The 115,343-nt window shown below is 67.6% G+C and carries 100 protein-coding genes and 3 tRNA genes (2 of these 103 cut by a window edge); 54 read left to right on the top strand and 49 right to left on the bottom strand.

What is annotated here, in order from left to right:
• On the bottom strand, positions 1–209 hold the 5' portion of the coding sequence (locus tag DT074_RS01065) for a tyrosine phosphatase family protein (protein WP_162914538.1). The gene continues 283 nt to the left of window position 1, outside the view; only the first 209 of its 492 coding nucleotides appear in the window; its start codon is at positions 207–209; its stop codon lies beyond the left edge, outside the window.
• Between the two features lie 168 nt (positions 210–377).
• Here DT074_RS01065 and DT074_RS01060 point away from each other — a divergent pair.
• From DT074_RS01060 to katE, 10 genes are all read left to right on the top strand, one after another.
• A tRNA-Val gene (locus DT074_RS01060) sits at positions 378–453 on the top strand.
• A gap of 297 nt (positions 454–750) precedes the next feature.
• Positions 751–2,934: a catalase/peroxidase HPI gene (katG, locus tag DT074_RS01055; RefSeq protein ID WP_119417928.1), complete on the top strand. Its 2,184-nt coding sequence runs from the start codon at positions 751–753 to the stop codon at positions 2,932–2,934.
• A gap of 345 nt (positions 2,935–3,279) precedes the next feature.
• A complete protein-coding gene (locus DT074_RS01050; protein ID WP_162914537.1) occupies positions 3,280–5,172 on the top strand; it encodes a hypothetical protein in 1,893 nt (630 codons plus the stop codon).
• Between the two features lie 156 nt (positions 5,173–5,328).
• A complete protein-coding gene (locus DT074_RS01045; RefSeq protein WP_119417926.1) occupies positions 5,329–5,796 on the top strand; it encodes a DUF2269 family protein in 468 nt (155 codons plus the stop codon).
• A 5-nt stretch (positions 5,797–5,801) separates the two neighbouring features.
• The gene (locus tag DT074_RS01040) at positions 5,802–7,127 is read left to right on the top strand and encodes an SDR family oxidoreductase (protein ID WP_119417925.1); all 1,326 of its coding nucleotides are present in this window, start codon (positions 5,802–5,804) and stop codon (positions 7,125–7,127) included.
• A gap of 491 nt (positions 7,128–7,618) precedes the next feature.
• Positions 7,619–8,977 carry a TULIP family P47-like protein gene (locus DT074_RS01035; protein WP_119417924.1) on the top strand — a complete coding sequence of 453 codons (1,359 nt, stop codon included), beginning with the start codon at positions 7,619–7,621 and terminating at the stop codon, positions 8,975–8,977.
• Positions 8,978–9,007: 30 nt separating this feature from the next.
• Positions 9,008–10,606: a TULIP family P47-like protein gene (locus tag DT074_RS01030; protein ID WP_119417923.1), complete on the top strand. Its 1,599-nt coding sequence runs from the start codon at positions 9,008–9,010 to the stop codon at positions 10,604–10,606.
• 4 nt (positions 10,607–10,610) lie between these two features.
• A complete protein-coding gene (locus tag DT074_RS01025) occupies positions 10,611–12,023 on the top strand; it encodes a TULIP family P47-like protein (protein WP_119417922.1) in 1,413 nt (470 codons plus the stop codon).
• Positions 12,024–12,068: 45 nt separating this feature from the next.
• Positions 12,069–12,746 (top strand): hypothetical protein, encoded by a 678-nt coding sequence (locus DT074_RS01020; protein ID WP_162914536.1) that lies wholly within the window; start codon positions 12,069–12,071, stop codon positions 12,744–12,746.
• 231 nt (positions 12,747–12,977) lie between these two features.
• Positions 12,978–15,098 (top strand): catalase, encoded by a 2,121-nt coding sequence (katE, locus tag DT074_RS01015; protein ID WP_119417920.1) that lies wholly within the window; start codon positions 12,978–12,980, stop codon positions 15,096–15,098.
• Between the two features lie 4 nt (positions 15,099–15,102).
• On the opposite strand, the gene DT074_RS01010 is transcribed toward katE, so the two are convergent.
• From DT074_RS01010 to DT074_RS00995, 4 genes are all read right to left on the bottom strand, one after another.
• Entirely contained in the window at positions 15,103–15,855 is a 753-nt protein-coding gene (locus DT074_RS01010; RefSeq protein ID WP_119417919.1) for a DUF72 domain-containing protein, read from the bottom strand.
• Between the two features lie 75 nt (positions 15,856–15,930).
• The gene (locus DT074_RS01005; RefSeq protein ID WP_119417918.1) at positions 15,931–16,473 is read right to left on the bottom strand and encodes a PAS domain-containing protein; all 543 of its coding nucleotides are present in this window, start codon (positions 16,471–16,473) and stop codon (positions 15,931–15,933) included.
• 98 nt (positions 16,474–16,571) lie between these two features.
• Complete coding sequence (locus DT074_RS01000) at positions 16,572–17,999, bottom strand: NAD-dependent succinate-semialdehyde dehydrogenase (protein WP_119417917.1); 1,428 nt, start codon at positions 17,997–17,999, stop codon at positions 16,572–16,574.
• 135 nt (positions 18,000–18,134) lie between these two features.
• Positions 18,135–19,277, bottom strand: a complete 1,143-nt coding sequence (locus DT074_RS00995; protein ID WP_162914535.1) for a TAXI family TRAP transporter solute-binding subunit — start codon at positions 19,275–19,277, stop codon at positions 18,135–18,137.
• Between the two features lie 125 nt (positions 19,278–19,402).
• Between DT074_RS00995 and DT074_RS00990 the strand changes: the two genes are divergently transcribed.
• Positions 19,403–21,343 carry a TRAP transporter permease gene (locus DT074_RS00990; protein WP_119417915.1) on the top strand — a complete coding sequence of 647 codons (1,941 nt, stop codon included), beginning with the start codon at positions 19,403–19,405 and terminating at the stop codon, positions 21,341–21,343.
• Positions 21,344–21,365: 22 nt separating this feature from the next.
• Here the strand turns inward: DT074_RS00990 and DT074_RS00985 are convergent, their stop codons facing one another.
• Genes DT074_RS00985 through DT074_RS00970 form a run of 4 tightly spaced genes read right to left on the bottom strand, consistent with a single transcriptional unit; the run spans position 21,366 to position 28,015 of the window.
• A complete protein-coding gene (locus DT074_RS00985) occupies positions 21,366–22,652 on the bottom strand; it encodes an adenylate/guanylate cyclase domain-containing protein (protein ID WP_119417914.1) in 1,287 nt (428 codons plus the stop codon).
• Positions 22,653–22,689: 37 nt separating this feature from the next.
• A complete protein-coding gene (metH, locus tag DT074_RS00980) occupies positions 22,690–26,139 on the bottom strand; it encodes a methionine synthase (RefSeq protein WP_438503658.1) in 3,450 nt (1,149 codons plus the stop codon).
• A gap of 50 nt (positions 26,140–26,189) precedes the next feature.
• Positions 26,190–27,080 carry a methylenetetrahydrofolate reductase gene (gene metF / locus DT074_RS00975; protein WP_119417912.1) on the bottom strand — a complete coding sequence of 297 codons (891 nt, stop codon included), beginning with the start codon at positions 27,078–27,080 and terminating at the stop codon, positions 26,190–26,192.
• Entirely contained in the window at positions 27,077–28,015 is a 939-nt protein-coding gene (locus tag DT074_RS00970) for an ArsR/SmtB family transcription factor (protein WP_119417911.1), read from the bottom strand. Before DT074_RS00970 ends, metF begins: the two co-directional genes overlap by 4 nt.
• Positions 28,016–28,270: 255 nt before the next feature.
• Here DT074_RS00970 and DT074_RS00965 point away from each other — a divergent pair, with 255 nt between their 5' ends.
• Positions 28,271–28,882, top strand: coding sequence for an MlaC/ttg2D family ABC transporter substrate-binding protein (locus tag DT074_RS00965; RefSeq protein WP_162914534.1), 612 nt, complete (start codon positions 28,271–28,273; stop codon positions 28,880–28,882).
• A 17-nt stretch (positions 28,883–28,899) separates the two neighbouring features.
• On the opposite strand, the gene phoB is transcribed toward DT074_RS00965, so the two are convergent.
• The 7 genes from phoB to DT074_RS00930 form a co-directional block, all read right to left on the bottom strand.
• Positions 28,900–29,598 carry a phosphate regulon transcriptional regulator PhoB gene (phoB, locus tag DT074_RS00960; protein ID WP_119417909.1) on the bottom strand — a complete coding sequence of 233 codons (699 nt, stop codon included), beginning with the start codon at positions 29,596–29,598 and terminating at the stop codon, positions 28,900–28,902.
• The gene (phoU, locus tag DT074_RS00955) at positions 29,598–30,338 is read right to left on the bottom strand and encodes a phosphate signaling complex protein PhoU (RefSeq protein WP_119417908.1); all 741 of its coding nucleotides are present in this window, start codon (positions 30,336–30,338) and stop codon (positions 29,598–29,600) included. The genes phoB and phoU overlap by 1 nt, the downstream gene beginning before the upstream one ends.
• 32 nt (positions 30,339–30,370) lie before the next feature.
• The gene (gene pstB, locus DT074_RS00950; RefSeq protein ID WP_119417985.1) at positions 30,371–31,156 is read right to left on the bottom strand and encodes a phosphate ABC transporter ATP-binding protein PstB; all 786 of its coding nucleotides are present in this window, start codon (positions 31,154–31,156) and stop codon (positions 30,371–30,373) included.
• Between the two features lie 44 nt (positions 31,157–31,200).
• Entirely contained in the window at positions 31,201–32,523 is a 1,323-nt protein-coding gene (gene pstA / locus DT074_RS00945; RefSeq protein ID WP_119417907.1) for a phosphate ABC transporter permease PstA, read from the bottom strand.
• Positions 32,516–33,901, bottom strand: coding sequence for a phosphate ABC transporter permease subunit PstC (gene pstC / locus DT074_RS00940; protein WP_119417906.1), 1,386 nt, complete (start codon positions 33,899–33,901; stop codon positions 32,516–32,518). The genes pstA and pstC overlap by 8 nt, the downstream gene beginning before the upstream one ends.
• A gap of 113 nt (positions 33,902–34,014) precedes the next feature.
• A complete protein-coding gene (locus DT074_RS00935; RefSeq protein WP_119417905.1) occupies positions 34,015–35,040 on the bottom strand; it encodes a substrate-binding domain-containing protein in 1,026 nt (341 codons plus the stop codon).
• A 211-nt stretch (positions 35,041–35,251) separates the two neighbouring features.
• Complete coding sequence (locus DT074_RS00930) at positions 35,252–36,673, bottom strand: sensor histidine kinase (protein WP_368744363.1); 1,422 nt, start codon at positions 36,671–36,673, stop codon at positions 35,252–35,254.
• A gap of 134 nt (positions 36,674–36,807) precedes the next feature.
• Here DT074_RS00930 and DT074_RS00925 point away from each other — a divergent pair, with 134 nt between their 5' ends.
• Positions 36,808–37,614, top strand: coding sequence for an enoyl-CoA hydratase/isomerase family protein (locus DT074_RS00925; protein WP_119417903.1), 807 nt, complete (start codon positions 36,808–36,810; stop codon positions 37,612–37,614).
• A gap of 12 nt (positions 37,615–37,626) precedes the next feature.
• On the opposite strand, the gene DT074_RS00920 is transcribed toward DT074_RS00925, so the two are convergent.
• Genes DT074_RS00920 through DT074_RS00910 form a run of 3 tightly spaced genes read right to left on the bottom strand, consistent with a single transcriptional unit; the run spans position 37,627 to position 39,951 of the window.
• Positions 37,627–38,508: an SDR family oxidoreductase gene (locus DT074_RS00920; RefSeq protein ID WP_162914532.1), complete on the bottom strand. Its 882-nt coding sequence runs from the start codon at positions 38,506–38,508 to the stop codon at positions 37,627–37,629.
• 25 nt (positions 38,509–38,533) lie between these two features.
• Positions 38,534–39,517 carry an NADPH:quinone oxidoreductase family protein gene (locus tag DT074_RS00915; protein WP_119417902.1) on the bottom strand — a complete coding sequence of 328 codons (984 nt, stop codon included), beginning with the start codon at positions 39,515–39,517 and terminating at the stop codon, positions 38,534–38,536.
• Positions 39,518–39,522: 5 nt separating this feature from the next.
• Positions 39,523–39,951, bottom strand: a complete 429-nt coding sequence (locus DT074_RS00910; RefSeq protein ID WP_162914531.1) for an OmpA family protein — start codon at positions 39,949–39,951, stop codon at positions 39,523–39,525.
• 120 nt (positions 39,952–40,071) lie between these two features.
• Between DT074_RS00910 and mtnA the strand changes: the two genes are divergently transcribed.
• The 9 genes from mtnA to DT074_RS00865 all read left to right on the top strand — a co-directional run bounded on the left by mtnA (position 40,072) and on the right by DT074_RS00865 (position 50,237).
• A complete protein-coding gene (gene mtnA, locus DT074_RS00905) occupies positions 40,072–41,166 on the top strand; it encodes an S-methyl-5-thioribose-1-phosphate isomerase (protein ID WP_119417900.1) in 1,095 nt (364 codons plus the stop codon).
• A 2-nt stretch (positions 41,167–41,168) separates the two neighbouring features.
• Entirely contained in the window at positions 41,169–43,223 is a 2,055-nt protein-coding gene (locus DT074_RS00900) for a bifunctional aldolase/short-chain dehydrogenase (RefSeq protein WP_119417899.1), read from the top strand.
• A 146-nt stretch (positions 43,224–43,369) separates the two neighbouring features.
• Positions 43,370–43,456 (top strand) — tRNA-Leu (locus tag DT074_RS00895).
• 85 nt (positions 43,457–43,541) lie between these two features.
• Positions 43,542–44,876, top strand: coding sequence for a trigger factor (gene tig / locus DT074_RS00890; protein WP_119417983.1), 1,335 nt, complete (start codon positions 43,542–43,544; stop codon positions 44,874–44,876).
• A gap of 65 nt (positions 44,877–44,941) precedes the next feature.
• Positions 44,942–45,592, top strand: coding sequence for an ATP-dependent Clp endopeptidase proteolytic subunit ClpP (gene clpP / locus DT074_RS00885; RefSeq protein WP_119417898.1), 651 nt, complete (start codon positions 44,942–44,944; stop codon positions 45,590–45,592).
• Between the two features lie 191 nt (positions 45,593–45,783).
• On the top strand, positions 45,784–47,046 hold the full coding sequence (clpX, locus tag DT074_RS00880) for an ATP-dependent Clp protease ATP-binding subunit ClpX (RefSeq protein WP_119417897.1): 1,263 nt from the start codon (positions 45,784–45,786) through the stop codon (positions 47,044–47,046).
• 177 nt (positions 47,047–47,223) lie between these two features.
• Positions 47,224–49,641, top strand: a complete 2,418-nt coding sequence (gene lon, locus DT074_RS00875; RefSeq protein WP_119417896.1) for an endopeptidase La — start codon at positions 47,224–47,226, stop codon at positions 49,639–49,641.
• Positions 49,642–49,814: 173 nt separating this feature from the next.
• On the top strand, positions 49,815–50,087 hold the full coding sequence (locus DT074_RS00870) for an HU family DNA-binding protein (RefSeq protein WP_119417895.1): 273 nt from the start codon (positions 49,815–49,817) through the stop codon (positions 50,085–50,087).
• A 74-nt stretch (positions 50,088–50,161) separates the two neighbouring features.
• Positions 50,162–50,237: transfer RNA gene (locus tag DT074_RS00865), tRNA-Val, on the top strand.
• Positions 50,238–50,308: 71 nt separating this feature from the next.
• Here the strand turns inward: DT074_RS00865 and DT074_RS00860 are convergent.
• Positions 50,309–50,737, bottom strand: a complete 429-nt coding sequence (locus tag DT074_RS00860) for an META domain-containing protein (protein WP_162914530.1) — start codon at positions 50,735–50,737, stop codon at positions 50,309–50,311.
• 20 nt (positions 50,738–50,757) lie between these two features.
• Positions 50,758–52,191 carry a tetratricopeptide repeat protein gene (locus tag DT074_RS00855; protein WP_119417982.1) on the bottom strand — a complete coding sequence of 478 codons (1,434 nt, stop codon included), beginning with the start codon at positions 52,189–52,191 and terminating at the stop codon, positions 50,758–50,760.
• A 633-nt stretch (positions 52,192–52,824) separates the two neighbouring features.
• Between DT074_RS00855 and DT074_RS00850 the strand changes: the two genes are divergently transcribed.
• Positions 52,825–53,502 (top strand): PEP-CTERM sorting domain-containing protein, encoded by a 678-nt coding sequence (locus DT074_RS00850; RefSeq protein ID WP_162914529.1) that lies wholly within the window; start codon positions 52,825–52,827, stop codon positions 53,500–53,502.
• Positions 53,499–54,020, top strand: a complete 522-nt coding sequence (locus DT074_RS00845; protein WP_119417892.1) for a c-type cytochrome — start codon at positions 53,499–53,501, stop codon at positions 54,018–54,020. Before DT074_RS00850 ends, DT074_RS00845 begins: the two co-directional genes overlap by 4 nt.
• 44 nt (positions 54,021–54,064) lie before the next feature.
• Here the strand turns inward: DT074_RS00845 and DT074_RS00840 are convergent, their stop codons facing one another.
• On the bottom strand, positions 54,065–57,346 hold the full coding sequence (locus tag DT074_RS00840; protein WP_119417891.1) for a coiled-coil domain-containing protein: 3,282 nt from the start codon (positions 57,344–57,346) through the stop codon (positions 54,065–54,067).
• Between the two features lie 155 nt (positions 57,347–57,501).
• On the opposite strand from DT074_RS00840, the gene DT074_RS00835 reads away from it, so the two are divergent.
• Positions 57,502–57,894: a RidA family protein gene (locus tag DT074_RS00835; RefSeq protein ID WP_119417890.1), complete on the top strand. Its 393-nt coding sequence runs from the start codon at positions 57,502–57,504 to the stop codon at positions 57,892–57,894.
• 11 nt (positions 57,895–57,905) lie between these two features.
• Here the strand turns inward: DT074_RS00835 and DT074_RS00830 are convergent, their stop codons facing one another.
• The 3 genes from DT074_RS00830 to DT074_RS00820 are packed head-to-tail and all read right to left on the bottom strand — an operon-like array spanning position 57,906 to position 61,389.
• On the bottom strand, positions 57,906–58,670 hold the full coding sequence (locus DT074_RS00830) for a glucose 1-dehydrogenase (RefSeq protein WP_119417889.1): 765 nt from the start codon (positions 58,668–58,670) through the stop codon (positions 57,906–57,908).
• Positions 58,670–59,818: a CaiB/BaiF CoA transferase family protein gene (locus DT074_RS00825; protein ID WP_119417888.1), complete on the bottom strand. Its 1,149-nt coding sequence runs from the start codon at positions 59,816–59,818 to the stop codon at positions 58,670–58,672. Before DT074_RS00825 ends, DT074_RS00830 begins: the two co-directional genes overlap by 1 nt.
• The gene (locus tag DT074_RS00820) at positions 59,818–61,389 is read right to left on the bottom strand and encodes a fatty acid--CoA ligase (protein ID WP_438503657.1); all 1,572 of its coding nucleotides are present in this window, start codon (positions 61,387–61,389) and stop codon (positions 59,818–59,820) included. The genes DT074_RS00825 and DT074_RS00820 overlap by 1 nt, the downstream gene beginning before the upstream one ends.
• A gap of 396 nt (positions 61,390–61,785) precedes the next feature.
• On the opposite strand from DT074_RS00820, the gene rnk reads away from it, so the two are divergent.
• On the top strand, positions 61,786–62,208 hold the full coding sequence (gene rnk / locus DT074_RS00815) for a nucleoside diphosphate kinase regulator (RefSeq protein WP_119417886.1): 423 nt from the start codon (positions 61,786–61,788) through the stop codon (positions 62,206–62,208).
• Positions 62,209–62,234: 26 nt separating this feature from the next.
• Here the strand turns inward: rnk and DT074_RS00810 are convergent, their stop codons facing one another.
• Both DT074_RS00810 and DT074_RS00805 read right to left on the bottom strand, forming a co-directional pair.
• The gene (locus DT074_RS00810) at positions 62,235–62,936 is read right to left on the bottom strand and encodes a glutamine amidotransferase (protein WP_119417885.1); all 702 of its coding nucleotides are present in this window, start codon (positions 62,934–62,936) and stop codon (positions 62,235–62,237) included.
• Between the two features lie 124 nt (positions 62,937–63,060).
• Positions 63,061–63,642 carry a hypothetical protein gene (locus DT074_RS00805; protein WP_162914527.1) on the bottom strand — a complete coding sequence of 194 codons (582 nt, stop codon included), beginning with the start codon at positions 63,640–63,642 and terminating at the stop codon, positions 63,061–63,063.
• A gap of 296 nt (positions 63,643–63,938) precedes the next feature.
• On the opposite strand from DT074_RS00805, the gene DT074_RS00800 reads away from it, so the two are divergent.
• Entirely contained in the window at positions 63,939–64,838 is a 900-nt protein-coding gene (locus tag DT074_RS00800; protein WP_162914526.1) for a TrmB family transcriptional regulator, read from the top strand.
• A gap of 17 nt (positions 64,839–64,855) precedes the next feature.
• On the opposite strand, the gene DT074_RS00795 is transcribed toward DT074_RS00800, so the two are convergent.
• Positions 64,856–65,293 (bottom strand): HIT family protein, encoded by a 438-nt coding sequence (locus DT074_RS00795; RefSeq protein ID WP_119417882.1) that lies wholly within the window; start codon positions 65,291–65,293, stop codon positions 64,856–64,858.
• Positions 65,294–65,303: 10 nt separating this feature from the next.
• Positions 65,304–67,229, bottom strand: coding sequence for a sensor histidine kinase (locus tag DT074_RS00790; protein WP_119417881.1), 1,926 nt, complete (start codon positions 67,227–67,229; stop codon positions 65,304–65,306).
• Between the two features lie 181 nt (positions 67,230–67,410).
• Between DT074_RS00790 and DT074_RS00785 the strand changes: the two genes are divergently transcribed.
• The 13 genes from DT074_RS00785 (at position 67,411) to DT074_RS00730 (ending at position 81,763) form a co-directional block, all read left to right on the top strand.
• Positions 67,411–68,220 (top strand): enoyl-CoA hydratase, encoded by an 810-nt coding sequence (locus DT074_RS00785; protein ID WP_119417880.1) that lies wholly within the window; start codon positions 67,411–67,413, stop codon positions 68,218–68,220.
• 16 nt (positions 68,221–68,236) lie between these two features.
• On the top strand, positions 68,237–68,725 hold the full coding sequence (locus DT074_RS28395) for a CoA-binding protein (protein ID WP_368744362.1): 489 nt from the start codon (positions 68,237–68,239) through the stop codon (positions 68,723–68,725).
• A gap of 54 nt (positions 68,726–68,779) precedes the next feature.
• The gene (locus DT074_RS00780) at positions 68,780–70,066 is read left to right on the top strand and encodes an O-acetylhomoserine aminocarboxypropyltransferase (RefSeq protein ID WP_368744366.1); all 1,287 of its coding nucleotides are present in this window, start codon (positions 68,780–68,782) and stop codon (positions 70,064–70,066) included.
• On the top strand, positions 70,063–70,905 hold the full coding sequence (locus DT074_RS00775) for an O-methyltransferase (RefSeq protein ID WP_119417879.1): 843 nt from the start codon (positions 70,063–70,065) through the stop codon (positions 70,903–70,905). The genes DT074_RS00780 and DT074_RS00775 overlap by 4 nt, the downstream gene beginning before the upstream one ends.
• Positions 70,906–70,940: 35 nt before the next feature.
• The gene (locus DT074_RS00770; protein WP_119417878.1) at positions 70,941–72,392 is read left to right on the top strand and encodes an N-acyl-D-amino-acid deacylase family protein; all 1,452 of its coding nucleotides are present in this window, start codon (positions 70,941–70,943) and stop codon (positions 72,390–72,392) included.
• Positions 72,389–73,219, top strand: coding sequence for a hypothetical protein (locus DT074_RS00765; protein ID WP_119417877.1), 831 nt, complete (start codon positions 72,389–72,391; stop codon positions 73,217–73,219). Before DT074_RS00770 ends, DT074_RS00765 begins: the two co-directional genes overlap by 4 nt.
• A gap of 172 nt (positions 73,220–73,391) precedes the next feature.
• On the top strand, positions 73,392–74,984 hold the full coding sequence (locus DT074_RS00760) for an ABC transporter substrate-binding protein (protein WP_119417876.1): 1,593 nt from the start codon (positions 73,392–73,394) through the stop codon (positions 74,982–74,984).
• Positions 74,985–75,015: 31 nt separating this feature from the next.
• Complete coding sequence (locus tag DT074_RS00755) at positions 75,016–75,957, top strand: ABC transporter permease (RefSeq protein ID WP_119417875.1); 942 nt, start codon at positions 75,016–75,018, stop codon at positions 75,955–75,957.
• Positions 75,954–76,892, top strand: coding sequence for an ABC transporter permease (locus tag DT074_RS00750; RefSeq protein WP_368744361.1), 939 nt, complete (start codon positions 75,954–75,956; stop codon positions 76,890–76,892). Before DT074_RS00755 ends, DT074_RS00750 begins: the two co-directional genes overlap by 4 nt.
• A gap of 1 nt (position 76,893) precedes the next feature.
• Complete coding sequence (locus DT074_RS00745) at positions 76,894–78,513, top strand: ABC transporter ATP-binding protein (protein WP_119417874.1); 1,620 nt, start codon at positions 76,894–76,896, stop codon at positions 78,511–78,513.
• Between the two features lie 87 nt (positions 78,514–78,600).
• Positions 78,601–79,347 carry an arginyltransferase gene (locus DT074_RS00740; RefSeq protein ID WP_119417873.1) on the top strand — a complete coding sequence of 249 codons (747 nt, stop codon included), beginning with the start codon at positions 78,601–78,603 and terminating at the stop codon, positions 79,345–79,347.
• A 168-nt stretch (positions 79,348–79,515) separates the two neighbouring features.
• The gene (locus tag DT074_RS00735) at positions 79,516–80,016 is read left to right on the top strand and encodes a TRAP transporter small permease subunit (protein ID WP_368744360.1); all 501 of its coding nucleotides are present in this window, start codon (positions 79,516–79,518) and stop codon (positions 80,014–80,016) included.
• Positions 80,017–80,089: 73 nt separating this feature from the next.
• The gene (locus tag DT074_RS00730; RefSeq protein ID WP_119417980.1) at positions 80,090–81,763 is read left to right on the top strand and encodes a TRAP transporter large permease; all 1,674 of its coding nucleotides are present in this window, start codon (positions 80,090–80,092) and stop codon (positions 81,761–81,763) included.
• Positions 81,764–81,829: 66 nt separating this feature from the next.
• Here the strand turns inward: DT074_RS00730 and DT074_RS00725 are convergent, their stop codons facing one another.
• The 4 genes from DT074_RS00725 to DT074_RS00710 all read right to left on the bottom strand — a co-directional run bounded on the left by DT074_RS00725 (position 81,830) and on the right by DT074_RS00710 (position 85,422).
• Complete coding sequence (locus DT074_RS00725; protein WP_119417871.1) at positions 81,830–82,933, bottom strand: TRAP transporter substrate-binding protein; 1,104 nt, start codon at positions 82,931–82,933, stop codon at positions 81,830–81,832.
• 181 nt (positions 82,934–83,114) lie between these two features.
• Positions 83,115–83,336 (bottom strand): hypothetical protein, encoded by a 222-nt coding sequence (locus DT074_RS00720; protein ID WP_119417870.1) that lies wholly within the window; start codon positions 83,334–83,336, stop codon positions 83,115–83,117.
• The gene (locus tag DT074_RS00715) at positions 83,333–84,856 is read right to left on the bottom strand and encodes a TRAP transporter large permease (RefSeq protein ID WP_368744358.1); all 1,524 of its coding nucleotides are present in this window, start codon (positions 84,854–84,856) and stop codon (positions 83,333–83,335) included. The genes DT074_RS00720 and DT074_RS00715 overlap by 4 nt, the downstream gene beginning before the upstream one ends.
• On the bottom strand, positions 84,853–85,422 hold the full coding sequence (locus DT074_RS00710) for a TRAP transporter small permease subunit (protein WP_368744357.1): 570 nt from the start codon (positions 85,420–85,422) through the stop codon (positions 84,853–84,855). Before DT074_RS00710 ends, DT074_RS00715 begins: the two co-directional genes overlap by 4 nt.
• Before the next feature lie 255 nt (positions 85,423–85,677).
• On the opposite strand from DT074_RS00710, the gene DT074_RS00705 reads away from it, so the two are divergent.
• The 5 genes from DT074_RS00705 to phnE (DT074_RS00685) all read left to right on the top strand — a co-directional run bounded on the left by DT074_RS00705 (position 85,678) and on the right by phnE (DT074_RS00685) (position 90,521).
• A complete protein-coding gene (locus DT074_RS00705) occupies positions 85,678–86,799 on the top strand; it encodes a TRAP transporter substrate-binding protein (protein WP_368744356.1) in 1,122 nt (373 codons plus the stop codon).
• Positions 86,800–86,930: 131 nt separating this feature from the next.
• Positions 86,931–87,758, top strand: a complete 828-nt coding sequence (gene phnC / locus DT074_RS00700; protein ID WP_119417869.1) for a phosphonate ABC transporter ATP-binding protein — start codon at positions 86,931–86,933, stop codon at positions 87,756–87,758.
• A gap of 47 nt (positions 87,759–87,805) precedes the next feature.
• A complete protein-coding gene (gene phnD, locus DT074_RS00695; protein ID WP_119417868.1) occupies positions 87,806–88,720 on the top strand; it encodes a phosphonate ABC transporter substrate-binding protein in 915 nt (304 codons plus the stop codon).
• A 59-nt stretch (positions 88,721–88,779) separates the two neighbouring features.
• The gene (gene phnE / locus DT074_RS00690) at positions 88,780–89,664 is read left to right on the top strand and encodes a phosphonate ABC transporter, permease protein PhnE (RefSeq protein ID WP_119417867.1); all 885 of its coding nucleotides are present in this window, start codon (positions 88,780–88,782) and stop codon (positions 89,662–89,664) included.
• Positions 89,661–90,521: a phosphonate ABC transporter, permease protein PhnE gene (gene phnE, locus DT074_RS00685; protein ID WP_119417866.1), complete on the top strand. Its 861-nt coding sequence runs from the start codon at positions 89,661–89,663 to the stop codon at positions 90,519–90,521. Before phnE (DT074_RS00690) ends, phnE (DT074_RS00685) begins: the two co-directional genes overlap by 4 nt.
• On the opposite strand, the gene DT074_RS00680 is transcribed toward phnE (DT074_RS00685), so the two are convergent.
• Together DT074_RS00680 and DT074_RS00675 are read right to left on the bottom strand one after the other, a co-directional pair.
• The gene (locus DT074_RS00680; protein WP_368744355.1) at positions 90,518–91,567 is read right to left on the bottom strand and encodes a hypothetical protein; all 1,050 of its coding nucleotides are present in this window, start codon (positions 91,565–91,567) and stop codon (positions 90,518–90,520) included. The genes phnE (DT074_RS00685) and DT074_RS00680 overlap by 4 nt on opposite strands.
• Before the next feature lie 128 nt (positions 91,568–91,695).
• Positions 91,696–92,526, bottom strand: a complete 831-nt coding sequence (locus DT074_RS00675; RefSeq protein WP_119417865.1) for an inositol monophosphatase family protein — start codon at positions 92,524–92,526, stop codon at positions 91,696–91,698.
• Positions 92,527–92,581: 55 nt separating this feature from the next.
• Between DT074_RS00675 and DT074_RS00670 the strand changes: the two genes are divergently transcribed.
• From DT074_RS00670 to DT074_RS00655, 4 genes are all read left to right on the top strand, one after another.
• Positions 92,582–93,055: a gamma-glutamylcyclotransferase family protein gene (locus tag DT074_RS00670; RefSeq protein ID WP_162914525.1), complete on the top strand. Its 474-nt coding sequence runs from the start codon at positions 92,582–92,584 to the stop codon at positions 93,053–93,055.
• A 7-nt stretch (positions 93,056–93,062) separates the two neighbouring features.
• Entirely contained in the window at positions 93,063–93,665 is a 603-nt protein-coding gene (locus DT074_RS00665; protein WP_119417863.1) for an NUDIX domain-containing protein, read from the top strand.
• A 54-nt stretch (positions 93,666–93,719) separates the two neighbouring features.
• Positions 93,720–94,931: a CaiB/BaiF CoA transferase family protein gene (locus tag DT074_RS00660; RefSeq protein ID WP_119417862.1), complete on the top strand. Its 1,212-nt coding sequence runs from the start codon at positions 93,720–93,722 to the stop codon at positions 94,929–94,931.
• A gap of 72 nt (positions 94,932–95,003) precedes the next feature.
• Entirely contained in the window at positions 95,004–95,600 is a 597-nt protein-coding gene (locus DT074_RS00655; protein WP_119417861.1) for a cysteine hydrolase family protein, read from the top strand.
• Positions 95,601–95,604: 4 nt separating this feature from the next.
• On the opposite strand, the gene DT074_RS00650 is transcribed toward DT074_RS00655, so the two are convergent.
• Positions 95,605–96,447 carry a TauD/TfdA dioxygenase family protein gene (locus DT074_RS00650; RefSeq protein WP_162914524.1) on the bottom strand — a complete coding sequence of 281 codons (843 nt, stop codon included), beginning with the start codon at positions 96,445–96,447 and terminating at the stop codon, positions 95,605–95,607.
• An 86-nt stretch (positions 96,448–96,533) separates the two neighbouring features.
• Here DT074_RS00650 and DT074_RS00645 point away from each other — a divergent pair, with 86 nt between their 5' ends.
• A complete protein-coding gene (locus DT074_RS00645; RefSeq protein WP_119417859.1) occupies positions 96,534–98,813 on the top strand; it encodes an ATP-dependent helicase in 2,280 nt (759 codons plus the stop codon).
• A 193-nt stretch (positions 98,814–99,006) separates the two neighbouring features.
• Positions 99,007–99,855 (top strand): 50S ribosomal protein L11 methyltransferase, encoded by an 849-nt coding sequence (locus tag DT074_RS00640; RefSeq protein WP_119417858.1) that lies wholly within the window; start codon positions 99,007–99,009, stop codon positions 99,853–99,855.
• 7 nt (positions 99,856–99,862) lie between these two features.
• Here the strand turns inward: DT074_RS00640 and DT074_RS00635 are convergent, their stop codons facing one another.
• The 3 genes from DT074_RS00635 to DT074_RS00625 form a co-directional block, all read right to left on the bottom strand.
• Positions 99,863–100,267, bottom strand: a complete 405-nt coding sequence (locus DT074_RS00635) for a hypothetical protein (RefSeq protein ID WP_119417857.1) — start codon at positions 100,265–100,267, stop codon at positions 99,863–99,865.
• 93 nt (positions 100,268–100,360) lie between these two features.
• Positions 100,361–101,023 carry a UPF0149 family protein gene (locus DT074_RS00630; RefSeq protein ID WP_119417856.1) on the bottom strand — a complete coding sequence of 221 codons (663 nt, stop codon included), beginning with the start codon at positions 101,021–101,023 and terminating at the stop codon, positions 100,361–100,363.
• 91 nt (positions 101,024–101,114) lie between these two features.
• On the bottom strand, positions 101,115–101,987 hold the full coding sequence (locus tag DT074_RS00625) for a universal stress protein (protein WP_162914523.1): 873 nt from the start codon (positions 101,985–101,987) through the stop codon (positions 101,115–101,117).
• 217 nt (positions 101,988–102,204) lie between these two features.
• Between DT074_RS00625 and DT074_RS00620 the strand changes: the two genes are divergently transcribed.
• A complete protein-coding gene (locus DT074_RS00620; protein ID WP_119417854.1) occupies positions 102,205–103,017 on the top strand; it encodes an alpha/beta fold hydrolase in 813 nt (270 codons plus the stop codon).
• A gap of 33 nt (positions 103,018–103,050) precedes the next feature.
• On the opposite strand, the gene DT074_RS00615 is transcribed toward DT074_RS00620, so the two are convergent.
• From DT074_RS00615 to DT074_RS00605, 3 genes are all read right to left on the bottom strand, one after another.
• Complete coding sequence (locus tag DT074_RS00615) at positions 103,051–103,920, bottom strand: GNAT family N-acetyltransferase (RefSeq protein WP_119417853.1); 870 nt, start codon at positions 103,918–103,920, stop codon at positions 103,051–103,053.
• A 34-nt stretch (positions 103,921–103,954) separates the two neighbouring features.
• The gene (locus DT074_RS00610; RefSeq protein WP_162914522.1) at positions 103,955–105,859 is read right to left on the bottom strand and encodes a hybrid sensor histidine kinase/response regulator; all 1,905 of its coding nucleotides are present in this window, start codon (positions 105,857–105,859) and stop codon (positions 103,955–103,957) included.
• A gap of 445 nt (positions 105,860–106,304) precedes the next feature.
• Positions 106,305–106,643 carry a DUF1127 domain-containing protein gene (locus DT074_RS00605; RefSeq protein ID WP_119417851.1) on the bottom strand — a complete coding sequence of 113 codons (339 nt, stop codon included), beginning with the start codon at positions 106,641–106,643 and terminating at the stop codon, positions 106,305–106,307.
• A 193-nt stretch (positions 106,644–106,836) separates the two neighbouring features.
• Between DT074_RS00605 and DT074_RS00600 the strand changes: the two genes are divergently transcribed.
• Positions 106,837–108,861: an aminopeptidase P family protein gene (locus DT074_RS00600; protein ID WP_119417850.1), complete on the top strand. Its 2,025-nt coding sequence runs from the start codon at positions 106,837–106,839 to the stop codon at positions 108,859–108,861.
• A 15-nt stretch (positions 108,862–108,876) separates the two neighbouring features.
• Here DT074_RS00600 and DT074_RS00595 read toward each other — a convergent pair whose 3' ends face one another.
• Positions 108,877–109,647, bottom strand: coding sequence for a DUF2927 domain-containing protein (locus DT074_RS00595; RefSeq protein ID WP_162914521.1), 771 nt, complete (start codon positions 109,645–109,647; stop codon positions 108,877–108,879).
• Between the two features lie 89 nt (positions 109,648–109,736).
• On the opposite strand from DT074_RS00595, the gene serA reads away from it, so the two are divergent.
• Positions 109,737–110,987 carry a phosphoglycerate dehydrogenase gene (gene serA, locus DT074_RS00590; protein WP_119417848.1) on the top strand — a complete coding sequence of 417 codons (1,251 nt, stop codon included), beginning with the start codon at positions 109,737–109,739 and terminating at the stop codon, positions 110,985–110,987.
• On the opposite strand, the gene DT074_RS00585 is transcribed toward serA, so the two are convergent.
• The 6 genes from DT074_RS00585 to DT074_RS00560 all read right to left on the bottom strand — a co-directional run.
• Complete coding sequence (locus DT074_RS00585; RefSeq protein WP_119417847.1) at positions 110,984–112,222, bottom strand: MFS transporter; 1,239 nt, start codon at positions 112,220–112,222, stop codon at positions 110,984–110,986. The genes serA and DT074_RS00585 overlap by 4 nt on opposite strands.
• Positions 112,223–112,275: 53 nt before the next feature.
• Positions 112,276–112,587, bottom strand: a complete 312-nt coding sequence (locus tag DT074_RS00580) for a hypothetical protein (protein WP_119417846.1) — start codon at positions 112,585–112,587, stop codon at positions 112,276–112,278.
• A 75-nt stretch (positions 112,588–112,662) separates the two neighbouring features.
• Positions 112,663–113,373, bottom strand: a complete 711-nt coding sequence (locus DT074_RS00575; RefSeq protein ID WP_162914520.1) for a hypothetical protein — start codon at positions 113,371–113,373, stop codon at positions 112,663–112,665.
• A gap of 207 nt (positions 113,374–113,580) precedes the next feature.
• Positions 113,581–114,060, bottom strand: coding sequence for an Lrp/AsnC family transcriptional regulator (locus tag DT074_RS00570; protein WP_119417844.1), 480 nt, complete (start codon positions 114,058–114,060; stop codon positions 113,581–113,583).
• Positions 114,061–114,142: 82 nt separating this feature from the next.
• Positions 114,143–114,871, bottom strand: coding sequence for a cytidylyltransferase domain-containing protein (locus DT074_RS00565; protein ID WP_119417843.1), 729 nt, complete (start codon positions 114,869–114,871; stop codon positions 114,143–114,145).
• A gap of 13 nt (positions 114,872–114,884) precedes the next feature.
• On the bottom strand, positions 114,885–115,343 hold the end of the coding sequence (locus tag DT074_RS00560) for a DegT/DnrJ/EryC1/StrS family aminotransferase (RefSeq protein WP_119417842.1). Its footprint extends 687 nt past the window's final position; the window shows 459 of its 1,146 coding nt (coding positions 688–1,146); its start codon lies off the right edge, out of view — the gene reads right to left on this strand; the stop codon is at positions 114,885–114,887.

Raw genomic sequence — 115,343 nt, 5'->3', positions numbered from 1 at the left:
AGGATCTTGCCGATCTCCGGCCGATCCGCCTCTACCCGCTCGCCGAAGGCCAGCACGGCCATGACATGGCTGACTTCCGGCGGATCGTATCCCGCGTAGTCCTTCACCACGTCGTGGAAGCGCAGCACCGACCAGTGCCGGGGCGCGAGCCAGCGGTCGACCGGCGGCTGCTCGGCGTGGGGGTCGAGCAGCGACAGGACGTGGGTCACACCGGCATCACAATGCCCGACGATTTCCGGGATGCCGCAGATGGTCATTCGGGTGGGGAGAGGCATGGGCCATAGATGGCCTTGTGCCCGCCTCGGCGCAACCTTGACGGCCCCGGGCGGCCCACCTATACCCACCGCCCTGATCCCTGGGGCCCAGCTTCCAGGCGCGGGCGGTTAGCTCAGTTGGTAGAGCACATCGTTCACATCGATGGGGTCGCAGGTTCGAGTCCTGCACCGCCCACCATCCAAATCCTGTCCGGCCCGGACCTGACGCAGGTCGCCAGCAGCGCGCCCTCAATGCGCTTTCAGCCGATCCCGCCGGGCGCTTCCCGCTCCAACCCGGAGTAAGATCGCCCACAGCCGGTCGACGCCATTGCCGCCATCGGCTGTTTCAGATCAAGGCGCTGGCGCCGCAGCCGGTGATCATGCGCGGCATGGTTCCGTCTGCGACGGGAAGCCGCTGCCCGGGCGCTATTGACCAGCTTGCCGCTGCGGCTCTACATTAGAATTATTCTAATCTGAACTGCAGGAGGATTCCTCCATGAACGCCAAAGCCGACGACACCGCGGGCAAATGCCCGTTCACGAGTGTGTCGAGCGGACGCCGGAACCGCGACTGGTGGCCGGAAGCGCTCGACATCTCGGTCCTGCACCGCAATTCGGATCTCTCCGATCCGATGGGCGAGAAGTTCGACTACGCCAAGGAGTTCAAGACCCTCGACCTCGACGCTGTGATCAAGGACCTGACGGCGCTGATGACGGCCTCGCAGGATTGGTGGCCGGCCGATTTCGGCCATTACGGCGGGCTGATGATCCGCATGGCCTGGCACAGCGCGGGCACCTACCGCATCACTGACGGCCGCGGCGGCGCCGGCGCCGGGCAGCAGCGCTTCGCGCCGCTGAATTCCTGGCCGGACAACGCCAACCTCGACAAGGCGCGCCGCCTGCTCTGGCCGATCAAGCAGAAATACGGCCGCAAGCTCTCCTGGGCCGACCTGATGATCCTGGCCGGCAACGTCGCGCTGGAATCCATGGGCTTCAAGACCTTCGGCTTCGCCGGCGGCCGCGCCGATGTGTGGGAGCCGGATGAGCTCTACTGGGGCCCCGAAGGATCGTGGCTGGGCGACGAGCGCTATAGCGGCGAGCGCCAGCTGGCGGAGCCGCTCGGCGCGGTGCAGATGGGCCTGATCTACGTGAACCCGGAAGGTCCGAACGGCAATCCGGACCCGGTCGCGGCGGCGAAGGATATCCGCGAGACGTTCCGGCGCATGGCGATGAACGACGAGGAGACCGTCGCGCTGATCGCCGGCGGCCACACGCTCGGCAAGACGCACGGCGCGGGCGACCCCTCGCTGGTCGGGCCGGACCCGGAGAGCGGCGCGCTCGAGGACCAGGGCCTCGGCTGGAAGAGCAAGCACAAGACCGGCATCGGCTGCGACGCCATCACCGGCGGCCCGGAAGTCACCTGGTCGCAGACGCCGACAAGGTGGAGCAACCACTTCTTCGACAACCTGTTCAAATACGAATGGGAGCTGACCCAGAGCCCGGCCGGCGCCAAGCAATGGCGGGCCAAGAACGCACCGGCCGATATCCCGGATGCCTTCGACAAGTCGAAGAAGCATGTGCCGACCATGTTGACGACGGATCTCTCGCTGCGCTTCGATCCGGCCTACGAGAAGATCTCGCGGCGCTTCTACGAGAACCCCGATCAGTTCAACGATGCCTTCGCGCGGGCCTGGTACAAGCTCACGCATCGCGACATGGGCCCGCGTCCGCGCTATCTCGGCCCGCTGGTGCCGAAGGAAGTGCTGATCTGGCAGGACCCGATCCCGGCCGTCGATCACCAGCTGGTCGACGACAAGGATGTGGCCGCACTGAAGGCGAAGGTGCTCGCGTCGGGCCTCACTGTGGCGCAGCTCGTCGCCACTGCGTGGGCCTCGGCTTCGACCTTCCGCGGCTCCGACAAGCGCGGCGGGGCGAACGGCGCGCGCATCCGCCTGGCGCCGCAGAAGGACTGGGAAGTCAACGAGCCGACGCAGCTCGCGACCGTGCTGCAGAAGCTCGAGGCGATCCAGAACGACTTCAACGCTTCCGCGACCGGCGGCAAGAAGGTGTCGCTGGCCGACCTGATCGTCCTCGCCGGCGGCGCGGCGGTCGAGAAGGCCGCCAAGGACGCGGGCTTGGACGTGAAGGTCCCCTTCACGCCGGGCCGCATGGACGCGTCGCAGGACCAGACCGATGTCGACTCCTTCGCGCCGCTGGAGCCGCGGGCCGACGGCTTCCGCAACTATATCGGGGGCAGGACCCAGTTCATGAAGCCCGAGGAGGCGCTGGTGGACCGAGCGCAGCTGTTGCGGCTGACCGGGCCGGAGATGACCGTGCTGGTCGGCGGCTTGCGGGTTCTGGGCGCGAATACCGGCGGGTCAAAGCACGGCGTCTTCACCGACAAGCCGGGCACGCTGACCAACGACTTCTTCGTCAACCTGCTCGACATGAAGACGCAGTGGCAGCCAGGCAAGACCGACGGCGAGTATGAAGGCCACGACCGGAAAACCGGCAAGCCGCGGTGGACCGGCACGCGGGTCGACCTGATCTTCGGCTCGCATTCGCAGCTCCGCGCCTTCGCGGAGGTCTACGCGGCCGCCGATGCGAAGCCGAAGTTCGCGCAGGACTTTGTCGCGGCCTGGGCGAAGGTCATGGACGCCGACCGTTTCGATCGGCGCTAGACCGGAGAGGGTCCCGGCGGCAATCGGCGGGCGTCCGCCGCCAAGCGTTCTGAAGACCATGAGCCAGACAGCGCCGGCGTGCTGTCTGGCTCTTTCTTTATCCAGCTCTCGAATGGTCGATGGCGGCGCAACATTGTTGACCCGACAGCCAAGCTCGGCCACGGTTGCGGCAGGCGTGACATCGTCGGGAAACCAACTTCCCGCAGCCGGCGGCCGAGACCGTCAGGCGACATCTGGGCTGCCCGCGCGACGTGCGGCGGCCTCAAGAAAATCAGCCGCCTGCGGTTGCCTGCCAGGCCGCCTTCCTGCCCGATCGTCGAGGGCCCAATCGTCGAGGGAGGGACGATGCGATCTCGTATGCTTGTTGTCGGCGCCATTCTGCTGCTGGCCGCCGTCGCCGCCATCTATGTCGCGTGGAAGCCGAAGCCGGCGGAGGAGCCCGTCGCGGCGAAGCCCGCCCCCGGCGCCATGCCGCTCGGCGCCACGCGCGGCGCCCGCATCATTCCGGCCGACCGGGACGTCGCCACCCTGGGCCGCGCCTTCGACAGCGTGACCGGCGAATTTGTCGGCACCGGCGGCTGCCTCACCGATTTCACCGCCGGCGCGGGCGGCGGTCCGGAGACGACGATCCGCCTGGTCGAAGTGACCGACCAGTACAGCCTGATGAATGCGCTGGATATCGACGTGTCGGCCCAGGGCAAGGTGTTCGGCGTCGGCGCCAGCGGCAAGGGCAAGTTCGTCACCTCGGTCAAGGTCACGCAGAACCGGCAGAGCTTCGCCCTCTATGCCCGGGCCGACCGTACCGGCGAGACCCTGGTGCCGGAGAAGGGCAAGAGCTTCGTCAACCTGACGGACCAGGCGCTCGGCTTCCTGAAGACGGGCGAAGACGAATTCCGCGAGCGCTGCGGCGACAGCTTCGTCTCGGCCATCTATGTCGGCGCCGAGGCCTTCGGCCTGCTGAGCTTCAACGAGCAGAGTCGCGACAAGCGGCGCGAGATCGCCGTGTCGATGAAGGCGTCGGGCGTCGGCTGGTCGGCCGCGGCCAGTGCCGACAGCAAGTACGAGGAGTACCGCAAGTCGGGCCGCACCGAGATCGTCTACAACCAGAAAGGCGGCAGCGACGTGCCGCCGAGCGACTGGGCCTCGCTCAAGGGTTCGGCCGGCGCGGTGGCGAAACGTGCCCAGGGGCCTGATGCCGTCCAGGTGTCGTTCCAGATCCTGCCCTATTCGAAATCGGTGGTCGGCAACTGGCCGAACCAGCCGCTGACGCCAAGCCCGGATCTGCTGGAGCTCGTCTATTTCCGCGGCGCCTACGGCACCATCCTGCAGACCATCGACGACATTCTGGCCGATCGCGACATGGCGGCGCGCGTCTGGCTGCTGGATCGCGGCGTCACGCTCGCCCAGCTCGGCGACCTGCAGGTCAAGGTGCAGTCGCTGCGCCAGGCCGCCGACAATCTGATACAGGCCTGCATGACCTGGCGCCCGGGCAAGGCGAAGCCGCAGGGCTGCGGCTCCACCGACGAGCTCAAGCGCACGCTGACCGCCGGGCCGCGCCTGGTGCACCCCTATGCCCTGCTGGCAGAGCTGCCGCTGCAATTCGCCGGCGGCGGCGCGGCCGAGCATTTCCTGAGCGAGGGCGACCTGCGCACCGAGCTGTTCACGCGCAACCTGCTCACCACGCGCGATGCCGTCTGCCGCTTCCAGGCGGATCAGGGCGCGCCCCACCCCGCCTGCATCGCCGAGAGCGAGCTTCAGAGCAAATACGAGGCCGGGATCCCGGTGCTGGCGCCGGCCGTCGGCAGCGACAACGGCCATGTGGTGTTCGAGAGCGAATCGACCAGCCGGGGGCAATGTCTCACCGCAGCCAAGGCGGGCGCCAAGGATCAGGCCGCCTTCGCGTCGCCGTGCAATCGGGCGAAGCCGGCAGCGGCCCTGCAACGCCTGCAATGGGCTGGTTCCGGACAGCTGGTCATTCGCAATGGTGCCTGCCTGGCCGGGGCGAACAAGCTGGGCGCGCGCCCGGCGCCGCACAACTGCGACACCAAGGAGCCGTTCCAGCTCTGGCGCTTCGTGCCGACCCGTCAGACGACGATCGACACCGGCAAGGCATTGCATGGCCTGCTGCAGAACGCGCATGGCTGGTGTCTGCAGCATGTCGGCACCGGCGCGGCGCTCGCCGCGGCCGTCTGCAATCCGGTCAACGCGATGCTGTGGACGGCGCACAAGGTGCCGTGACGACACCGGCCCATGACGACACCGGGCGGCACCCGGGTCGTCAGCCGAATGTGCAACCAGGACTTCCAGCCTTCGCGCGCCTCGCCCCCGCAGCTCCGGCGACTCTGGTAGGCTGCTGTCGGTGATGGTCAATCGCGGCTCCGCCGCACCCCCTCCGTGACTTACCTGCTTCTCAAATACCTGCACGTGATCGGCGCTGTGGTGATTCTCGGCACCGGCAGCGGCATCGCCTTCTTCATGCTGATGGCGCATCGCAGCGGTGACGTCGCCTTCATTGCCCGCACCGCCGAGGTCGTGGTGCGCGCCGACCTGCTGTTCACCGCGACCGCGGTCGCCGTGCAGCCGCTGACCGGCTATCTGCTGCTGCGCGAGTCCGGGCTCGCCTGGACCGAAAGCTGGCTGGTCGCCGCGCTGGTTCTCTACGGGGTCGCCGGCGCGTTCTGGCTGCCGGTGGTGTGGATGCAGGCGCGCATGCGTGACCTCGCGCGCGCCGCGGCGGCAACGAACGCACCCTTGCCGGCGGCGTATTACCGCCTGTTCCGGCTCTGGTTCGCCTTCGGCTTTCCGGGCTTCGGCTCCGTGCTGGCGATCATCTGGCTGATGATTGCCAAGCCGGATCTCTAGACGCCATGGCCGGCACGCTGCCGACCATCGCCGTGCTCGGCGCATCCGGCCTGATCGGCGGCGCGGTCGCGGATACGCTGGCGGCGGAGGGCTTTCCCGTCGTGGCGATCGCCCGGCGCTTCACCCTGTCGCAGCGCGAGCGGTTCGGCAGCGCCGCTCTCGAACAGCCGATCGTCGATCTGGACGGCGCCGCGCTGGCGCGCCTTATCGAGACGGCCGGCGCCGATATCGTCGTCAACTGCATCGGCGTGCTGCAGGACGGTCCGCGCGGCGGCACCGATGCGGTGCATCGCGCCTTCGCCGCGCGGCTCGCCGCCGCGCTGGCGAGCCGGGGCGGCAGCCTGCTGGTTCACCTTTCCGTGCCGGGCCGGCCGGAGGACGATCCCACGCCGTTCAGCCGCAGCAAGCGGGCAGCGGAGCAGGCGATCGCCGATGCCGGCATCCCCTGCGTCATCTTGCGGCCCGCCTTCGTGCTGGCGGCAGCGGCCTATGGCGGCAGCGCCCTGATGCGGGCGCTCGCCATGCTGCCGGTCGCGCTGCCGAGGAAGGAGGCCGCCTCGGCCTTCGTCATCACCGACATCGACAACATCGCCGCCACCATCGCCATCGTCGCGCGGCGCTGGGCCGATGGCGAGCGGCGCTGGAACGCCACCTGGGACGTCATGACACCGGAGCCGCTCACCGTCGGCGACGTGGTCGCCGGGCTGAGGCGCCGGCTCGGTGGGCCGGACCCACATTGTCCACTGCCGGGCTGGTTGCTCCGGTGCGGCGCCGGCGCAGGCGACGCCGCCGCAGGGCTCGGCTGGTCGCCGCCCATGCGCAGCACGGCGCTGCGCGAGCTGCGCCGCGGCGTGACCGGCGATCCTGCGCCCTGGATGGCGGCGACCGGCATCGCCCCCACCCCGTTCCCTGCCCTGTTGCAGCGGCTTGCGGCCACGGTGCAGGAGAAATGGTTCGCCCGGCTCTATCTGCTCAAGGCCCTGGCGATCATGACGCTGGTCGTGTTCTGGGCGATATCGGGGCTGATCGCCTTGACCGTCGCCTTCGGACCGGCAACGGGCATCCTGACCGCGCACGGCTTTCCGCCGCAGCTGGCCGCAGTCGTGACGGTAGCGAGCAGCCTGCTCGACATCGGTATCGGCATCTGTATCGCCTTCCGCCGCACGTGCCGGATCGGACTGATCGCCGGCATCGGCGTGTCCCTGTTCTACATGCTGGGCGCGGCGGCGATCACGCCCGAACTGTGGATCGAACCGCTCGGCGCGCTGGTCAAGACCGGCCCCGCCATCGTCCTGATGCTGGTCGCACTCGCGATCCTGGAAGAGCGATGACGGACCCGCTTCCCGCCTGGCCGGTCGCATGATCCTCGACCCACCCGGCTGGCGCGGCGAGCAGTAACGCCGGCCTCTCCGCCAGCGAATACTGCGACGACAGCGGTTCAATCCGGGTGGCGCGCGGGCAATTCGGTCGCCTCGCAATGATCGCCCCGGCAACGACGAATTCTTGCTGGCGAGCGAGATCGATATTTATCCACAGGCACAATCTTCACCATGCAATCCCGTCCAATTCCAAAATACTTATATTCTCCGGCTAATTGTGCGTCTCGGTTGTGTATCAACAGCAAGGCATTATCAGATTCTACAAATAATCTACTTTTGCATCATACCCGAAGATATACCCCAGCTATTCAGTGGTAATTTGATTTTAACTACTTCCTAATTGACAACGACCGGCAGGCGCCAAAAGATCTCCTGGGGAGGGCGCGCCGATATGACACAATCAGAAGATTGTCGCATACGCGCCCGCCGCAGGACCGGGTGAGATGCAGGCGCCCGGCTGGGATTCAGTATTCGTCGCCGAGATCCCGGTGCTCAACCGGGCCCTTGCCGCCTTCAGCCAGGCCGAAGGCGCCGTACTCGACGCCAAGATCCAGGATGTGCGCGTCACCGCCAGGCTCGGCATCTGGAGCATCGTCCAGGGCGGCGACGGCGAGTATGTCTTCCTGCAGATCGCTCTGGACAGCGGAACCCTCGATGCCGGGAGCGGCGCGGCCATCGCGCTTGATGGCGCCAAGGTCGTCCTGAAGACCCGCCTCACGTTTCTGCCCGCGCCGTCGGGACAAGGGCGCGATCTGCGTTTCGATCTTACCTCGGCCGGTGGCGCGGACGGCTCGATCACGCCGGTCAGCGTGGCGCCCGGCAAGGCGCCCCTGAGCGCCTTCCAGCAGACCATGATCGGGATGGCGGTCGCCCAGGACCTGGTCGCCAACGCGGCCAAGCTCAGCTTCGTGCTCGCCCATATCGAGCCGATGGCGAATAGCGGCGTCAGCTGGCTGCAGCCTCGGCAATGCGCCTATGCATACGTATCCGAGGTCGGAACCGGCCGTCAGCTCATGGCGATCTTCGCCGTCAGCGACGATCGGCCGATCGAGCACCTGTCGACGCAACTCGATCCCAGCCTGCTGTCGAACGCCGCCACGGTCGGGCTGGCGATCTCCGGCGACCTGTTCCTGCAGCACGTCTTCGCCCCCGCCTTCGCCAAGTCGCTGAACACGTCGGCGGCCAACACCACGCTGACGACCGCCGCCGGGCTGTTCGCCGCGATCGATCGCGCCGAAGCTGTCGTGAACCCCAAAGCGAAGGCGATGCTCGCGGCGGCGCTCGGCAGCCGTGCCGCCGCCGGCGGGCCCGGGGTTCTGCATCTGCGAAAGCCGGTGACGCTGAAGGGCATCAAGAGCGGCCTCATCACCTATTATCCCGTCGTCCACGCCGCATCGGCGACGATCAACGACGACGAGATCCACACCAGCCTCTCCGGCACCTGCGATCTGGGGCTCGGCATCTCGATGACCTTCAGCTCGTCGTCGGTGGTGACCGCGGCCTTCGAGGTGGCGACGCAGACCCTGTCGTTCGGCCTGAAGGGCCATCCGGCCTTCTCGCACGACGTCCACATCCCCTGGTACGACCATCTGTTCGACCTCGCCGGCCTGCTCGCCGAGGCGATCCTGCAGGCGGTCACAGCCGCGGTCGGCAGCGGTCTGGCCAGCGGAATCAACAGCGTCATCAGCAGCGATGCCGTCGCCAGGACGGCGATCTCGGTTGTGAAGTGGTCCGGCGTATCGGCCTTCACGCCGACCGCCGGCGGCCTGGCCACGATGTTCTACATCCAGGGCAAGTCTTGAGTGCCACCCGATCACCCAGAGGGCGACGCCATGGCCGACAATATCGACATGCACAACTGGGACATCGCCACCGGCATTACCTATGAGGACGCGAATGCGGCGATCGCCGCGGCCGGATCCTCCCCCACCAGCCTGAAATTCACCGCATCCGACAATTCGGCGTCCATGGACGTGACCTGCGGCACCTGGAGCCTGGCGCTCGGCGGCGCGGGCTCGGACATCCATGTCCTGGTGCCGCTGACCGGCGGCACGGTGACCATCGGCACCGACACCCACACGGTCACCTCCGCCCAGACCATCTTCACCGTCTACGCCCAGTACATACCGCACAGCCCGAGCGGGGCCGGCGCCAATCTGCGCGATCTCGTGCTGAGCAGCACGGCGGATGGCGGCGAGGTCGAGGCGGAGGCGTCCAACCCGACGCCGCCGCAGAGCAACGGCGTCGTCCAGGCCGTATTGCTGGAGCTGCTGAATCAATGGGTGGTCGCCAACCTGAACGAATTCAACCATGTCTTCGCGGTGGTCGACCTCGAGGCCGACTTCTCCACCACGCCCGCGCTGTCCTGGATGAAGCCCTGGTATCTCGGCTATGCCTGCAGCGAGCCGTCATCCAATCCAAGCCTCGCGAACAGCGTCTTCGGCGTGCTGGCACTGGTCGACGAGCCGTCGTCGGAGGCCGAGAAGAACAAGCTGATCGCCAACCTCGCCTACGACATCGACCTCGGCGTCATACCCGAGGACAAGAAGGCCGGGCTGGCGGTTGCGGCGCGAAAATTCCTGCAGCACATGATCCTGCCGGCAACGCCCTACATGTTCGGCGATGTCGGCCACGAACCGCCGATCTCCAGCTTCACCATCGACAATGACGGCAACCGCATCATCACCAATGCCGCGCTGACGATGGCGCCGCTGCATCTCGACAACGGCAAGACGATCGAACCGACCGTGCCGGCGGGCCAGTTCTACATCGAGGTCGATGGCCGCGAACTCAAGGTCAGCGCGCAGCAGATGACGTTCTCCGGCGGCCCGGGCATCACGGTGAAGCTCAACTATGACAACGCGATGTCGCTCGGCCTCAGCGCGGACGGCACCACCTTGGACCTTTCGATGGTGCGCCAATCGGCCGGCGGAGACGTCGAAACCTCGAAGGTGCTCGATGTTCTGCAGATCGCCCTCGGCGTCGTTTCGATCGTCACGGCGATCGTATCGGCCGGCGGTGGCGCGCTCGTCAAAGCCGCAAATGCCGCCGTGGAATCGGCGAACGCCGCCGCCATCGCTGCCGCGGAGTCTTCGGGCGAGGAGGTCGCGGCAGCGGACGAGATCGCCGTAACGGCCGCGCGCGGCATGATCAAGGGCACCGTCGAATCGGTGTCGACGCTGTCCGGACGGATCGCGACCGTCGTCAAGGTCGCGGTCGCGACCGCCTTCGTCTCCGGCACGACCGTCGGCATCATCGAGATCTTGCGGGGCATCGCCGGCGGCGACGCCAAGGCGAAGCCGGATATCCGGGAGTTCACCGAGACCGCCATGGACAAGGTGGTCAAGTTCACCTCCACGCACGACTACGAACTCAGCGAAGCCTACCTGCAAGGCGCGCTGATCTTCGGGCTCGATCACGCCAAGAGCTGAGGACATGGCCGGGGCAAGCGGCAGGGCCGCACCGACCTTGGGCTGGGACACGGTATTCGGCATCCGCATCGCGGATGCCAATGCCTGCATCGCCCGCGCAGAATCCTATCCCAAGCAATTCGACATCGCGGACCCGAAGGACCAGCTGGCGGCCGCCGGCAGCTTCGGCCCCTGGGCGCTGGCGCTCGGCGGATCGGACTCGCTCATCAACATGAGCCTGCCGGTGCCGCTGGTGAAGATCACGCTGCCGACCGGCCAGACCGAGACGATCGACAAGGTCGACGTCACCGCGACGGTGAGGATGAACCTCATCCCTTCGGCCGCCGCGTTCAGCACCGGCCGGGCCCAGGCGCTGGTGATCTGGAACGGCGCGCCGCCGGGCGACCAGGCGGTCACGGTGGGCAAGATCGACTATGCCGGCGGGAAGCCGAGCTTTCTGGCGGAGGCGGCCTTCCGCGAGCTCATCACCGCCTGGCTCGCCGGCAATCTCGGCGCCTTCGACCATGTCTTCGCTTCCGTCAATCTCGACCGCCAGGCGGCGAAGGTCTATCAGTGGCTGCAGCCGACGACGACCTCCTACGCCTATGTCGACCTGAAGACGGAGCAGGACGGCGTTCTCGCCGTGCTGAGCATGACCGGCGGACGGTCGCCCAGCGGGCTGATCCAGCAGGTTTCCAACAACATCGTGCCGGTGGGCGCCAAGGCCGGCTTTCTGATCTCGGCGCAGCGGGTGATGGAGGAGATCCTGCTGCCGTCGATGCCGCAGGTGTTTCCGGGATCGTCGATCAGGGATTTCAAGCTGAGTGCGGACGGCCTGTCGATCGAGAACGCTCACAACGACATCCAGTTCGCGGTGCACGACCGCAAGAACGGCAAGACCTATGCGGCCTTCGTCGAGACGCTGCAGGTCACGCTGGTCGACCAGGAACTGCAGATGAACGTGATCACCCGGACGAACGTGTCGCCGGGAATCCGCGCCATGTGTCACACGATCGACGCGTTGAGCCTCAAGCTCGTGCAGAAGAAGAGCGGCCCGTCGGGCGAGCAGACCTTCAACTTCGTCCCTGCGCGGGCGCCGGACGTGAACCACTGGCTGGATATCGATCCCGGCATCAAGATCGCGCAGGACGTTCTCGCCATCGTCACCCTGGTCATTGTTCTGATCGCGGCGGTCCTGACCGACGGCGCGGCGCTGCTGGTCGTGGCGGCAATCATCGGGTTCGTCGCGGGCGTGATGATGATCACCGAAGGCATCATCGGGCTGGTCGATACCGATGACGCCCCAGCCATCACCGACCTGGTGATGAACAGCACGGCGCCGATCCGCTGGCGCGACGCCCGCGATTTCCGCGCCACCTGGGCCGGCTTCAACGAATCGCTGCAGATCGTGGGAGATCCCAATTTCTCCACGGCCTGACCATCGCCCCACAACCGGGCAACCGCAAACTGTCGAGGTGCCGAGATGACGATAGCCATGAAATCGATCGGCGGATTGCTGGCGGCGGCGCTGGCGCTCCTGGCCCCGTCGGCCTCTGCCGCGACCATTCTTTCGGTCAGCGGCGGCGACGGCTCGACCGGCTTCCTGGTCGGACCCGCGGCACCAAGGCAGGTCTTTGCCGCCAGCTTCACGCTCGGCAACAATTATGACAACGTCGAGATCGCCGCAGACATCTTCTGCATCTCCTGCGTCGGTTCGATCTTCCTGCACAGGAACGAGATCGGCGCCACCGCCAGTATCGGCGACATCGTCACCGGCTATGCCATCGATACGTCCGTCACGCCGTTCGGCAGCGCCACCGGAAGCTTTCCCCTGCTCTCCGGGCTGAGCCTCGCGGCAGACGATTATTTCGTCATCCTGGCGCTGACCGACGGCACCGGGTTCTGGTCCTCGGCACCGGTACCGACGACTACCGCCGATCCGGGCAATTCGGTCGGGTTCCACTTCGAGGCGGACGATCCGTCCGGCGTGACCGCGTTGTCGGACTTCTCGATCATTCTCGGCGGCGAGCGGGCTCACCTATCCGTCGACGGTACGCTCGCCGACACGGGTCCGCCGGGCACCGCAATTCCGCTGCCCGGGGGATTGCCGCTGCTGCTGGCGGCTCTCGGCATCTTCGTGCTGCTGCGGCGTCGCGGGTGACCCGCCCCGCCGAGGCCGCTAGTCGGAGCCAAACGGCACGCTGAAAGGCGGCGGGAATCCGAATCCGCAAGGCAGCCGCCGGACCTCCCGGCCCGCGAGGGCTGGCACCAAATAGGCCGGCGCAAGCGAGCGCGGAACCTTCGCGTGATCGCGCAGTTTCCTGGAGATGTTCCAAACTAGGTAGCGCCTGTTCCGGGCGGCACCGTTGGAATTTTTCGAGGGAGAGCGTTCATGGCGAAGAAGGCGTCCGGCAACGGTTCCAAGACCGCCCGGCTGGGAGAGCAGGAGATTCTGCGCGGCGAAGGTGGTGAGACGCACCAGATCGCCGGCGGCGGCGTTCCGGCGCTGACGACGCAGCAGGGCGTGCCCGTGGCCAACGACCAGAACTCGTTGAAGATCGGCGCCCGCGGACCGACCGCGCTGGAAGACTTCCACTTCCGGGAAAAGATCTTCCATTTCGACCACGAGCGCATCCCCGAGCGCGTGGTGCACGCCCGCGGCTTTGGCGCGCATGGCTATTTCGAGACCTATGAATCGCTGGCGAGGATCACCCGGGCCGACCTGTTCCAGCGCGCCGGCGAGAAGATTCCGGCCTTCGTGCGCTTCTCCACCGTGGCCGGCAACAAGGGCTCGGCCGACCTGGCGCGCGACGTGCGCGGCTTCGCGGTCAAGCTTTACACCAAGGAAGGCAACTGGGACATCGTCGGCAACAACATCCCGGTGTTCTTCATCCAGGATGCCATCAAGTTTCCCGACATCATCCATGCCGCGAAGCAGGAGCCCGAGCGCGGCTTTCCCCAGGCACAGACGGCACACGACAATTTCTGGGATTTCATCTCGCTGACGCCGGAAAGCATCAATATGGCGCTGTGGATCATGTCCGACCGGACGATCCCGCGCTCGTTCCGCTTCATGGAAGGATTCGGCGTACACACGTTCCGGCTGGTCAACTCGGCCGGCAACTCGACCTTCGTCAAGTTCCACTGGAAGCCGAAGCTCGGCATGCAGTCGGTGCTGTGGAACGAGGCGGTGAAGATCAACGGCGCCGATCCGGATTTCCACCGGCGCGACCTGTGGGACGCCATCCAGATGGGCGATTTCCCGGAATGGGAGCTGGGCCTGCAGCTGTTTGACGACAAATTCGCCGACAAGTTCGAATTCGACATCCTCGACCCGACCAAGATCATCCCCGAGGAGGAGGTTCCGGTGCGCCGCGTCGGCCGGCTGGTGCTGGACCGTTGCGTCGACAACTTCTTCGCCGAGACCGAGCAGGTCGCCTTCTGCACGCAGAACATCGTGCCCGGCATCGACTTCACCAACGACCCGCTGCTGCAGGGCCGCAACTTCTCCTATCTCGACACCCAGCTGAAGCGGCTCGGCGGCCCGAACTTCACCCACCTGCCGGTCAACGCGCCGAAATGTCCGTTCCACCATTTTCAGCAGGACGGGCACATGGCCTTCCACAACCCGAAGGGCCGGGCGAATTACGAGCCAAATTCCTGGGGGCCGAAGGGCGGGCCGCGGGAAGATCCCACGAAGGGCTTCACCAGCTTTCCCGAGGTGGTGAACGGCGAGAAGCGGCGGATCCGGCCCGAAAGCTTCGCCGACCATTACAGCCAGGCGCGGCAGTTCTACCTGAGCCAGACCGAGATCGAGCAGGGCCATATCGCGGCCGCCTTCACCTTCGAGCTCAGCAAGGTCGAGACGCCGGCGATCCGCGCCCGCATGGTCGCGCATCTGAGGCAGGTCGACGAGGCGCTGGCGCAGAAGGTGGCCGAGGGCTTGCGCCTCAGGGAGCTTCCGGCACCGGCCGAGCCGGCCAAGCGGCCGAACACAAAGCTGCCGAAATCATCCGCGCTCAGCATCGTCATGAACGGCCCGAAGGATTTCAAGGGCCGCAAGGTCGGCGCGCTGGTCACCGACGGCGTCGATGCCGGCCTGCTGAAGGCGCTCCGTCAGGCCCTGAAGAAGGAAGGCGTGCTGCTGAAGCTGGTGGCGCCGATGGTCGGCGGCGTCGAGGCGAGCGACGGCAGCTGGATCGAGGCGGACGAGAAGGTCGACGGCGGACCGTCTGTGCTGTTCGACGCGGTCGCCTTGCTCGTCTCCGACGAGGGCGCGGAGCTCCTCGCCAACGAGGCGACGGCGCGCGACTTCATCGCCGATGCCTATGCCCACCTCAGGTTCATCGGCTTCACCGAGGCGGCGATACCGCTGCTCGAGCGGGCCGGCGCGGAACCGGAGGGCGATGATGGCCTGGTACCGCTGCGCCGCGCCGCTGACTCGGCCGGCTTCGTCGCTGCCTGCCGGAATCTGCGCTATTGGAAGCGCGGGCCGAAAGTGAAACAGATCTGAGCGGTCAGGGCCGCCCCACCCGCTCGATCAGCGCCTGGGCCGCGGCCGGATTGCGGACCTTGGCGCCGGAGATGACGTAGACGAAGGCATCGCCCCGCTGGGCCCAGGCTTCGGCCTGCTTGGCCCAGCGATCGAGACCCTTCCTGTCGTAGCCGGTCGCGTGCTTGTCCTGCGTTCGCATCAGGCGGGCATAGGTGAAGTCGGCGGTCGGCTCGTCGATCTCCGGAAAGGTGTCGTCATCGGCGAAGACGATCGCGGCAGCGTGCTGCTTCGCGAGCGCGTAGAACTTCGGGTCCTTGAAGCTCGGATGGCGCACTTCGAGCGCGTGGCGCAGCCGGATGCCGTCCTTCTCGCGCGGCAGCAGCTTCAGGAACGCCGCCATGTCGTCGGCGTCGAACTTCTTGGTCTCCATGAACTGCCAATTGATGGGCCCAAGCTTGTCCTTGAGCTCGGTCAGCCCCTGTCCCAGGAACTTGGCGACCGAATCACCCGCGCCGGCAAGCTCGCGCCGGTTGGTGCAGAAGCGCGAGGCCTTGACCGCGAAGACGAAACCCGGCGGCGTCTCCTCGCGCCACTTGATCCAGCTCGCCGGCTTGAAGGTGGAGTAGTAGGTGCCGTTGATTTCGATCGAGGTCAGTTGACGGCTGGCGAATTCAAGCTCGCGCTTCTGCGGCAGGTCGTCGGGATAGAAGACGCCGCGCCAGGGCTCGAAAGTCCAGCCGCCGATGCCAATGCGGATCTTCCCCGGCTTCGCCATGCACCACTCCGCCAGACCGTGCGCCGCGCGGCCGCCGCCCGCGCAGGATGCGGCCGGCAGCGACAGACCAGCCCGTCAATTCGGCACTCCCGCGCCGATGTCAACATAGATGAAATCCAGCGCGGCCACGACGCTGCCGCCAGCGCGCCCATGCCGTTCGAAGTCGCGGTCGAGCGGCGTGTTGAGGGACAGGACGAGACGCGGCCTGGCCGGCTCGTCCGCCTCGAGTGGAAGGCTGACGGTCTCGAATGCATTGACGCGCCCCGGTCGCACCTCGTCACGGAACTGCATGAAGCCGCCGCAGGGTCGCGCCGTCATCTCGATGAAATGCCGGCTGCGCTCCGGCCAGTCCGTCGGGTCGGTGCGATCCTTGTAGTTGTTGCCGGTCAGCTCGAAGTCGAGCGAGTCCGCGATGCGCGACCCGCTCACCCTGACCAGCACTTCGTCGGGGCCGCGGACTTCGCACAGCATGACGTGCATCAGGCACCGCCGGATGTCGCGGAGATCCATGTCGGCCCGCCGCGGCAGCAGGCCGCCGCCGCGCCAGCGTCGCCAGGCTTCGACGAATATGACGGAATCCGCTTGTCGCAAGCCGGACAGCAGCTCATCGAGACCCATGTCCGGGCCCCTTCCTCGCCAAGATTCCTCCGCCGCGGAGTCTACATCATTCCGCAGGCGCCGGCAGGCCAGCGCAAGCCGCCCCCCGATGCCCCGGGTCAGATCGAAAAGCCGCCGAGCTTGGTTTCGAGATATTCGGCGATGCCGTCATGGCCGCCTTCGCGGCCGAGCCCGCTTTCCTTCGATCCGCCGAACGGCGCCGCGGCGGCGGTCGGGTTGATGTCGTTGATGCCGACGATGCCGAAGCGCAGCCCCTCGAAGATGCGGAAGGCGCGGGCGATGTCGCGCGTATAGACGTAGGACGCGAGGCCGTAATCGGTGTCGTTGGCCATGGCCAGCGCCTCGTCCTCCTTGTCGAAGGCGATAATAGGCGCGACGGGGCCGAAGGTCTCCTCGCGGTAGATCAGCATGTCGGGCCGCACATCGGCGAGCACCGTCGGCGCGTAGAAGGTGCCGCGGTCGAGCCCGTTGGAGATCAGGCGGTTGCCGCCGCAGAGCAGCTTGGCGCCCTTGGCCACCGCGTCCTTCACCTGGGCGTCGACCTTCGCGACCGCGCCTTCGTCGACCAGCGGGCCGATCGAGGTCGCATCCTCCATGCCGTTGCCGGCCTTCATGGCGGCGACGCGCGAGGTGAACTCCTTGACGAAGGGCTCGACCACCGAGCGCTGCACGAAGATCCGGTTCGGGCTGATGCAGGCCTGGCCGGTATTGAGGAACTTGACCAGCGCGGCGCCCTTGGCGGCGTGGATCGGATCGGCGTCGTCGAAGACGAGGAACGGGGCATGTCCGCCGAGCTCGAGGCTGACCCGCTTCATCTGCTGTGCGGCGCGCGCGGCGATCATCTTGCCCACCTCGGTCGAGCCGGTGAAAGTGAGCTTGCGGATGCGGCGATCGGTCAGCAGCACCTCGCCGACCGGCGCCGGGTCGAGCGCGGTCACCAGGTTGACGACACCCTTCGGAATCCCCGCATCGTGGAACAGCTTGAACATCTCGACGGCGCAGAGCGGCGTCGCCTCGGCCGGCTTCAGCACGATGGTGCAGCCGGCGGCGAGCGCGGGCGCGACCTTCCGCGTGATCATCGAGATCGGATAGTTCCACGGCGTGATGGCGCCGACCGGGCCGACCGCCTGCTTCGCCACGATGAAGCGCTGGTCGCCGCGCGGCGCCGGGATGGTCTCGCCATAGACGCGCTTCGCCTCCTCCGCGTACCAGAGCAGGAAGTCGGCGCCGTACTGCACCTCGTTGCGGGCGGCGCGGAGCGGCTTGCCCTGCTCCGCCGTCATGGTGCGGGCGAGCTGCTCCTTGCGCTCGATCATCAGGCTCCAGGCCTTGTAGAGCTGCTCGGAGCGCTGATAGGCGGTGAGGCGCGACCAGCTCGCAAAGGCCTTGTCGGCCGCGGCGACCGCGGCGAGCGCCTCGTCGCGCCCGCCATCCGGCACGGTGCCGATCACCTCGCCGGTGGCGGGATTGGTCACCTCGAAGGTCTTGGCCCCGGCCGCCTGCCGCCATTCGCCGTCGATATACATGCCGCACTCCACGCGCCTGAACCCGTTCGGGCCTTGTTACTGCAGCCGCCCGCCGCTGGAAAGCGCCCGTCTGAAATGAAAAGGGCCCGAAGGCAGCGCCTTCGGGCCCCTCGCCTTCGTCGTACTGTCGCGGGCTCAGCCGCTGGCGGGCAGGCCCATGGTCTTGACGCGGTAGTCCTCCCAGAAGTCGACCCAGGCCTCGTCGCCGGACTTGCCGGAAGCCTTGAACTTGGCCTCGGCATCCTTCCAGCCGGCCTGCAGCTTCTTCAGGCGTGCCAGGCGCGCGTCCTGCCAGGCCTGATGGTCGGCGGTCCAGATCCCCTTTTCCTTCAGGTAGCGGATGGAACCGTCATGCCAGGGCGCATCCGCCGGCGGCTTGCCGGACTTCTTGGGATCCCAGTTCGCCGCGCTGCCGGTGACGCCCTTGATCAGATCCATCGATTCGTCGATCGCCTTGACCAGGGCATAGACCTCGTCGGCGCTGGTCTTGGCGTAGGTGGCGATGATCGGATAGCGATAGCCGACCAGATTCTTCGGCTTCTCCTTCGAGATGCCGGCGCCCGCCGTCTCGACATAGGGTTCGAAGAAATCGGCGACCTGGCTGATGCGCTTCCAGCCTTCCTTGTCCTCCGGCGGGAATTCCGGCCAGACCAGGCCGCGCGGGCTCGCCTCGATCTCCCGCATATTGGCCGAGGTGGTGACGCTCGAGAACGAATCCAGTTGATTGTTGATCACCGCCGTCTTCATGGCGTTGTAGCTACCGAACCAGACCACCTCGACATCCTTGCGGGTCAGGCCGGCGAAGGCGAGATAGGCATCGGTCTTCACGTTGACCGAAGGATTGCCCTTCACATAGCCGATGCGCTTGCCCTTCAGGTCCTTCATGGTCTTGACGCCGATATCGCCGGCCGTCGCCATCGCATTGGCCGCCGGGCGCGCCAGCACGACGCGCACGTCCTGCGGGCCCCAGCTCGGCACCGCGAAGTCGTAGGTGCCCTCGGCGGCGAAGAAGAGCTCGTTCGCCAGGAATCCGTAGGTCGCCTTGCCCTGGGTGATCGGCAGCAGGCGCCCGATCGAGGTACCCGAAGGCACGATACGCACCCGGATCGTGTGCTTCTTCATGATCGCGTCGGCGATGCCCGAAGCCTCGGCATAGCCGGACGAGCCCAGGTCGTAGGCTGTCCAGACAGAGCTATCGGGCAGCTTCTGCGCCTGCGCCGCAGCGCTCGCCAGCAACAAAGCGGCTATACCGGCCGTGACGCCCCACAATCGGCCCATTGCGTTTTCCTCCATGTTCGTGTTTTTCAGGTCCGAGAAAACATTGGCAAGAACAACCACCATCGTCAAACTTCAATCAAGGTTCCAGGGCCGACAGGCACATGGAATCACGGGGAGGATAGTGAATGGCGGCCAGCACCGACGCCATCGACATCGATCTCGCACCTGAGGATGGCGGGCGCGACCGCCTGGTCGGCGGGGCCTATTGGCTGGCGCTGGTCATGGGGTCACTCGGCGTGCTGCTGACGGTCAACCAGACCTTCAATCTGCAGATCATCGGGCAGCCGATTATCGATACCTCCTTCTACTATCTGCTGCTCGGCTTTTTCCTTTCGCTGGCGTTTCTGGCCTATCCTGGGCGCAGTGCCGATCGCCGGTCGATCCCCTGGTACGATTGGTGTCTGTTCGGCCTCACCATCGCAACCACGGCCTATCTCGCCTGGAACGGCGGGCGCATCGTCGCGGAAGGCTGGGACCTTGCCGCGCCGACTCCTGCGATCGTCGTCGCCGGCATCATCTGCGCGCTCGCGCTCGAAGCGGTGCGCCGCGCCGCCGGCATGGTGCTGTTCGGCCTGTGCCTGCTCTTCGCCTTCTATCCGATGTTCGCGGAGCAGATGCCGGGCTTCCTGTGGGGACCGGGCAGCGACCTCGCCGGCACGATCAGCGCCCATGCGATGGGCGTCGAAAGCATCATCGGCGTGCCGCTGCGCACCGTCGCCTCGCTCTTGGTCGGCTTCCTGATCTTCGGCTCGGCGCTGGTGGTCACCGGGGGCGGCGAGTTCTTCATGGCGCTGGCGGTGGCGCTGATGGGACGCAGCCGCGGCGGCCCAGCCAAGGTCGCCGTGCTGTCGAGCGGGTTCTTCGGCTCGCTCTCCGGCAGCGTCATCTCCAACGTGGTGACGACCGGCCAGATCACCATCCCCACGATGAAGCGGATCGGCTATCCGCCGCATTATGCCGGCGCGGTGGAGGCCTGCGCCTCGACCGGCGGCGCGCTGATGCCGCCGGTGATGGGCGCGGTCGCCTTCATCATGGCCGAGTTCCTGAACGTGCCGTACAGCACGGTGATGATCGCGGCCGTGGTGCCGGCGCTGCTCTATTACGGCGCGCTGCTGCTGCAGGCCGACAACTATGCGGCCAAGAACGGCCTCAAGGGCCAGCCGGCGGAAGAGATCCCGCGCCTCGGCCCCGTGCTCAGGCAGGGCTGGCATTTTCTGTTCAGCCTCGGCCTGTTGACCTATCTGCTGCTGGTGATGAAGCAGGAGGCGCTGGCGCCCTATATCGCCACCGCCGCGCTGGTCGGCACTTCGGTGGTGTTCGGGACCAAGCGGTTCCGCCTGCCAGAACTGCGCGACCTCGCCATCGACACCACGCGGAACGTCCTCAACATCGTCGCCATCCTGGCCGGCGTCGGCTTCATCGTCGGCTCGCTCTCCTATACCGGCGTGGGCGGCGCGTTCTCCCGCGAGCTGCTGCAGTTCGCCGGCGGCAACGTCTACCTGCTGCTGCTGTTCGGCGCGCTGACCAGCTTCATCCTCGGCATGGGGATGACGTCCAGCGCCTGCTACATCTTCCTCGCCGTCACCCTGGCGCCGGCGCTGGTGGATGGTGGCCTGCATCCGGTCGCCTCGCACCTCTTCATCCTCTATTGGGGCCTGATCAGCTTCATCACGCCGCCGGTGGCGCTGGCCGCCATCGCCGCCGCCAGCATCGCCAAGGCGGATGCCTGGAAGACCGGCATCTGGGCCATGCGCCTCGGCAGCGTGAACTTCGTCGTGCCGTTCCTGTTCGTGCTCAATCCCACGCTGATCCTGTTCGGCTCGCCATGGGACATCGCGCATGACGTGGCGACGGCGGCGTTCGCCGTGTGGATGCTGGCGGCGGCGCTGGAGGGCTGGCTCAATGGTGTGGGACGCCTCTCCTGGCCGTGGCGCATCGTGCTGCTGGCCGGCGCGGCGGGGCTGCTGAAACCGGGCCTGACGACAGATCTGATCGGCCTTGGCCTTGTCGCCTTCGTCTATGCCGGCAACCTGCTGCTGCGGCAACGGCGGCGGGTTCCCGCCTGATCCAGGCTGCTCCGGCGCCGGCTCACGCCTCGCCGAATACCAGCTGCGTCGCACGGGACCCTTCGAGCCTGATTTCGCCCCTGGCCGCCAGGCCGAAATCGGCCGGGCGCGCGCCGGCGGCATCGAGCGCGGCCTGCGTCACCAGCAGACGACAGGCGAGTTCCTTGGTCGCCTTTTCGATCCGGGCCGCGATGTTGACCGGCTCGCCGAGCGCCGTGAACTCGACGCGCTCGCCCTCGCCCACGACGCCGACGAAGACCGGGCCGAAGTGGATGCCGATGCCGATCCTGACCTCCGGATGGCGCCGCTCGAATGCCGCCATCCGTTCGAGCAGCATGCGGGCGCATTCGATGGCACGCCGCGCGGCGTCGCGTTCGATCGGCAGCACGCCGAAAAGGATCAGCGCACCGTCGCCGATGAACTTGTCGACCACGCCGCCATGGGCCGAAACCGTGTCGTCGACGATGCGTCGGAAGCCGGTCAGCAGCCCGGCGAAGGTCGCCGGATCGAGCCGCTCGGCAATCGCCGTCGAGCCGCGGATGTCGACGAACATGACGGCGAGCTCGCGCTTGCTGCCGCGGCGCAGCTCCGCCAGCGCCGGATCGAGAATCAGCGGCAGCACCTGACGCGGCAGATGGCGACCCAGCGCTTCGCGCTGTTGCGCCTCGCCCGCGGCACGCAGGATCAATGCCCGGCCGCGGATCGTGACGAAGCAAATGGCGGTCACCAGCAGCGACAGCATCACCAGGCGCACCGAGTTCGGCGGCCAGCCGAACAGCCTGACCGTGGTCGTCACCTGCGTCGCTCGCTCCTGCTCGTCGACCGTGCCGGCAACAATGGCCATGCCGATCAGGAGCGCGACCACGAGCACGCCGGAATAGATGGTGAGGCCGGGTCGCCAACGCAGTGCGGTGCCCGCCACCAGCACCGGCAACAGCCAGACGGCCGGGAAGATCGGCCAGAAGTTGCCGGCGAGCTCGCCGATCACGAAGCCGAAATAGAGATTGGTGCTGACCAGAAGGGCGTCGAACGTCGCCTGCGCGTAACCGACCAACGGATGCCGGACGCCGATGCGGTTGAGCCACATGCCGGCGAGGCCGACGACCAGCCAGATCGCCACCGTGATCTTGCCGCCCAGAACCTGCGCCTGGATCAGCCGGTCGTCCGGCGGGACCGTGAGACCGACCAGGAACACGGTGCACAGCAGCACGATGGCGGCGATGACGCGGAGCTTGTTGGCGGCGCGGTCGGCCGATTGCTCCGCATCGTCGAGCAGACGGTCGACTTCGTTCCGGGGCGCGGCGGTCATGGCGCGCCGACCATAGCAGGACGCGGCGTGCTTCTCGCTAGACCGAGAAATACTTCGCTTGCGGGTGATGCAGCACGATGGCGGAGGTGGATTGCTCCGGCTCGAGCTGGAACTCTTCCGACAGCGCGAGGCCGATGCGCTCGGCCTTCAAGAGGTCGAGCAGCATGCGCTGGTCCTCCAGCTTCGGGCAGGCCGGATAGCCGAAGGAATAGCGCGAGCCGCGATAGCCCTGCTTCAGCATCACCTCCATGTCGCGGTCGTCCTCGTGGCCGAAGCCGAGCTCGGCGCGGATGCGCTTGTGGGTGTACTCCGCCAGCGCCTCCGCCATCTCGACCGAGAGGCCGTGCAGGTAGAGATAGTCCTGATAGCGGTTGTCGGCGAACCACTGGCGGGCCACGTCGGAGGCGCGGGCACCCATCGTCACCACTTGCAGGCCGAGCACGTCGCGCTCCGGCGCGTTGATGTCGCGCACGAAATCGGCGATGCAGAGGCCGCCCTCCTGGTTCTGCCGCGGCAGCGAGAAGCGCGCGACCTCGGTGCGGCCGTCCTCGGCGAACAGCACGACGTCGTTGTCCTGCGACGCCGCCTTCCAATAGCCGTAGACCGCTTGCGGCTTGAGAATGTCCTCCGCCACGCAGGTCTCGAGCATGCGCTTGAGGATCGGCTTGACCTCGAGATCGGCCCAGGCGCGGAACTCTTCCAGGGTCTTGCCGGCTTTGCGGAAGCCCCATTGGAACTGATAGAGCATGCGCTCGTTCAGGAACGGCACAAGGGCGCGGAGATCGACCTTCTCGATCACCTTCGGGCCCCAGAAGGGCGGCACCGGAATCTCCGTATTCGCGGCGAGCTCGGCGCGACGGAAGCGGACCTCGTCCCAGTCGACCGGCCGCTCCGTCCGGTTGCGCGCCGGCTCGCCGATCCGCTTCCTCGATTGCGGCCGGTCGCGGCGCTTGGCCTCGTTCTCCTCGATATAGGCGTCGATCCTGCCGCCGACGATGGTGTCCATGAGCGCAAGCCCGGCGAAGGCGTCGTTGGCATAGGCGACGCGGCGCGAGCCATAGGCGGCGCGGCAATCCTCCTCGACATAGCGGCGCGTCAGCGCGGCGCCGCCCAGGATGACCGGCAGGTCGATGCCCTCGCGCGTCATCTCCTCCAGGTTCTCCCGCATCACGACCGTCGACTTGACCAGCAGACCCGACATACCGACGGCATGCGCCTCATGCTCCTGCGCCGCCGCCATGATGGAGGCGATCGGCTGCTTGATGCCGAGATTGACGACCTTGTAGCCGTTGTTGGTCAGGATGATGTCGACCAGGTTCTTGCCGATGTCGTGCACATCGCCCTTCACGGTGGCGAGCACGATGATGCCCTTCTCCTGGCCCGCCACCCGCTCCATATGCGGCTCCAGATAGGCGACGGCGGCCTTCATCGTCTCCGCCGATTGCAGCACGAAGGGCAGCTGCATCTTGCCGGAACCGAACAGCTCGCCCACCACCTTCATGCCGTCGAGCAGGATGTTGTTGATGATGTCGAGCGGCCGGTGCTTCTGCAGGCCCTCGTCGAGATCGGCCTCGAGCCCCTTGCGGTCGCCGTCGACGATGCGCTGCTTCAACCGGTCCTCGACATTCTCGGCCCTGACTTTGGCGGCCTTCGGGCCTTCGCCGCGACCCTCGAACAGGGCGATGAAGGCCTGCAGCGGGTCGTAGCCCGGCCGGCGGCGGTCGAAGATCAGGTCCTCGGCGGCGGCGACCTCTTCCGGCGCCAGCTTGTGCAGCGGCAGGATCTTGGAGACATGCACGATGGCGCCGGTCATGCCGCGCTTCAGCGCATGGTCCAGGAAGACCGAATTGAGCACGTGGCGCGCCGCCGGCTTGAGGCCGAAGGAGATGTTGGAGAGGCCGAGAATGATCTGGCAGCGCGGCAGCTCGCGGGCGATCATCTCGATGCCTTCGAGCGTCCATAGGCCCAACTTGCGATCGTCCTCGTTGCCGGTGGCGATGGTGAAGGTCAGCGGGTCGAACAGCAGATCCTCAGGCGGCAGGCCGTGCTTGACGCAGGCGAAGTCGTAAAGACGCTTGGCGATCTCGAGCTTTTTCTCCGCCTCCTTGGCCATGCCGATCTCGTCGATGGTCAGCGCAACGACGCCGGTGCCGAACTTGCGGGCGAGCTGCATCCGCTTCTCGGCCGGCACCTCGCCGTCCTCGAAATTGATCGAGTTGATGATCGGCTTGCCGCCATAGAGCTTGAGCGCCGCCTCCAGCACCGGATACTCCGTCGAATCGAGCACCAGCGGCGCGTTGGCGGCGCCGCGCAGCCGCGTCACCACCTCGGTCATGTCGGCAACTTCGTTGCGGCCGACGAAGGCGGTGCAGACGTCCAGCGTGTGGCTGCCTTCCTTGATCTGCTCGCGGCCGATGGCGACGCAGCCGTCCCAGTCGCCGGCCGCCTGCAGGTCGCGGAATTTCTTCGAGCCGTTGGCGTTGCAGCGCTCGCCGATCGAGAGATAGGCATTCTCCTGCCGGTACGGCACCGGGGTGTAGAGCGAGGCGACCGAGGGCACCCAGTGGCGCGTGCGCTCGACCGGCAGCGGCCGCGCGGTGTTGCGGCCGCTCTCCGCCGCCAGGCGGCGCAGCATGGCGTCGAGCGCCGCGATGTGGCGGTCGTCGGTGCCGCAGCAGCCGCCGATGAGGTTCACACCGTCGTCGCGGATGAAGCGCTCCAACCAGCGCGCCATCTCCTCCGGCTGCAGCGGATAGCGGGTCTTGCCCTCGACCAGCTCGGGCAGGCCGGCATTGGGCTGCACCGAGATGACGCCCGGCCAGTTCTCGCCGAGCCATTTCACATGCTCTGCCATCTCCTGCGGGCCGGTGGCGCAGTTGAGGCCCATCAGCGGAACGTCGAGCGCGTGCACGACGGTCGCTGCCGCGCCGATATCCGGGCCTACCAGAAGCGTGCCGGTGGTCTCGACCGTCACCTGCACGAAGATCGGCAAGTGGGGCTTGCCTGCTTCAAGACGTGCGATCTTGGCGCCGCTTACCGCCGCCTTGATCTGCAGGGTGTCCTGGCAGGTTTCGATCAGGATGGCGTCGACGCCGCCGGCGATCAGGCCGCGCGACTGCACCGCGAGCGCCGCCTCGAGTGTGTCGTAATCGACATGGCCGAGCGAGGGCAGCTTGGTGCCCGGCCCGATCGAGCCGATCACCCAGCGCGGCCGGCCGTCCGAGAAGGCCTCGAAGCAGCCGCGCGCGATCTCCGCCGATTCCTTGTTGAGGGCGAAGGCCTCGGCCTCCAGGCCGAACTCGCCGAGGGTGATCGGGCTGCCGCCGAAGGTGTTGGTCTGCAGCATGTCGGCGCCGGCGCGCAGATACGACATGTGCACATCGCGCACCACGTCCGGGCGCGAGCGGGTCAGAATCTCGGTGCAGTTCTCCTTGCCCCAGAAATCCCTGTCGGCATCGAGGTCGAGCGCCTGGGTGCGCGCGCCCATGGAGCCGTCGCAGAGCAGCACCTGCTGGCGCAGGGCATCGAGAAGATCGCTCACAGGGCGGCGACCTCGGCGCGCGGACGCAGGCCCAGGAGATGGCAGATGGCGTAAGCGAGATCGGCCCGGTTCAGCGTGTAGAAATGGAAGTCGGTCACGCCCTCGCGGAACAGCCGCCGGCACTGGTCGCCGGCGATGGTGGCGGCGACCAGCTTCCGCGTCTCCGGATCGTTGTCGAGCCCCTCGAAATGATGCGCGAGCCAGGCCGGCACGCCGGCGCCGCAGGTACCGGCGAACTTCACCACCTGCCGATAGTTCGTGACCGGCAGGATGCCGGGCACCAGCGGCACGGCGATCCCCGCCATCCGCACGCGATCGCGGAAGCGGAGATAGTCGTCCACGTTGAAGAAGAACTGGGTGATCGCGCGCGTCGCGCCGGCATCGACCTTGCGCTTCAGGTTGTCGAGATCGGCTTGGGCCGAGCTCGCTTCCGGATGGATCTCGGGATAGGCGGCGACCGAGATGTCGAAATCGGCGACACGCTTGAGGCCGGCCACCAGCTCGGCGGCAAAGCGATAACCGTCCGGGTGCGGCACATCCGCCGCCTGCCCTTCCGGCGGATCGCCGCGCAGCGCCACGATGTGGCGGATGCCGGCATCCCAATAGGCGCGCGCCACATCGTCGACCTCGCCGCGCGCCGCACCGACGCAGGTGAGGTGCGCCGCCGGTTCCAGCCCGGTCTCGCGGCGGATGCGCAGCACGGTCGCGTGCGTGCGCTCGCGGGTCGAGCCGCCGGCGCCGTAGGTCACAGAGACGAAGCGGGGACTGAGCGGCTCCAACCGCTTCACCGCGCGCCACAGCGCCTCTTCCATCTCCGGCGTGCGCGGCGGGAAGAACTCGAAGGAGACGGCAATGCCGCCCTGTTCGCTGCCGTTGCGTGCGGTCATGCCGCGCCTCCCACGGGCCGTGCCCGCCAGACCCCGACCGACAGCGGGTTGCCCTTCAGCACGCGCTCGTCCTCGACTGCGAGCCCGGCCGAGTGGCACCAGCGGGCGACCTCGTCCGGAGAAAAACCGAGGCGGCGATGCGCGTGCTCCTCGCGCAGATATTCGAGGTCGTGCGGCAGGAAGTCGACCAGCGCCAGCGCGCCTTCCGGCTTCAGCACCCGCGCCGCCTCGCCGATCGCGGCGGCCGGCTCCTCGGCGAAATGCAGTACCTGATGCACGGTCACGGCATCGAAGCTCTTGGGGGGGAACGGCAAGTGATACATGTCGCCCAGCCTGACCTGGCAGTTGCGAAGCTGGCAGCGCTCCAAGTTGGCGCGCGCCACCGCCAGCATCTCGCGGTTCAAATCGATGCCGACACCGTGGCGGATGCGGCCGCCGAACAGTTCGAGCATGCGGCCGGTGCCGGTGCCGATATCGAGCATGTCCTCGAAGGCACGGCCGCCGAGCAGGTCGAGCAAGGCCCGCTCCACCTCCGCCTCGGGCACGTGCAGCGAACGGATCCGGTCCCATTGCGCGGCATTGGCCCGGAAATAGGCCTGGGCCGATTCAGCCCGGGCCACCTTGACCGCTTCGAGCCGCTCCAGATCGCGCGCCAGCGTCGCGTCCTCCACCGGCACGAGGTCGACCAGGATGCGGGCAAGGCCGGCGCTGGTGCCGTGATCGGCGACGCGGAACAGGGCCGAGGTGCCCTCGCGGTGGCGTTGCAGCAGGCCGGCCTCGCAGAGGAGCTTCAGGTGGCGCGAGATGCGCGGCTGGCTCTGGCCCAGGATCTGGGTCAGTTCCGTCACCGTCAGCTCGCCATGGGCGCAGACGGTGAGCAAGCGGAGACGGGTCGGCTCCGCCGCGGCGCGCAGGGCTTCGAGCAGGGCATCCATGGCTCATCCTTCTGGATGCGAATATAAACATATCCTTATGTTTGATACAAGCGCCGGGTTTACTTTTGCGAGCCTATGTGACGGCCGCCGATTGCCGGAGGCGGCGGCCCCGGTTAAGATTTTGCCTCTTGGTACGGCGGTGCTGTTCGAGGGGGTTAGGGCTTCGGTAACGCCGCCGGATTTACCAAGTAAACCCACGAACCATTCCGCCTTTTCTGCCGAGCGGCGGCCAGCCGCATGCCTGGAGTGTCACCGATGACCTTGGCGCGCTTTGCATTCGCCATCGTTGCCGCTTTTTGTCTGGCCGGCAGCCCGCCAGCGCCCGCCGGAGCGAAGGCCGGCTCCGCCGACCAGTTCATCGCCGGGCTGGGCGACAACGTGATCAAGGTGATCACCGACGACGCCTCCAGCCCGAGCGACAAGGAGCAGTCCTTCCGCCAGATGTTCAACGAATCGTTCGACGCCGAGGAGGTGATCAAGTTCATCCTCGGCCGCCATTGGCGCTCGGCCACCGATGAGCAGCGGCGCGAATTCCGCAAGGCCTTCGAGGACCTGGCGGTCAGGACCTATGCCACCCGTTTCGGCCAGTATTCCGGCGAGCAGTTCACGGTGAAGGACGCGCGGCCCGGCGCCGCCCAGGACGAGTATTTCGTGCCGTCGCTGATCGAGCGCCCGAACGGCCCGCCGCTCAGGATCGACTGGAAGGTGCGCCGCAATGGCGAAGGCTGGCGCATTGCCGACATCGTCGTCGAGGGCGTCAGCATGGCGCTGACCTACCGGCAGGAATACACCGCCTTCATCCAAAAGCACGACGGCAAGCTGCAGGTGCTGATCGACAACATGAAGGCGAAGGCGCGCGAGAACTGAGCCTCGCGCGCCGTCCCTCAGGCGCCGGAAGCCGAAACCTCCAGCGAATAGCCAGCCGAGCGGACGGTACGGATCGGATCGTCCTCGGTCTCCGCGTTCAACGCCTTGCGGAGCCGCCGGATATGCACATCGACGGTGCGCTGCTCGACATAAACATCCCGGCCCCAGACGCCGTCCAAGAGCTGGTCGCGCGACAGCACGCGGCCCGGATGCTCCATGAAATAGCGGAGCAGGCGGAACTCGGTCGGGCCGAGGCGGATCTCCTTGCCCTGGCGCGTCACCTTGTGGGCCGCGATGTCCATCACGATGTCGCCGCAGGTCAGCATCTCCTCCGCCAGCGCCGGACGGATGCGCCGCAGCACGGCCCGCATGCGGGCGAGCAACTCGCCGGGCGAGAACGGCTTGGCGATGTAGTCGTCGGCGCCGGCATCGAGACCGCGCACCCGGTCCCCCTCCTCGCCCCGCGCCGTCAGCATGATGATCGGGATATTGCGGGTGGCGGGGTTGCGGCGGATCTGCCGGCAGACCTCGAGGCCGGACATCTGCGGCAGCATCCAGTCGAGCAGGACGAGATCCGGCTTCTCCTCCTGAACCTTCAGCATGGCTTCCTGGCCGTCGACCGCCTCCTCGACGCGGTAGCCCGACTTCTCCAGGTTGTATCTCAGCAAAGCGACCAGCGAGGGCTCGTCCTCGACGATCAACACCGTCGGGTGCATCAGGCCGAGCCCGTCCTGCCGCCCCGAGTTGCCGGCGGCTCGACCACTGCGAAGGCCGTCCGGTCCTGCTTCGGGCGCTCCTCTCTCACCCGCATGCCGGTCACCGAAAATTCCACCAGCTCCGCGATGTTGGTCGCGTGGTCGCCCATTCGCTCGATGTTCTTGGCGATGAAGAGTAGGTGCGTGCATGGCGATATGTTCCTCGGATCTTCCATCATGTAGGTCAGGAGCTCGCGGAACAGGCTGTTGTAGATCTCATCTACATCCGCATCGCGGCGCCACACCTCGCGCGCCTTCTCGACGCTCCGCTCCAGATAGGCGTCGATAACGTCCTTGATCATCGCGCGCACCAGCTCGCCCATCCTGGCGACCGTGGTCACCGAGGGCATCACCGGCGCCTGGTTCAGCGCGATAGACCGCTTGGCCAGGTTGGCGGCGTAGTCGGCGATCCGCTCGAGCTCGCCGGCGATGCGAAGCGAGCCGACGATGGTGCGCAGGTCGTTCGCCATCGGCTGGCGCAGCGCCAGCGCCTTGAGCGCCCTCTGGTCGATCTCGCCCTGCAGCCCGTCGACCTTCGCATCGGCGGCGATGACGCTGGTGGCAAGCTCGGAATCGCGCCGGGCCAGCGCGGTGATGGCGCCCGCGAACTGCGCCTCGGCCAGCCCGCCCATGCGGGCGATGCTGTTGTCGAGGACCGACAGCTCCTCGTCGAACGACTTGACGGTATGGTCAGAAGGCATGTCTGTAATCCGATCTTTTCTGCCCTGGACTCTCAGCCGAACCGGCCGGTGATATAGGCCTGCGTCCGCTGCTCGCGCGGGGTGGTGAAGATCTGTTCCGTCTCGCCGCATTCGACCAGATCGCCGAGGTGGAAGAACGCCGTGCGCTGCGACACGCGCGCCGCCTGCTGCATGCTGTGGGTCACGATCACGATCGTGTAATTGGCGCGCAGCTCGTCGATCAGCTCCTCGATCTTCGCGGTGGCGATCGGATCGAGCGCCGAGCAAGGCTCGTCCATCAGCACCACCTCGGGATTGACCGCGATGGCGCGGGCGATGCAGAGGCGCTGCTGCTGGCCGCCGGACAGGCCGGTGCCAGGCTGGTCGAGGCGATCCTTCACCTCCTCCCAGAGCGCCGCCTTCCTCAGGCTGCCCTCGACGATCTCGTCGAGCTCGGCCCGGTTCTTGGCCAGGCCGTGGATGCGCGGCCCATAGGCGACGTTCTCGTAGATCGGCTTCGGAAACGGATTGGGCTTCTGGAACACCATGCCGATCTGCGCGCGCAGCTGCACGACATCCAGGCTCTTGTCGTACACGTCGCGCCCGTCGAGCTCGATCCTGCCCTCGACCCGGATCCCCTCGATATAGTCGTTCATCCGGTTGAGGCAGCGCAGATAGGTGGACTTGCCGCAGCCCGACGGGCCGATCAGCGCGGTCACTTCACGGTCGCCGATATCCAGATCGATGCCTTTGAGCGCCTCCTTCGGACCGTAGAAAACATGCACGTCGCGCGTGCGCATCTTCACCGTGCGATCCGTCAGGAGACCGCCGGGATCCATCTTCTCGGCCGGCGCCGACTGGGCGACGAGAGAATCGTTCATGCTCACCACCTGCGTTCGAATTTCTTGCGGAGATAGATCGCCGCCGCGTTCATCAGACCGAGCAGCACCAGCAGCACGATGATGGCGGCCGAGGTCTTCTCGACGAAGGCACGTTCGGGGCTGTCGGCCCACATGAAGACCTGGACCGGCAGCACCGTCGCGGGACTGGTCGGGCCGGTCGGAATGTCGACCACGAAGGCCACCATGCCGATCATCAGCAGCGGCGCCGTCTCGCCCAGCGCGTGCGCCATACCGATGATCGAGCCGGTCATGACGCCCGGCATGGCGAGCGGCAGCACGTGATGCCAGACCGCCTGCTGTCGGGACGCACCGACGCCGAGCGCCGCCTCGCGGATCGAGGGCGGCACCGCTTTGAGCGCCGCGCGGCCGGCGATGATGATGGTGGGCAGCACGATCAGCGCCAGCACCATGCCGCCGACCAGCGGCGCCGAGCGCGGCAGGCCGAAGAAGCCGAGGAAGACCGCAAGACCGAGCAGGCCGAACACGATCGACGGTACCGCGGCGAGATTGTTGATGTTGACTTCGATCAGGTCGGTCCAGCGGTTCTTCGGAGCGAACTCCTCGAGATACACCGCTGCCAGGACGCCGATCGGCAGGCACAAAAGCAGCGTAAGGCCCAGCGTGTAGACCGAGCCGACGAAGCCGCCCCAGATGCCGGCCTGTTCCGGCTCGCGGCTGTCGCCGGCGGTGAAGAAGGTGGTGTGGAACTGCCGCTCCACCGCGCCCTTGGCGGCCAGCGCGTCGACCCACTTGATCTGCTTGTCCTTGATCTTGCGCGCGGCCTCCGGCTCCGTCCGGTCGAACACGCCCTTGATCAGCATGTCGACCTCGTCGGACGAGGTGAGCCAGACCGGAACCGTGCGGCCGAGCAGCGAGGGATCGTCGAGCAGCATGCGGCGCAGCTCGAACGTGGCGCCGCCGCTGACCAGCTCGAACAGGTCGCGCCGGTCGGACCGGCCGCTGACGTCGGGGAATTCGCGGCCGAGCGCGGCCCGGATCAGCGCTGCATAATCCGCCTGCTCCAGTGTCGCCCGGTCGCCCTTGCCGTCGGGATCGAGAAGCTCCTTGTCGAAGGTGATGTCGAGCCGGACATGGGTCTGCCAGAAGGCCGTCATGCCGTTGCTCAGGACGGTGCCGAGCATCAGTACCAGGAAGGCGATGGCGAGACCGATCGCGCCGATGCCGTACAGGCGGAACCGCCGCTCCGCCGCATAGCGGCGCTGGATGCGGCGCTGGCCTTCGTCGCTGGCCAGGACGACGGAGATGGCGCGCGGGCGGAAGTCGATCTGGGCAATGTCAGTCATATTGCTCTCGGTATTTCCGGACCACGCGCAGCGCGATCACGTTGAGGCAGAGCGTGATGGTGAACAGCGCCAGGCCGAGTGCGAAGGCCGCCAGCGTCTTCGGGCTGTCGAATTCCTGGTCGCCGACGAGCAAGGTGGCGATCTGCACGGTCACCGTCGTCACCGCTTCCAGCGGGTTGATGGTGAGGTTGGCGGCGAGGCCCGCCGCCATCACCACGATCATGGTCTCGCCGATGGCGCGGCTCACCGCCAGCAGCACGGCGCCGACGATGCCGGGCAAGGCCGCCGGCAGGATCACGCGCTTGACCGTCTCGGACTTGGTCGCGCCGAGCGCGTAAGAGCCGTCGCGCATCGATTGCGGCACCGCGTTGATCACGTCGTCGGACAGCGACGACACGAACGGGATGATCATGATGCCCATCACCAGGCCCGCGGCGAGCGCACTTTCCGACGCCACGTCCAGGCCGATCAGGCCGCCGGTGTCGCGGATGAACGGCGCCATGGTGAGGGCGGCAAAGAACCCGTATACGACGGTCGGAATGCCGGCCAGGATCTCCAGCAGCGGCTTGACCACGTTGCGCACGCGCGAATTGGCGTACTCGGCGAGGTAGACCGCGCTCATCAGGCCGACCGGGATCGCCACCGCCATGGCGATGGCACTGATCAACATGGTGCCGGCGATCAGCGGGATGGCGCCGAACGAGCCGGAAGAGCCGACCTGATCGGCGCGTATCGCGATCTGCGGGCTCCATTCCAGCCCGAACAGGAAGCTCAGGAACGGGACCATGGTGAAGAACCGATAGGTCTCGAACAGGAGCGAGAGGATGATGCCGATGGTGGTCAGGATGGCGATGCTGGCGGCCACGATCATCAGCGCCGTGATCAGCATCTCGACCTTGTTGCGGGCGCGGAAATGCGGCGCCACCGAGCGGCGCGAGAGGTGTAGCCCGCCGAGCGCCAGCGCGGCCGCGACACCGGCGACGACGAGCAGCCCGGTGGTACGCATGCCGGAATATTCGCTGGCAATCGCCCGCATGGCGTCGGTTGTCGGGCGCGAGATCGGCTGACCCAGGGCAAGTGCCCGGATATCGCCGAGCAGGACCTGCATCTGCTCGGCGGGGATCGACGCCAGTTCCGCCGGCAACCGATCGGAGATGAGGGAGCGCAGCAGCGAGGGCTCGAGAATGGCCCACAGCACGACCACGATCAGCGCCGGCAGCGCCGCCCAGACGGCGACGAAGATGCCGTGATATTGCGGTCGCGAATGCAGCCGGAAGCCTGCCGTCGCTCGACCGCCGAGCGCCAAGGCTCGGCCGCGGCCGAGCAGGTAGCCGAACGCCGCAAGCAGCAGGATGGTGGCGGCGAATATTGCTGTCATGACCGACGCTGTTCCCCTTGATCGGGCGGCGATGGTTGCACGTTCGTCTCCACCCCGCAGCGATGACGCGGCCTTCCGGCAGGCGCTTTCGCCCGCCGGAAGGCTCGGTCACATCACATGCTGAGCGGCGTCAGCGCCAGCGACGCGTCGCGCACCTTCTTCAGGTCCGCCGCCGGCAGCGGGATCAGACCCTTGGAGCTCAGGTAGCCGTCATTGCCGGCCGCCTTAGTGCTGGTCAGCTCGCCCAGGAACTCCTTCATGCCGGGCACCACGCTGGCATGCTGGTTCTTGGCGTAGACGAAAAGCGGCCGCGACACGCTGTACTTGCCGGAGGCAATGTTGTCGAAGGTCGGGGCGACGCCGTTGATCTCCGCGCCCTGCACCTTGTCGGTGTTCTGGTCCAGGAAGCTGAAGCCGAAGATGCCGTAGGCCGCCGGATTGGCCACCAGCTTCTGCACGATCAGGTTGTCGTTCTCGCCGGCCTCGATGAAGATGCCATCCTCGCGGAACGCCGAGCAGGCCGCCTTATGGGCCTTCTTGTCGGCCTTGAGCGCCTCGATCTCCTTGAAGCTCTTGCAGGCCTCCTCCATCACCAGCTCGATGAAGGCGTCGCGCGTGCCGGAAGTCGGCGGCGGACCCAGGATTTCGATCTTCTTGTTGGCCAGCTTCGGGTCGATCTGGTTCCAGGTGGTGTAGGGATTGTCGACCAGCTTTCCGTCCTTGGGCACCTTGTGCGCGAGCGCCAGGAACAGCTGCTCCTTGGTCAGCTGCGAGGGCTTGTTTGCCTTCGAATTGGCGAAGACGATGCCGTCGTAGCCGATCTTGACCTCGGTGATGCCGTCGACGCCCGCTTTCTTGCAGGATTCGAACTCGCCCTTGGTCATGGCGCGCGACGCACCCGTCATGTCGGGATGGCCGACGCCGACGCCGCCGCAGAACAGCTTGAAGCCGCCGCCGGTGCCGGTGCTCTCGACGATCGGCGTCTTGAACTTGCCGCCCTTGCCGAACTGCTCGGCCGTCGCGGTGGTGAACGGAAATACGGTCGACGATCCGACGATGCGAATCTGGTCGCGGGCCATCGCCGTGCCGGCGAACGCGACGCTTGCAAGTGCTGCAAGCAAAAGGGTTTTCTTCAACATGTCTCTCCGCTCCTGCCGTGGCATTTCGTCCCCTTTCGGGTGCGGCCGGCGCGCCGCTCGGGCGCCTCTGCCGGAACCGCGGCGGGACCGTAAGAAAGCGCGATGAAAGGTCTACGACAGTTCGATGACGGTTCGATGACATTAACCCGACAGGCGGCGAACCTGTCGGTACGTCGCGCCGTTTCCCTGCAAATACAGAGAATTGCGCGATCTAGGCGGCGTTCGGCTGCCGGTCGTGATGTTCGCTCGGGGCAGCGGGAATCGCGATCTTGAAGACGGCGCCCCGCCGTTCGGCGCTCTCGATCGACAGCGAGCCGCGATGCCGATTGACGATGTGCTTGACGATGGCAAGCCCGAGTCCGGTGCCGCCGAGCGCCCGGCTGCGGGCGCTGTCGACCCGGTAGAATCGCTCGGTCAACCGGGGCAGGTGCTCACGCGGGATGCCCTCGCCCTCATTGCCGACCGCAAGCGTGATGTTCTTGCCTTCGGGCTGCACCCGGACCGTTACCGGCGTCTCGGCATCGCCGTATTTGATCGCATTGTCGACCAGGTTCTGGACCACCTGCGTCAGCTCATCCTGATCGCCCATGACGGCATTGCCGTTCGGCGGCGACTCCACGACGATCGCCATCTTCTTGGCCTGGGCCAGCGGCTCGACCATCTTGACCACCGAATCGACCACCTGCCGCAGGTTGACGCGGCCGTCCGGCCGGGTGTGTTCGTTCAGCTCGATGCGCGACAGCGACAGCAGGTCGCGGATCAGCCGGGTCATGCGCTGCCCCTGCTCGTGCATGATGGCGAGGAAGCGCTCGCGCGCCGCGGTGTCGTCCCGCGCCGGACCCTGCAGCGTCTCGATGAAGCCGACCAGGGTCGCCAGCGGCGTCCGCAGCTCGTGACTGGCATTGGCAACGAAATCCGCCCGCATGCGCTCGGCACGTTTCAGCTCGGTCAGCTCCTGCATGGCGATCAGAATGCCGCCCGGTCTCCCCGTGCCGCCCGCATCCGGTGCCGGCGGCGCCACGCCTTGCGGCTCGGCCGGCTCTACCCGCGACAGATACGCGCGAAACTGCCGCCGCACCTGGCCGCCGATCTCGAACTCCACCATCGACGGCGCCCGCAATCCCGCCACCAGCAGATCGACCGCCTCCAGCAGTTCCGGCTGCCGCAGCACGATTGCGAGGTTGCGCCCGATCGGCTGGTTCTCCAGCACTTCCAGTGCGGCCGCATTGGCCGCCCGCACGATACCCTCCAGATCGACGACGAGCAGCGGATCGGGCGCGCGGTCGAGCATGGCTTCCAGCGCCTGCGCCCGCTCGACCAGTTCCCGCCTTTCGCCGCCCAGGTCACGTACCAGGCGCTGCAGGGCGTCCAGCAGCTCGCCGCCCAGCGGGCTGCCGCCGGCGAGGCTCGGCGCCGCGCTCGGATCGTCAGCCATGCGATTGACGGCGGCAGTAAGACGCCGCAGATCGCGCAGCAGCGCCCAGAACACACCCAACAACAGCACCAGCATGCCGAGACCGGCGGCGATGGCCGGTCCGGCGGCGAGCTCGCCGCTCAACACCAGCACAGCCAGCACGAGCGCTACCGGGGCGGCCGATGCGAGCAGGGCCTTCAGGAGCGGTGGGGCGGGCAATGCCATCCTCCCCTTGGATCAGCGAATCACTTGAATCATAACGCCTAAGCGGCTCGTGTTGCGCTTATGTTGCAGTTCTGTGAGCGACAGCGGAAGGCTGTCGGGCGGCGGGCCGGCACCGGGGAGGAAAGCAGATGGCACAACTGACCCGCGAAGCGTTGGGCCCGGTCCAGCTGATCCGGTTCGACAACCCGCCGATGGGCTACATGGATGCCGGCACTGTGGCCGAGCTCGAGCGGCTGGTCGACGAGGTGCGGGCCACGCCCGCCGTCCGCGCGCTGGTCTTCGCCGGCGCGGTGCCGGGCGTGTTCATCCGGCACTATTCGGTCGAGGAACTGGTCCGCCTCGGCGAGAGCCTGCAGGCCAAAGGCGCGACATTCGAGGAGAGCCGGCCAGCGCCGGAGCGCGGCTTCCCGCTGGTCGCCCGGCGGATCGAAGAGCTGCCGATCCCGACCATCGCCGCGATCAACGGCCACGCCATGGGCGGCGGCTGCGAGTTCGCGCTGGCCTGCGACATCCGGATCGCCGGCCGCGGCGCCTATTCCATTGGCCTGCCGGAAGTGAATATCGGCCTGCTGCCCGGTGGCGGCGGCACGCAGAAGCTGGCCCGGCTGGTCGGCATGCCGCGGGCGCTGGAGATGATGCTGCGCGGCCGCACCGTCGATCCCGAGGAAGCAGCTCGCATCGGCCTGGTGCACGAAGTGGCGGACGACGCCGTGGCCCGCGCCCTCGCCATCGCCGAAGAGCTGGCGAAGAAGCCGCCCAAGGCGGTGGCGCATATCAAGCGGCTGGTGCGCGGCACGATGGACCCGCCGAGCGCCGCCGATCTCGGCCTGGAGCGCACGCTGTTCCTCGACCTCGTCACCTCCGACGACGCCATCCGTCTGATGACGAAGATGAACGCGCCGGGCGGCGACATCCGCACGAACCTGGAAGATTGAACCGCGAAGCAGTCAGACGCTGCGCTGAGACTTGTCCTTCACGTTCTGGCTCTGCACCTGCTCGCGCATGCGCTTCCAGTCGTCGTCGCCGAGGCTCCAGAGCCGCGCATAGTTGCCGGCGTTGTTGAGCCAGGCGCCGCCATCCATGGCGATGACCTCGCCATTGATGTAGGCGCATTCGTCGGCCATCAGGAAGGCCGCGAAATTGCCGAGCTCGCGCTGCTCGCCGGCGCGGCGCATTGGATTGGTCGCGTAGTCGTCCTTGCTCTCGGCCTTGCGGCCGCCGATGCGCAGGCGCTCCCAGGCGCCCTCGGTCGGGAACGGCCCCGGCGCGATGGCGTTGCAGCGAATGCCGCGCGGCCCCCATTCCACCGCCAGGCTCTGGGTCATCGCCGCGACGCCGGCCTTCGACATCGCCGAGGGCACCGTGTAGGGCGAGCCGGTCCAGACCCAGGTGGTGAGGATCGACAGCACGCTGGCCTTCCGCCCTTCCGCAAGCCAGCGGCGGCCGCAGGCGCTGGTGACATAGAACGTACCGTGCAGCACGATGCCGGCGATGGCGTCGAAGGCGCGCGCGCTCAGATCCTCGGTGCGCGAGAGGAAGTTGCCGGCCGCGTTGTTGACCAGGCCGTCAAGCGGGCCTGAGGCCCAGATCTCGGCGATCATCTCCTCAACCGCCTGCGGCACGCGGATATCGACGGCATGGGTCGAGATCCTGCCGCCGGTCGCCTCGGCGAGCTCGGCCGCCGTCTCGTCCAGCACCGCCTTGCGGCGGCCACAGATCGCGACCTCGGCGCCCAACTCCATGAAGCGTGTCGCCATGGTCTTGCCAAGCCCGGTGCCGCCGCCGGTCACCAGGATCTTCTTGCCCTTCAGCAGGTCGGACCGAAACACGAGCGCTCCTCCGGATTGTTCGTTCTTAGTCGTTCATGGTGATGACCACGCGGCCGAGCGCGCGCCGGCCCGACACCGTCTCCATCGCCGCGCGGAACTCGGCGAGCGGGAAGCGGTGGCCGATATGCGGCTTCAGGTGGCCCTGCGCGGCCCAGCCGTAGAGCTGCTTCACGCGCGGCTCGTAGAGGCTCGGGTCGCGGCGCACCATTTCGCCGGCGCGCACGCCCATCACCCGTGCGCCCTTCAGCAAAGCGAGATTGGCGCGGAAGCTCGGGATGGTGCCGGAGGCGAAGCCGACGATCAGATAGCGGCCGTCCCAGGCCAACGCGCGCAGAGCCGGCTCGAACAGGTCGCCGCCGACCGGGTCGTAGACCATGTCGACGCCGCGCTCGCCCAGGATGTCGCGCAGCTGCGGGCGCAGGTCGTCGGCCTCCGCCGCGATCACATGGTCGGCGCCGCGCGATTTCGCCACCGCGCGCTTCTGGGGCGACGACGCCGCGGCGATCACCGTGGCGCCGAGCAATTTGCCCATTTCCACCGCCGCCAGGCCGACACCACCCGCCGCGCCGAGCACCAGCAGCACTTCGCCCGGCTTGAGCTGCCCGCGTTGCACCAGGGCGCCATAGGCGGTGACGTTGGCGGTGACGAAGGTGGCGGCTTCGGCGAAATCCAGCCCGGCCGGCATCGGCATGGCGCCGGCAAGCGGCACCACGGACTCCTCCGCATAGCCGCCGGTCCGGAAATGCACCATCGCCGGATCGCCGACCTTGAACTGTGTCACGTCCGGCGCGGCCTCGATCACCTCGCCCGCCGCCTCGAAGCCCGGCGTGAACGGCAGCGGCGGCTTGTGCTGGTAGCCGCCGGCGCACATCAGAATATCCGGAAAGTTCACGCCGGCGGCACGGTGGCGTATCCGCAGCTCGCCGGGGCCGAGCGGCCGCCGCGGCACATCTTCCAGGGCCAGTCGCTCCGGCGGCCCGACTTCGCGGCAGATGACGGCGAGCGGCATCGGGTCTAGCGCGCGATCCGGATCTCGACCCGGCGGTCCGCCTGCGAGCCCGATTGCATGGCGCCGAACAGCGCGCCGCCGCCCGGCTCACCCGCGCTGTCGATGGCGAGATAGTCGCGGCCGATGCCGTTCTTGCCGAATTCCTGCGCCACCGCGTCGGCGCGGGCCTGCGACAGACGCTTGTTCATTGCCGGATCGCCCTGCTTGTCGGCGAAGCCCTTGATGCAGATCTGCTGAATCTTGCTCGCCTTGGCGACCTTGGCCATGTCGGCAATGCGCTGGCGATCGGTCGCGTTGATCACCGTGCTGCCGGTGTCGAACTGGACGGTGATCGGCTGGTAGCGGCTGGAGACCGCGGAATTCGGCCGGCACACGTCTTGCGCGAGTGCCGGGCCGGCAACTGCCAGCGCTGCTGTTGCAAAAACGGCAGACATGATCTTCTTCCTCATGGTCCCCCCCATGGCTGAACCATCCGGTTATACCTTCCGATCCGCTGTTGGCGAAAAGGGAAACCGGCTGGCATCCGCGGGAACCGGGCGCTAGGTTCCGCCGCCATGAAGGTCGACGGCATCCCCTATCGCACCATCTGGCTGGCCAAGGACGGCTGGTCGGTCGAGATCATCGATCAGACCCGCCTGCCGCACTGGTTCGAGACCGTGCGCCTGACCACGCTCGCGGAAGCCGCGCATGCCATCAAGGCCATGCTGGTGCGCGGCGCGCCGCTGATCGGCGCCACCGGCGCCTACGGCCTGTGCCTGGCCGCCCGCGCCGATGCCACCGATACCGGGCTGCGCCAGGCCGCGGCGATGCTGATCGCGACGCGGCCCACGGCCGTCAACCTGAAGTGGGCGGTGGATGACGTTCTTGCCCGCCTGCTGCCGCTACCCGAATCCGGGCGCGTGGCGGCGGCCTATGCCCGCGCGGCCGAGATCGCCGATGACGATGTCGCCACCTGCCGCGGCATCGGCGACCATGGCGCCAAGCTGATTTCGGCGGCCGGCAGGAAGAAGCCGACCGGCGCCGCCGTCAATGTGCTGACCCATTGCAATGCCGGCTGGCTCGCCACCGTCGACTGGGGCACCGCGCTGGCGCCGATCTACCGCGCCCATGATGCCGGCATTCCCCTGCATGTCTGGGTCGACGAGACGCGGCCGCGCAACCAGGGCGCCTCGCTCACCGCCTGGGAGCTCGGCCGGCACGGTGTGCCGCATACCGTGATCGCCGACAATGCCGGCGGTCTGCTGATGCAGAAGGGCGAGGTCGATCTCTGCATTGTCGGCACCGACCGCACCACGGCCGAGGGCGATGTCTGCAACAAGATCGGCACCTATCTCAAGGCACTGGCCGCGCAAGACAACGGCGTGCCGTTCTACGTGGCGCTGCCGCATTCGACCATCGACTGGAACATGGCCAAGGGCAGCGACGTCCCCATCGAGATGCGGGGGCCCGAAGAGGTCACGCACCTGACTGGGGCCACCGCCGATGGCGGCATCGCCACCATCCGAGTCACGCCGGAAGGCAGCGCCGCCGCCAACCCGGCCTTCGACGTCACGCCGGCGCGCCTGGTCACCGCGCTGATCACCGAGCGCGGCGTCTGCGCCGCCAGTCGCGCCGGCCTCCTCTCCCTCTATCCCGAACGCGCCCGCTGAACATGCAGAATCTCTGGTCGGATCGCGACGCCAAGGCCGCCATCAAGGCTCATGCCGCCAAGAGCATCGGCGAGGATCTGGCGCTCCGCGTCTACACCACCCGCCTGCTCGGCGGCGAGCCGCGCCTGGTGCAGCATGGCGGCGGCAATACCTCGGTGAAGACGAAGATGCGTGACATCTCCGGCGAGATGGTCGACGTGCTCTGCGTCAAGGGATCCGGCTGGGACATGGGCACGATCGAGGCGCCGGGCCTGCCGGCCGTGCGGCTCGATGCGCTGCGCAAGCTGGCCAAGCTCGACAGCCTCTCGGACGAGGCGATGGTCAATGCGCAGCGCGCCGCGCTGCTCGACAGCAACGCCCCCAACCCTTCCGTCGAGGCGCTGCTGCACGCCTTCCTGCCGCACAAGTTCATCGACCACACGCATGCCAACGCAGTGCTGGCCCTGAGCGACCAGCCGGACGGCGACGAGATCTGCGCCAAGCTTTTCGGCAAGCGGGTCGCCATCGTGCCCTACCTGATGCCGGGCTTCGGCCTCGCCAAGCTCGCCAAGGTGGTGTTCGAGGCCAACCAGCAGGCCGAAGGCCTGCTCCTCGCCCGACACGGCTTCTTCACCATGGGGTCGACGGCGCGCGAGGCCTATGACCGGCATATCGAGTTCGTCGGCCTCGCCGAGGCGCGCATCGCCAAGGGCCGGAAGAAGGTGTTCAAGTCGGTCGCGGTGCCGAAGCGCCTCGCCAATCCGGCCGAGGTGGCGCCGATCCTCCGCGGCCTCCTGGCCCAGCCGCTCGACAAGGATTCCGGCGCCTGGCGCCGTGTCGTGCTCGACCGCCGCGCCGGTCCGGCGGTGATGGACTATGTCAACGCGGCCGAGATCTGGCGCGTCGCGCTGGCCGGCACGGTGACGCCGGACCACGTGATCCGCACCAAGCCGCGCCCGCTGATCCTGCCGGCGCCGGAGGCCGGCAAGCTCGACGCGTTCAAGGAAGCGGCCCAGGCCGCGCTCGACAGCTACATCGCCGACTACACGGGCTATTTCGAGCGCCACAACGCCAAGGCGCAGCCGAAGAAGAAGCCGCTCGATCCCTATCCGCGCGTGGTGATGGTGCGCGGGCTCGGCCTCTACGGCGTCGCCAAGACGGCGAAGGACGCAGCCATCGCCGCCGACATCGCCGAGACCAACGTGGTCGTGATCACCGATGCCGAGCGGGTCGGCCGCTACGAGACGATCCCGGAAGCCGACCAGTTCGATGTCGAATACTGGTCGCTGGAACAGGCCAAGCTCGGCAAGGCCGCCGACAAGCCGCTGACCGGCCAGATCGTCGCCGTCACCGGCGGCGCCGGCGCCATCGGGCTTGCCACGGCCCGCGCCTTCCGCGCCGAAGGCGCCGAGGTGGTGCTGCTCGACCTGCCGGCGGCCAAGCCGGCCGAGGCCGCCAAGGCGGTCGGCGGCATCGGCATCGCCTGCGACGTGACCTCGGCGAAATCTGTCGCCGCCGCCTTCGCCGAGATCCGCGCCGGGCTCGGCGGGCTCGACATCCTGGTCTCCAATGCCGGCGCGGCCTGGCAGGGCAAGATCGGCGAGGTGGAAGACGCCGTGCTGCGGCAGAGCTTCGAGCTCAACTTCTTCGCCCATCAGAACGTCGCCAAGGCGGCTGTCGCCGTCATGCTGGAACAGGGCACCGGCGGCTGCCTGCTGTTCAATGTGTCCAAGCAGGCAGTGAACCCGGGACCGGATTTCGGCCCCTACGGCCTGCCCAAGGCGGCGACCTTGTTCCTGTCGCGGCAATATGCGCTCGACTATGGCGGCGCCGGCATCCGCGCCAACGCGGTGAACGCCGACCGCATCCGCTCCGGCCTGCTGACCGACGACATGGTCGCCAAGCGCTCCAAGGCGCGCGGCCTGAGCGAGAAGGACTACATGTCCGGCAATCTGCTCGGCCGCGAGGTCAGGGCGGAGGACGTGGCGCAGGCCTTCGTCCAGCTCGCCCTGGCGCAGAAGACCACGGCTGCCGTGCTCACCGTCGACGGCGGCAACATCGCGGCCGCGCTGCGCTGAGTTTCGCGCGACGAGGGAAAGAAGGGCGGCCGCCACATCCAACGCGCGTGTCGTGTTCGCCCTGGAATTCCGCCGAATCGCCATGCTATAGAGGCCCGCTCCGCGGGCGGCTCCGCCCGGCGGCCCAGCCGTAACGGGCGCCCCCGGCGGGCGTGGCGGAATTGGCAGACGCGCCAGGTTTAGGTCCTGGTGGCAGCAATGTCGTGGGGGTTCAAGTCCCTCCGCCCGCACCACCGTTCTGGACCTGGCGTCGCCGGCCTTGGCCGTTCTTCCCAACCGCCAACTTTCTGGCCTGACAAAGAAACTCTCGGATCGATGATGCACCAGGTCACCGTCACCGCCTCGGAAGGGCTGAAGCGCGAATTCAAGGTCGTGGTCGGCCGTGCCGATATCGACAAGAAGGCCGATGACAAGCTCGAAGAGCTGAACCGGAAGGTCCGCATGCCGGGCTTCCGGCCGGGCAAGGTCCCGCTCAACCTGCTGCGCAAGCAGTACGGCCGCGCGGTGCTGGGCGAGGTGCTGGAAGAGACGGTCAACGAAGTGGCGCAGAAGGCGATGCAGGAGCATTCGATCCGCCCTGCCTTGCAGCCCAAGATCGACATCCAGAACTTCGAGGACGGCAAGGATCTCGAATACACGATGTCGCTGGAGGTCCTGCCGGAGGTCGAGCCCGGCGATTTCTCCGGCGTCGCGGTCGAGCGTCTGGTGGTCGACGTCACCGACGACAAGATCACCGAAGGCCTGGATCGCATCGCCAAGGGCCAGCGCGCGTTCAAGCCGATCGAGACGCCCCGCCCGGCCGAGAAGGGCGATGTGGTCGTGGTCGACTTCACCGGCCGGCTGGACGGCGAGGTGTTCGAGGGCGGCGAGGGCAAGGACCTGCAGATCGAGATCGGCGCCGGATCCCTGCTGCCGGATTTCGAGGCGGCGCTGGTCGGCATGTCCGCCGGCGACACCAAGAAATTCCCGGTCGCCTTCCCGGCCGATTACCGGGCCGAGAAGCTGGCCGGCAAGACCGCCGAGTTCGAGGCGACGGTGAAGGAGATCCGCGTTGCCGACGCGGTCGCCATCGACGACGAGCTGGCCAAGAAGCTCGGCCTGCAGACGCTGGACGAGCTGAAGGACGCGCTGAAGAAGCAGTACGAGCAGGAATACGGCCAGCTGTCGCGCAACCGGACCAAACGCGCCCTGCTGGACGAGCTCGCCAAGCGCTACGACTTCCCGGTCCCGGCCGGTCTGGTCGACCTTGAATTTGGCCAGATCTGGGACCAAGTGGTGCGCGATGCCGGCTCGGAAGCCGCCGCCGCGGCATCGGAGAACAAGTCGGTCGACGAAGTGAAGGCGGAATACCGCAAGATCGCCGAGCGCCGCGTCCGTCTCGGTCTGCTGCTCTCCGAGGTCGGCCAACGCCAGAAGATCGAGGTGACGCCCGACGAGGTGACCCGCGCCGTGCTGGACGAGGCCCGCCGCTTCCCCGGCCAGGAGCGCCAGGTGCTCGAGTACTATCAGAAGAACCCGGAAGCGCAGCAGCGCCTGCGCGCCCCGCTCTACGAGGAGAAGGTGGTCGACTTCGTGCTCGAGCTCGCCAAGGTGTCCGAGCGCAAGGTCAGCCTGGACGAGCTGATGAAGGACCCCGAGGAAACCGCCGCGTAACGGTTTCCGCCGTCTGATCCTCCTGCCCCCCTTCCGAGGCCCCCCGCCTCATTCGAGGAACCGCGATGAAGGACCCGATCGAGATCTACAGCAACTACCTCGTGCCGATGGTGATCGAGACCACCCATCGCGGCGAGCGCGCCTTTGACATCTATTCCCGCCTGCTCAAGGAGCGGATCATCTTCGTCGTCGGCGGCATCAACGACGCGGTGTCGAGCGTGGTCTGCGCCCAGCTCCTGTTCCTGGAAGCCGACAATCCGAGCAAGGAGATCTCGATCTACATCAACTCGCCGGGCGGCATCGTCACCTCCGGCCTCGCGATGTACGACACCATGCAGTACATCCGGCCCAAGGTGGCGACCGTGTGCTTCGGCCAGGCCGCCTCGATGGGTTCGCTCCTCCTCGCGGCCGGCGAGAAGGGCATGCGCTATGCGCTGCCCCATTCCCGCATCATGATCCACCAGCCCTCCGGCGGCGCCCAGGGCCAGGCCACCGATATCGAGATCCATGCCCGCGAGATCCTGGCCACCCGCGCCCGCCTCAATCAGATCTATGTGAAGCATACCGGACAGCCGCTGGAGACCATCGAGCAGTCCATGGAGCGCGACCGGTTCATGAGCCCGGAAGAGGCCAAGGCCTTCGGCCTGATCGACCAGGTCTATGACAAGCGGCCGGAGCCTGAAGTCACCAAAGACCGGCCAAAATCCGTGGCCTGACCCCGCTGGCACCACGGTCGGTTAAACCTTTCTTGACCCGGTGCGGCGCACTGTCCCCCTTGCCGTCGCGAGGGGGACGGGCCATGTGTAACAGGCCAGGTGGTACGGGAATTGCCCTTATCTCGATTGCCATTGTCTCACCTGCGGCGCGCCGACTAGGATAAAGCGGTGCGGTTAGGAGCATCCCGGAAATGACCAAGCTCTCCGGCGGCGATTCGAAGAACACCCTCTACTGCTCGTTCTGCGGCAAAAGCCAGCACGAGGTGAGGAAGCTCATCGCCGGCCCGACCGTCTTTATTTGCGACGAGTGCGTCGAACTCTGCATGGACATCATCCGTGAAGAGAACAAGTCGACCCTGGTCAAGACGCGTGACGGCGTTCCCTCCCCGCAGGAGATCCGCAAGGTCCTGGACGATTACGTCATCGGCCAGATCCATGCGAAGAAGGTGCTCTCGGTCGCCGTCCACAATCACTACAAGCGGCTAAACCACGGCCAGAAGAACAACGACGTCGAGCTGGCGAAGTCGAACATCCTGCTGGTCGGCCCGACCGGCTCGGGCAAGACGCTGCTTGCCCAGACGCTCGCGCGCATCCTCGACGTGCCGTTCACGATGGCCGATGCCACGACCCTGACCGAGGCCGGCTATGTCGGCGAGGACGTGGAGAACATCATCCTGAAGCTGCTGCAATCGGCCGACTACAACGTCGAGCGGGCGCAGCGCGGCATCGTCTACATCGACGAGGTCGACAAGATCAGCCGCAAGTCCGACAACCCGTCGATCACCCGCGACGTGTCGGGCGAAGGCGTGCAGCAGGCCCTGCTGAAGATCATGGAAGGCACGGTCGCCTCCGTGCCCCCGCAGGGCGGCCGCAAGCACCCGCAGCAGGAATTCCTGCAGGTCGACACCACCAACATCCTGTTCATCTGCGGCGGCGCCTTCGCCGGCCTGGAGAAGATCATCGCCGGCCGCGGCAAGGGCACGTCGATGGGCTTCGGCGCCGATGTGCGCACGCCGGACGACCGCTCGACCGGCCAGATCCTGCAGGAGGTGGAGCCCGAGGATCTGCTGAAGTTCGGCCTGATCCCGGAATTCGTCGGCCGCCTGCCGGTGATCGCCACCTTGCACGACCTGGACGCCGAAGCGCTGGTCGAGATCCTGACCCGTCCGAAGAACGCGCTGGTCAAGCAGTATCAGCGCCTGTTTGAGATGGAGGATGTCCGTCTCACTATGTCCGAGGACGCCATGCACGCCATCGCCCGCCGGGCGCTGGCCCGCAAGACTGGCGCCCGCGGCCTGCGTTCGATCATGGAGGCGATCCTGCTCGACACCATGTACGACCTCCCCTCGCTGCGCGGGGTCGAGGAAGTCGTGATCTCGAGCGAGGTGGTCGAGGGCCGCGCCAAGCCGCTCTATGTGCATGCCGAACGGCAGAAAGACGCCACCGCCGGCTGACCGGACGGGTCTTGATCCCAGTGCCCGGCGCCCGGCCGTTTACCAAAGCCGGCCGACCGGCTTGAAGCCGGGCCGGCGAAACGCCATCTTCGAGGGGTGCCGCCAATCCCGGCGGCCCGGATTCGGCCGCGATTTGCCCTCACCCTGTTCACTCCCGCGGCCCGAGGAGTATCCGCTATGTCCGTCCCCACAGTAGGCACCCAGATCTACCCCGTTCTGCCTCTCCGGGACATCGTGGTGTTCCCCCACATGATCGTGCCGCTCTTCGTCGGCCGCGAAAAGTCGGTGCGCGCGCTGGAAGACGTCATGAAGGACGACAAGCAGATCCTGCTGGTCGCCCAGAAGAACGCCGCGCAGGACAACCCCACCCCGCCCGACATCCATTCGGTCGGCACCATCGCCTCGGTGCTGCAGCTGCTCAAGCTGCCGGACGGCACGGTCAAGGTCCTGGTGGAAGGCGGCAGCCGCGCCCGCATCGACCGCTACACCGACAATCAGGAATTCTTCCAGGCGCACGCCCAGCCGGTGCAGGACCGCGATCCGGAGACCACCGAGCTCGAGGCGCTGTCGCGCACCGTGATCTCGCAGTTCGAGCAGTATGTGAAGCTGAACCGCAAGATCCCGCCGGAGGTGCTGGTTTCGCTCAACCAGATCGACAATCCCTCGCGTCTCGCCGACACCATCGCGGCGCATCTCCAGCTCAAGATCTCCGACAAGCAGGAGCTGCTCGAGCTCGACAGCGTCGGCGAGCGGCTGGAGCGCGTCTACGCTCTGATGGAGAGCGAGATCGGCGTGCTGCAGGTCGAGAAGCGCATCCGCTCGCGCGTCAAGCGCCAGATGGAGAAGACCCAGCGCGAGTACTATCTGAACGAGCAGCTGAAGGCGATCCAGAAGGAGCTCGGCGAGAACGAGGAAGGCCGCGACGAGGTGGCCGAGCTCGAGGACCGCATCAAGAAGACCAAGCTCTCCAAGGAGGCCCGCGAGAAGGCGATGGCCGAGGTGAAGAAGCTCCGGTCGATGAGCCCGATGTCGGCCGAGGCGACGGTGGTCCGCAACTATCTCGACTGGATGCTGACGCTCCCCTGGGGCAAGCGCTCTAAGGTCAAGAAGGACATCGTCGCCGCCGAGAAGGTCCTGAACGAGGACCATTACGGCCTCGAGAAGGTCAAGGAGCGCATCCTCGAATACCTCGCGGTCCAGGCGCGCGCCAACAAGGTGAAGGGCCCGATCCTCTGCCTGGTCGGCCCTCCGGGCGTCGGCAAGACCTCGCTCGGCAAGTCGGTCGCCAAGGCGACGGGACGCAACTTCATCCGCATGTCGCTCGGCGGCGTGCGCGACGAGGCCGAGATCCGCGGGCACCGGCGCACCTATATCGGCTCGATGCCGGGCAAGATCCTGCAGTCGATGAAGAAGTCGAAGTCGTCCAACCCGCTCTTCCTCCTCGACGAGGTGGACAAGATGGGCCAGGACTTCCGCGGTGACCCGTCATCGGCGCTGCTGGAAGTGCTCGACCCCGAGCAGAACAACACCTTCAACGACCACTATCTCGAGGTCGATTACGACCTGTCGGACGTGATGTTCATCTGCACGGCGAACACGCTGCGCATGCCGCAGCCCCTGCTCGACCGCATGGAGATCATCCGCCTCTCCGGTTACACCGAGGACGAGAAGGTCGAGATCGCCAAGCGCCATCTGATGGACAAGCAGCTCAAGGCGCACGGCCTGAAGAAGGGCGAGTGGTCGATCACCGACGACGCGCTGCGCGACCTGATCCGCTACTACACGCGGGAAGCCGGCGTCCGTAACCTCGAGCGGGAAATCGCCAGCCTGACCCGCAAGGCGATCAAGGAGATCATGACCGGCAAGGCCGACAAGGTGAAGGTCACCCGGGCCAATGTCGAAAAGTATGCCGGCGTCAGAAAGTACCGCTACGGCGAGATCGAGGCGGAGGACATGGTCGGCATCGTCACCGGCCTCGCCTGGACCGAGGTTGGCGGCGAGCTGCTGCTGATCGAATCCGTGATGTCGCCGGGCAAGGGGCGCATGACCATCACCGGCAAGCTCGGCGACGTGATGCAGGAGAGCGTGCAGGCGGCCAAGTCCTATGTCCGCGCCAACTCGCTCAAGCTCGGTGTCAAGCCGCCGGTCTTCGACCGCAAGGACATCCATATCCACGTGCCGGAGGGCGCGACCCCGAAGGACGGCCCCTCGGCCGGCGTAGGAATGGTGACCTCGATCGTGTCGGTGCTGACGCAGATACCGGTGCGCCGCGACCTCGCCATGACCGGCGAGATCACCTTGCGCGGCCGCGTGCTCGCCATCGGCGGCCTCAAGGAGAAGCTGCTCGCCGCGCTGCGCGGCGGGCTCAAGACGGTGCTGATCCCGAAGGAGAACGAGAAGGACCTGGCGGAGATTCCGGACAACGTGAAGAAGGGTCTGGAGATCATCCCCGTCTCGAACCTCGACGAGGTGCTGAAGCACGCGCTGACGCGCGAGCCGACGCCGGTCGAGTGGAACGAGGAGGAAGAGCTCGCCAAGGCGCAGCGTCGTCCGGCCGTCGATGTCGACGCCGATCTGGGTGTGACGACGCATTGACAGAAGGCCTCGGGCGCGTTCCGTCGAGCGCGCCCGAGAGCCTGAAAAACCCTACGAAACCGTGCTTATTTCTCTTTGACGCCGCTTTCGGGCCAGGGCTATCCTGCCCGCCTTGCCGTGGTGCCGAGTGCCGAAAGCCGCGCGAAAATCCGAACAAATGAAGGGGGCTGCCCGTGAACAAGGTCGATCTCATCGCGAAGGTCGCAGAGGAGACTGGACTCTCGAAGACCGACGCGACAAGGGCGGTTGATTCCGTGTTCGAGATCATCACCAAGGCGCTGAAGAAGGGCGATGAGGTTCGGCTCGTCGGCTTCGGCACCTTCAATGTCAGCAAGCGCGCCGCCTCCGTCGGCCGCAATCCGCGCACCGGCGAGCAGATCGAGATCCCCGCTTCCAAGCAGCCCAAGTTCCGCGCCGGCAAGGGCCTGAAGGACAGCGTCAACTGACGCTGCGCCGGCTGCGGCCCTGACATTGCCGGCCGCCGCAGCGAGGCGGCCGGTTTGGTGTCGGCCCGATCACAGGGCGGTTAGCTCAGTTGGTAGAGCGCCTCGTTTACACCGAGGATGTCGGAGGTTCGAGCCCTTCACCGCCCACCACGCTCAGCCCTGCGGGCTGCACGTGGTGCAGCCGCGCGAAGGCGGCAAGGGCGAGAAAGCGTCCGGCGCGGCTACTCTGCCCGCATGAACCGCATGGTGCCCGCGCCATCCGGAAGCGTCAGTAGCAGAATTCCGTCCGTCAGCGCATAGCGCTCGGCCCGCTCCACATCGCGGACGAAGCGATCCGAGAGCGAGCCCGACGGGCAGGCCATGCGGGTGAGAGCGATCGGGCCGAAAGCGATCCGCCGACCGACACCGTGGGTGTACTGCCCGCTGCCCCGATTGCAGTCGGCCCGCAGATGGACGCGACTTTCCTGCACGAAGGCCAGCGTATAGCGCGTCGGATCGGCGACGGTGACCGTGTCGGCCGGCGCCGCCGTGCCCGTCCAATGCCAGGCGGCTTCGCGCATCTCCGCCGGCAGCCGGCCGGCCTGCGAGGCGCAGCCGAGCAGGCCGGCGCCGAGCGCTGCCATGACGAGCGGATCGCGGAGTGGGTTCAATTCAGGCTCGCCAAAACCATCTACTCGGAAATGCCTGCCATCTTCAGGCCCTCGATGAACGTATCCCGATGCGCGAAATGCGCCAAGTTGGTCCTCAGCACATCCAGGCGCAGCGGCGGTCCGACCCGGTTGCGGGCGGCAATGTACTCCTTCGCCTCGCCGAGCAACCCGAGATGCCCGCAGCAGCTGATCAGCGTGTTGTAATGGCCGGCGTATTCGCCGAAAGCCGCGACTGAGCTGCGCAGATAGGGCAGCGCCTCATCGAACTGGCGCGCACCCAGCAAGGCGAGGCCATGGATGGCGGTGTAGAAACCGGAGAAGCTGTCCAGCGGGCTCAGCTCCAGCGCCAGCCGCGTCTCCGCGATCGCCCGCTCAAACTGCCCTGCGCGCAACAGGGCCCAGCCGAATGCCATGTGACCGAGCGCGAAGCTCGGGTTCAGTTTGAGGGCGGTCGTGAGCTCTCCGAGCGCGCGGTCATGTCCGCCGGCAGTGCTGTGGCAAAGGCCGGCGACCATACGAGCCCACGGATCGCCCGGATCCAACGACAGCGCATCCTGTGCGCATGCCGCTGCCTGCCGATAGCCTTCGCGCGTATCGGGAAACCAATAGCAGAGCGCCGCCCACCACTTGGCCCAGCCGAGCAGGGCGTGCGCCCGACCGTAGCGAGGGGCCAGATCGATCGCCGATCGCAACAGCGCCTGCGCTTCCTCGTTCTGCTTGCGATCGACCCTGTTGATCAGGGTCAGCGCCCTGACCGCGAGCCCCCAGGCGTCGACGTTGTCCGGCGGCCGCTGGAATGCGCGGATCCCTTCCTCCGCATAGAGATGCGGCTCAACCGCGGCCACCACGCGGTCGACGATCTCGTCGTTGACGGCGAACAGGTCCGGCAAGGAGCGGTCGTATTTGGCCGCCCAGATGTGGTTGCCGGCCTCGGCATCGATCAGCTGGCCGGTGATGCGGATGCGCTGGCCGACCTTGCGCACGCTGCCCTCGAGCACATAGCGAACGCCAAGGTCCTGAGCGACCTGACGCACGTCGACCGCCCTGCCCTTGTAGACGAAGGTGGAATTGCGGGCGATGACGAACAGCCAGCTGAGACGCGCCAGCGCCGTGATGATGTCCTCGGTGATGCCATCGGCGAGGAATTCCTCATCCGGGCCGGCGCCCATATTGGCAAACGGCAAGACGGCGATCGAAGGCTTGTCGATCCCGCGCGCCGGTACCTCGGGTTTCGGGATAGCGGCTTCCGTCGGGGTCTGCTCCAGCAGGCCGCGCAACGCGAGCTTCGTGTGGCTCTCGACCACGGCGAGGGTCTTGTCCGAGAACAGGCCGATCAGGAGCTTGTCGATGGTCGACTTGCCGAGCCGGGTGCGATGCGCGAACTGCTCGCGCGACAACCGCGCCTGCGCGATGTATTCCCGGATCGCCGCCGCAACCTGCTTCCTGCCGTCCATGATCGCCGCCACTTCTAGGTCCGATTGACGCCCAGGCTTCTGTTCACGGCCAGCGTGCTGCCGGACCGCGCGACGGCGAGGAAGAGCCTCGGATCATCCGGCTCGAACATCGAACCATTCTGCAAGAATGCAGAGCGGAACTGCAAGACTTCGGCTGTTGGCCGGCTTCCCCGGCGTCTAACTAACCGGCCACCAGATCCCGGGGGCCCGAAAATGCCGAAGCTCAACGCCGATCCCGCCTCGACTGCCCGTCATTCAATCCCGCTCCTCGCCGTCGAGACGCCGCCGGTTGACAGCGCCCGGCGAGGCTTTCCCGGAAAGTTCCGGCAAACACCGGCGAGAGCCGCGGAAAGACCTGCGGCATAGCTTCACTCCCGCACCGCGTTGCGGGTTCGCCGGCGCACTGAGCGCCGGCGAACCCAACCGCCACATCGACCGAACGAGAAGTCAGGGCGCCGGAACGCGCCCGCACCCGGACGCGCGCGCCGGGGAACTTCGCCGCGCGCCAGCAAAGGGGAACTTATCATGATCTCGAATGTCCAGATTGAGGCCTCGCCTGCGCTTCCGGGCCGTGGCCGGGACGGCGCAAGCCCGACGTTGACGAAGTGGAGCTGGGCAGCCGGCGGTCTCGCCTTGGCTCTCCTGGCAGCACCGACAGGCGCCCATGCCGCGGCCATCGCGGTGGATGCCACCGCCTCCGGCGCCTACAACGCGGCCGGCGCGCGTGTCGGCACAACGGAGAATTTCCTGACCGGGCAGCTCGGCCAGACGGTGCGGCGGAGCTACCTTGCCTTCGACCTCTCCGGCGTCACCGGCACGGTGACGGCGGCGAAGCTTCGGCTCTTCAATCCCGAAGTCTCGCAATTCCTGCACGGCTATGTCTCGCCGCAGGCGAGCGAAACGCTCGCCTTCTACGACGTGACGACGCTCGCCGCCGCCTTCCTGGATGGGACTGCGGGTGTCGCCGGCTTCGCCGATCTCGGCACCGGCATCCTGTTCGGCACCAGGAGCGTCAGCGCCGCCGACAACGGCACGGTGATCGAGATCGACCTCAACGCGGCGGCACTGGCGGCGCTCAACGCCGCGGCGGGCGGCGACTTTCTGCTGGGCGGCGCGCTGACCAGCATCGCCGGCATCTTCGACCAGTATGTGTTCGGCTTCACCATGGTGGATTTCGTCGCCGACCATACGCGCCAGCTGGTGCTGGAAGTGGCGCCGGCGGCGGTGCCGGAGCCTTCCGCCCTGCTGATCGCCGGCACCGGGCTCCTGCTGCTCGGCCTTGCGCGGGCGCGGCGGGAGGGCCGGTCGTGAGGCAGGCGGCCGGCGCGCTCGCCGGCGCGCTCGCGCTCGGCTATGCGGCACTTGCCGTGGCGGCGGCCTTCGCGCAGGGCAAGCCCGGCCCTACGGCCGAGCAGAAGCGCGGCGCCTATCTCGCCAGGATCATGGATTGCGGCGGCTGTCATACGCCGGGCGCGCTGGTGGGAAAGCCGGACCAGCTACGTTATCTAGCCGGATCGGAAATCGGCTTCGAGATTCCAGGTGTCGGCATATTCTATCCGCCGAACTTGACGCCGGACCGCGAGACCGGGCTGGGCAACTGGAGCGCGGCGGAGATCATCAAGGCGGTACGCACCGGCGCCAGGCCGGACGGACGCCTGCTGGTCCCAATCATGCCGTATCACAGCTACGGCGAGCTGACCGACACCGATGCGAAGGCCCTGGCGGCCTATCTCAAGAGCATGCCGCCGGTGCACAACAAGGCGCCCGGGATCGTCGGGCCGTCCGAGAAGCCGAGCGCGGCCTACCTCAAGCTCGCCATCCCGGAATGAGGCAAGGCAAGTCGCCCGCCTGAACGGCCAGCCGCCGGCGCGCCTCAGCTCGCCGGCGGCTTGGCGGCGAGCGAATCCTTCAGCAGCAGGTAGACCTTGCCGACATCGGCGGTGAGGAAGGTCGCGGTCAGCACCTCCTCGTGCTCGACATCGCGCGCGCGCTCCAGCAGACGGTCGAAATCGCGGAGATACAGTTCGGCGTAGCGGCGGAAGTCGGGATCCGTGCGATAGCGATCCCGTATCCGGTCGAGATCGCCGGTCTTGGCGAGCTTGCGGGTGAACACGCCGCGCTCACCCTTGACGTAGCGGGTCCACAGCTCCTCGGCGAGATTGCGGTCGACCTGCCGGGTCAGGTCGATCGACAGCGAGTTGAGGCTGTCGGTCAGGAAGGCCGCGGCCTTGAGGAAGCCTTCCGCGCGGAGGCCCGAGGCGGTATCGCGCAAGGCCTTCTCCTGCGCCGAAACCTCGGCCGAGGCCTTGTTCAACTGCGCTGCCTGCTCCTTGAAGCGATCGATCGAATCCTGCGCCCGGCGGGCGGCGCGGTCGGCGGCGGTCGCCAGCTCCTCGACCTGGCGCTGCAGACCCTCGCCGGTGGCGGCGACCTTGGTCAGGCTCTGCTCGCTCGCGGTGTCGAGCAGCACGGTGCGGCGGTCGATCGTGTCGCCGACCTGCTCGACGCGGTCGATGATGATCTTGGCGCGCGCCTCGATCGCCTGGGCCTGGCGCTCGAATGCCTGCACCGCGGAACTGATGCCGGCCTCGACGGCCCGCCCGGCTTCCAGCATGTCGCTCCGCTTGCCGCGCAGGGTGTCGCCGGTCCTGATGATGCGCTCCTCGGTCTCCTCGGTGACGCGGGCGAATTCGCGCGAGCGTTCGTCCAGCACGGTGCCAAGCTCGCGCAGCCGCGCCTCGGCCGCCTCGCCGGCCTGGGCGAAGACCGAGGTCTGCCGCTGGAAGGCGACCGAAGCGACCTCGGTGCCCTCGGAAACGCGATCGGCGGCGGCGGTCAACTCGCCGGTGCGGGCGCGCAGCGTGTCGCCGATATTCGCCGCCTGGCTGGAGAGGTGGCTCGCCACCCGCGCCAGCGCATCGGCCTGGGCCTGCAGGATGTCGCGTAGCCGCTCCGCCTCCTGGGTGGTGCGGGCGGCGGTGGCGCCGAAATTGGTATCCGACTGCGCGGTCGCCGCGAGCGCGGCCTGCGCCGCCTCCGCCGCGCGGTCGGCCGCGGCCCGGAAGCCGTCGAAGGCGCCCTGCGCCGACACCCCGGCGGCGCGCAGCTCTTCGGTCCGCTCGCGGGCACCGTCGCCCAGCGCATAGAGCTCGCTTGCCGCCTGTTTGGTGAAGTCGGCAAGCTCGCGCGTCTGATCGGTGGCAGCGGCACCGGCCTGCCGGATACCGAGCTGCGCCTGGTCGGCCGCTTCGTTGAAGGCGAGGATCTGCTCGCGCGCCGCCACCTCTGCCGTGCTGAGGCCCTGAGCCGCCCGGTCGCCGGCCAGCGCCAGCTCGCGGAGCTCGGCCCGGCTCGCCTCGCTCAGCTCGCGCAGGCGCTGCGCCGCCCGCTCGGCGGCGGCATCGAGCTCGACGCTCTGGCGCCGGCTGGTCTCGAGCGAATCCCGCAGCCTTGCCTGCACCAGGCCCGATGTCTCGTCGATCGCCTCGGCTTGCCGGCGCAGCCGCAGACCTGCGTCCATGGTCTGCTCTTCGGCCCGGCGGGTCGCCGACATCAGTTCTTCTTCGCCGCGCTTCAGGATCTCGCCGATATCCTCGGCGACGCGGTTTGCCTCGCGGGCGACCCGGTCGATCGCATGCTGGCGCTCTACCAGCACCTCGGCCACACGGTCGATGCTGGCGCCGGCATTGCCCGCAGCGCCGGTCAGCGCCTCGGCGCTGCTGCGATAATTCTCCACCAGACTCGCCGCTTCGAGCCGGGCGCGCTCGTTCATCGCGGCGAGCAATGCCGCCTCGCGCTTCGCCGTCTCGGCGAAATCGCGGACGCGCGTCTCCGCCGTGGTCGCGACGCCGTCGAGCTGGCGCACCGCTTCGCCGACGCTGCTGCCGGCCGTGATCGCCCGCGTCTCCGCGGAGTCGATCAGGCTGGTGATGGTCTGGATCTTGTTGCCCAGAACCTCGGTGTCGCGCGCCAGCACATGGGCGCGCTGGTCGAACACAGCGCCCGTCTCGTTGATGCGTCGGCTGGCCCGCTCGGAGGTGGCGTCGAGTTCGGTCGACTGCCGGGTCAGCGCCGCACCCGCCTCGCGGATGCGGGTCACCGCCATCTCGGAGATCGCACCCGATTCCTCGGCGCGGCGCCTGAGCGCCTCGCTCGCGGAATCGACCCGCTCGACCAGGGTGGTGACGCGGGTATCGGCGACGATCGCCTGGGCGCTCAGATTCTCCATCGCCTCCTTGGTGCGCGCGGCGGCGCCCTCGGCAGCGCGGGCGAATTCCTCGGCGTGACTGCTCAGCGCGTCACCGGTCATGCGCGACGCCGTGATGGCGCGGTCGGAGGCCTGATTCAAGGTGCTCGCCTGCTCGCGCAGCGCCTCGCGCACCAGTTCGAGCTTGGCCGTCGCCGACTGCGCCGCCTCGCCGATCAGGTCGGCCTGCTTCTTGGCCGCCTCGTGGATCGCGTTGCCCTGAAGCACCACGGCCGAGGCGATGCGGGTCAGCTCCTCGGCCTTGGAGCGCATCATGGTCTCGACCGTGGTGGCGCGCTGCTCCAGCGCCGTCGCCACTTCGTCCATGGCCCGGGTATGGTCGACCTTGGCTGCGTCCAACACGGCGGTCTGGCGCCGCGCCGCCTTGTGCAGGCCCTCGGAGCCGTCGAACATGGTCTGGCGCAGCTCGCCGGCGATGCGGGCGAGGTCGCCGCTGACCTCGGAAGCGGCGCCGACCGCGGTCTCGGACAGTGCCTGCACCGCCTTGGTGTGGCGCTCCAGCGTCTCGGTGATGTCGCGCACCCGGGAGGTTGCCTGCGGCGTCGGATAGCTGAGGTCGTTCAAGACCTTGGCGAGGGCATAGCCCTGCCGGCGGCGCTCCATGCCGATCAGCGAGAAGGTGATCAGCGACCAGGCGAGCGTCGGCGGCAGGCAGATGCCGGCGACCAGGGCGGCGAATTCATGCGGCATCAACCGGCGGAAGCCGGCCCAGTCCCAGGTCTGCTGGATCCAATAGACCGCGCCGATCGCCCACAGGATGGTGAAGCTCCAACCGACCACCAACAGGAACGAGCGGCGGCGCTCCATAGCGCTCGACCGCAGCGGTTTGGGCGCCGGTTCGGCGCGCGCCTCGACCGACGGCATACGGACATCTTCGGCCAGCGCCATAACCCTCTCCTCCGGCAAAAACTTCCGGCTCGATTCGCGGATGATCGAGCCGCCTTGGCCCCGCGTCAATCGGCAGGTCGTCAAATGTATAGGCCCTTTCGGCTAGCTCGCCCGGCAGGGCAGAATGGCGGTGCAACCCCGGGGAGCAGCGAACCATGCACAAGGTCCATAGTCCCGCCGGCATCGCCGGTCCCGTCAGCCCTTCGTACAGCCACGGCATCGAGGTGCCGCCCGGCGCCCGCTGGCTCACTGTCTCGGGCCAGGTCGGCGTGACGCCGGACGGCAAGATCGCCGAGGGCATCGCCGCCCAGGCCGACCAGGCCTGGAAGAACATCGTCGCCATCCTGAAGGGCGCCGGCATGGGGCTGGAGGATGTGGTCAAGGTGACCACCTTCCTGACCAGCAAGGACTATATCCCGGCCGCCCGCGAGGTGCGCGGCCGCTACCAGGTCGACGGCTACCGCCCTGCCTCCACTCTGCTGGTGGTCGCCGGCCTGGCGGCACCGGATTACCTGGTCGAGATCGAGGCGATTGCGGCCAAGGCCTAGCTCTTTCGGGCTTAGCGGGCCGTATAGCCGCCATCGATCACCAGCTCCGACCCCGTCATGAAGCTCGACGCGTCGGAGGCGAGATAGAGAATGCCCGCGGCGATCTCCTCGGCCCGGCCCAGCCGGCCGAGGGGGTGCTGCGAGATCAGGTAGGCCTTGCGCTGCGCCGCATCCGGCGCCCGGGAAATCGCGCCGGCCACCATCGGCGTGTCGATATAGCCGGGATGCACCGAGTTGATGCGGATCTTCCAGCCGTTCTGCGCCACCTCCAGCGCCAAGGTCTTGGTCATCAGCTTCACGCCGCCCTTGGAGGCGGCATAGGCGGCCGTCAGCGGCGAGCCGACCAGGCCGAGGATCGACGACAGGTTGACGATCGAGCCGCCCTTCTCCTTCATCGCCGCGATGCCGGCCCGGCAGCCGAGGAACACGGCATCCAAGTTGACCGAGATGACCTCGCGCCATTGGGCCAGGCTGGTCTCCAGGATCGGCGTGGCGCGGCCGATGCCGGCATTGTTGACCAGCACGTCGAGCCGGCCGAAGGCGACGCTGGTCTCGGCCATCACCATGTCCCAGGCGGCCTCGCTGGTGACGTCGTGCTCGAAGCCGAGAGCACCGCCGCCGATCTCAGCTGCCAGCGCCTTGGCCCCCGCCTCGTTGACATCGGTCAGGATGAGCTTCGCGCCCTCGGCCGCGAACAACCGCGCGCTCGCCGCGCCGATGCCGGAGGCCGCGCCGGTGATCAGCGCGACCTTGCCGGCGAGGCGGGGTTCGGCCATCAGCCGACCGCGCCGGCGGCGCGGAGGCCTTCGATGTCCTTCGCCGCGAAGCCCCAGTCCTTCAGCGCCTCGTCGGTATGCTGGCCCGGCCGGGCCGGCGGGCGCTGCACTTCCGGCTTGGTGCGGCTGAAGCGTGGCGCGGGGCCGGGCTGCACCACGCCCTCGACCTCGATGAAGGTGCCGCGCAGCTTGTTGTGCGGGTGCTTGGCCACTTCCAGCGGCGACAGCACCGGCGCGAAGCAGACATCGCTGCCTTCCATCACCTCGCACCACTCGTCGCGCGTCTTCTGCTTGAACACCTCGGTGAAGCGGGCGCGCAGCTTGGGCCAGCCGGCCTTGTCCCACTGCTTCGGCAGGTCCTCGTTGTCGAGACCGGTGAGCCGCATCAGCTCGGCATAGAACTTGGTCTCGATCGATCCGATCGAGACGTACTTGCCGTCCTTGGTCTCATAGACGTCGTACCAAGGGGCGCCGCTGTCGAGGATGTTGCTGCCGCGCTTCTCCGCGTCCCAGCGCCCGGTCGGCAGCATGCCGTAGGCGAAGGTGGTGAGATGCGCCGCGCCGTCGACCATCGCGGTGTCGACCACCTGGCCCTTGCCCGACTTCTGTGCCTCGAGCAGGCCGCAGACCATGCCGAAGGCGAGATAGAGCGCGCCGCCGCCGAAATCGCCGACCAGGTTGAGCGGCGGCGTGGGCTTCGAGCCTTCGCGGCCGATCATGTGCAGCGCGCCGGCCATGGCGATGTAGTTGATGTCGTGGCCGGCGGCATGGGCGATCGGGCCTTCCTGGCCGAAGCCGGTCATGCGGCCGTAGACGAGCTTTGGATTGCGCTTCAGGCAGACATCCGGCCCCAGGCCGAGCCGCTCCATCACGCCGGGACGGAACCCCTCGATCAGGCCGTCGGCCTTCTCGATCAGCTTGAGCGCGGTCTCCACCGCTTCCTTCTTCTTCAGGTTCAGCGCCACCGAGCGGCGGCCGCGGTTGAGCAGCGCGTATTTGGTGTCGGACGGGATGCCGAGCCCGGCATCCTCGGTGCGGTCGAGGCGCAGCACCTCGGCGCCCATGTCGGAGAGCAGCATGGAGCAGAACGGGCCAGGCCCGATGCCGGCGAATTCGACGATCTTGTAGCCAGTGAGGGGTCCGGACATCAGTTCACCTGCCTTTCTCGATTGGCCCAATAGGGCTTGCGCAACTCGCGCTTGAGGATCTTGCCGCTCGGGTTGCGCGGCAAAGCCTCGATGAAGTCGACCGAGCGCGGCACCTTGTAGCCGGCGATGCGCGTCCTGGCGAAGTCGATGATCTCGGCCGGCGTCAAGGTCTCGCCGGGCTTGGTCACCACGATCGCCTTGACGCTCTCGCCCCAGCGCTCGTCCGGCACGCCGATCACCGCCACGTCGGCGACCTTGGGATGGCCATAGAGCGCGCTCTCGACCTCGGCCGGGTAGATGTTCTCGCCGCCCGACACGATCATGTCCTTCACCCGGTCGTGGATGTAGACATAGCCGTCGGCGTCGAGGAAGCCGGCATCGCCCGAGTAGAACCACTCGCCGCGGATGGCGCGCTCCGTCGCTTTCGGCAGATTCCAGTAACCCTTCATCACCTGCGGCGAGCGGATGACGATCTCCCCCACTTCGCCGAGCGGCATGTCGTTGCCGGCGGCATCGACAACGCGAACCTCGCAGCCGGGCAGCGGCTTGCCGGCGGCGCGCATGCGGTCGCCAGCCGCCTCGCTGTGGTCCTCCGGCGGCAGGTAGGTGATGGCGCCGGTCGTCTCCGTCAACCCGTAGAGCTGGGCGAACTTGCAGGCAAAGGTCTTCACCGCGCGCTTCAACAGCTCGAGCGGGATCGGCGAGGCGCCATATGTGACGATATCGAGCGAGGAGAAATCGGTGTCGCGGCATTCCGGCGCATCGCATAGGAACAGGATCATGGCCGGCACGAACAGCGACTTGGTGACCTTCTCGCTCTCGATCACCTTGAGGATGCGGGCCGGAATGAAATCTCGCTCGATCACGTTGACGCAGCCGGCATAGAGCCCGACCAGGCCCCAGCCGCCGCCGCCGATATGGAAGAGCGGCATGCAGACGAGGTTGACGTCGTCCGGCGTCCACGGGCTGCCCCAGTTGCGCACCGCGTCGCCGGTCAGGTGCAGGAAGTTGGAATGCATCAGCTGCACGCCCTTGGGATGGCCGGTCGTGCCGCTGGTGTACATCTGCACGACGACATCCGATGGATCGATCGCCGCGTCGACCGGCGTGTTGGATTGCCGGCCGCGCCAGTCCTCGAACGGCTCCCAGTCGCGCCGGCCGCCATCGATGGCGATGATGCGGCGCACGGTCTTGAGCTCGTCGCGCACGCCGTCGATCAGGTCGTAGAAATCGCGGCCGACGAACAGCACCTCGGCGCCGGCATCGTTCAGCACATAGGCGACTTCCGGCCCGGCCAGGCGGAAGTTCACCGGCACCAGCACGGCGCCGGTCTCCGCGCCGGCGAAGAACAGCTCGTAATAGTCCGGCCCGTTCTTGGCGAGCAAGCCGAACCGGGTGCCCTTCTTCAGGCCCTCGGCCAGCAGCCCGTTGGCGACGCGCAGGATGCGGTCGTGCAGCTCCGCATGGGTTATCGTCTCCTCGCCATAGACAATGGCGGTCCGTCCGGCATGCAGGCCGGCATTCCGCCGCGTGATCTCGGCGAGATGCTTGAATGCTTCGTCGCGGTGCAACACGCCGCGTTTCCTCCCGTCACTCAACCGGCCGCGATATTAGGTAGGCCGCCCAAGGGGCAGCAAGCACCGAACGGAGCGGTCCGGTTCGACGCGCCGCGCGGGCCTGCCTTGACAACCCTGCGCCCCGGCACCATCTCTTCATATCATGCGGCCTGCTTCCACCTTTGCCCGTTTTCGGCATCATTCTGGATCGCTGCTCGCGGGCTGATTGCCCCGGGCGCCGGCAGGCTTACCGCGCCCCGCCCGGGGACCAGACGTCTCCACCCCTTTCGATCCTTGGGTTGCGTAGCGCACCGATATCGGGCGCCGCATCCCCACCGTTGATTCCGTGCTCCGGCAGGGCCATCGACAGTGAACCCTCGCCCGGCCGCCGCAAATACGAGGTATCCGCCCATGAACATGGCCCTCGCGCCGCAACGCGGTGACGCGACCGGTCTTGCCCGACCCCGTCTGATTATCGCCGCCGATGACTACGAGCGGCTTCAGTCGCTGGCGCGGCAGACCATGTACCGCCTGCCCGACGTGGCGCACCAGTTGCTGGAGGAAGTCGAGCGGGCGGAGATCCGTCAGCCCGACCAGGTGCCGCCAACCGTGGTCGCCATCGGCTCGAAAGTCAGCTTCCGCAACGAGACCTCGGGGCGGGACCAGACAGTTCGCCTCGTCTATCCGGCCGATGCTGATATCGGCGCCCGGCGCATCTCGGTGCTGACACCGATCGGCGCGGCGCTGATCGGCATGAACGAGGGCGACAGCATCGACTGGGAAAGCCGGGACGGCATCGTTCGCCGGCTGACGGTGACCCGGGTCCAGCCCTGATCCTCCGCGCCGGAGGGCAGCCAGCATCACAGCCCCGCCGCGTCCAGCCATGCGGTCAGCATGGCGCGGCCACGGGTGTGCAGGCCCGTCCTGACCCGTGCCGCTTCGGCACGGAGCGTCGGCACGTCGATTCCGGCGGCGGCAAGCTCCGCCGTGTGGCCGATCAGCCAGGCCTCGATGCGGCCGAGATCGGCCTCGGCATGGAATTGCAGGGCCAGCGCCTTCGTGCCGAGGGCAAAAGCCTGGTTCCGGCAGACCGGTGTCGAGGCGAGCCGGGTCGCCTCCCGCGGCAGGTCGAAGTTGTCCCCGTGCCAGTGCAACACCGGCTCCGCGCCCAGATGCCGGAGCGGTCCGGCCGCCCCGGCCTCGGTCAGCGTGAGCGGCGCGAAGCCGATCTCCTTCGCAGGCCCCGGATAGACGCGGCAATCGAGGGCCCGCGCCATCAACTGGGCGCCGAGGCAGAAGCCGAGCATCGGGCGGCCGGCAGCGAGCCGGCGTTCGATGGCGGCGATCTCCTCGCTCAGGAACGGATATTTCCCGGTCTCGTAGACGCCGATCGGCCCGCCCAGCACGACCAGCAGATCCGCCGTCTGGACGACAGGCCCGCCGAGATCATCGATCCCCGCCTCGCGATACTCGACCGCATAGCCGCGCGCGGCGAGCAGCGGCGCCAGCAGGCCGAGATCCTCGAAGGCGACGTGGCGGATCGCCAGGGCTCGCTTGTTCAAGAGTGCTCCACTTCTCTCCTGTTCGACGCAGTTCGCGCCAGTTCGATGCCGGCTTTCGCCAGTTTGAACCAGCTTTCGCCAGTGCGAGCCAGTTTCATCCCACGCATTGCCGTATCGGAGCGCCTCATCCCTTTGATCCGGCGCCGAAATCGAGAATTCGGCGAGTGATCTGCGGATGCAGGGCGAGCTGGCCTGCCTGCGCCACGCGTTTCAACTGACCGGCGGCCTCCGCCCGTGCGAAGTTCGCGGCGGCGTCGGCCCGGTCCGCAATGGCGCGCTTCTCCGCGGCGATCCAGGCGCGGAAGCGGGCCGAGCGGCCGATGTTGCGCTCGATCATCAGCGCCCTGACACCGAGCAGGCGAGCGGCCTGCTGCACCGACATGCCTTCGGCCAGCATGCGCGCAATGTGCCGGTAGGGCAGTTGCGGCGCGCGCATGCCCGACACACGGATCGGCTTCCCAGGCGGCGCCACCGGTGCGGCGGCCTTCGGCTCGGCGGGGCCGCCGAATTGTTGCTGCAGGGCCACCAGGTCGACTCCGGTCTCCGCCTGGATGGCCGGCGCGAGCCGCGCCACCTCCTGGGCGGTCATCAGCGACAGATCCTGGCCGTACAGATCCGGCTCCCGCGCCGCCCTCAGGGCGCGCATCTCGATGGGCAGGCTCTTCTCGTCGAGCCACAGGGACGAGAGCGCGGCGATCTCACGCATTATCTCGGCATTGATCCCGCCATCCTCGGTGGCGGCTTCGGTATCCTTGTCCATTGGCAAACCCCGCTTTAGAACAAACCAAGAATACAAATTTGCCTGCGCCGCGTCAATAAGTTTGCGCTATAATCAATTTGTTGCGACCGACAAGGCAGCCGATGCCGGCAGAGGGGAGCCACGGCGATTCCGCTTCTTGGCATAACTACCTTAGTCGTTACGATAGCCATGGCTCGACACCCGAACGCTCCGCGAACAATGCCGGAATTGCGACGGAACGGCCGCAGATGTGGAGACCGCTGATGCCGAAAGCCGCCCGCCCCGCCCGAAGATCCGCCGCCCGAGCGCCAAACCGGCTCGTCGCCGCACTGCAGGCGCTGGGCTTCACGGCCTACGAGGCAAAGGCCTATCGGGCGCTGATCGAGCTTGGCGCGCCGGCCAAGGGCTATGAGATCGCCCGCGCCGCCCAGGTGCCGACGTCGAAGATCTACGAGACCCTTGGCCAGCTCGCGAACCGCGGCGCCGTTCTGGTCAGCCGCTCGCAGCCGGTGACCTATGCAGCACTGCCCCATCGCGACCTCACGGCACGGCTGCGCGACCAGGCGGAGGAGACGCTGGCCGCCGTCGAAGCCGAGCTCGAAGCGCTGCCAGAAGCACCGCCATCCGGGCTGACCTGGACCGTCGACGGCACCGACAACGTGCTGGAGCAGATGGGCCGGCTGATCGCCCGGGCCGAGCACAGGTTGATCGCGGTGCTGTGGGACGCGCAGCTCGCCGCGCTGGCGCCGGCCCTCCGCCAGGCCAAAACACGCGGCCTCGAGCTACAGGTCGCGATCTGCGGCCGCTTTCCGCTCGGCATTCCCGACAGCTATGAGCTGACGCTGCTCGGCGCCGCGGCCGAGGAGCGGATCACCGGACGGCGCCTCGCCGTCATCGTCCGCGACGATGTCGAAGCGATCGCCGCCGAGACCTATCTCGGCGACACCCAGGCGATCCGCAGCGAGAGCCGCGTGTTCGCACTGCTGGCCGCGGAATGCGCCAGATCCGACATCCTCGGCCGCTGTATGGTCGACGCGCTGGGCGACGCCGCCTTGCAGCGCCTGCGCCGCGACCGGCCGGCGCTGAAGACGTTGCTGGCGCCGGAGCGGAAGACGGAACCGCTCGGCGCGTCCGCGAAAAGGAGAGCGAAGAAGCGCAGCTAGCGAATCGGGCCCACGCCTCACCTCTGCAGCGCGGCGCGGATCCTTTCGGCCAGGGCCAGCAGCGACGCCGGATCGGCGGGCTTGGCATCGCGCCAGGCGCGAAAGCCGCCATCGCCGTCGCGGCGCGGCATCAGGTGGATGTGGAAATGCGGCACCGTCTGGTTCGCCGCCTCGCCGTTCGCCTGCATCAAAGTGAAGCCGTCGGCGCCGACCACACGCCAGACCGCGTTGCCGACACGGTGCGCCGTTTCGGCCACGGCACCCATCACCCGGGCAGGCACCGTGCGAAGATCGGGCCAGTGGCCCTTCGCCACCGCGAGTGCGTGGCCTTCGCTGAACGGGCGGATGTCGAGGAAGGCGACGGTGAGATCGTCCTCCCACAGGCGGGCCGACGGCAGGCTGCCGGCGACGATGCGACAGAACGGGCAATCGGGATCGGTTGGCGGCGTGCTCATCGCCGCAAGGTTAGCCCCCCGCGGCGGAGGGTGCGAGCGGTGCGAGGCGGATGCGCGAAGCCGGCAGACGCAGCACGATGGCCGCGCCGGACTTGCCCCCGCGGCCTTCCGCCTTGCCTGATTCGATCTTTCCGCCCGCCTCTATCACGCCTCCATGTGCCTCGATCAGGCGGCGCGCGATGACGAGGCCAAGGCCGGGGCCCTGCTCGGTCCGCGCGAGATGCGCCGGCGACTGCCAGAACGGATCGAACGGCCCGGGCTGGCCGATCGCCGCCGCGAGCGCCTCCTGCGGCCCGCGGTCCGGATCGGCAATGACGATGCGGATGTCGCCGTCGGTCCCGATCATACCCTGCACCGGCACTGTCGTGTGCGGCGCCGCGCGGCCGATCGCGTCCGACAGCAAGATGACCAGGGCCTGGCGCAAGGCGCGCAGGTCTACCAGCATGTCGGGCAGCGCCTCGATGCCGCGGAAGGCGATGCCGACCTCGTGCTCCGCCTGCAGATGCGTGAGCTGGGCCGTCGCCTCGGTCACCAGCCGGGCGAGCGGCGCCACTTCCTCGCGCAGCCGAACCTGGCCGAGCTCGAGCCGCGACATCTCCAGCAGGTCCTCGATGATGGCGAGCAGCTCGACGCCGCTGCGATGGATATTGCCGGCGTACTCGACGTACTTCGCCGCGCCCGGGCCGAGCGCCTGGCGCTCGATCACCTCGGAAAAGCCGAGGATGGCGTTGAGCGGCGTGCGGAACTCGTGGCTCATATGGGCAAGAAACATGGTCTTCGCGGCGTCGGCGAGCTCGGCATCGCGGGTCTTGCGGCGGAGATCGGCGGCGAGCCGCTCCAGCGCGCGCGAGCGGGTGGCGAGCTCGCCATTGGCGCGGTTCAGCTCCGCCGTGGCACGCGCGACCTCGGCGCGGATGCGCTGATACTCGGTTTCCGACCGCGCAAGATAGGCGTGCAGCGCGAAGGCGAGCGAGGTGCCGAGCAGCAGCACCGAGACGCCGAACCACAACGCGATATCCACCTGCCCGCCGGCCGGCGTCACCGCGACGACGAAGCGCTTGTCGCCGAGCTTGAGCACCACCGCCTCGTCGTCGATCGTGCCCAGACCGAGCGGCACCGTCACGCTGTCGCCGGCCCGGGTGCTGAACAGCAAGGTGCGGCGGTCGGCCTCGTAGAGATCGAGATCGTAAGTCGAGCCGATGGCCGCCGCGGCGAGGTAGTCGTCGATCAACCCCGAGATGGCATAGAGGCCGACCACGACGCCCTGGAACCTCCGTGGCACTTCGGTGCCGCGGGTCGGCACCAGGACCAGCAGCGCCGCGCGCTCCTTGCCGTCGATGCGCGCACGCGTCGGCTCGATGATGACGGGCTGCTCGGACGCCTCGGCCTGTTCGATCGCCGCGCGCCAGTCCGGGCGTCCGGCCAGGTTGACGCCGGCATACTGGCCACGCCGGGTCGACGGCGCGACATAGACCGAGGGATAGGCATGGCTGCCGGCCGGAGCCGCGTCGCCGCCTTCCGGCGGCCTGAGATCGTTCTCGACCTCGAAGGTCCCGCTCTCGTCCCGATAGCTGTAGCGGCGGCCATCCGGGGTGACGAGCTTCGGCGCCCAGCCGACCGCAGCCCACCAGGCCTGGGCCCGGATGCGCCCATCCAGCCGGGCGAAATGGTCGAACTCGCCCGCGGTGACGAAGTCGGAAGCCTCGAGAAAGCCGCGGATTGCCTCCAGGAACGTGATCTGCCGCTCCAGGGCGGATTGCAGGCCCGCAACTACCGATTGCGTGGCAGCCTGGCGCTCGGTCTGCTCCTCGCGCCGCGTGACGTGGAACAAGGTCGCCGCCAGCGCCAGCGAGAGGCCGAAACCTGCCAGCAGAACGGCAAGACGACGCCGGCGCGAATGAATGCGCCCCGCTCCGCCGCTTCCTTCCACCGTCATTGTAGAATCACCCCGCGGCGCCCCCCCCAGCCGCCTGTACGAATGCTTAGACTATGGTCGCAGGTTTCGCATCTGCTGGTTAACGAAAGGTGGAATTGCCCAGGTCCCGTTGACGCAGGGCCAGGCAGGCTGTTCGCGGCAGACCGCGGCGCTATGATCCCCGCGTCCGAAGGAGGAACCGATGAGCGCCGTTCCCGCCCCGCCGCCAGAGCCGGCGGAGCCGTTGCTGCTCCGCCGCGACGAAGCCGGCATCGTCACTCTGACCATGAACCGCCCGGCGGCGCGCAACGCGCTGTCGGAGCCGCTGATCGATGCGCTTCAGGCCGAGCTCGCCCGCATCCGCGACGACAAATCGGCCCGCGTGGTGGTGATCGCCGGCGCCGGCCCGGGCTTTTGTGCCGGGCATGACCTCAGGGAAGTGCGCGGCAATGTCGACCGCGGTTTCTACGAGCGGCTGCTGGCCAAATGCGCCGCGATGATGACCTCGATCGTACGCCTGCCGCAGCCGGTGATCGCCCGCGTGCACGGCGTCGCCACCGCCGCCGGCTGCCAGCTGGTCGCCTCCTGCGACCTAGCGGTCGCCGCCGATGTCGCGAGCTTCGCCACGCCGGGGGTCAATATCGGCCTGTTCTGCTCGACGCCGATGGTGGCGCTGTCGCGCAATGTCGCGCCCAAGCACGCGATGGAGATGCTGCTGACCGGCGACCTCGCCGATGCGGCAACTGCACATCGCATCGGCCTGGTGAACCGCGTGGTGCCCGCAGCCGAGCTCGACCGCGCGGTGACGGCGCTCGCAGCGCAGATCGCGAGCAAATCGAGCTACACCTTGAAGATCGGCAAGGAAGCGTTCTACCGCCAGCTCGAACTGCCGCTCGACGAGGCCTATGCCTATGCCAGCCGTGTGATGACCGAGAACCTGATGGCGCGCGACGCGGCGGAAGGCGTGGACGCGTTCCTGCAGAAGCGCACCCCGCAGTGGAAAGACGGATGACGGGGAAAGATTGCTGATGGACCACTCGAGTTACCCGAACGAGTACATCCTCGGCATCCTCAATTCCTGCAAGGCCATCGCCATGGTGGGCGCCTCGGCCAATTGGAATCGGCCGAGCTACTTCGCCATGAAATACCTGCAGGAGAAGGGCTTCCGGGTCATCCCGGTGAACCCGGGCGCGGCCGACCAGGAAATCCTGGGCGAGAAGGTGTATGCCTCGCTTAAGGAGATTCCGGTCAAGGTCGACATGGTCGATTGCTTCCGCAACGCGGAGGCGATCCCGCCGATCGCCGAAGAGGCGATCGAGATCGGCGCCAAGGTGCTGTGGCTGCAGCTCGGCGTGGTCAACGAAGCGGCGGCGAAACGGGCCGAGGCAGCCGGGCTGAAGGTGGTGATGAACCGCTGCCCGAAGATCGAATACGGCCGCCTCTCCGGCGAGATCGGCTGGATGGGCGTGACGACCAACGTGATCTCCAGCAAGCGCAAACGGCCGGTGGGGCGGTAGTCTAAAAGTCTTCCCCCGGCGGGGAGGAATTTCGTGCGTGAGGAGACGCCGACCATGACCAACACCAGGCCCGGCTTCGAGACTATGGCGGTGCATGCGGGGGCTTCGCCGGATCCGACCACGGGGGCGCGGATCACGCCGATCTACCAGACTTCGGCTTATGTGTTCGACGATGTCGATCACGCCGCCTCGCTGTTCAACCTGCAGGTCTTCGGCAACATCTATTCGCGGCTGACCAACCCGACCGTCTCGGTGCTGGAGGAGCGCGTCGCCACGCTGGAGGGCGGCACGGCGGCCTGCGCGGCGGCCTCCGGCCACGGCGCGCAGCTGCTCGCCTTCCACACGTTGATGCAGCCGGGCGACGAGCTGATCGCCTCGCGCAAGCTCTATGGCGGCTCGATCACCCAGATCGGTTACAGCTTCCAGCGCTTCGGCTGGAAGGGCGTGTTCGTCGACCCGGACGAGCCGGACAACTTCAAGCGCGCCATCACGCCGAAGACACGCGCGATCTTCATCGAGAGCCTGGCCAATCCGGGCGGCGTGGTCTGCGACATCGAGGCGGTCGCGCGGGTCGCGCAGGACGCGCATGTGCCACTGATCGTCGACAACACCCTGGCCTCGCCCTATCTCTGCCGGCCGTTCGAATGGGGCGCCGACATCGTGCTGCACTCGCTGACCAAGTTCCTCGGCGGGCATGGCAATTCGCTCGGCGGCATGATCGTCGAGGCGGGCAAGTTCGACTGGAACAAGGTGCCGGGCAAGTTCCCGGCACTGACCGAGCCGACGCCGAGCTATCACGGGCTCCGCTTCTACGAGACCTTCGGCAATCTCGGCTTTGCCGTCGCCTGTCGCGCCGTGGGCCTGCGCGATCTCGGCCCGACCTTGGCGCCGATGAACGCCTTCCTGATCCTGACCGGCATCGAGACGCTGGCGCTCCGCATGCAGCGGCACAGTGAGAATGCGCTGGCCGTCGCCCGCTTCCTGAAGAGCCATCCGAAGGTCGCCTGGGTCTCCTATGCGGGGCTCGAGGACGACAAGTATCACCGGCTCGCCCGGAAATACCTGCCGAAGGGCGCCGGCGCCGTCTTCACTTTCGGCGTCAAGGGCGGCTACGACGCCGGGGTCAAGCTGGTGGAGCAGGTCGAGATCTTCTCCCACCTCGCCAATATCGGCGACACGCGGAGCCTGATCATCCACCCCGCCTCCACCACGCACCGCCAGCTCGCCCCCGACCAGCTTGCCGCCGCCGGTGCAGGCCCCGACGTCGTCCGCCTCTCCGTCGGCATCGAGACGGTGGACGACCTGATCCGCGACCTCGACCAGGCGCTCGCCCAGACGTGAACGTCAAGGCGAGTGTCGTCCGCACGCTGAACCGCCATGTGCTGCCGCGCTGGCGGCTGGTGCTGCGCAAGTCGGACAAGGGCGGCGACGACCTGCCGCTGCCGGGCCCGTTCCGCGATCGGCTGATCGACCGGACGGCGGCGCTGCTCGATCCCTATCTGCGCGAGGCCCATCTCGGCCTTGTCGCCCGGCCGCTGATCGAGGAGTTCCTCGGCGTCTATGCGCGCCGCCCGGTGCGCGACAATGCCGGCGGCACCGCGTTCAACGGCTCGCTCGTGCTGTTCGCGCTGGCGCGGGCGCTGAACCCGGTGCTGATCGTCGAATGCGGCACCTGGAAGGGGCACACCGCCTGGCTGTTCCGCCAGGCGGCGCCCGCGGCGCGCATCGTCACCTGCGATATCGAGCACGAGAACCTGGAGCATCGCGAGCCCGGCATCGAGTACCGGCTCGGCGACTGGACCGGGTTCGGCGACCTCAACGCCGAGAGCCCGCAGAGCCTGGTCTTCTTCGACGACCATGTGAGCCATGCCCGGCGCCTGCGCGAGGCGCATCAACGAGGCTTCCGCACCGTGATCCTGGACGACGACGTGCCGGCCGAGGCGATGTTCGTCACTGGCGATCCGCCGGCGCCGACCGCCGCCATGCTGTCCGACCCGGCGATCGCCCCCGGCACCGAGATAGCCTGGACCTATCGCGGCCGGAAGTTCCATCATGTGGTGACGGCGGAGGCGCTGTCGGCCCGCGCGCTGCTCGCCGAGCGCCTGCCGGCGCCCGATCTTGCCCCGGCCACCTGGCAATCGCGCCACAACGGCATCAGCCTGGTGCGTCTGCGCGGCTGAGCGGCTAGCATCGCCGCCGGATTTCGGAGGGTGCGATGAGTGACGATCTGATTCTGCGCGGCGGCACGGTGTTCGATGGCACGGGAGCGCCGCGCTTCCAGGCCGATGTGGCGATCAAGGCCGGGCGGATCAGCGCCATCGGCGACCTTGCCGGCCGCGCGGCGGCGAAGACGGTGGATGTCGGCGGCCTCGCAGTCGCGCCCGGCTTCATCGACGTACACACGCATGACGACGCGGCGCTGATCGAGACGCCCGCCATGGAGATGAAGGCGAGCCAGGGCGTCACCACTGTCATCTGCGGCAATTGCGGCGCCTCCGCCGCGCCCTACGACAAGACGCGCGGCATCGGTTCGGTGCTGGGCCTCTTGTTCAAGGATACGAGCCTGGTCTGCGCCACCATGGGCGAGTTTCTCGGCAAGGTGGAGGCGGCGCAGCCCGCGATCAACGGTGCCTTCCTGGTCGGCCATTCCACGCTTCGCATGTCGGTCATGGGCGACGACCTGAACCGGCATGCCCGCGCCGACGAGATCGGCCAGATGAAGTCGATGCTGAAGGGCGCGCTGGAGGACGGCGCCATCGGCATGTCGAGCGGCCTGTTCTACCCGCCGGCCATGCCGGCCAAGACCGAGGAGCTGATCGAGCTGGTCGAGCCGCTGGGGCCCGCCAAGGGCGTCTATACCGCCCATATCCGCGACGAGGGCGAGCACATTACCGAGGCGCTGGAGGAGGCCTTCGCCATCGGCCGCGCGGCCGGCGGGCGCACCGTCATCTCGCACCACAAGTGCAACGGCCGGGTCAATTTCGGCCGCTCGCCGCAGACGCTCGCGCAGATCGAGGCGGCGATGCGAAGCCAGCCGGTCGGTTTCGACGTCTATCCCTATATCGCCGGCTCCACCATTCTGCGCCCGGAGATGATCGAGCGCGCCGAGAAGGTGCTGATCACCGGCTCGCAGGTGATGCCGGAGGCCCGCGGCCGGGATCTTGCCGAACTCGCGCGGGAGATGCAGATGACGCCGCTCGAGGCGGCGAAGCGGCTGGTCCCCGGCGGCGCCATCTACTTCATGATGGATGAAGGCGACGTGCGCCGCATCCTGAGCCACGAGAAGGCGATGGTCGGCTCCGACGGCATTCCGGGCGACGCGCATCCGCATCCCAGGCTCTGGGGCACCTTCCCGCGCGTGCTCGGCCATTATTCCCGCGACCTCGGCCTGTTCCCGCTGGAGGACGCGGTGCGCCGCATGACCGGCCTCTCGGCGACCAATTTCGGCTTGAAGGACCGCGGCTTCCTCAAGCCCGGCGCCTTCGCCGATATCTGCGTGTTCGATCCCGCGACCATCATCGACACCGCGACCTTCGAGAAGCCGATCCAGCCGGCCAGGGGCGTGCATCTCGTGATGGCGAACGGCGTCGCCGTCTGGCAGGACGGCAAGGCGACCGGCAACCGGCCCGGCAAGGTGCTGAAACGGCAGGACCAGCTCGCGGCGTGAGCGGCGACCCGGTCCCCGCGATCACCGAGGCGGCGGCGACCGGCGAGATCGCGGCGCTCTACGACGACATCCGCCGCTCGCAGGGCACGCCGGTGGTGAACCTGGTCTGGCGGCACCTCGCCACCTTTCCCGGCGCGCTGGCCTGGGCCTGGGGCGCGGTGCGGCCGGTCTATGTCGACGGCAGCGCGGCGGCGCTCGCCGCGGCCTATCGCCGCGAGCTGACGCTGCCGGCGCTGCCCGGCGTGCCGCGCGAGGTGCTGGGCGCCGCCGGCATCGATGCCGCGGCCGAGCGCGGCATCGCCGCGGTGCTGGCCAGCTATGACCGCAGCAACACCACCAACCTGATCGCCCTGTCGGCGCTGCTCCGGCGGCTGGACGGCGAGGCCGGCATGCCCGGCGAGATTGCCGCAATGCCAGAGCCGACCCTGGACGGCCCCCTGCCCCGATTGCTCGCCGCGGGCGAAATGACGCCCGCCACCGCGGCGCTGGTGCAGCGCCTGAACCTGATCGGCGAGCGCGACGACGGGCGTATCGTCGCCAGCATGTATCGCCATCTCGCCCATTGGCCGGGCTTCCTCGCCCTGATCTGGGCATTGCTCGCCCCCCTCGATGCGGAGGGGCGGCTGGCGCCCGCCATCGCGGCCAATCTGGCGACGGCGCGCGACCGGGCGACGCTGCTGGCCGACCGGCTGCAGCCGACACCGCCGCCCGCGGAGGTTGCTGCGGCGGCGTGCCAGGCGATCACCCGCTTCGTCGAGCACCCGATCGGAAAGATGGTCACCATCTGTCGCCTGCTGCGCCACAACCTTCCCGTGTTGCCCGCCTGAAATCGCGGCAGGATGCCGCGTGATTGGCCAGCATCGACGGTGGGCATTTCTAGTTGCCCAGGATTTGCGCTAACCTGCCCCAGCGAGACGAAAGGGGCACCGTCTGGCATGTTCCTTGCCATTGGCAGGCGGGTACTGCCCCGGTCTTCGAAGCCACTCTGGGAGGGCAAATATGTCTTACGGGAAGTTTGTCGGCCTCACTGCCGGCGCGCTCATGGCGCTAGGTGCGGGTCTGACGTCGGTTGCGACGCCCGCGGCGGCGGAGAGCACGCTGCGCGTCGTGATGCATTCGGACCTGAAGATCCTGGATCCGATCTGGACCACGGCCTACATCGTCCGCAATCACGGCTACATGATCTATGACACGCTGATCGCGTACGATTCCAAGCTGACGCCGAAGCCGCAGATGCTGGAGAAGTGGGATATCAGCGCCGACAAGCTGACCTACACCTTCACCTTGCGCGACGGCCTGCTCTGGCACGACGGCCAGCCGGTGACGGCGGAAGACTGCATCGCCTCGATCAAGCGGTGGGGTAGCCGCGACGCCATGGGCCAGAAGCTGATGGGCGTGGTCGACAAGCTGGAGGCGGTCGACACCAAGTCCTTCAAGCTGGTGCTCAAGGTGCCCTATGGCCTCGTGCTCGAGAGCCTGGGCAAGCCGAGCTCCAACGTGCCGTTCATGATGCCGAAGCGCGTCGCCGAGACGCCGGGCACCGAGCAGATCTCCGACAATACCGGCTCCGGCCCCTTCATCTTCAAGAAGGACGAGTGGAAGCCGGGCGACAAGACCGTCTACGTCAAGAACACCAAGTACAAGCCGCGCAGCGAGCCGGCCGACATGCTGGCAGGCGGCAAGGTGGTCAAGGTCGACCGCGTCGAATGGGTCGCCATCCCCGACCACCAGACGTCGATGAACGCGCTGATCAACGGCGAGATCGACATGATCGAATCGCCGCAGGCCGACCTGCTGCCGCTGGTCAAAAACGACAAGAACATCGAGATGTTCAACGCGAACGTGCTGGGCAACCAGTACGTCATCCGCTTCAACCACCTGCACCCGCCGTTCAACAACCAGAAGATCCGCCAGGCGGCGATCGCGGCCTTCTCGCAGGAGCCGTTCCTGCAGGCGGTGTTCGGCGATCCGGACTTCTACAAGGTGTGCCCCGCCATGTTCATGTGCGGCACGCCGCTGGCCACCGACAAGGGCGGGGACATCCTGATCAAGTCCGACTTCAACAAGTCCAAGGCGCTGCTGAAGGAAGCGGGCTATGACGGGACACCCGTCGTCCTGATGCATTCGACCGATCTGTTCGTGCTCAACAACCTGGCGCCGGTTGCCAAGGACCTGCTGGAGAAGGGCGGCTTCAAGGTCGACATGCAGTCGATGGACTGGCAGACCCTGGTGGCGCGCCGGGCCAAGCGGGATGCGCCGAATGCCGGCGGCTGGAATGCCTTCCTCACCTCCTGGGTGGCTGCCGACATCCTGAACCCGGTCATGACCGCCTTCCTGAATTCGTCCTGCGAGAAGGCGCTGTTCGGCTGGCCCTGCGATCCCGAGATGGAGAAGCTGCGCGACAACTTCGCGATGGCGACCGACGACGCCACCAAGAAGCAGATCGCCGAGAAGGTGCAGCTCCGCGCGCTCGACTACGGCACCTATGCCTATCTCGGGCAGTGGTACCTGCCGCAGCTGATGCGCAAGGACCGGCTCTCCGGCGCGGTGCAGGCGCCGGTGACGGTGTTCTGGAACATCGCCAAGAAATAGCCGGGACCGCACCGACGTTCGGTCGGAACCCGTGCTGATCTTCATCGCCAGACGGCTGATCGCCACCATCCCGGTTCTCGCGATGGTGGCGGTCTTCGTCTTTCTCATGCTGCGCCTGACGCCCGGCGACCCGGCAGCGGTGATCGCCGGCGACAGCGCCACGTCAGAGCAGGTCGAGGAGATCCGCGAGAAGCTCGGCCTCAACAGGCCGCTGATCTCGCAATTCGTGATCTGGTCGGCCAAGAGCCTGCAGGGCGATTTCGGCGAGAGTTTCTTCTTCAAGAAGACGGTGGCTGAGCTGATCGTGCAGCGCATCGAGCCGACGCTCGCACTGTCGGTCTGCACCATCGTGCTGGCCGTCCTGATCGCCATTCCACTCGGCGTGCTGGCCGCGCACCGGAGCGGCGGCTGGATCGACCGCGTGGTGATGGGCTTTTCCGTGCTCGGCTTCTCGGTGCCGGTCTTCGTGGTGGGCTATCTGCTGATCTATGTCTTCGCCGTGCAGCTCAACTGGCTGCCGGTACAGGGATATCGGTCTTTCACCGACGATCTGGGCGAGTTCCTGCTGCGCATGATCCTGCCGAGCGTCACGCTCGCCATCATCTATGTCGCGCTGATCGCCCGCATCACCCGGGCCAGCGTGATCGAGGTGCTGGGCGAGGATTACATCCGCACCGCCCGCGCCAAGGGGCTGACCGACCGCGTCGTCCTGATGCGGCACGCGCTGCGCAACGCCGCCGTGCCGATCGTCACCGTGATCGGCATCGGCATCGCGCTGCTGATCGGCGGCGCCATCGTGACCGAGAGCGTCTACAACATTCCCGGCCTCGGCCGTCTGGTGGTCGACGCCGTGCTGGCGCGCGACTTTCCGGTGATCCAGGCGGTGATCCTGATGTTCTCCTTCGTTTACGTGCTGATCAACCTGGTGATCGACATCGCCTACAGCTTCTTCGATCCGAGGATCCGCTATTGACCGCCCGCGTTGAAGACCAGGTCGAGATCGACGTCGCCGCGACGGCCGCGGCCGCGCGCAAGCAGGGCTTGCTTTCCCGGGTCGCGAAGAACCAGAGCGTCGCCATCGGCGCCGTGATCGTCGCCTTGATGATGCTGATCGGCCTCGCCGCGCCCCTGCTCGGCACCGTCGACCCCAAGGCGATCAATCCGGTCGTGCGCAACGTCAAGCCCGGCATCGAGCGCAACGTCATGCAGGCTTCCGGCGAGATGGCGCCGCGCAAGTTCTGGATGGGTACCGACAGCCTGGGCCGCGACATCTACAGCCGCGTGCTCTACGGCGCCCGCGTCTCGCTGATCGTCGGCATCGCGGTGGCGGTGATCAGTATCGCCATCGGGCTTACGATAGGGCTCGTCTCCGGCTACATCCGCTGGCTCGACGGCATCGTCATGCGTTTCATGGACGGCATGATGGCCATACCGGCGATCCTGCTCGCCATCGGCCTTGTCTCGCTCTGGGGCGCCGGCCTCGTGACCGTGATCTTCGCCATCGTGGTGCCGGAAATCCCACGCGTCGTACGGCTCGTGCGCTCGGTCGTGCTGTCGATCCGCGAGGAGCCCTATGTCGAGGCCGCGATCTCCGTCGGCACGTCGACGCCGCTGATCCTGATCCGGCACATCCTGCCGAACACGCTCGCACCGCTGATCGTGCAGGGCACCTTCATCTGCGCCTCGGCCATGCTGGTCGAAGCGATCCTGTCCTTCCTCGGCATCGGCATCCCGCCCGACGTGCCGACCTGGGGCAACATCATGGCCGAGGGCCGCAGCTATTTTCGCATCCACCCGCACATGATCATGTTCCCCGGCCTGTTCCTGGCGGTGACGGTGCTGGCGGTGAACATCCTGGGCGACGGCCTGCGCGACAGCCTGGACCCCCGCCTCGGCAAGCGGATCTGACATGCGGGCGGTCCTCGAGCTTCGCAACCTCGCCATCGCGCTGCCGCGCGGCGGCGACCGGCGCCATGCCGTCGAGAGCGTGAACCTCAAGGTCGATCCGGGCGAGATCGTCTGCCTGGTCGGTGAATCGGGCTCGGGCAAGTCGGTGATCGCGCAGGCGGTGATGGGCCTGTTGCCACCGGCGCTCAAGGTGACCGCCGGCGAGATCCTGCTGGACGGCGAGGACCTGCGCCTGGTCGACGAGGCGCGGCTGCGCGACCTGCGCTGCACCCGCATGTCGATGATCTTCCAGGAGCCGATGACCGCGCTGAACCCGGTCATGACCTGCGGCGACCAGATCGACGAGGTGCTGCGCACCCATACCCGCCTCGACGCGCCGACACGCAAGCAGAAAATCGTCGCCATGCTGGAACGGGTGCGCATGCCCGATCCGGAGCGGCTCTATGCGAGCTACCCGCATCAGCTCTCCGGCGGGCAGCGCCAGCGCATCATGATCGCCATGGCGCTGATCCTGGAGCCGGCCCTCCTGATCGCCGACGAGCCCACCACGGCGCTCGACGTGACCACGCAGGCGCAGATCCTGGAGCTGATCCGCGACCTGCAGCGCGAGCGTGGCATGGGCGTGCTGTTCATCACCCACGATTTCGGCGTGGTGTCGGAGATCGCCGACCGCGTCGCCGTGCTGCGCCTCGGCGACCTGGTGGAGATGGGCCCGACCGAAGGACTGCTGCGCCGGCCGACGCATCCCTATTCCCGCATGCTGATCGCCTCGGTGCCGAGCATGGTGCCGAAGCACCGCGACCGCGACGCCGCAGCACAGATCGTGCTGCGCACCGAGAAGCTCTCCAAGATCTATGGCGGCGGCAGCTTCTTCCAGAAGGCGCGGCCGGTGCATGCTGCAGACAATGTGGAGATCGAGATCCGCCGGGGCGAAGCACTCGGCATCGTCGGCGAGAGCGGCTCCGGCAAGTCGACGGTCGCCCGCTGCATCGCCCGGCTGATCGACCCGACCGGTGGCAAGGTGTTTCTCGGGCCCGACGAGGTGGGGACGCTGGCGAGCCGCCTGCTGCGCAAGCACCGCCGCCGCATCCAGATCGTGTTCCAGGATCCTTACCGCTCGCTCAATCCGCGGCGCACGGTGGGCGACAGCGTGATCGAAGGGCCGATGAACTATGGCCTCGGTCGCGAGGCGGCGCTGGCGCGCGCCCGCGACCTGTTCAACCTGGTCAGGCTCGATGTCAATTCGCTCGACCGCTACCCCCACCAGTTCTCCGGCGGCCAGCGCCAGCGCATCTGCATCGCCCGGGCGCTGGCCATGGAGCCCGAGCTGCTGATCGCCGACGAGGCGGTCTCCGCGCTCGACGTCTCGGTCCAGGCCCAGGTGCTGAACCTGCTGGACGACATCCGCGAGAAGCTGAAGCTCGCCATGCTGTTCATCACCCACGATCTGCGGGTCGCCGCGCAGGTCTGCGAAACCATCGCGGTGATGCAGAAGGGCAAGGTGGTGGAGTACGGTCCGGTGGCCCAGGTGTTCAGCAATCCCGCCCATGCCTATACCCGCGAGCTTCTGGCCGCCGCCCCCGGAAAAGGCTGGGATTTCGGCCATTTCGAGGCCGCATGAGGCTTCGATTCGCGGCGGTTCACGGCCGGCCCAAATCAGGCTAGTCTTCGCCCGGGTGGGATCCCTGCGGCACGGGGAGGCGTGCGGGTGAAGCAACGCGTACAAATTCCGCTGCGGCACTTCTTCGCGACACCGCCGACGCCGTGCCCCTACTTGCCCGACCGGCTGGAGCGCAAGGTCGTAACCTTACTTGCCGGCGAAGACCCCGACCGGCTGCACGAGGCGCTGAGCCAGGCCGGGTTCCGCCGCAGCCAGGACCTCGCCTATCGCCCGGCCTGCGAGGGTTGCAATGCCTGCGTGCCGGTGCGCATCCCAGTGCCCGACTTCGCCACCAGCCGTCCCCACCGTCGCGTCCTGAAACGGCATGAGGGCATGACCGTGCGCCTGGTGCCGGCGATCGCGACGCGCGAGCATTTCGCCCTGTTCCGGCGCTATCTGGAGGCGCGCCATGCCGGCGGCGGCATGGCCGACATGGACTTTGCCGATTACCGGGCGATGATCGAAGAGACCCCCGTCGACAGCGTGTTGGCCGAGTTCCGGCGCGATGACGGCCAGCTCTACGCGATCTGCCTGACCGACCGCATGCGCGACGGCTTCTCGCTGGTCTACAGCTTCTTCGATCCCGATTTCGCCCATCTGAGCCCCGGTACCTTCATCATCCTCTGGCATGTGTCGGCGGCGCAGGAGCGCCAGTTCGGCTACGTCTATCTCGGCTACTGGATCGCCGAGAGCCGCAAGATGGCCTACAAGGCCAAGTTCCGGCCGCTGGAGCGGCTCGGGCCCGACGGCTGGCGACCGTTCGATACCCCGACCCCGGCCCGCGCCGCCGCCTGAGCCGACGGCCCTACCGGCCTCCGTTCGACCAGCCCGAAGCGGATTGCCGAGAGCGCCGGCCCCGACTAGGTTGCGCGCCGACATCGTCTGGGAAATCCGGCAACAATCGTTGGGTTGGGAGGCGCTCCCATGGGGCTGCTATTGTCCGCGTCCCGTTTTGTAGATGAAGTGAACGGACGCGTCGGACGGCTGATTTACTGGCTGGTCCTGGTGGTTGTCCTGGTCAGTTCGACCAATGCCGTCATCCGCAAGGTATTCGATTCCAGCTCCAATGCCTGGCTGGAACTGCAGTGGTACCTGTTCAGCGCCATCTTCATGGGCTGCGCCGGATATGTGCTGCTGAACAATGAGCATATCCGCATCGACATCGTGAATTCGCATCTCGACCGCGGCACGCGCAATTGGATCGAGGTGGTCGGCCAGGTTCTCTTCCTGCTCCCGCTCTGCGTGATCATGCTCTACGAGAGTTGGCCCTATTTCCTGGACGCCTTCGTCACCGGCGAGATGTCGAGCAATGCCGGCGGCCTGATCCGCTGGCCGGTGAAACTGATGATGATCGTCGGCTTCGGCCTGCTGCTGGCGCAGGGGCTGTCGGAGCTGGTCAAACGGGTGGCCGTGATGCGCGGCCTGATTCCCGACCCGCATGGCGAGAAATCGGGACCGCACTGAGAAATCCGGGGGAAAGAGAATGAGCTTCGGCCGGGGCGCCTTCTTCGCCCTTCTGGCGGCCTTCGCCCTCGTCATGGGCACCGCCATCTTCAACTCGGACGGCGCTCTCGCCGGGTTCCTGCGCGCCGAGATGGCGCCGATCATGTTCGCCTCGATGGTGGTGTTCCTGCTGCTCGGCTATCCGGTGGCATTCTCGCTCGCCGCCTGCGGCCTGCTGTTCGGCATCATCGGCATTGAGCTCGGCCTGTTGCAGCCCGCACTGTTCCAGGCGCTGCCGAACCGGCTGTTCGGCATCATGGAGAACGACACCTTGCTGGCGGTGCCGTTCTTCACCTTCATGGGGCTGATCCTCGAGCGCAGCGGCATGGCGGAGGATCTGCTGGACACCGTGGGCCAGCTGTTCGGTCCGCTGCCGGGCGGCCTCGCCTATGCGGTGGTACTGGTCGGCGCGCTGCTCGCGGCCACGACCGGCGTCGTGGCGGCTTCGGTCATCTCCATGGGCCTGATCTCGCTGCCGATCATGCTGCGCTACGGCTACGACCGGCAGCTTGCCTCGGGCGTCATCGCCGCCTCGGGCACGCTCGCCCAGATCATCCCGCCGAGCCTGGTGCTGATCGTGCTCGCCGACCAGCTCGGCAAGTCGGTCGGCGACATGTACCAGGGCGCCCTGCTGCCCGGCCTGGTGCTGACCGCCCTCTACCTCGGCTATGTGCTCGGCCGAACCGTTCTGAAGCCCTCCAGCGCGCCGGCCCTGCCGCTCGAGGCCCGCACCATTCGCGAGGACGACGGCAGCGCCGGCTACACCTCGCTCGGCGTCCTGGTCGCCGCCTGCATTGCCGGCGGCCTGGCGCTCAGCCACCTGGTGGACTGGCACGGCATATGGGCGGCTGCCTTTGTCGGCCTCGTCGCCTATGTGCTGGCGCAGGCGAACCGCCTCCTCAACCTCGGCCTGCTCAGCCGCATCGGCCAGCAGGTGGTCATCGTCATGATGCCGCCGCTGGCCCTGATCTTCCTCGTGCTGGGCACCATCTTCATCGGCGTTGCGACGCCGACCGAGGGCGGCGCCATGGGGGCGACGGGCGCGCTTATCCTGGCAATGGCCTATCGGCGGCTCAATTTCGACCTGCTGCGCCAGGCGATGAACTCGACGGCGAAGCTGTCCTGCTTCGTCATCTTCATCCTGATCGGCGCCCGCGTCTTCAGCCTGACTTTCTATGGCGTGAACGGCGACATCTGGGTGGAGCACCTGCTGCTGGGGCTGCCGGGCGGCGAGGTCGGATTCCTGATCGTCGTCAACATCCTGGTCTTCGTGCTCGCCTTCTTCCTCGATTTCTTCGAGCTCGCCTTCATCATCGTGCCGCTGCTCGGTCCCGTCGCCGCCAAGCTCGGCATCGACCTGATCTGGTTCGGCGTGCTGCTCGGCGTCAACATGCAGACGTCGTTCATGCATCCGCCGTTCGGCTTCGCGCTGTTCTACCTGCGCAGCGTCGCGGCAGATAAACCCTATTTCGACAAGCCGAGCGGACGCATGATCGACGGCGTCAGCACGGCGCAGATCTATTGGGGCGCGGTGCCCTTCGTGGTGATCCAGGTGATCATGGTGGCGATCGTGATCGCCTTCCCGGGACTGGTCACCGCCGGTCTCGACAGCGGCCCCAAGATCGATCCCTCCAAGGTCAAGATCGAGCTGCCGATGCCGGGCGGCCTCTCGGACGAGCCGCCACCGCCCCCGGTGCAGTTCAAGTAGGAAGAAGCCGCGCAAGAAGAAAGGGCCCGCCTTGCGGCGGGCCCTCGCAGCCGGCTGTGCCTGGGCTCAGAGCTTGTTCTGGGCCGACGTACGCGCCATGAAGTTGTCGAACGTATTCTCGGCGACCCGGAACCACAGCACCTGTTCGTTCCGGAACGCCTTCCAGGAATCGTAGACCTTCTTGAACTTCGGGTTCTTGGCCGCGGTTTCCGTGTAGAGCTCGACTGCCGCAGCGTAGCAGGCTTCCATTACCGCGGTCGGGAACGGCGCCAGCTTGGTGCCGGCACCGACCAGCTCGCGCAGCGCCTTCGGGTTCTGCGCATCGTACTTGGCGACCATCCAGGTATGCGCCTTGGCGCAGGCATTCTCCAGCGCCGCCTGATAGGCCTTCGGCAGTTCGGCCCACTTCGCGGTGTTGACGAAGGTGGAGAGCTGCGGCCCGCCTTCCCACCAGCCCGGATAAAGGTAGTTCTGCGCCACCTTGTTGAAGCCGAGCTTCTGATCGTCATAGGGGCCGACCCACTCGGCCGCATCGATCGTGCCCTTCTCCAGCGCCGGATAGATGTCGCCGCCGGCGAGCTGCTGCGGCACGACGCCGAGCTTGGTGAGCACCTGGCCGGCGAAGCCGCCGATGCGGAACTTCAGGCCCTTCAGGTCGTCGACCGACTTGATCTCCTTGCGGAACCAGCCGCCCATCTGGGCGCCCGTATTGCCGCAGGTGATCGCGTGGATGTTGTAGTCCTTGAAGAACTCGTTCATCAGCTGACGGCCGCCACCATGTATCATCCAGGCGTCCTGCTGGCGGGCATTGAGGCCGAACGGCACCGCCGTGTCGAAGGCGAAGGTGGGGTCCTTGCCGATATAGTAGTAGGAGGCGGTATGGCCGCATTCGACGGTGCCGGCCTGCACCGCGTCGGCGACCTGCAGGCCCGGCACGATCTCGCCGCCGGCATAGATGCGGATCTGGAACTTGTTGTCTGTGGCCTCGGCCAAGGCCTTGGTCATGATCTCGCCGGCACCGAAGATGGTGTCGAGGCTCTTCGGGAAGCTCGAGGCGCAGCGCCACTTCACTTCCGGCATCGACTGGGCGATGGCGGGCGCGGCGAACGTTGCCGCCCCGGCGCCGATCGCCCCCACGCCGGCACCTTTCAGAAATTTGCGTCGTTGCATTCTACTGTCTCCTCCGCTCCGCGCGGTGTTGCGGTCCGGGCACGCCTCCCGCGCCGGACTTTGTAGCGCCACTTAGCCGTAAAGGTTTGTCGGAGCAAGCCCTGCCTTGGTCGCCCGGCAATCGATGGAGAATGGTTAAGAAGTCGCGCGGCGCCGACGCCGCCCGGATGACGGTGCGTTATCAGTGCAGCCAGAGTTCGAGGCCGAAATCGAGCGCGGCGATCATTGCCACGACCAGCGTCGCCAGATGGACCAGCATGACGGCTTCCGCCGCCATCGGACTGCCGCTGCGCCCATCCTCGCCCACCAGCCGCCGGACCGCGCGCCGCACGGGCAGGAACGTGATCGCCCAGATCACAAGCGCGACCACCGCAACGATCGCGTCGACGCCGAGCTGCGTCATTTCAGGGTTCCCGGCAGTTCGTATTCGCCCTCGCCCTTGGGATCCTCGAACGGCACGGTGAGGTCGTCTTCCTTCGGCACGCCATGCTGATCGAGTGATTGCGGCGCGACAATCGCGCTCTCCTCCCGGAAGATGTACTCGGGCAGCCAGGTCGCGATCTGCGGATAGAACCACAGCATCAGCATGCCGATGACCTGCAAGGTGATCCACGGGAAGACGCCGGACCAGATCTGCGGCGTCGTTACCGAAGCCGGGGCGACGCCCCGCATATAGAACAGCGTGTAGCCGAAGGGCGGCGTGAGAAAGCTGGTCTGCAGGTTCATGCCGATCATCACGCCGAGCCAGACCGGGTTGTAGCCGAGCAGGAGCAGCGCCGTGCCGCAGATCGGCACGGTAATCAGGATGATCTCGAAGGTATCGAGAAAGAAGCCGAGCAGAAACATCACGGCCATGACGATGAGCAGCGCGCCGACCCGGCCGCCCGGCGTGTTGGTCAACGCTTGCTCCACCAGATGCTCGCCGCCGAGGCCGCGGAAGGTCAGGCTGAACAGCGAGGCCGCGAGCACAATGACGAAGACGAGGCCCGCCGTCATCATGGTGTTGTGGCTGGCCTGGCGGATCATATCGAGGCTGAGCCGCCGATTGAGCGCCGCCAGGAGCACGGCACCGAGCGCACCGATCGATGCGCTCTCGGTCGCGGTGGCGACGCCGCCGAGGATACTGCCCAGCACCGCGACGATGAGCAGCAGGGGCGGCACCATGGCGAGCAGCACCCGGCGCGGCAGGCCGCGCAGCTCTTCGCCGACGAGCGCGATGGCGGGGCAGCTCATCGGCTCCATCACCGCCTTGTAGACCATCCAGAGCATGTAGAGCCCGACCAGAATGAGGCCTGGGAACAGCGCCCCGGCGAACAGATCGCCGACCGAGACCGGATCGGGCGCGAGGTTCCCGAGCTTGGCCTGGGCCTGCTGGTTGACGCCGGCCAGCAGGTCGCCGAGCACGATCAGGATCGTCGAAGGTGGAATGATCTGCGACAAGGTGGCCGAGGCGCAGATCACGCCGGTCGCCAACCGCGGATCGTACTTGGCCCGTAGCATCGCCGGCAGGCTGATCAGGCCCATAGTGACGACGGTCGCCCCGACCACGCCGGTCGAGGCCGCCAGCATGGCGCCGACGATCACCACCGAGATGCCGAGCCCGCCGCGCAGCTTGCCGAACAGTTGGCCCATGGTGATGAGCAGGTCTTCGGCGATGCCGGATCGTTCAAGTATGAATCCCATGAACACGAAGAGCGGCACCGCGACCAGCACCTCGTTCCGCATGATGCCGAGATAGCGCGGCGGCAGCGCGCTCATGAACGACCAGTCGAAGACGCCCAAGGCGTTGCCGACCAGGCCGAAGAGGATCGACGATCCGGCCAGCGAGAAGGCGATGGGGTAGCCCACCAGCAGGCTGGCGAGCACGCTGACGAACAGAAGGATGGCGAGGATGTCGCCGGGGGTCAGGCCGAACAGGGTCACAATGAGCCAGGCCTCGGGATTTCCGCCACTTGCTCCTCGCGCTTGCCGTGCAGGAACTCCTCGCGCCCGAGCAGCACGAGAATGCAGCGCGCCATCACCGCCAGCATGGCCAAGCTCATGAAGACGACGAACAGCATGAGGCAAGCCTTCAGCAGATACAGCGCCGGCATGCCGCCGAGCTGGTCGGAAGGCTCCCGCCCCTCCCAGGAGAGGATCATGAAGGGCCAGGTGGTCCAGCCGAGCAGCGCCAGCCAGGGCACCAGGAAGACGATGGAGGAGACAAGCTCAACGGCCGCCTTGGTCCTGGGACGCCATTGCGCATAGAAGATGTCGACCCGGACATGACCGTCGCGCATCAGGACATAGCCGGCGCCGAGAATGAACACGGCGGCGTGGATCCAGACATAGAGCTCCTGCATCCACACGAAGCCGATGCTGAAGCCGTAGCGCAGCACCACGACAGCGGCGCAAACCAGCACAGTCCCGACCGAGAACCACTGAACGATACGACCGACGGTGGTGGTGCAGGCGTCGGCAGCGCGCACGAACGCGATCAGCGCTTGCAAATTGCGCCCTCCCCCAATTTCTGCGCCGGTGCGCCGCCTCCGGTCACGTCTGCCTTGTTCGGCGATACCCCGGCGAGTGTACCTACATCGGCGCGAAGCCGGCAACAGCCCGGCCGATCGTTTGCGGCGGTCATGCTGCAGCGCGGCACCGCCTCCCCTCCCTGGACCGCGCCCGAGATTTGCAGTCATGGCGAGAACGGTGGCACAGTCGGACCGCCAGCAAGGCAACGCAGTGTCCGTGGGGAGGACCACAGCATGAAACAGCAGAGCATCAAGCGGCGTCAATTTCTGAAGAAGGCGACGATCGGCGCCGCGGCCACGGCCGCTGCCAGCGCCAGCTTCCCGAAATTCGCCATCAGCCAGAACCGGATCGAGTGGCGCATGGTCACCGCCTGGCCGCGCGGCCTGCCCCCCGTGCACCAGGGCGCCGAGCGTATCGCCAGGCGCATCGAGACGATGAGCAACGGCCGGATGACCGTGAAGGTCTACTCGGCCGGCGAGCTGCTGCCGGCTTTCGGCGGCTGGGACGGCATCATCAGCGGCGCCTGCGAAATGGCGCACGACACGCCCTACTACCATGTCGGCAAGTGCATCGGCGCCGCGGCCTATTCGGCCGTGCCTTTCGGCATGAACGTCAATGAGATGTACGCCTGGCTGACGCATGGCGGCGGCTACGAGCTATGGGACAAGCTCTATGCGCCATTCGGCCTCAAAGGCTTCATCCAGGGCCCGACCGGCGAGCAGTTCTTCGGCTGGTTCAGGAAGGAGATCAAGTCGGTCGACGACCTGAAGGGCCTCAAGATGCGCACCGCCGGGTACGGCGTGAAGGTGCTGCAGAAGCTCGGCGCCACCGTCGTGACCCTGCCGCCCGGCGAGACCTTCGCCGCGCTGCAATCCGGCGCCATCGATACGGTCGAATGGGTCGGGCCCTATGCCGACCTTTCTCTCGGCTTCTACAAGCTGGCCAAATACTATTACTGGCCCGGCACGTCGGAGCCGTCGGTCTCCGGCCAGGTCATGGTGTCGAAGCCGAAATACGACGCCCTGCCCAAGGACCTGCAGGAGATCATCAAGGTGGTCTGCGAGTGGGAGTACACGCAGATCTACGCAGACTATTTCGCCCCGTCGGTCACCGCGCTCAGCGAGCTGGTGAACAAGCACGGCGTGCAGCTCCGCCAGGTGCCGCGCGACGTGTTGCTGGCGCTCGGCAAAGCCTCCGGCGAAGTGATGCAGGAAGTGATGGCCGAAGCGGATCCGAACTCCAAGGCGGTGCTCGAGAGCTATCTCAAGTACCGCAAGAGCGTGCTCGGCTATTCGCGCATCACCGAGCTCGCCTATATGCAGGCCCGCATGCTCGATTTCCCGTATCCGGGCTGATCGATCCAGACGGCGATACCGCCGCCCCGCACCGCCGGGGCGGCGGCTAGCTGTGGATAAGCGTGCTGTTTCATCGTTCCGTCACGGATGATTAACAAAAGAGTCCCCATGGCCCCATAGCCATTGGGGCCATGCTGCAGATCCAAGGTCTTACCAAGCAATTCGGCACCGTCCGCGCGGTCGACGGCGTCACCCTCAGCGTGCCTCCGGGCCAGATGGTCGGCGTGATCGGCCGGTCCGGTGCGGGCAAATCCACCATGCTCCGCCTGATCAACCGGTTGGAGGACCCGACCGAAGGACGGGTTCTGTTCGGCGACCTCGATGTCTCGGCCCTCAAGGGCCGGGGCTTGCGCGGCTGGCGGGCGCGCTGCGCCATGATCTTCCAGCAGTTCAACCTGGTCGGCCGGCTCGACGTGCTCGGCAACGTGCTGCTCGGCCGTTCCTACGCCGTCGCCACGCCGCGGGCACTGCTCAAGCTCTGGGCCGAACAGGACAAGGCGATCGCGCTCTCCGCCCTGGAGCAGTTCGACATGGGCCTGCTCGCGGCGCAGCGCGCCGATACGCTTTCCGGCGGCCAGCAGCAGCGCGTCGCCATCGCCCGGGCGCTGGTGCAGCAGCCGGACGTGATCCTGGCCGACGAACCGATCGCCTCCCTCGATCCGCGCAACACGCGCACCGTGATGGACGCGCTGCGCCGCATCAATCAGGAGCTCGGCATCACCGTGCTGTGCAACCTGCACGACCTCGACATCGCCAAGGCCTATTGCGACCGCCTGGTCGGCATGGCGGCCGGCAAGGTGGTGTTCGACGGCCGGCCCGAATCGCTCACCGAGAGCGAGGCGCACGAGCTGTACGGGCTCGAGGCGGGCGAGGTCATCGACCTGCCGATGCCGGTCCAGGTGCCGGCGCATGTCGCCTCGGCGCGCCTGGCCGATCGCCGCGCCGCCTCGGCACACTGACTGCCATTTCAGTGACGGCACAACACATCCATCAAGGGGAGAACCAGATGCTCGACCGTCGTACCGTGCTCGCCGGTACCGCCGCCCTGCTTGCACTGACCGCCGCCGGCGATGCCGCGGCCCAGGCTTGGAAGTCCAAATATCCCGAACTGGTCTTCGCCGTGGTGCCGGCCGAGAATGCCTCCGGCGTCACCGAGCGCTTCGGACCGTTCATCGACTACCTGGCGAAGACGGTCGGCACCAAGGTGACTCTGCGCATCGCCAACGACTACGCCGCGGTGATCGAGGGCCAGCGCGCCGGCAACATTCACATCGCCTATTACGGCCCGGCCTCCTATTCCCGCGCCTATATCACCGGTGCCAAGACAGAGCCCTTCGTCATCACCGTCAACAAGGACGGCTCCGAGGGCTACTACTCGGTGTTCTACGTGAAGGCCGACAGCCCCTATAAGAAGATAGAGGATCTGAAGGGCAAGAATCTCGGCCTGGTCGACCCGAACTCGACCTCCGGCAACAATGTCCCGCGCTTCGCCTTGAACAAGATGAAGATCGATCCGGAGGTCTACTTCAACAAGGTAGTCTATACCGGCAGCCACGAGAACGCCGTGATCGCGCTGAAGCAGGGCACGGTCGACGTCGCGGCCAATTGGTGGAACTCGGACGACGATTCCAACTTCACCCGCATGGTCAACAAGGGCCTGGCGAAGAAGGAGGACGTGCGCGTCATCTTCAAGTCTGACCAGATCGCCAACTCGCCCTTCGCCTATTTGACCGATCTGCCGCCCGAGCTGAAAGCCTCGATCACCAAAGCTTTCATGGAAGCCCCGACCAAGGCCAAGCCCGCCTTTGACAAGCTGTCGGACGGCAAGGACCGCGGCTTCAAGCAGGTAGACCACAAGTTCTTCGAGGCGACGGTGGACCTGATCCGCTTCGTCGACACTCTGCGCAAGAAGAGCTCCTGAGCCAGGGCGCGTCTCCCACGTCGCCCGGCGCGGCCGTCTCCTACAAGCCACAGACCCCCGTGGTGACGGCCGCGTCTTCTCTTCCCCAACGGCGCGTCGAGCACCTCGACGCCGCCTACCGGACGGCGGTCAGGGCCAAGCGCCGGCGGGCTCTGCTGTTCGCAGCGGCCTTCGCCGTCGCCGTCATCCTGGCGGCGATCTCCGCCGAAGTGGACCTGCTCAAGCTCGCCGACAAGATCGGCAACTTCACCAGCTATCTCGGCCGCATCTTTCACCTGGATGACGGAAGGCTGGTCTTCGCCGATATCGGCGAATGGTACTGGGGCATCAGCAAGTGGTCGCGGCTGCTGCTCGAGACCCTGATCATCGCCTATGTCGGCACCGCGCTCGGCGCCGCCGGCGCCCTGCTGGTCTGCTTCGCCGCGGCGGCCAACCTGATGCCCAAGGCCTGGATCCGCGTGCCGCTGAGGCGCTTCCTCGAATTCTGTCGCACGGTGCCCGAACTGGTCTTCGCCCTGATCTTCGTCATCGCCTTCGGGCTCGGGCCGATTCCCGGCCTGCTCGCCATCGCGATCCACACCTTCGGCGCCCTCGGCAAGCAGTTCTTCGAAGTGGCGGAGAACATCGACATGAAGCCGGTCGAGGGCGTGACCGCGACCGGCGCGAGCTGGCCGGTGGCGGTGCGGTTCGGCGCGCTGCCGCAGGTCGCCGCCAATTTCGTCAGCTATGCCCTGCTTCGCTTCGAGATCAACGTGCGCGGCGCCTCGATTCTGGGCTTCGTCGGCGCCGGCGGCATCGGCCAGGACCTGATCGAAGCGATCCGCAAGTTCTACTATTCCGACGTCTCGGCGATCCTGCTGCTGATCATCGCCACCGTGGTCGTGATCGACCTGGTGACCGAGCAGGTGCGGCACCGCCTGATCGAAGTGGAGGCGCGCCGATGAGCCAGGTTCTCGACGCCGACCTCCAGGGCCTGCGCGCGCGCTATCCGGGCGTGTTCCGCCAATCCTTCCTCGCCCGCTATGGCTCGGTGGTCGCGCTCGCCGTCGGCGCCGTCTCGGTCGCTCTTGGCCTCTGGTATCTCGAATTCACACCCTGGCGGATGCTCGGCGGCATCGCCGAGATGGGCAAGATCCTGACCCTGATGATCCCGCCCTATGTCGATAGCTGGGGCCGGGCGCTGATCTTCCTCGATGCACTTGGCGAGACGGTGGCGCTCGCCCTGCTCGGCACCTTCGGCGCCGCGATCCTGGCCTTGCCCCTCGGCCTGCTCGCCGCCAAGAACGTCGTCGCCAACCGCATCGCGCATTTTCTCGCGCGACGGTCGCTCGATACCATCCGCGGTGTCGACACCCTGATCTACGCGCTGATCTGGATCAACGTGGTCGGACTTGGGCCGTTTGCCGGCGTGCTCGCCATCATGACCTCCGATCTCGGCACCTTCGGCAAGCTGTTCTCCGAGGCCATCGAGGCGGCCGACAAGAAGCCGGTCGAGGGCGTCGTCTCCACCGGCGGCGGCGCGCTGCACCGCATCCGTTTCGGCATGCTGCCGCAGGTCTTCCCGGTGATGGCGAGCCAGGTGCTCTATTACTTCGAGAGCAACACCCGCTCGGCCACCATCATCGGCATCGTCGGCGCCGGCGGCATCGGCCTGCACCTGGCCGAGCAGATCCGCACCCTCGAATTCCACCAGGTCGCCTTCATCATCGTGCTGATTCTGATCGCCGTGGCCGCGATCGACTGGGTCTCGGGCAAGCTCCGCTTCGCCATCATCGGCAGGCGCAGCGTGGCATTGGCCTAGAAGGCGGGGGCCGGTCCGCGCGGGCGCACTTCCCATTCGAAGGCATCGTCGCCGCGATCGAGGCGGCGGCGGACATCGAGCACGAGGAAGCGGTCGTGCACCGCGAGCAGGCCTTCGAACAATCCGTTCCACGCCGCGAAGGCACTGTCCGGCACCGCCTGGGTACCACGCATCAGCCGCCAGCTCGTCTGCCGGATCACCGCGCCGCGCTGCCCGATATCGACCTCGCAGGCATCGTCCTGCCCGGCTGCCAGCGCCGCGAACAGCCGCGCGAAGCCGCCGGCATCCGGCGTCACCGGGCCGAGCGTTGCGACCATCTCGTCATAGAACTGCATGCCGATCAGCTTGGCCGCATTGCGGCCGAGCTGCGCCGCCTCGGCCGGCCCGAAGATTTCGGCCAGGATCGGCAGCGCGTTGCGGATGTACTCCATAGCGTAGTTGCGGTTCGCCTTGGCGAGCCGCTCCGCCGTCCAGGCCGAGGTGTCGAGCTTCGGCGCAGCCGCCGGATCGAAGCGCGGCGGCAGCTCGCCCGGCGAGAAGCGCAGGCGCTCCTCGGGCCCGAGCTCGCGGTCATGTTCGAGGAAGTAGCCGGAGAGGCCGGGCTGGCCGTCGGTGGTCTGCTGGGTGCAGACGAAGCCGAGCCGCGGGTTCTTCAGGCTGACGCCGTTCTGCGCGTACCAGCCGCGCAGCACGCCGCGGGACACTTCCGACGGAATGCCGCAGATCGCCACGCCGTCATAGATCCAGCGCGGCGGCACGAAATGCACCCAGGCCTTGGCGTCGCTCTCGCGCACGAACTCCACCTTCACGCCGCCGATCCGGTTGGAAAGGTAGTGATAGCCGGCCGCCTTCACCGGATCGGGCAGGCCATCGAGGCCGAGCTTGGCGAGGCTCGACAGGAATTTCTCATGGTGCTGCTTGCGGAACAGCCGATAGGTCAGCTCGCCGGCATCCTGCGCGCCGCGGCGCGTCACCACATACAGCAGCAGGCCGGTGAAATAACGGTGATACAACGTGGCGACGGCGCGCCATCCGGCATTGCTCAACTTGGCTTCCTCCGTCTCTATCGTCGTCGACCGCCAAGGACGCGAAGCACGCCAAGGGGCCGCCAAGAGAATACTATCTTCGTGCTCCTTGGCGCTCTGAGCGTCTTTGGCGGTCGATCCTTCTTGCCTTAAGGCGAGTCCGCTTCCTCGGCGAACAGCGTCTGGCGGATCTGCTCCCAGCTTGCACGGTCCGGCGCGACGAGGAGCGGCGCCGGTCGGACCGGCCAGTCGGGCCGATAGGCCTCGCCGTCGATGCGCGCGGCGAAGCCGCCGGCCTCGGCATGGATCAACAGGCCGGCCGCATGGTCCCAGGGCTTGGTGCGGTGATAGACGGCGAAGCTGATCGCGCCGTCCAGCATCGCCATGTATTCCTGGGCGCAGCAGCGCAGCACCATCATCGAGCCGATGCGGTTCGCGCGGTAGGTCATGCGGGCGACAAGGTTCCGGTCGCCGTTGCGGCTGTTCAGAATGCCGTGCATGGCGAGCAGCGAGCGCGGCACGGTGATCTGCGCCTGTCGCCCGTCGATCCAGGCGCCGTGGCCGCGCCGCGCCGTCACCAGTCGGTCGCGCAGCGGGTCGTAGAGCCAGCCCGCCTCGGTCACGCCGTCGACCACATAGGCAATTATGACGCCGAACAGCGGCAGGCCGACGGTGAAGTTCAGCGTGCCGTCGACCGGATCGATGATCCAGGCCCGGCCGGGGCGGCCGAGATGTGCGACCAGGCCGGGATCGCTCTCCGCCGCCTCCTCGCCGACGACGAGCGCGCCGGGATCGATGTGGGCCAGGCGCTCGGCCAGCATGCGCTCGCTCTCCAGGTCGGCCGCGGTGACGAGGTCGTGCGGCCCCTCCTTCTCGGTCAGGTCGGAGGGCAGCAGGGCGCGGAATCGCGGCAGGATCGCGGCCGCCGACACCTCGCGCAGCGCACGCCCCACCGCCTCCATCGCCGCATCATCGATCACCAGAACGACCTCTCGACCCGATCTCCGGCCGGATCATAGAAGGCCCGGGAGGCATTTGCCGACAATCGTCTGCGACGACGCAAGTGACGGCGACAATCGGAGCCGCTATGTCCGTGCCATGGACCTGTTCTTCTACGGCACCCTGATGGACCGCGACGTGCTGGGCGGCGTGGTCGGCCGGCCATTCGCCCAGGACCGACTGAAACCCGCGACCCTGGCCGGCTGGCGCCGGGCGCGGGCGCTGGGCCAGCCCTATCCCATTGTCCTGGCCGACCCCGCCGGCTCGGTGGACGGTGTTGTCGTCGACCGGCTCGGCCCGGAGGATGTCGCCCGGCTGCGCCGCTACGAGGGCGACGGATACGACCTCGTGCCGGTGGATGTGAGCCAGGATGGAGGCGTGCGACTGGTCCATTTCTTCCGCCCCGGCTCGATCTACAAACCCGATCCGCGGCCCTGGGATTTTGCGCAATGGGTGGCCGAGGAAAAGTCCGCCTTCCTCGCGCGCATCGCCCGCCATCTGAAGGCCTGAGGCCGGCATGGACCACACGGCCGATGTCGAGCTGATCGAAAAGCGGGAGAGCTTCAGGGGCTGGTTCCGGCTCAACACCTATCGCTTGCGCCATCGCCTGTTCGCCGGCGGCTGGGGCAAGCCGATCCAGCGCGAGGTGCTGGAGCGCGGCCACGCGGTCGCCGCGCTGCCCTACGACCCGGCGCTGGACAAAGTGGTGCTGATCGAGCAGTTCCGCGTCGGCGCCTATCTCGGCGGCGATCCGGCCTGGCTGGTCGAGGCGGTGGCGGGCATCGTGGAGCCGGACGAGACGCCGGAGGATGTGGCGCGGCGCGAGGCGATCGAGGAAGCCGACTGCCGGCTTACCGACCTCGCCTTCGTCGGCAAGCACTATGTCAGTCCCGGCGGCACGTCGGAGCATTGCCACGTCTTCATCGGGCGCTGCGACAGCGCCGGCCTCGGCGGCGTGCACGGGCTGGCCGACGAGGGCGAGGATATCCGCGTCTTCGTGGTTCCCTTTGCCGAAGCGAAGCGGATGCGCGAGGACGGGCAGATCCTCGCCGGACCCGCGGTGATCGCGCTGCTCTGGCTGGAATTGCATCGGGACGAATTGCGCCGCCGGTGGCGCTGACCGGACAACGCCCCTACGCTCCGGTGCAGCAGTTGAGTCCGGGAGTGAAACGACATGGCGGAGGAACCGCTGCCCTTCGAAGGCCTCAAGGTGCTCGACGTGTCGAGCTTCGTCGCCGGACCGGCGGCGGCCACAATCCTCGGCGATTTCGGCGCCGACGTGATCAAGGTCGAGGCTCCGGAGGGCGGCGACCCGTTCCGCAACTTCCACACCTCGCATGGCGTGCCGCAGCACCCGGTCAATTTCTGTTGGGAGCTGACCAGCCGCAACAAGCGCTCGATCGCCATCGACCTGAAGAGCGAAGCCGGACATGCGGTCTTCGCGCGGCTGGTGCAGGCCGCGGATATCCTCGTGACAAATTTTCCGCCGCCGGTGCGGACGCGACTCCGGCTCACCTATGCGGACATGGCGCCGCTGAACGACCGGCTGATCTATGCCTCGCTGACCGGCTATGGCGAGACGGGGCCGGATGTCGACCAGCCGGGCTATGACGCGACGGCCTATTTCGCTCGCTCGGGCCTGCTCGACGCGATGACCTACGAGGGCGCCTCGCCCGCCTTCTCCGTGCCCGGCATGGGCGACCACCCGACCGCCACCGCCCTGTTCGCCGCCATCATGGTGGCGCTGTGGCGGCGCGAGCGGACCGGCAAGGGTGCCGAGGTCGGCACCTCGCTGCTCGCCAACGGTTGGTGGGCCAACGGCATCATCGGCCAGGCGGCGCTGCTCGACGCCTTCCTCGCGCACCGGCCGCCGCGCTCGCGCCCGCGCTCGGCCCTGGTGAACCAATACCTGACCCGGGACGGCCGCTGGATCAGTCTCGCCATGGCGCGGGAGGAGAAGCTCTGGCCGCTCTTCGCCCGCGCCATCGGCCGGCCGGAGCTGATCGACGATCCCCGCTTCACCGACACGCCGGCACGCCGGGCCCATGGCGCGGAGCTGGCGGCCATTCTCGATCCCATCTTCGCCTCGCGCAGCCTGGCGGAATGGGAGGCGCTGCTGAAGGCGGCCGGCATCACCTATGGCATCATCAACCGGCTGGAGGATGCCGGCCGGGACAAGCAGGCGGTGGCGGCAGGTGCCATCCGCGACACCGCCCGCCCGGCGATGCCGCGGACCATCGCCAACCCACTCCGGTTCGACTTCGCCGACCAGCGCCAGGCCGCGCCGGCGCCCAAGCTCGGGGAGCATACGGACGCGATCCTGCGCGAGATCGGCGCTTCCCCGGCCGAGATCGCAGCGCTGCGCGCCGCCGGTGCGGTCGCCTAAAGATCCGGCAGGCATAGCCATAACGGCTGTGAATCAGTATGTAGGGTCGCCCCCTGAGACAGGTGATCCCCCATGAGCGAACCCAAGACATTGCTGCAGATGGCCGGCGCGCCGATGCATCCGAGCCCCTGGGACCAGGCCGCGCTGGTGATCATCGACGCGCAAAACGAATACACCACCGGAATGCTGCCGCTCACCGGCGTCCAGGCGGCGGTGGCCGAGACGCGCAAGCTGCTCGACGCCGCCCGCGCGAAGGGCACGCCGGTGATCCACGTGGTGCATCAGGGCAAGCCCGGCGGCGCCTTCAACCCGGAGGGCCCGGGCGGCCAGATCGTGCCGGAGCTCACGCCGCAGGCCGGCGAGACCATCGTGCGCAAGGGCCTGCCCAACGCCTTCGCCGGCACCGACCTCGCCGACAAGCTGAAGGCGACCGGCCGCAAGGAGCTGATCATCGCCGGCTTCATGACGCATATGTGCGTCTCGGCCACGGCGCGGGCGGCGCTCGACCACGGCTATCGCGCCACCGTCGTGGCCGGCGCCTGCGCCACGCGCGACCTGCCCGACCCGCTCGGCGGCGTCGTGAAGGCGGAACAGATCCACCGCACCGCGCTGACCGAGCTCGCCGACCGCTTCTCGGTGATCGCCAAGGATGCGGCCGCCTGGAGTTGAAACCTCAGACCGGCCGCGTGCCCTCGACGATGATGCGGTGCATGACCCGGCGGCTGCCCTCCGGGTAGTCGGCATTGGCCTTGTGCATGGTGCAGCGATTGTCCCAGATCAGGACATCGCCGCGATGCCATTTGTGCCGGTACTGGAAGCGCGGCTCGGTCGCGTGGGCGATCAGCTGGTCCAGCAGCTGGTCGCTCTCCGCGCGGTCCATGCCGACCACCTGCTCCATGCGGTTGGGGTTCAGGTAGAGCGCCTTGCGCCCGGTCTCAGGATGCGTGCGCACGATCGGGTGGTCGACATCCGGCGTGCGCGCCACTTCTTCGGCGCTGCGGGTGCCGACACGGTTGCCCTTGCGCGATGAATCGTAGCGATGCACCACGCGCACGCCGGTGAGGCGCCGCTGCATCGCGTCCGGCAGCGCCTCATAGGCGGCGTACATGTTGACGAACTGCGTATCGCCGCCGGATTCCGGCACCTCGATGCCGTGCAGGATGGTAAGCGAGCACGGCAGCGCCATGAAGCTGTCGTCGGTGTGCCAGGCGGCGCCGACCACGATGCGGCCGCCATCGCCGAGCTCGTCGCGGTCCTCGCTGGACAGGATCATGATCTCGGCGCGTTCCGGATGGCGGCGGTGCAGGCCGAGCTGCGGCCGGGGCGTGCCGAACGGCGCCATGGCGGCGACATAGGCGTCCGGCGGCAGCGGCCGGCCGCGGATGCAGAGCACGAGCCCGTCGAGCAGCGCACGGCGCAGCTCGCCGGCCGTGGTTGTATCTGGGGGCGTCGCGAGATCGACGCCTTCGGCGGCGATCCCCATATGCGGGCCGAGCCGCGTGAATTCCAGCGCCATCGGTTCCCTCCCTCTCATTGGACGCAATGTTGATCCTTGCGCGGGCGGGAGGCAACAGCCGTCGAATCTCCCTATATATTGAGGCGATGAGCGATCCCTTCGATCTGAGCGCGCTGGAGGCGCCGCGCGGCATGCCGGCCGCGCCGCCGCCCTATCTCGCGCGCCTGAACCCAGCGCAGCGCGAGGCGGTGGAGGCGACCGAGGGCCCGGTTCTGGTGCTGGCCGGTGCCGGCACCGGCAAGACCCGGGTGCTGACCACCCGCCTCGCCTACATCCTGGACCGCCGCCTCGCCTGGCCGTCGCAGATCCTGTCCGTCACCTTCACCAACAAGGCGGCGCGCGAGATGCGCGAGCGCGTCGCCGAGATGATCGGCGGCGTGGTCGAGGGCATGTGGCTGGGTACTTTCCACTCGATCGGCGCCCGCATGCTGCGCCGGCACGCGGAGCTGGTCGGCCTGAAGCAGAACTTCACCATCCTCGACACCGACGACCAGCTGCGCCTGATGAAGCAGCTGATCCAGGCCGAGAACCTGGACGAGAAGCGCTGGCCGCCCCGCGCGCTGGCCGCGATCATCGACCGCTGGAAGGACAAGGGCCTGGTGCCGGAGAAGGTGCCGGCCGGCGAGGCCGGCCATGCCTTCGACGGCAAGGCGCTGAAGCTCTACGGCGACTATCAGGCGCGGCTGCGCGCCCTGAACGCCTGCGATTTCGGCGACCTGCTGCTGCACGTTATCACCATCTTCCTGACCCATCGCGACGTATTGGAGGTCTGGCAGCGCAAGTTCCGCTACGTGCTGGTCGACGAGTACCAGGACACCAACGTGGCGCAGTATCTCTGGCTGCGCCTGCTCGCCCAGGGCTCGCGCAACATCTGCTGCGTCGGCGACGACGACCAGTCGATCTATGGCTGGCGCGGCGCCGAGGTCGGCAACATCCTGCGCTTCGAGAAGGATTTCGAGGGCGCGAAGGTGATCCGGCTGGAGCAGAACTACCGCTCCACGCCGCATATCCTTGGCGCCGCCTCCGGCCTGATCGCCAAGAACGAGGGCCGCCTCGGCAAGACGCTCTGGACCGAGATCAACGAGGGCGAGAAGATCACCTTGCGCGGTGTGTGGGACGGCGACGAGGAGGCGCGCTGCGTCGGCGAGGAGGTCGAGGCCGACCAGCGGCGCGGCCAGCGGCTCTCCCAGATGGCGATCCTGGTGCGCGCCGGCTTCCAGACCCGCCTGTTCGAGGACCGCTTCATCACGCTCGGCGTGCCCTACAAGGTGATCGGGGGCTTGCGGTTCTACGAGCGGCAGGAAATCCGCGACGCCATGGCCTATTTCCGCGCGACGCTGCAGCCGGCCGACGACCTCGCCTTCGAGCGCATCGTCAACGTGCCGAAGCGCGGCCTGGGCGACGCCACGGTGCAGATCCTGCACCAGACCGCGCGGGCCAAAGGCGTGCCGCTGCTGCAGGCCGCCGGCATGGTGACCGAGACCGACGAGATCAAGCCGAAGCCGCGCGCGACCTTGCGCCGGCTGGTCGAGGATTTCGCCCGCTGGCGCGCCCTCGCCGACGGGTTGCCGCATCTCGAGCTCGCCGAGATGATCCTGGAGGAAAGCGGCTACACCGGCATGTGGCAGGCCGATCGCTCGGCCGAGGCGCCGGGAAGGCTCGAGAACCTGAAGGAGCTGGTGCGCGCCATGGAGGCCTTTGAGAGCATGGCCGCTTTCCTCGAGCATGTCGCGCTGGTGATGGAGAACGAGCAGGCGGCGGAGGGCGATGCCATCTCGCTGATGACCCTGCACGCCGCCAAGGGCCTGGAATTCGACACCGTCTATCTGCCCGGCTGGGAGGAAGGCCTGTTCCCGCATCAGCGCGCCCTGGAGGAGAACGGCGCCGAGGGCCTGGAGGAGGAGCGCCGGCTCGCCTATGTCGGCATCACCCGCGCGCGGCAGCGCTGCCACATCTCCTTCGCCGCCAATCGCCGCGTGTTCAACCAGTGGCAGAGTTCGATCCCGAGCCGCTTCGTCGACGAGCTGCCGGAGGCGCATGTCGAGCGCATCGGCGCGCCGGGGCTCGGCGGCTCGACCCGCTTCACCGAAGGCTGGAACCAGGGCGGCTTCGTCTACGACGCGCCGTGGCTGAAGGCAGAGCGCGCCCGCACCAGCTTCCGCAGCTTAGGCACGCCGCGCGAGATCGAAGGCACCGCGCGGCGGCTGAACGAGGAAGCCGCCGCCGGCTTCACGGTCGGTGCTCGCGTGTTCCACCAGAAATTCGGCCCCGGCACCGTCGAGGTGGTGGAGCACGACCGGCTGGAGATCGATTTCGACAAGGCCGGCCGCAAGAAGGTTCTGGCGAGTTTCGTGGAGCGGACGTGACGTCGGAGATCGTAGAGCCGAAGCCCCCTCTGCCCTCAGGGCGGAGGGGGTTGGGGGAGGTGGGCCATCCGGAAAGAGCCCGAGCGGCTTCAAATGTACCGCCGCAATCGTCGGTGAAGCTGCTGCACGCGCATCCTCCCCACCTCACCCAACCCTCTCCCCCCTCTTCGAGGGCGGAGAGGGCTTTCCCCGCATGAGCAGGCTCTGGCAGCTCGCGGCCGAGACCGACAGCGAGTCGAGCGCCATCCAGGCGGAGATCGTGCTGGAATCCGAGGCGCTCTCGGTCGGCCGATTCCGCGCCGAGCAGGACGGCAGCCGCTGGCGCCTCGAGGCGCTGTTCGATGCCGAGCCCGATGCCGCCGACTGGTCACGCCGTCTCGGGGTCGACTGCGCGACGGAAAGGCTGCGCGACGCCGACTGGGTGACGGAAGCACAGAAGCATCTGCCGCCGGTCATCGCCGGCCGCTTCCACGTGCATGGCAGCCATATTCCCCGCCACGCCTCGCCCGCCATGCACGACATCCTGATCGAGGCCGGTCCGGCCTTCGGCACCGGGCAGCACGAGAGCACGCGAGGTTGCCTGCTGGCGCTCGACCGGCTGGCCCGGCGCATGCCGGTGCGCCGCGCGCTCGATGTCGGCTGCGGCACCGGCGTGCTCGCCATCGCCGTTGCCATGGCCTGGGTGAAGCCGGCGGTGGTGGCGACCGATATCGATCCGGTCTCGGCCCGCTTCGCCGCCAACGCCGCGCGCGAGAACGGCGTCGGCCGTTGCATTGTCACCGGCACCGGACCGGGTCTCAGGCCGGCCGTGGCGCGTGACGGCGCACCCTACGACCTGATCTGCGCCAATATCCTTGCCCGCCCGATCTGCCGCCTCGCCCCTGCCCTCGCCTCCGTGCTGGTGCCGCGGGGCCGCATCGTGCTGGCCGGCCTGCTGTGGTGGCAGGAAGCTGCCGTCCTCGCCGCCTACCGTGCCCACGGCCTGCCGCTCGATTTCCGCATCGCCCTCGGCGGCTGGCGAACTCTGGTGGTAGGGCGCTGACCGGACATCACCGCCGCGGCGTCAGCGTCTCGGCGCCGGCGCTTTCGCTCTCGCTGTGCACCCAGGTGCCGGCGAGGCTGCCGTCGGGCTGGCGGCGGTAGACGACGAGGTACTCGCCGGCGAAGCTCCGGTTGTGGTCGCCCTTCAGCAGGTCGCCGATGAAGATGGCGAGCGTGTCGCCGGTCGCCAAGCCCTTACCGGTATAGGTGTGGCGGGTGTCCTGGTTGTAGCAGGAGACCTGATAGATATCGGCCTGACGCTGCAGGCTGCAGGTGCCCTGATAGGCGCTGTCGTTCGCCGCGAAGCCCCTGCCGCGCATCACGTACTCGCCGGAGAAGTCGATCTCGGCGGCAGATGCCCCGCCGGCGGCGAGCAGCGCCGCGCCCGCAGCGACGATCCTGTGCATCGGCATGTCTCCCTCCCGTGTCACCGGAGAGGAAGCTGGCGCCAAGGTCGCTGCGGGGCAACTGGCTTCACCGCGAAGTGACGCGGCGTGAGCGCCGGGTCAGTTCCGCCCGCAGCAGAGCTTGAACTTCTTGCCCGAGCCGCAGGGGCACGGGTCGTTGCGGCCGACCTTCGGACCGGCGCGCCGGACTGGCTCCGTCGGCGGCCGGTGCTCCTTCCAGAACTGCGCGATTTCGATCACCACTTCGGGAATCGCATCGGGTGCCGCATTCAGCAGCGCTTCCGCCTCGTCGGCTTCCGCTTCGATCAGCGGCTGACCGTTCTCGTCCTCGCAGAGGAACAGGATCGGCCCCAGCAGATCGACATGCGCCTCGTCGCCGATCAGCGGCATCCAGGCTTCGGCGCGCAGGTAGACGCCGACCATGAAGCCTTCCGCCCAGTCGAAGGCAACCTCGTCGTTGTCCTCGGTCAGCCAGTAGATCGGCGTGCATTGCGGCGGGTCGCCGGCAAGGTCGCGCCAGATCTGATCCTGGCGGTCCAGGATCAGCCGCTCGACCTCCTCCCGCTCCGCCGCATCGGCGAAGGGCAGACCAGCCTCGCCCCATATCGTCGCCAGCCATTCGGCGGGCGGCACGACTTCCGGCCCGGCCGCAACGGCGGTGAGAAATCCGTCGAGCATCGAGAGGTTCATCGTGCCCTCGGGCACGCGATCGGATTCGAGAAAGGTCTCGAGACGATCGAGGTCTGCGTCAGATTGCGTCATGAGGGCTCCGCGCCGCACATCGCCGGCTCGCGGAGCATGGCACCGATCGGCCCGGCGCGTCGACCGCCGGGCCGAACGGCGCCGCGCCGGGCTAATGCGCCATCAGGACCGGCGTCACGACCGCTTTCTGCAGAACGTGACGGGTGGCGCCGCCGAGCAGCATCTCGCGCAGCCGGCTGTGCGCATAGGCGCCCATCACCATGAGATCCGCCTCGTTCGCCGCGGCGAGCAGCGTCTCGCCCACCGAGCGGCCATCGAGCGGCTCGATGCGCGCCGAGGCGTCGATGCCGTGGCAGCGGAGATAGGTCAGCACTTCGTCATGCGAAGCATCCCGCTCGTCGACCTCGTCGTCGGCGCTGATCACCTCGACGCGCTCCGCGCGCTCGAGGAAGGGCAGCGCCGCCGAGACGGCATGCCAGCATTGCAGGCTCTCCTTCCAGGCGATCATGACGGTGCCGGTCAGGCTGCCGCGCAGCTGCTGCGGCGCCAGCAGGACCGGGCGATGGGTGCGGAGCAGCGAGCGCTCGGCGATGTCCTTCAGCCGCTCGACCACCGCCGCGCTGGTCGCCACCATCAGGTCGAAGGCGGCGGCGCGCTGCACGGCGACACGCTCGTACTCACCGTCGGCCTCGCGCCAGGTCGCGGCAGGGAGGCCGGTCGGCGCCTCGTCCGCTGTGAGCAGCGGCACGGCATGCCGCAGACAGGCCTGCCGGAACTGCTCACGCTTCTCCTGCAGCGCCTTCTCACGCTCCTCCACCGCCCAGCCGATCGGCCGCGCGGCGGCGACACGGGCGCCGTAATTGCCCTGAATCATCCCCATGCCAGGGCTGGCCGGCACCGGATCGGCGATGTGCAGGGCCTCGACATGGGCGCCCAGCAGCTTGGCCACTGAGAGCCCCATCGCGACTTCGCTTGTGTGGTCGATGGCACCGGGAAGTGGGATCAGGATCCGCTTGATGCTCATGTGAGCCTCCTGTCGGTCCGTCGTGCTGCCCCTCAACGCCACGGCGTGGACTGCCTGGGACTCTAGCATTTCCACCTGCCGGCGGCCAGGAAGCGGCCGCAGCCGGCGCCCGCGCCGATGAGACGCGGTTCACAGCGCCCCGACGGCGCAGGCCCTATCCACGACACGATACCGGGCGGACGGTGCGCCGGCCCCGCGCGACGATCGAGGAGACGAGATGCGTGCCTTTCGAGTCACAATAGAGGACGGGCTGGAGCTGGATTGCGTGGAGCATGGCGACCCGCACGGCACGCCGATGGTGCTGCTGCACGGCTACAGCGATTCCCGCCGGTCGTTCGAACCGCTGCTCGCCCGGCTGCCGATGTCGATCCGCGCCATCGCCGTCAGCCAGCGCGGCCATGGCGATTCGGCGAGACCGGCGAGCGGCTATCGGATCGGCAACTTCGCCGCCGATCTGGCTGCGCTGCTGGACCGCCTCGACATCCCCCGCGCGATCGTGCTCGGCCATTCGATGGGCAGCCTGGTGGCCGAGCGCTTCGCCCTCGATCATCCCGACCGCCTCACCGGCCTTATCCTGGTCGGCGCGTTTCGCACATTGAAGGGCAGCGCCGCCCTGGCGGAACTCTGGCGCGAGGCGATCGCAGATTGTGCCGATCCGGTCGATCCCGGATTCGTGCGCGCCTTCCAGGAGAGCACGCTCGCCACGCCGGTCCCGCCTTCATTTCTCGAGGCGGTGATCGCCGAGAGCCTGAAGCTGCCGGCGCGTGTGTGGCGGGACGCGGCGCGCGGCATGATGGAGGAAGATTTCAGCGCCGAGCTGCGCCGAATTGCGGTGCCGACCCTGATCATCTGGGGCGACCAGGACGGCTTCAGCGACCGCCATGAGCAGGTCGCACTCGAAGTGAGCATCCGCGCCGCGCGCTCGGTCATCCTCGCCGGGATCGGCCATGCGCCGCATTGGGAACTGCCCGAACGCGTCGCAGCCGAGATCGCCGGCTTCGTTGCGGCCACTACCGGCGCGATGGCTTAGCCGCCGCGCCCCGCCTTGGGTCTGTGCCAGGGCTCAGGTCTGGGCCAAGTCCGGAAAGCGGAATGGCGCCGCCGGCGGCGTGCCGAGGCCGCGGACGAAGAGCAGCGCGTCGTCGCCGCCGAGCGGCCGGGCGCCGGGCCACCACGCCCCCGGCTCGAAGGCGAACTCGACCGATCTCGTCGCGGCGGCGGCCACGGCCGGCAATACCGTGGCGAGATCGAAAGCCCGCGGTGCGACCACATCGTGCAGGATCAGACGATCGGCCTCGCATCCGGTCACGATCAGAGCCTCTTCCGCATCGAGCCAATGCGCCGCGAGGGGGCGATTGCAGATATGCCAGAGCAGGATGGAATAGTAGGCGCGTGCGCCGAAGCGCCGGCCGGTCGGCGCAGCGCGGCCGCATAGCTCGGCGAGCCGGCGCCGCTCCCGCGCATCGCCGGAATTGAAGGCGCGCGCGCGGCCGGCGGCGGGCATGATCGCCGCGTCAACCCCGAACCGGCTCTGCACCATCCGTTGAAAGCCGAACCGGGGATAGAAGTCGAGCACGGTCGGGTTGGCGAACAGAAAGACCGGACATGCTTCCCGGTCGGCCTCGGCCAGAACTTCCTGCATCAGGCGCCGCGCCATTCCTTGGCCGCGGCGGCTGCCGCGGGTGGCCACTGCGCCCAGCTGGTACCCACCGGTCTCCTGGCCCTCGACCACCAGCGTCATCCGCGTGCGGCCGATGCTGGCGACCACGCGATCTGCCTCGGCCAGGGCCAGAACATCGTAACCGGCATCCCAGCCGCCGAGCGCGCCCCAACGGCGAAAGTCGATGCCGGGAAAGACTTCGGCGACATGCGCGAAGAACGCATCGTGCCAGGCAGGGTTATCCGCGGTGATGCGCAGTCGGCGATAGCTCATGGCTCGTCTTACCAGAAGCCTGGACGCTGCGACGTCAGGCCGGCTCGTCGAGAACCTGGCGCAACTTCGCCGCCAGATCCGACTGGCGATAGGGCTTGCTCAGCAGATCCCGGAACTCGTCCCCGTGCACGCCCGATGGCATGGCACCGCCGGCAAAGCCCGAGGTCAGCAGCACCTTGACCGACGGGTCGCGCGACCGCACGGCACGCGCCAGATCGCTGCCGCTCATGCCGCCAGGCATGACGATATCGGTGAACAGCAGATCGAATCGTTGCCCGCCATCGACCACCGCCAGCGCGGCGGGGCCATCGCCCGCCTCGACCACGTCGTAGCCGAGATCGCGCATCTGCTGCAGAACCATCGCTCGCACGGCGTCGTTGTCCTCGACCACCAGCACGCGCTCGCCGGGCCGCGCAACCGGCAGGCCGGCCGGCACCAGACGATCGGCGATCGCGGCATCCTTGGAGCGCGGCAGGTAGAGCCGCGCCGTCGTGCCGTGGCCGGCCTCGCTGTAGATCTTCACATGGCCATGCGACTGGCGCGCGAAGCCATAGACCATGCTGAGGCCAAGTCCGGTCCCCTGCCCCACCGGCTTGGTGGTGAAGAAGGGCTCGAAGACCCGTGCCAGCACCTCCGGCGGCATGCCGATCCCGGTATCGGAAACCGACAGCATCACATAGGCACCCGGCACGGCGTCGATGTTGATCCTGGCATAGTCCGCATCGAGTTCGCGGTTGGCGGTCTCGATGATGAGCCGCCCGCCTCCCGGCATCGCGTCGCGGGCGTTGATGGCGAGATTGACCAGAGCGCTCTCGAGCTGCGCCGGATCGGCGAAGGCCGACCACAGGTCGGGGTCGAGCCGGGTAGAGATCTCGATCGCCTCGCCGAGCGTGCGGCGCAGCAGGTCCATGGTGCCGACGACCCGCTCGTTGACGTCGAAAACGCGGGCGTCGAGCGCCTGGCGGCGGGCGAAGGCGAGCAGCTGGCGCGTCAGCTCGGCCCCGCGCAGCGACGCCTTCAGCGCGCTGGCCGCAAGCTCCGCCGCTGCCGGATCGGCGCGCAGGCGGAATTCCAGCAGATCGAGATTGCCGATCACGACGGTCAGCAGGTTGTTGAAGTCGTGGGCGATGCCGCCGGTCAGCTGGCCGACCGCTTCCAGGCGCTGCGAACGGCGCTGGCGCTCTTCGGCGGCCAGGCGCTCGGTCATGTCGCGGCCGATGAAGAAATGCTGCTGCTCCGGCGGCGACCATGTCCCGGTCCAGGCGAGCGCCACGGCACGACCGTCGCGGTGCAGATAGCGGCAGTCGAAGCTGCGCGTGTGGCCGCCGCGTCGACTCTCGCGCATCTCGTTCCGCGTGCTCTCGAGATCGTCCGGATGGATGAAGTCGATGGCGCTGCGGCCTTCCATCTCGTCGCGCCGGAATCCGAGAATGGCGGCGGAGCTCGGGCTGACCTGCACGAGGTTGCCCTGCCGATCGGTCACCAGGATCAGATCCTGCGAGGTCTCGACGATGCGCTGGCTGATCGCGCGCGCCACTTCGAGGTTATGGCGGCCCTCGAGCGTGGTGCGATGGGCGCGCCGCGCCCCCGTCACGTCCCGGAACAGGATCGTGTAGCCGTCCATGTTGGGAAAGCCACGCACTTCCAGCCAGGCGGAGAAGATCTCCGAATAGGCCGTGAAGGCGACCGGCTCGCCGCTGGCCTTCGAGGCGGTGTAGGCAAGGTGAAACGGATTGCGCGGATCGATATTCAGGGCATCGAACGCCGTGCGGCCGATGAAATCCTGCGCCGGGCGCTCAGCCATGCGTTGTGCGGCGGCATTGATGTGGACAAAGCGCCAGTCATTGTCGAAGGCGACAAAGCCGTCCGAAATGCGGTCCAGGATGTCGCCGACCTGGACCGCAAGAGCAGCATCACCCGGCGCCGCGGACCTGTCCATTCCTGCGCGACCTCGCTTGCCGCAATACATCTGCACGTCGGCACGGTCAGCATGCGCGAATGGTCGCCGAGGGTCCACCCGTTGGCCGCGCCGGCCATTGCGCCGCTCGACGCAAGTGTATGTTCGTGTAATGTTCCCACCATTGTGGGTTGGAGCGGAGCTGAGCGCGAATGGCGATGCGGCGGGCCGAAAACCGTCGAGCAGTTAGATGCTGCCTGCGATCTCCGCCGGATCCGCTTCAGCGAGGTGCGATTGCCGCCGGCACAGGCCGAAGGACGGCAAGGCAAGTGACGGCGGCGGGCCAGGGAGGCATGCCCGCCGCCGCCGAAATGACGATCGCCGAAGGGGGAGCGCGGCGACCGTCGGGGAACAGGAACCAACTACTCCGAACTACGCGGTACCACTCCGAACCACTCTCAACCAAAGCCGGAGGCGCGGTGGCCGATCAGGCCGCCGGACGCGGCGCGGCGGCTGCGGGCGCGATATTCTCGTTGGCGCCGCTGCGCGCGTCGGCATCGCCGGTCTTCAGCCCATGGACAACCGCCGCGATGTCGCCGCGATTGATGCCGATATCCTTCAGCATCCGCTCATCCATCGACTGCAGCTCGTTGTAGACCCGGGCGTTGTAGCGGGCCTCGCTGACGGCCTCGAACACCTTGCGAAAGGCCGCGGCGAAATGCTTCAGCGCGTCGCGCACAGCGCGGGCACGCAGGGCATTGGCCTCAGCGGTGATCCGCGCGATCTCCTCGGCGCTGGGCACCCGGTAGGTGAACTCGGCAGGCATCTTCGATACTCCCTTAGCATGTCGGCCAAGCGCCGACAGGAGGAATGTTGCGCTGCAGCAAGTTAAACTCAAGTAACTGATTTAATTGAATAGTGCGCCGCAGCAATGCGATTTATGCATGGCTCGACGCGGAGCTGCCCAGCTAGGCAGCGGATACGTTGCCGCAGCGAGGCAGGCTGCCCATAATCAAGTCATGGGCCAGATCGATGACGTGACCGCGGCGCTCCGCGCCGCCGGGCTGACCGAGGCGGATTTGGGTCGGAGTCTCGCCGAGACGGCCGATGCGCTCGCCGGAATTGCCGCCGCCCCCCCGGGCCCGGCCGGATTCGCCGGCCTGAGCCTGCTCGCCGCGCCGTCTGGCGCCGAATCGGTCCTGGCCCGGCTGGCGGCCGACATGGCGGCCGGGTTCGAGGCCATGGACGGCAGCCCGGCGGAGACGCCGGCCCGGCTCGCCGCCCTCCGCGCCGAGCTGGCGCGGCAGGGCATCGACGGCTTCATCGTGCCGCTGAACGACGAGTACAACGGCGAATATGTGCCGCGCCGGGCCCGCCGGCTCGCCTGGCTCACCGGGTTCACCGGCTCGGCCGGCGTGGCCGTCGTACTGGCCGACACCGCCTGCGTCTGGAGCGACGGCCGCTACACCCTGCAGCTCGAACAGCAGATAGACCCTGCTTCCTTCGAGCGCCGGCATGTCACCGACGATCCGCCGGCCACCTGGCTGGCCGACCGTCTGAAGCCGGGGCAGAAACTCGGCTACGACCCCTGGCTGCATACGACCGACGGCCTTGCCCGGCTCCGCGAGGCCTGCGCCCGCGCCGGCGCCACCCTCGTCGCGGTGGAGCCAAATCCGGTCGACATGGTCTGGGCCGGCCAGCCGCCGCCGCCGCTTTCGCCGGTGGAGATCCTCCCGATCGAAATCGCCGGCGAAGCGGCGGCTGACAAGCGACGCCGCATCGCCGCCAGCCTGGCCAAGGATGGCGCCGAGGCGACCGTCCTGACCCTGCCGGAATCGATCGCCTGGCTGCTCAACATCCGTGGTGCCGACGTGCCGCACACGCCGCTGCCGCTCGGCTTCGCCGTGCTCCGCGCCGATGCCTCGGTCGAGCTGTTCATCGACCCGCGCAAAGTCTCGGGCGAAGTGCGGAGCTATCTCGGCAACGAAGTGACCGTGCGGCCGATCGGCGAGTTCGGCGATGCGCTGGCCCGGCTCGGCCAGGGCAAGGCGAAGGTGCGGCTCGACAACTCGGTCGCGGCGAGCTGGGTGGTGGACCGGCTGCAATCGGCCGGCGCCGCGCTCCGCTTCGCGCCCGATCCCTGCCTCTTGCCGAAGGCCTGCAAGAACCCGGTGGAGCTGGACGGCATCCGCGCCGCGCACCGGCGCGACGGCGTCGCCGTGACGCGGTTCCTCGCCTGGCTCGCCCAGGAGGCGCCGAAGGGCACGGTCGACGAGCTGATCGCCAGCGACCGGCTCTACGCCTTCCGGCTGCAGGGCGAGAAGATCCGTGATCTCTCTTTTCCCACGATCTCCGGCGCGGGTCCGAACGGCGCCATCGTGCATTACCGCTCGACGCCGGCAACGAACCGGAAGCTCGGCGCGGGCGAGCTCTATCTCGTCGATTCCGGCGCGCAATATCTCGACGGCACCACCGACATCACCCGCACAGTGGCGATCGGCACGCCGAGTCAGGAGATGCGCGACCGCTTCACCCGCGTGCTGAAGGGCCACATCGCCCTCGCCACCACGATCTTCCCCGTCGGCACGTCGGGCAGCCAGCTCGACACGCTCGCCCGCCACGCGCTCTGGCAGGTGGGCCTCGACTACGACCACGGCACCGGTCACGGCGTCGGCCACTATCTGTCGGTGCACGAGGGGCCGCAGCGGATCTCCAAGGTGCCGAACACCATCGCGCTGCAGCCCGGCATGGTCGTCTCCAACGAGCCCGGCTACTACAAGACCGGCGGCTTCGGTATCCGGATCGAGAACCTGGTCGCGGTGCGCGAGGTGGACGCGCCATCCGGCGCGGAGCGCAAGATGCTGGGCTTCGAAACTCTGACCCGCGCACCGATCGACCGCGCGCCGATCGACCCCGAATTGCTGACCGCCGCCGAGATCGCCTGGCTCGATGCCTATCACGCCGAGGTGCGCCTCGCTTTGACGCCGCTTCTCGATCCGGCCGCGGCCGCCTGGCTCGCCGACGCGACGCGCCCGCTGCTTTAGACGTTTCGGCGCATGTCAGGGGCCGACGGCGCGGCCCTGCGCCGCCGGAGTCGCATCCAGTTGCCTCGCAAGCAGGCCGCGGATACGCGCGATCGTGACCTGTTCGGGCCGACCCAGTTCCAGCCCGGGCGCATACAGAAGCTTGAGCAGGACGGTGTCCTCCTCGGTGGCCGCGACAATTCCCTCCGTGATGTTCAGCACGCTTTGCAGCCGCTGCGGATGCCCTGGAAATCCGAGCGCGTGCATCAGTTCATGCACCGCGCAGGCGCCGTTGCGGCCCGCGTGCCGGGTATTGATCCGCACCTCGGCATGCGTCAGGGCCCCCTGCCCGTCAAACCGGACACGTGTATAGCAGCCTGCATCGCGGCCTTTGACGCGGTATCCCGGTCCGGCATCAAGCACGATCAGCAGGTTTTCGGCCTCCGCGCTCCCCGGCGGCAACACCTCGACCGCGAGATCGGCGATATGCGCCAGCCGGCGCAGCGCCGCCACAACGAATGTCCCCAATTCGCCCGGCTCCCCGACAAGCCGCAGCCTCAGCGGCGCTTCCCAGCGCCGCAGCGCCGCCGGTCGGCCGTCATCTCCCCGCAATGCGGCCTCGACGAAGCCGTTCAACAATTCGTCGAATCGCTCTCCGCCGCCGGGCGCCGCCATGGCGACCGACAGCATTCCGGCCAGCGCGGTCGCGGCGGCGAGGCCCCGACACAGGACACGACGGCAGAAATCCGTCCAGGCCCAGCCGGACGAATCGATTTCCGTGCGCGACGGGCCGGACCGCAGCGGCATCCCACCGCCCTGCCGCCGATAAGGTTGACCCGAAGTCGATGCGGGGCCATTCATCACCCCTCCTCTAGCAGTTCTGCGAGTTCGCGGCCGTGCTCCAACCAGACTCCGTCACCCGCCTGTCGCTCGCCAAGGAGCGCATCCGGATCCTGCTGCTCGAGAACGTGCACGCCAATGCCGTCGAGGCCTTCACCCGTGCCGGCTACAGCTCGATCGAGCGCGTTGGCAAAGCGCTGGACGAGGCCGAGCTGGTCAAGAAGGTCAAGGGCGTGCATCTGCTCGGCATCCGTTCCGGCACCACCTTGACGCCGGCGGTGTTCGCGGCGGCGAACCGCCTGTTCGCGGTGGGCTGCTTCTCGGTCGGCACCAACCAGGTCGACCTCGCCGCCGCGCGGCGGGCCGGCGTGCCGGTGTTCAACGCACCCTATTCCAACACGCGCTCGGTGGCGGAGCTCGTCATCGGCGAGGCGATCATGCTGCTGCGCGGCATTCCGGAGCGAGCGATCGCGGCGCGCGACGGCCGCTGGCTGAAGACCGCCAAGGGCGCGGTCGAGGCACGCGGCAAAACCATTGGCATCGTCGGCTACGGCCATATCGGCTCGCAGGTCTCCGTGCTGGCCGAGGGGCTCGGCATGCGGGTGATCTATTTCGACACGACCAAGAAGCTGATGATCGGCAATGCGCGGCCCTGCGCCAGCCTGCATGCCCTGCTGGGCGAGGCCGACGTGGTCACCCTGCACGTGCCCGACACGCCGCATACGCGCAACATGATCGACGCCAAGGCGCTGGCGGCCATGAGGCCGGGCGGCGTGCTGATCAATGCCTCGCGCGGCACCGTGGTCGACATACCCGCCCTCGCCGAAGCCCTGAGGCGCGGCCACCTCAAGGGCGCGGCGATCGACGTATTCCCGAAGGAGCCGGGAAGCGAGGCGGAGAGCTTCGAGAGCCCGCTCCGCAAGCTCGACAACGTGATCCTGACGCCGCATATCGGCGGGTCCACCGAGGAGGCGCAGGCCAATATCGGGCACGAGGTGGCGGAAAAGCTGATCGAGTATTCCGATACCGGCTCGACCGTCGGCGCCGTCAACTTCGTCCAGGTCTCGCTGCCGGTGAAGGCCGGCGAGACGCGCTTCCTGCACATCCACCGCAACGTGCCGGGCGTGCTGCGCCGGATCAACGAGGTGTTCGCTTCGCGCAGCCTGAATATCGGCGCGCAGTACCTGCAGACCGATCCCGAGATGGGCTATGTGGTGAGTGAGATCGACGGCGCGGTGGACGAGACCGACCTGCGCGCGGAGCTGGAAGCGATCGACGGCACCATCCGCGTCCGCTTCCTGTACTAGCGACGGCCGCCGGCCAGCCTTTGCGAGGCCGGGTCGGCGCGCAGCCGCGCCATCGCCCAGACACCGAGGAAGGGCCCGATCGCCAGCGTGGCGAAGGCCAGCTGCCAGCCGAGCCACTCCACCGCGTAGGGCAGGAAGTGGATGGTGACCAGGGTCAGGAGGAAGCCCTGGGCCGTCTGCACCGTCAGCATCGTGCCGACCAGCGAGCGGTCGGCGAGCTCGGCCACGCTGGCGGAGAACTGGGCCGAGTCGGCGACGATGCTGATTCCCCAGATCGCACAGATGCCGAGCACCAGCACGGGCGCGCCACCGAAGGTGAAGCCCACGGTCAACGCACAGAACCCGCTGACCAGCATCGCCGCCATGGTCAGCGTCGTGCGGCCGAGCCGGTCGGCGAAGACCCCGCCGGCAAGGCAGCCGACCGCGCCGATGGCGATGGTGGCGAAGGTCGCGATGCGGCCCCAGAGCGCGGCGTCGGCGGCACCCATCCGCTCGGCGAAGCTCGCCTGCACAAACAGGCCGATCCAGGCCCACATGGCGTAGAGCTCCCACATATGGCCGAGATAGCCGAGATTGGCGAGGCGGAGCGGCCGGTCGGTCCAGGCCTTCAGCGCATGCCGCGGATCGAAGGGCGGCGCCTTGCCCATGCCCGGCCCGAGCCCGACCCAGCCAGCGGCAACGCCGGAGGCGATGGCGAAAATGCCGGCAGCGATATAGGTGAGCCGCCAATCGACTCCGCCGAAAGCCGCGAACAGATGCGGCGCAGCCGAGCCCACGGTCAGCGCGCCGACGAGCAGTCCGATCAAGAGCCCGGTATCGCCCCGCGCCCAGCTCGACGCGATCTTCATGCCCACCGGATAGACGCCCGCCATGCAGATCCCGGTCAGGAACCTGAGCGCGATCAGCGCGCCCGAGTCGCCCGGCAATGCCGCCGACGCGAAGCTCGCCAGGCCGGCGACCAGGGCACTGGCCCGCAGCAGATGCCGCGGGTCGAGGCGATCGGGCAGGCTCAGGACGGCGCTGACCAGCGTGCCGGCGACGAAGCCGAACTGCACCGCGCTGGTGAGCAGCGCCTCAAAGGTCGGGTCCAGCGCATGCTGGGCCCGCAGGGCCGGCAGCACCGCCGCCGAAGCGAACCACACAGCCATCGCCAGCAACTCGCAGACGATCAGGACGCCGAGCGACCGCCACTTCCCGGAAAATGCGTCGCTGCCGCGGCCCGCCGGTCCCACCATCTCGAACGCCCGCCTCCCATCGAAGCCGGTAGGCTAGTGCGATTCCGGCCGGATCAGTGAATTGCGGCGGCGGCGGTGAAAGCGTCTGCCAGGTCCGCGGCGGTCCTGAAGTGCACCACGATGGCAAGCAGCCGGTCGAGCGGGGTCGACCGCAGATCCGGAACGGAGCTCATTGCGGCGCAGATGCAGGCCAAGGTATTGGCGTCGCCGCGAAACAGCACACGCCGCGCTCCGCCCGGCCTGCCGCCCTCGATCATCACCCCGTCCGCGTGCAGCGCGAGGCCGACGTGATCGCCGCCGGCCAGCCGGATCTCTGCCGAAGGCCGCCGCCGTTCATTGCGATAAACAAGAATCGTGCCCGTCATACCCACGAAATCTAGGCACGCCGCCGGCGTGCCGCTGCGGTCTAGGTCACAGCGGCCGCCGACAGGGCTTGGCCGTCAGATTCTGCCGCGCCACGCTACGGCGAGGCCGGCCAGGGCGGCGGCGAGCAGCAGAGCCGAGGCCGGCGCCGACACCGGCGTCGTGTTCAGATAGCGCAGCGTGCCATAGACGTGCACGTCGGTGCCGAGGTCGTAGCCCTGCTCGTTGCTGCCGTTGATGGCGTGGAACTCGATGCCGGCGCCCTGCTTCGGCACGCCGGGCGTGCCCGGCAGGAAAAAGGTGTCGACCAGAGCGTCCGGCAGCGCATTGCTCAGCAGCGCCGCCAGGTCGAGGGATTCCAGCGAGATGCCGAGCTCCGCATAGTCATACCCGCCGAACGGGCTGACTTCGCCATAGGCGTAGAAGCCGTCGAACAGCGGCAGGCCGTAATCATCGCGGTCATTGCCGAGCTGCACATTGTTGTAAGGTAGCGAGTTGTTCTGCTGATAGGCAACGCCATTGCCGAAATCGATCCAGAAGCCACTGACCGCACCCTGGTAGAATCCGAAATTCGGCCGGGGATCCGTGTTCGGCGTCGCCTGGTCGTAGACGAAGCCGCCGGTGAAGCTGGTCCCCACCGTCACCTGCCCGCCGAACAGCGAGTCGTTGTCATGCGCCTCGACCACAGCGCCGCCGAACGTCACCTGGATCTTCGCCGCCTCGGCGCCGGCCGTCATGCAGCAGGCAGCACAACCGGCCATCACGGCCGCAAGGATTCTCGCACGCATCTTTCCCCGCCCTCCATCTCCGGGAACCGGTGTCGTCGGATGGAAGGCGCGCGCCGCACCCGACCTCGGTTTCGGGCGCATACTCGCAAAAGTTAATTCGATGTCAATGATGATGAGCCAAATGTCTTCTCTTTCCAATGCACTGTGACGATCACCACTTCGATTCGAAAGCGAAAGTGGCCCCAGCCACAGCTTTCATGTTCAACCCTATCCCCCGGCCGTGCCGGGGTCCGACCCCGTCTCGGTCGGCACGAACATCTCTTCCTTCACCGTCGACAGCACGATGATGCTGCGGGTGCGCGCCACCGCCTCGCCCTGCTTGAGCACGTCGTTGATGAAGCGATCGAGGGCGCGGGCGTTCCGGCAGCAGATTTTGAGGATGTAGTCGTGATCGCCGGCCACGTGATGGCATTCCAGGATCTCCGGACGCGAGCCGACCAGAGCCAGGAATTCGGCGCGGTGACGCTGGTGGCTGAGATCGGCGCCAACGAAGGCCGTAAGATCGTAGCCCAGCGCCTCGCGGTCGAGCACGGCACCGTATCCCTTGATCATGCCCTTCTCTTCCAGGCGGCGTACCCGCTCCGCCGCGGCGGGCGGCGAAAGGCCGAGCTGCGGCGCCAACTCCGCCCAGGTTATGCGGCCCTGGCGGACCATGAGCTGGAGGGCCTGGAAGTCGAGATGATCCATCGATGGCTGACCTTGGTCTCGGCGGCCGGCGATTCCGGCGAGGGGCCAGCATAGCCGCAGCCAGGGTTACGGCAGGTGGCGTTCAGGCCGCGCGGGTCGGCTTCTGCTTGATATGGGCGTTGCGACGGGCGAGGTTCGGCTCGCGCTCGACCACGGCAAGCACCTCCCGCCAGCCGGCCAGCGGATTGTCCAGCCGCTGCTGGATCGCCCGCACGACGTCGAGATCGGCCGCCGTGTCGACGGTCCAGCGATGCGCCGAGAGGTCGCGCTCGCAATCGAGGCCGACGACCTGGAAGCGGCCGGGCTCCTCGTAGAGATACGGCGTCACGTGCTCGCGGTGATGTGGCGCCTTGCCCTCGCGGTCGGCACGGGCCAGCGCCTCGGCGGTGAACACCTCGACATCGAGGCCGCGAGGATAGCGCCGGCTCAGCACGTTGGAGGCGTAGTCGGCGCGATGGGCATCGCGCATCGTCACCACGGCATCGATCAGGGCGGGGTCGATCAGCGGGCAATCGGCGGTGACCCGCACGATGACATCGGCTTCCTCCCGCTTGCCCGCCTGGACAAAGCGCGCCAGCACGTCGTCCAACGGGCCGCGATGATGGCGGATGCCGTTGGCGCGGCAATAGGCGGCCAGCCGATCGTCGGTGCTGTCGGTGGAGGTGGCGACGGCGACGCCGTCGAGCAGGCGCGCGGCCGACACGCGCTCGACCACATGCGCCAGCATCGGCACGCCCTCGATGTCCATCAGCACCTTGCCGGGCAGGCGGCTGGACGAGAGGCGGGCCTGGATGAGGGCGATGGTTCGCATGGCGGAAGCTGCGTCAGGCGGCGCGGGCGCGGGTCTCGGCCAGAACGGCGTCGATCACTTGCGCCACCTCGGTATCGCTCATGCCCTGATGCAGCGGCAAAGTGAGGATCAGATCCGCAGCTTGCTCGCCGGCCGGACACAGGCCCGGCGCGGTCGCGAAGCGCTCGCGATAGAAGGGATGCAGATGCACGACCGGGTAATGCACGTTGGCTCCGATTCCACGTGCACGGAGTCTAGCATGCATCTCGGCGCGACCGACAGCGCCATACGATGCGTCGAGCCGGATGACATAGAGATGGTACGCATGCTCCACGCCGCGCTCGGTCGCGAGCGGCGTGAACGCGTTGGCGCCGGCGAAGGCCTGGTCGTAGATCGCGGCGATCGCGCGCCGGCGCGCGAGCCAGCGATCGAGCTTCTTCATCTGGCTGGTGCCGAGCGCGCAGTTCACGTCGGGCAGGCGATAGTTCCAGCC

Origin of the sequence: Desertibaculum subflavum (assembly GCA_003576705.1) — a bacterium.
GTDB classification, from domain to species: Bacteria; Pseudomonadota; Alphaproteobacteria; order Ferrovibrionales; family Ferrovibrionaceae; genus Desertibaculum; species Desertibaculum subflavum.
The sequence above is the reverse complement of the archived record's forward strand: the minus strand, read 5'-3'. Positions and strand labels throughout refer to the sequence as shown.

Bases quoted from the DNA above. Each gene is read 5' to 3' on its own strand.
- DT074_RS00595 (WP_162914521.1), bottom strand. From the start codon at position 109,647: ATGCCGCTGCGGTCCGGCCCGTCGCGCACGGAAATCGATTCGTCCGGC.
- DT074_RS00785 (WP_119417880.1), top strand. From the start codon at position 67,411: ATGAGCGCCGTTCCCGCCCCGCCGCCAGAGCCGGCGGAGCCGTTGCTG.
- DT074_RS00805 (WP_162914527.1), bottom strand. From the start codon at position 63,642: ATGCGTGAGATCGCCGCGCTCTCGTCCCTGTGGCTCGACGAGAAGAGC.
- DT074_RS00790 (WP_119417881.1), bottom strand. From the start codon at position 67,229: ATGACGGTGGAAGGAAGCGGCGGAGCGGGGCGCATTCATTCGCGCCGG.
- phnC (WP_119417869.1), top strand. From the start codon at position 86,931: ATGCTGCAGATCCAAGGTCTTACCAAGCAATTCGGCACCGTCCGCGCG.
- DT074_RS28395 (WP_368744362.1), top strand. From the start codon at position 68,237: ATGGACCACTCGAGTTACCCGAACGAGTACATCCTCGGCATCCTCAAT.
- DT074_RS00620 (WP_119417854.1), top strand. From the start codon at position 102,205: ATGCGTGCCTTTCGAGTCACAATAGAGGACGGGCTGGAGCTGGATTGC.
- DT074_RS00830 (WP_119417889.1), bottom strand. From the start codon at position 58,670: ATGGCCGAACCCCGCCTCGCCGGCAAGGTCGCGCTGATCACCGGCGCG.
- DT074_RS00935 (WP_119417905.1), bottom strand. From the start codon at position 35,040: ATGTTGAAGAAAACCCTTTTGCTTGCAGCACTTGCAAGCGTCGCGTTC.
- DT074_RS00630 (WP_119417856.1), bottom strand. From the start codon at position 101,023: ATGACGCAATCTGACGCAGACCTCGATCGTCTCGAGACCTTTCTCGAA.
- DT074_RS00565 (WP_119417843.1), bottom strand. From the start codon at position 114,871: ATGCGAACCATCGCCCTCATCCAGGCCCGCCTCTCGTCCAGCCGCCTG.
- DT074_RS00605 (WP_119417851.1), bottom strand. From the start codon at position 106,643: ATGCCTGCCGAGTTCACCTACCGGGTGCCCAGCGCCGAGGAGATCGCG.
- DT074_RS01050 (WP_162914537.1), top strand. From the start codon at position 3,280: ATGCGATCTCGTATGCTTGTTGTCGGCGCCATTCTGCTGCTGGCCGCC.
- DT074_RS00900 (WP_119417899.1), top strand. From the start codon at position 41,169: ATGCAGAATCTCTGGTCGGATCGCGACGCCAAGGCCGCCATCAAGGCT.
- DT074_RS00985 (WP_119417914.1), bottom strand. From the start codon at position 22,652: ATGACCGCCGCGCCCCGGAACGAAGTCGACCGTCTGCTCGACGATGCG.
- DT074_RS00970 (WP_119417911.1), bottom strand. From the start codon at position 28,015: ATGGATGCCCTGCTCGAAGCCCTGCGCGCCGCGGCGGAGCCGACCCGT.
- DT074_RS00915 (WP_119417902.1), bottom strand. From the start codon at position 39,517: ATGCCGCTCGCCGTCATCTGCCGCGAAGTCGGGCCGCCGGAGCGACTG.
- DT074_RS00745 (WP_119417874.1), top strand. From the start codon at position 76,894: ATGCGGGCGGTCCTCGAGCTTCGCAACCTCGCCATCGCGCTGCCGCGC.
- DT074_RS00835 (WP_119417890.1), top strand. From the start codon at position 57,502: ATGCACAAGGTCCATAGTCCCGCCGGCATCGCCGGTCCCGTCAGCCCT.
- DT074_RS01020 (WP_162914536.1), top strand. From the start codon at position 12,069: ATGACGATAGCCATGAAATCGATCGGCGGATTGCTGGCGGCGGCGCTG.
- DT074_RS00580 (WP_119417846.1), bottom strand. From the start codon at position 112,587: ATGACGGGCACGATTCTTGTTTATCGCAATGAACGGCGGCGGCCTTCG.
- metH (WP_438503658.1), bottom strand. From the start codon at position 26,139: ATGGGCGCGCGCACCCAGGCGCTCGACCTCGATGCCGACAGGGATTTC.
- DT074_RS00705 (WP_368744356.1), top strand. From the start codon at position 85,678: ATGAAACAGCAGAGCATCAAGCGGCGTCAATTTCTGAAGAAGGCGACG.
- pstB (WP_119417985.1), bottom strand. From the start codon at position 31,156: ATGGATCCCGGCGGTCTCCTGACGGATCGCACGGTGAAGATGCGCACG.
- DT074_RS00655 (WP_119417861.1), top strand. From the start codon at position 95,004: ATGAGCGAACCCAAGACATTGCTGCAGATGGCCGGCGCGCCGATGCAT.
- DT074_RS00855 (WP_119417982.1), bottom strand. From the start codon at position 52,191: ATGGACGGCAGGAAGCAGGTTGCGGCGGCGATCCGGGAATACATCGCG.
- DT074_RS01040 (WP_119417925.1), top strand. From the start codon at position 5,802: ATGGCCGGCACGCTGCCGACCATCGCCGTGCTCGGCGCATCCGGCCTG.
- katE (WP_119417920.1), top strand. From the start codon at position 12,978: ATGGCGAAGAAGGCGTCCGGCAACGGTTCCAAGACCGCCCGGCTGGGA.
- pstC (WP_119417906.1), bottom strand. From the start codon at position 33,901: ATGACAGCAATATTCGCCGCCACCATCCTGCTGCTTGCGGCGTTCGGC.
- phoU (WP_119417908.1), bottom strand. From the start codon at position 30,338: ATGCCTTCTGACCATACCGTCAAGTCGTTCGACGAGGAGCTGTCGGTC.
- katG (WP_119417928.1), top strand. From the start codon at position 751: ATGAACGCCAAAGCCGACGACACCGCGGGCAAATGCCCGTTCACGAGT.
- DT074_RS00825 (WP_119417888.1), bottom strand. From the start codon at position 59,818: ATGTCCGGACCCCTCACTGGCTACAAGATCGTCGAATTCGCCGGCATC.
- DT074_RS00650 (WP_162914524.1), bottom strand. From the start codon at position 96,447: ATGGCGCTGGAATTCACGCGGCTCGGCCCGCATATGGGGATCGCCGCC.
- DT074_RS01005 (WP_119417918.1), bottom strand. From the start codon at position 16,473: ATGGGTCTCGATGAGCTGCTGTCCGGCTTGCGACAAGCGGATTCCGTC.
- DT074_RS00570 (WP_119417844.1), bottom strand. From the start codon at position 114,060: ATGGATCATCTCGACTTCCAGGCCCTCCAGCTCATGGTCCGCCAGGGC.
- phoB (WP_119417909.1), bottom strand. From the start codon at position 29,598: ATGCACCCGACGGTGTTGATCGTCGAGGACGAGCCCTCGCTGGTCGCT.
- clpX (WP_119417897.1), top strand. From the start codon at position 45,784: ATGACCAAGCTCTCCGGCGGCGATTCGAAGAACACCCTCTACTGCTCG.
- DT074_RS00925 (WP_119417903.1), top strand. From the start codon at position 36,808: ATGGCACAACTGACCCGCGAAGCGTTGGGCCCGGTCCAGCTGATCCGG.
- DT074_RS00730 (WP_119417980.1), top strand. From the start codon at position 80,090: ATGGGCACCGCCATCTTCAACTCGGACGGCGCTCTCGCCGGGTTCCTG.
- DT074_RS00910 (WP_162914531.1), bottom strand. From the start codon at position 39,951: ATGTCTGCCGTTTTTGCAACAGCAGCGCTGGCAGTTGCCGGCCCGGCA.
- DT074_RS00645 (WP_119417859.1), top strand. From the start codon at position 96,534: ATGAGCGATCCCTTCGATCTGAGCGCGCTGGAGGCGCCGCGCGGCATG.
- DT074_RS00665 (WP_119417863.1), top strand. From the start codon at position 93,063: ATGGACCACACGGCCGATGTCGAGCTGATCGAAAAGCGGGAGAGCTTC.
- DT074_RS00795 (WP_119417882.1), bottom strand. From the start codon at position 65,293: ATGAGCACGCCGCCAACCGATCCCGATTGCCCGTTCTGTCGCATCGTC.
- DT074_RS01035 (WP_119417924.1), top strand. From the start codon at position 7,619: ATGCAGGCGCCCGGCTGGGATTCAGTATTCGTCGCCGAGATCCCGGTG.
- DT074_RS00640 (WP_119417858.1), top strand. From the start codon at position 99,007: ATGAGCAGGCTCTGGCAGCTCGCGGCCGAGACCGACAGCGAGTCGAGC.
- DT074_RS01010 (WP_119417919.1), bottom strand. From the start codon at position 15,855: ATGGCGAAGCCGGGGAAGATCCGCATTGGCATCGGCGGCTGGACTTTC.
- DT074_RS00660 (WP_119417862.1), top strand. From the start codon at position 93,720: ATGGCGGAGGAACCGCTGCCCTTCGAAGGCCTCAAGGTGCTCGACGTG.
- DT074_RS00610 (WP_162914522.1), bottom strand. From the start codon at position 105,859: ATGGACAGGTCCGCGGCGCCGGGTGATGCTGCTCTTGCGGTCCAGGTC.
- DT074_RS00965 (WP_162914534.1), top strand. From the start codon at position 28,271: ATGACCTTGGCGCGCTTTGCATTCGCCATCGTTGCCGCTTTTTGTCTG.
- DT074_RS01025 (WP_119417922.1), top strand. From the start codon at position 10,611: ATGGCCGGGGCAAGCGGCAGGGCCGCACCGACCTTGGGCTGGGACACG.
- phnE (WP_119417866.1), top strand. From the start codon at position 89,661: ATGAGCCAGGTTCTCGACGCCGACCTCCAGGGCCTGCGCGCGCGCTAT.
- DT074_RS01000 (WP_119417917.1), bottom strand. From the start codon at position 17,999: ATGTATATCGACGGCGAATGGCGGCAGGCGGCCGGGGCCAAGACCTTC.
- DT074_RS00720 (WP_119417870.1), bottom strand. From the start codon at position 83,336: ATGACGCAGCTCGGCGTCGACGCGATCGTTGCGGTGGTCGCGCTTGTG.
- DT074_RS01030 (WP_119417923.1), top strand. From the start codon at position 9,008: ATGGCCGACAATATCGACATGCACAACTGGGACATCGCCACCGGCATT.
- DT074_RS00725 (WP_119417871.1), bottom strand. From the start codon at position 82,933: ATGCAACGACGCAAATTTCTGAAAGGTGCCGGCGTGGGGGCGATCGGC.
- DT074_RS00615 (WP_119417853.1), bottom strand. From the start codon at position 103,920: ATGAGCTATCGCCGACTGCGCATCACCGCGGATAACCCTGCCTGGCAC.
- DT074_RS00770 (WP_119417878.1), top strand. From the start codon at position 70,941: ATGAGTGACGATCTGATTCTGCGCGGCGGCACGGTGTTCGATGGCACG.
- DT074_RS00635 (WP_119417857.1), bottom strand. From the start codon at position 100,267: ATGCCGATGCACAGGATCGTCGCTGCGGGCGCGGCGCTGCTCGCCGCC.
- DT074_RS00575 (WP_162914520.1), bottom strand. From the start codon at position 113,373: ATGCGTGCGAGAATCCTTGCGGCCGTGATGGCCGGTTGTGCTGCCTGC.
- rnk (WP_119417886.1), top strand. From the start codon at position 61,786: ATGAACATGGCCCTCGCGCCGCAACGCGGTGACGCGACCGGTCTTGCC.
- phnD (WP_119417868.1), top strand. From the start codon at position 87,806: ATGCTCGACCGTCGTACCGTGCTCGCCGGTACCGCCGCCCTGCTTGCA.
- pstA (WP_119417907.1), bottom strand. From the start codon at position 32,523: ATGACTGACATTGCCCAGATCGACTTCCGCCCGCGCGCCATCTCCGTC.
- DT074_RS00780 (WP_368744366.1), top strand. From the start codon at position 68,780: ATGACCAACACCAGGCCCGGCTTCGAGACTATGGCGGTGCATGCGGGG.
- DT074_RS00625 (WP_162914523.1), bottom strand. From the start codon at position 101,987: ATGAGCATCAAGCGGATCCTGATCCCACTTCCCGGTGCCATCGACCAC.
- DT074_RS00760 (WP_119417876.1), top strand. From the start codon at position 73,392: ATGTCTTACGGGAAGTTTGTCGGCCTCACTGCCGGCGCGCTCATGGCG.
- metF (WP_119417912.1), bottom strand. From the start codon at position 27,080: ATGACCGCACGCAACGGCAGCGAACAGGGCGGCATTGCCGTCTCCTTC.
- DT074_RS00600 (WP_119417850.1), top strand. From the start codon at position 106,837: ATGGGCCAGATCGATGACGTGACCGCGGCGCTCCGCGCCGCCGGGCTG.
- DT074_RS00585 (WP_119417847.1), bottom strand. From the start codon at position 112,222: ATGGTGGGACCGGCGGGCCGCGGCAGCGACGCATTTTCCGGGAAGTGG.
- DT074_RS00990 (WP_119417915.1), top strand. From the start codon at position 19,403: ATGGCGGCCAGCACCGACGCCATCGACATCGATCTCGCACCTGAGGAT.
- mtnA (WP_119417900.1), top strand. From the start codon at position 40,072: ATGAAGGTCGACGGCATCCCCTATCGCACCATCTGGCTGGCCAAGGAC.
- lon (WP_119417896.1), top strand. From the start codon at position 47,224: ATGTCCGTCCCCACAGTAGGCACCCAGATCTACCCCGTTCTGCCTCTC.
- clpP (WP_119417898.1), top strand. From the start codon at position 44,942: ATGAAGGACCCGATCGAGATCTACAGCAACTACCTCGTGCCGATGGTG.
- DT074_RS00995 (WP_162914535.1), bottom strand. From the start codon at position 19,277: ATGGGCCGATTGTGGGGCGTCACGGCCGGTATAGCCGCTTTGTTGCTG.
- DT074_RS00800 (WP_162914526.1), top strand. From the start codon at position 63,939: ATGCCGAAAGCCGCCCGCCCCGCCCGAAGATCCGCCGCCCGAGCGCCA.
- DT074_RS00840 (WP_119417891.1), bottom strand. From the start codon at position 57,346: ATGGCGCTGGCCGAAGATGTCCGTATGCCGTCGGTCGAGGCGCGCGCC.
- tig (WP_119417983.1), top strand. From the start codon at position 43,542: ATGCACCAGGTCACCGTCACCGCCTCGGAAGGGCTGAAGCGCGAATTC.